This is a genomic window from Rahnella sp. PD12R, assembly GCF_019200965.1.
GTDB lineage: Bacteria > Pseudomonadota > Gammaproteobacteria > Enterobacterales > Enterobacteriaceae > Rahnella > Rahnella laticis.
This window is the reverse complement of sequence record NZ_JAHTMS010000006.1, coordinates 1-115,343: the sequence shown is the minus strand read 5'-3', so window position 1 is coordinate 115,343 and position 115,343 is coordinate 1. Positions and strand designations below refer to the sequence as shown.

The window sequence follows — 115,343 nt, the reverse complement described above, 5'->3', positions numbered from 1 at the left end:
GCTCAGGGCAGCAGAGGCGCCGATCATCGCAACGATGTCCGGGTTAACTTGTGGGTTCAGGGAAACCACAGTCGCGATAACCTGAACTTCATTCAGAAAACCTTCCGGGAACAGAGGACGGATAGGACGGTCAATCAGACGGGAAGTCAGTGTTTCGCCTTCGCTTGGACGGCCTTCACGACGGAAGAAGCTACCCGGGATACGACCAGCAGCGTAAGTACGCTCCTGATAGTTAACCGTCAGCGGGAAGAAGCTCTGACCTGGTTTCGCTTTTTTCTGGCCAACAACGGTAACGAATACCGCGGTGTCGTCCATGCTAACCATAACAGCTGCAGTGGCCTGACGAGCCATCATGCCGGTTTCCAGCGTAACGGTGTGCTGGCCGTATTGGAACTTACGAATAGTCGGATTAAGCAATGTAATATCCTTGTTTGTGGCGCGCAGCTGTTATGACAGCAGTTCACACCGATAAATATCCGAGCTTCTCACTACATTCTCGCGACTAATGACAATCCTTATTGGCCTGACATTGTGGCAATAAAGTCTCTCATTAGCCGCGCGAAAACATCTGTAACGGAAGTTCATGTTCTTAGAATAGCAATAGAAACAGCAGCCATACAGTAACCTGATTTACTGATGCTTCCTAGAATAAAGGGGCCTATTGGCCCCTTTACACTGAAACTCGCTTGATTAGCGACGCAGACCCAGACGTTCGATCAGGCTGGTGTAACGTGCTACATCTTTACGCTTCAGGTAGTCCAGCAGTTTACGACGCTGAGAAACCATACGCAGCAGACCACGACGGCTGTGGTGATCTTTTTTGTGCTCTGCAAAGTGACCTTGCAGATGGTTAATTTGAGCAGTCAGCAGAGCAACCTGAACTTCGGTAGAACCACTGTCGTTAGTGCCACGACCGAAGTCGGAAACGATTTGAGCTTTAGCTTCAACGCTTAGAGACATAATCTTACTCCAAAATATTATAGATAATTAAACGGGAGCCGATCTCTAATTCAGCTACCCAATGCATAAGCTGCGCTATTCTACCCTTTGCTATATATGATCGCAAGGTGAGCAGAAAGCGCTTAATCCGTGTATTCGACGACTAAACGACGCGGCGCAATGCGGCCATCATCATCTATTTCGCCCACACCGATAAACTTACGTTCTTCGCCTTCGGTGATGCGAACCATGCCACTCGCCGGCGCGCCAGATGCCTGAACAGGTTGACCCTGTTTAACATATCCGGCCACCACGGGCAGCAGATTCACTTCCGGGAAGTCTTCACATGCGCTGTCCATCGGCAACAACAACGGATCCAGCAAAAGATGAGGCTCTATACCCTGCTCTTCAGCCTGAGCAATCAACTCATGGAGTTTTTCCATGGTGACCATACGCTCAGAAGGATAGGTTGCGACCTGCAAACGACGCAGATAAGTCACGTGCGCACCACACCCCAGCTTCTCGCCGAGATCGTCGACAATCGTACGGATGTAAGTACCTTTTGAGCAGTGAATTTCCAGCTCAACCTCAAAACCTTCCCAGCGGATGAACTTGAGTTCATACACTGTGATGATGCGCGATTCACGCGGGACTTCAATACCCTGGCGCGCGTACTCATACAGCTTTTTCCCTTCGTATTTCAGTGCAGAATACATGGAAGGAATTTGCTGGGTTTCCCCGCGGAAGCTGTTGAGTGCGTCATCCAGTTGCTGCTGACTGAAGGTTACTTCTCGTTCAGAAATGATCGCGCCTTCAGCGTCGGACGTGTCCGTGCGCTGCCCCATACGGGCGATAACACGATAACGCTTATCAGAATCGAGCAGAAATCGGGAAAACTTGGTGGCTTCACCTAAGCACAATGGCAACATGCCGGTAGCCAGAGGATCCAGCGCACCGGTATGCCCTGCACGATTAGCGTTATAAAGACGTTTAACCTTTTGCAGAGCATCGTTGGACGACAAGCCAATCGATTTGTCCAGTAGCAGAACGCCGTGAATGTCACGGCCGCGGCGACGTGGGCGACTCATTTATACTTCCTCGTCATCGCCTGCAGCTGAACGACGTTCAGCATCGTTCTTCACAACGTTGGTCACCAGGTTAGACATGCGCATACCTTCAACCAAAGAGTTGTCGTAAGCGAAAGTCAGTTCCGGCACGACGCGCAAACGCATTGCTTTACCGATCAGCGTGCGGATGAAACCGGATGCGTCCTGCAAAGCTTTGATGCCATTTTTGACACGATCAGGATCGTGATTGTCAGTCGTCAGAACATCCAGGAAGGTCACAAAGACTTTGGCATAAGCCAGATCGCGTGAAACTTCAACGCCTGAAACTGTCGCCATTCCTACGCGCGGGTCTTTGACTTCGCGCTGTAAGATAATAGCGATTTCTTTTTGCATCTCCTGAGAGACGCGCTGAGTACGGCTAAATTCTTTTGCCATGATGCTTTTCTCCTCACTTGATCCAGACAAATAAGGGGGCGCAAGGCCCCCCATCTGGATATCAGCTACTTCGCAAACGTTAAGCGATAGTACGTTTAATCTCGATGATTTCGAAGACTTCGATCACATCGCCAGCACGCACATCGTTGTAGTTCTTAACGCCGATACCACATTCCATGCCGTTACGAACTTCAGCAACGTCATCTTTGAAGCGACGCAGGGATTCCAGCTCGCCTTCGTAGATCACCACGTTATCACGCAGTACACGGATTGGGTTGTTACGCTTGATCATACCTTCAGTAACCATACAACCTGCAATTGCGCCGAATTTAGGTGACTTGAACACGTCACGAACTTCAGCCAGGCCGATGATTTGCTGTTTGTACTCTGGCGCCAACATACCGCTCATCGCCTGCTTAACTTCGTCAATCAGGTTATAGATAACGGAATAGTAACGCAGATCCAGGCTTTCGCTTTCTACGACACGGCGGGCAGAAGCATCTGCACGGACGTTGAAGCCCAGGATGATCGCGTTGGAAGCAGCAGCCAGCGTTGCATCAGTTTCGGTGATACCACCTACGCCCATGCCCACAATTTTGACTTTCACTTCGTCGGTAGACAAGCTCTGCAATGCATCAGAAATCGCTTCGCAAGAACCCTGTACGTCAGATTTCAGCACGATGTTCAGTTCAGAAACTTCACCTTCGGTCATGTTCGCGAACATGTTCTCCAGTTTAGATTTCTGCTGGCGAGCCAGTTTAACTTCGCGGAATTTACCCTGACGATACAGAGCAACTTCGCGAGCTTTCTTCTCGTCACGAACAACGGTCACTTCATCACCCGCAGCCGGAACGCTGGACAGACCCAGAACTTCGACAGGGATAGAAGGACCTGCTGACAGAATGTCACGACCCATTTCGTCACGCATCGCACGGACACGGCCGTATTCGAAGCCACACAGAATGATGTCGCCTTTATTCAGCGTACCTTCCTGAACCAGAACGGTAGCAACCGGACCACGACCTTTATCAAGGAAGGATTCGATCACAACACCACTGGCCATACCGGTGCGAACAGCTTTCAGTTCAAGAACTTCAGCTTGCAGCAAGATGGCTTGCAGCAGATCGTCGATACCAGTACCGACTTTCGCAGAAACGTGGATGAACTGAGACTCACCGCCCCACTCTTCCGGCATAACGCCGTACTGAGACAGTTCGGTACGAACGCGATCCGGATCAGAGTCTGGCTTATCAATTTTGTTGACTGCAACGACGATTGGCACGCCAGCCGCTTTCGCATGCTGAACTGCTTCGATCGTTTGTGGCATCACGCCATCATCGGCAGAAACAACCAGAACCACGATGTCCGTAGCCTGAGCACCACGAGCACGCATTGATGTAAATGCGGCGTGTCCCGGAGTATCCAGGAAGGTGATCATACCGTTTTCGGTTTCTACGTGATAAGCACCGATGTGCTGGGTAATACCGCCAGCTTCGCCCGCAGCAACTTTCGTTGAGCGAATGTAGTCAAGCAGGGAAGTTTTACCGTGGTCAACGTGACCCATGATGGTGACAACCGGAGCACGTGGCTCGGCAGCAGCAGATGCGCCCGTATCGCGGTCGCTCATCAGCGCTTCTTCCAGCTCGTTCTCACGACGCAGGATAACTTTGTGACCCATTTCTTCAGCAACCAGCTGAGCAGTTTCCTGATCAATAACCTGGTTGATGGTGGCCATGGCGCCCAGTTTCATCATCGTTTTGATGACCTGAGAACCTTTAACGGCCATTTTGTTTGCCAGTTCGGCAACGGTAATGGTTTCACCCACCACAACGTCACGGTTCACTGCAACAACAGGCTTGTTGAAGCTCTGTTGCAGAGTGCTTGGTTTGCGTTTGCCTTTACCATTACGGCCAACAGCACGGGCTTCTTCGCGATCCGCTTTAGATTCGGACAGCTTGTTGCCTTTCTTCTGTTTGGTCGCCTTGCCACCGCGGGTACGGCTACGACGTTCGCCTTCAACTTTGGCGTCGTTCTCGTCTTCAGCAGCACGGGCATGGGTAGAAGTGGTGACATGATAGTCAGCAGATTCTGATTCGCTTGGCGCAACAGTTTCAGTCCAGACACCAGAGTCAGCCATTTTACGGGCTTCTTCTGCAATGCGCTTGGCGTTTTCTTCAAGCTTACGCTGGGCTTCTTCTTCCGTTTTGCGTTTCAGCTCTGCGGCTTCAGCTTCACGGCGTGCTTTCTCTGCCTGAGCTGGTTTGGTTACTTCGTCGGTATGTTGATTCGTCACTTTATCTTTTTCCGCTGCGTCACGCTTAGCTTTATCAGCGGCCTCACGTTTAGCTTGCTCTTCGGCGGCGCGCTTGGCTTTTTCCTGAGCTTCGCGCTGGGCTTGCTCTGCTGCTACACGCTGTGCCTGTTCTTCCGCGTCACGCTTCGCCTGCTCTTCCGCTTCGGCCTGGGCAATTTCTGCCTCGGTCATATCACGTTTAACATAAGTGCGTTTCTTGCGGACCTCGATTTGCACCGATTTACTCTTCCCGCCGGTGCTCGGAATATTCAGTGTACTACGCGTTTTGCGTTGTAACGTCAGTTTGTTTGTCGCACCTGCGTTTCCACCATTCAGATGCGCCAACAATGTTTCTTTTTCTTGCTGGGTCACAGAGTCAGATTCGGACTTCGAGATCCCTGCATCAGCGAATTGCTGTACCAGGCGATCTACCGGTGTCTGAATCTCTGCCGCCAGCGATTTTACAGTTACATCTGTCATGCTGTTCCTTCCTGCTACAGTTTATTACGCGTTGTCGCCAAACCAGCAGATATTGCGCGCAGCCATGATAAGTTCACCAGCCCGCTCGTCAGTAAGACCTTCAATATCAGCCAGATCGTCGACACCCTGCTCGGCAAGATCTTCCAGCGTACAAACCCCTTGGGCAGCCAGTTTAAATGCCATGCTACGTTCCAGACCCGCCAGGTTCAGCAGATCATCAGCAGGCTTTTTATCACCGAGACTTTCTTCCTGGGCTAAAGCAATGGTGGTCAGCGCTTCTTTTGCACGTTCGCGCAGCGCGTCCACGGTGTCTTCATCCAGGCCGTCGATTTCAAGCAGTTCGTTGACTGGCACATAAGCCAATTCTTCAAGCGTAGAGAAACCTTCTTCTACCAGAACCGTGGCAAAATCTTCATCAATGGCCAGGTATTTCGTGAAGGTATCAATCGCAGCGTGTGCCTCAGCCTGATGCTTGGCTTGCAGGTCGTCTGCTGTCATCACGTTCAGTTCCCATTTGTCATCACCACGATGCTGTTTCAACAATTGGGAGGCCAAACGCACGTTCTGACCATTACGGCCAATCGCCTGTGCCAGGTTGCTGGCTTCGACGGCGATATCCATGGTGCATTTATCTTCATCAACAACAATGGAAGCGACGTCTGCCGGCGCCATAGCGTTGATCACGAATTGCGCAGGATTGTCATCCCAAAGGATGATATCGATACGTTCACCGCCCAGTTCACTGGATACGGCCTGAACGCGTGCGCCACGCATACCGACACAGGCACCTACCGGGTCGATACGTTTATCGTTGGTTTTCACTGCGATTTTTGCACGGGAACCCGGATCACGGGCTGCCGCTTTAATCTCAATCAGCTCTTCACCGATTTCTGGAACTTCGATGCGGAACAGTTCGATCAGCATTTCGTTACGTGAACGGCTGACAAACAGCTGAGCGCCACGCGCTTCCGGACGAACATCATACAGCACGCCACGGATACGGTCGCCAGAGCGGAAGTTTTCACGCGGAAGCATGTCTTCACGCAGGATAACGGCTTCAGCATTGCTGCCTAAATCCAGTGCGATGCTGTCGCGGTTTACCTTTTTAACGACACCAGTGACGATTTCGCCCTGCTGTTCGCGGAATTGCTCAACCACCATTGCACGTTCTGCTTCACGTACTTTTTGTACGATAACTTGTTTAGCAGTCTGCGTGGTGATGCGGTCGAAAGTGACTGATTCAATTTGGTCTTCGATGTATCCGCCAAGCTCGATGGACGGATCTTCGTATTGTGCGGCCTCGAGGGTGATCTCGCGGGTAGGCTGAGTCACTTCGTCGACTGCAACCCAACGACGGAAGGTATCAAAGTCACCGGTTTTGCGGTCAATGCTGACGCGGACTTCGATTTCCTGCTCGTATTTTTTCTTGGTCGCTGTTGATAATGCAATTTCCAGCGCTTCAAAAATCTTCTCGCGCGGGAGGGATTTTTCATTAGAAACTGCTTCTACAACAGCCAGAATCTCTTTGTTCATCCTAGTTGCCTCTTCCAAACTCTTTAAAAGTGGGGTACCAGGTTCGCTTTCTGGATGTTGCTCAGTGCGAACACTTCATCTTTCCCTTCCACTGTCACCGTGATCATTTCGCCTTCGACAGCTTTGATAATGCCCTGCCATTTGCGACGGTTCTGCACAGCCATTCGCAGGACAATGCTAACTTCGTCACCGAGGAAACGTTGATAATGTTCAGCGGTGAACATAGGACGATCAAGGCCTGGAGAGGAAACTTCCAGGTTGTAGGCGACGGTGACTGGATCTTCTACGTCCAGCACAGCGCTCACCTGGTGGCTGACATCAGCACAATCATCAACATTGATCCCGGCGTCACTATCAATATAGATGCGCAACGTCGATTGGCGAGCCCGAACGAACTCGATGCCCACCAGCTCAAAGCCAAGTGCCTCGACTGGTGCTGAAATCAGCTCTGTTAATTTTTGTTCTAATGTGGACAAGCCCACCCCCAAGACATAAAAAAAGGGCTAAATAGCCCAGTGATTCTGTTGCCAAATAACAAAAAACCCCGATAAATCGGGGCTTTATGCAACTGGACCCTATTTGCCGCACAGGCGGCTTCGGTACAACTTTCGCAAAGTATTATTTTCAAATTGAAGCTTTCAAATTGGAACTGCAGAACATCACAGGAAGATACTGAAAGTCTATTTGAAATAAACACTTAGGGAAAGTGGTTGCGGGGGCCGGATTTGAACCGACGACCTTCGGGTTATGAGCCCGACGAGCTACCAGGCTGCTCCACCCCGCGTCCGAAAACGTGGCAAATACTACGCCGATAACCGCTTAAAAGCAAGTTATCATAAAGATTGGTACCGAGGACGGGACTTGAACCCGTAAGCCCATTCGGGCACTACCACCTCAAGGTAGCGTGTCTACCAATTCCACCACCTCGGCACTCTTTTTTTCACAATCGCTCATACTGTCCAAGCACAAGCCACTGTTTAAAACTCTGCTTCTTTTGATAAGAAGTTTACTGCTTAGTGAGGAACGTCACTGTTAGGCGCTGCTGGAGCGGCCGGTGCAGTTGTCTGCTCAGTTTGCGCTGGCTGACTTAAGTTTTCCCACTCACTACCTTTTTGGCCTTTATTGGTACTCATGTTCCCAAGAATCAAACTAATGATAAAGAACAGTGCGGCCAAAATGCCTGTCATGCGGGTCATGAAGTTACCGGAACCACTCGAACCGAACAATGTGCCAGAAGCACCTGCTCCGAAAGAGGCTCCCATATCAGCGCCTTTACCCTGTTGCAGCATAACCAGAGCCACAAGGCCGATTGCTACGATAAGGAAAATCACCAGAAGAGCGTCGTACATAGTAGTACCTGTATCCTCGCGGGTTCACCGCATGCCAATTGCTTCTCACCAATTTAGCAGGTCATTCAAGGACCCACTGAAGCGGGTGTGAATACTAACCAAAGCCGTATTACCGCGCAAGGGCAATTTTCATCAGATTGTTCGTTTGCGGAAAAAATCGTCAAATATCCGTCAAAACAACCAAAGTGATTCATTTTACGCCGCTACCAAAAAAAAGCGGCGGCGAAAAAATGAAAATTCACCGTTTTTTATCGGCTTACGGCTTACGGCTTCACGGCTTTTACGGCATCGGCGATACGATTCGCCAGTTTTTCGACCAGTGCCGCGTCTTCGCCTTCAACCATCACGCGCAGCAATGGTTCGGTGCCAGATTTACGTAACAGCACACGGCCGCGACCACCCAGCTCTTTTTCCACTTCGGCAGTCACTTTTTTGACGTCGTCGGATTCCAGCGGATCGTGTTCCCCGGCAAAACGAACATTCACCAAAATTTGCGGCAATAACTTCATGCCACTGCAAAGATCGTGAAGGCTCATATGGTTGCGAACCATCGCAGTGAGCACTTGCAAACCGGCTACGATGCCATCGCCTGTAGTGGTTTTATCCAGCAGGATAATGTGACCTGAGTTTTCCGCGCCGATACGCCAGCCTTTCTCCTGCATTTTTTCCAGCACGTAGCGGTCGCCGACTTTAGCGCGGGTGAACGGAATGCCCAGCTGTTTGAGCGCCAGTTCCAGCCCCATATTGCTCATCAGCGTGCCCACGGCGCCGCCTTTCAGCTGCCCCTGGCGCAAACCTTCGCGCGCAATGATGTAAAGGATCTGGTCGCCATCGACCTTGTTGCCTTCGTGGTCAACCATGATCAAACGGTCACCGTCGCCATCAAATGCCAGACCGAGGTCAGCTTTTTCTGCCAGAACGCGTTTTTGCAACTGACGTACATCTGTCGCACCGCATTCTTCATTGATGTTCATGCCGTCAGGCTCGCAGCCGATCGCAATCACTTTAGCACCCAGTTCGCGCAGCACGCTTGGGGCAATGTGATAGGTTGCGCCATTGGCACAGTCGACCACAATTTTGAGGCTATTCAGGCTCAGTTCGCTCGGGAATGTACCTTTGCAAAATTCGATATAACGGCCTGCTGCGTCAACGATACGGCTGGCTTTGCCCAATTCGGCAGATTCTACACAGGTCAGGGGTTTTTCCAGCTCGGCTTCAATAGCCTCTTCAACTTCATCCGGCAGTTTCGTCCCGTCGATGGTGAAAAACTTGATGCCGTTGTCGTAGTAAGGGTTATGCGATGCAGAGATAACAATCCCCGCCTCTGCACGGAATGTTCTTGTGAGGTAAGCAACCGCTGGCGTTGGCATAGGCCCGGTGAAAGAAGCCGACAGCCCGGCCGCAGCCAGCCCGGCTTCCAGTGCAGATTCCAGCATATAACCGGAAATGCGGGTGTCTTTGCCGATGATGACTTTGCGCGAACCGTGTCGTGCCAGCACTTTACCGGCAGCCCAGCCGAGTTTCAGAACAAAATCAGGTGTAATCGGGCTATCGCCTACTTTTCCACGAATGCCATCTGTCCCAAAGTATTTACGGTTGCTCATAGTTATTTTTTATTCCTTGCAGAAAGTGTGGCTTCAACGATACGCATCGCTTCAACGGTTTCTTTTACATCATGTACCCGGATTATCTGAGCGCCCTGCATGGCCGCGATGACGGCACAGGCGACACTTCCGGTAACCCGCTTCTCAGGAGACACATGCAGCAGTTGCCCCACCATGGATTTTCGCGACATACCCACCAGGAGCGGTAATCCCAGATGATGGAATTCTGCCAGTCGGGCGAGCATCTGGTAATTGTGTTCCAGATTTTTACCGAAACCGAAGCCGGGGTCGAGTAACAATTTATTTTTAGGAATACCGGCGTTCACACAACGCGTAATTTGCCCGGCAAGATACAGCTCAACTTCAGCAACCACATCCCCGTAGTGCGGAGAATGCTGCATCGTTTTCGGGTCACCCTGCATATGCATCAGGCAAACGGGCAAACCAGTTTCCGCCGCTGCCGCCAGGGCTCCCGGTTCCTGCAACGAACGAATATCGTTGATCAAATGCATGCCCGCATTAGCAGATTCGCGGATCACTGCAGCCTTCGAGGTATCGACTGAGATCCAAACATCAAAACGCCGGGCAATCGCCTCGACGACCGGCACCACGCGGGCCAGTTCTTCATCTTCGCTCACTTCAGCTGCACCCGGACGTGTTGATTCGCCGCCGATATCAAGGAGCGTGGCACCTGCATCTACCATCATCTGCGCGTGCCGGATGGCCAGTTCCAGCGTGTTATGGCGGCCACCATCCGAAAAGGAATCAGGAGTAACATTCAGGATCCCCATTACCTGGGGAAAGGTGAGGTCCAGCGTCGACTCTCTGGCGGTGAGGTGCATAAGTCATGTCCCTTCTGGTCAATCAGTAATAGCAGGATCTAAATTCCGGGGGAAAGAATGCACGCATAAAAAACCCCGGGCAAGCCCGGGGTTTGAGAGTTATGCATTATTTGCTAACCAGCAGCTTATTTGCCGCTGAATTGCTCAAACATCGTGTTGCCTGGATTTGGCGTACGAGGTTCGTCAACTGGCGTTGGGGCTTTTGGCGCACCACCGTCGTTAGAATTGCCGTTACCGTTTTTACCGTTTGCATCGTCCCAGCCTGCTGGCGGGCGAACTTCTGTACGGTTCATCAGGTCGTCAATTTGTGGTGCATCGATGGTTTCATATTTCATCAGGGCATCTTTCATTGAATGAAGGATATCCATGTTTTCCATCAGCAAAGTACGTGCACGCACATAGTTACGCTCAACCAGTGATTTTACTTCCTGGTCGATGATACGGGCTGTTTCATCAGACATATGTTTAGCTTTCGCCACTGAACGACCGAGGAAGACTTCGCCTTCTTCTTCTGCATACAGTAACGGACCTAATTTCTCTGAGAAACCCCACTGCGTCACCATGTTACGGGCAATCGACGTTGCAACTTTAATGTCGTTAGACGCACCGGTAGACACTTTTTCCACGCCGTAGATGATCTCTTCAGCAAGACGGCCACCGTACAAGGTAGAAATCTGGCTTTCGAGTTTCTGACGGCTGGCGCTGATAGCATCGCCTTCAGGCAGGAAGAAGGTCACACCTAATGCACGTCCGCGAGGAATAATCGTCACTTTATGTACCGGGTCGTGTTCAGGAACCAGACGGCCAATAATGGCGTGGCCTGCTTCATGATACGCGGTCGATTCTTTCTGCGATTCTGTCATCACCATGGAGCGACGTTCTGCACCCATCATGATTTTGTCTTTGGCTTTTTCGAACTCAACCATAGACACCACGCGTTTGTTACCACGTGCGGAGAACAGCGCAGCTTCGTTGACCAGGTTTGCCAGGTCAGCACCGGAGAAGCCAGGTGTACCACGGGCAATCACAGAAGCATCAACATCAGTGGCTAAAGGAACGCGACGCATGTGAACTTTCAGAATCTGTTCACGGCCACGAACGTCTGGCAAGCCAACCACAACCTGACGGTCGAAACGACCTGGACGCAGCAATGCCGGGTCAAGAACGTCCGGACGGTTGGTCGCGGCAATGACAATAATACCTTCGTTACCTTCGAAGCCATCCATCTCAACCAACATCTGGTTCAGCGTTTGTTCACGTTCATCGTGACCACCGCCTAAACCTGCACCACGCTGACGGCCAACGGCGTCAATTTCATCGATGAAGATGATACATGGAGCGGCTTTCTTCGCCTGTTCGAACATGTCACGCACACGAGATGCACCCACACCCACGAACATTTCGACGAAGTCTGAACCGGAAATAGTAAAGAACGGAACTTTCGCTTCACCTGCAATGGCTTTAGCCAGCAAGGTTTTACCGGTACCCGGAGGACCGACCATCAGAACGCCTTTAGGAATTTTACCGCCCAGTTTCTGGAAACGGCTCGGCTCGCGCAGGTAATCTACCAGTTCGCTCACTTCTTCCTTCGCTTCGTCGCAACCTGCAACATCAGCGAATGTGGTTTTGATTTGGTCTTCCGTCAGCATGCGGGCTTTGCTTTTGCCAAAGGACATTGCACCTTTGCCACCGCCACCCTGCATTTGTCGCATAAAGAATATCCAGACGCCAATCAGGAGCAGCATCGGGAACCATGAAATAAAGATAGTTGCGAGGAAACTCTGCTGTTCAGGCGGTTCGCCAACAACTTTCACGTTTTTGCTCAGCAGCGTATCCAGTAATTTAGGGTCATTTACCGGGATATAGGTTGTGTACTTGCTGCTGTCTTTTTTGGTTACGTCAATCGCACGCCCATTGATACGTACTTCACGAACCTGGTCTTGGGCCACTTCGGTAGTAAAGGTAGTGTAATCCACCTTACTGCCATTCGACTCGCTGGGCCCAAAACTCTGAAATACAGACATCAATACAACCGCGATGACTAACCAGAGGATCAGGTTCTTCGCCATGTCACTCAAGGGATTAACCTCATATTACAACTGTGTTAACAAACAGCGTTAGGGTACTACTCTTTCCGCCCTGTCGCTACGATGTACACTTCTCGCGAACGTGCTCGGGAAGCGTCTGGCTTACGAATCTTCACCTTCGTAAACAGGGAGCGAATTTCCCGCAGGTATTCATCAAAGCCATCTCCCTGAAACACCTTCACCAGGAAACTTCCGCCTGGTGCTAATACATCCCGACACATATCCAGCGCTAACTCAACCAGATACATCGATTTTGGAATATCGACTGCCGGAGTACCGCTCATATTCGGGGCCATATCGGACATGACCACCTGAACTTTGTTTTCTCCCACGCGTTCGAGCAGCGCTTTGAGAACTAATTCATCACGAAAATCCCCCTGAAGGAAATCGACTCCAACAATAGGATCCATAGGTAAAAGGTCCAGGGCAATAATTCGCCCTTTGTTGCCGATTTGGGTCGCCGCAAACTGCGACCAACCGCCCGGTGCGGCACCTAAATCGACGACTGTCATACCCGGTTTAAACAGCTTATCGCCTTGCTGGATTTCATCAAGTTTAAACCAGGCACGGGAACGCAGGCCTTTTTTCTGTGCTTGTAGCACATATTTATCGCTAAAGTGTTCCTGCAACCAGCGACTGGAACTTGCAGAACGCTTCTTATTAGACATTATTTAATAACCATATAGTTTTCCAACCACCCTGAGTTAGAGCTTTTGGAACAAGCTGTTAGCATCATGACGTCTATGGCTAAGTCAGTATAATTCCCTTCCCGGAGCAGTCCGGGTTGGTGATATACATGAGATGGCGGTAGAATGACCCGTTTTCAATCCCAACTTAAGCAAAAAAGACGATGAATCTTAACAATAAACAAAAACAGTACCTGAAAGGTCTGGCACATCCACTAAAACCGGTTGTCATGCTGGGTAACAACGGCCTGACTGAAGGCGTGCTGGCCGAAATTGAACAGGCGCTGCAGCATCACGAGCTGATCAAGGTAAAAGTCGCGGCAGAAGAACGCGAAACGAAGACCTTGATCGTAGACGCAATTGTGCGTGAAACCAAGGCGTGTAATGTGCAAGTCATCGGCAATATGCTGGTACTTTATCGCCCTTCTACCGAAGACCGCAAAATTATCTTACCGCGTTAATCCGTTAAGGTTTAACGAAAAGCGCTTTAGATTTTCGGAAAGGTGCCACGAAATCACGTTCAGGGAAAGGCCTCAGGTGGCCTTTTTACTTTAGTTTTCAATTTACTGTGAAGCAATTCACTGCATGAATGTGAGATTTACAGGGCGAAACAACGCGTTTCGCCCTTTTTAATGCAGATTTTTAGAGATATTCGACCTTCAGGACTTCGAACTCAACATCACCGCCAGGCGTTTTGATAACGACCACATCATCCTGTTCTTTACCGATCAAACCACGTGCAATCGGTGAGTTCACAGAAATCAGATTCTGCTTAAAATCAGCTTCGTCATCACCCACAATGCGGTAAGACTGTTCTTCTTCTGTATCCAGGTTCAGCACCTTCACTGTTGCGCCAAAAATGACACGACCGGTTGCCGGCATTTTAGTGACATCAATAACCTGGGCATTTGAAAGCTTGGCTTCAATTTCCTGGATGCGACCTTCACAAAAACCTTGCTGCTCACGGGCGGCATGGTATTCAGCATTTTCTTTCAGGTCGCCATGCTCACGTGCAGTGGCAATATCTGCGATGATTTTCGGACGACGGACACCCTTTAGATGGTCCAGTTCTTCACGTAATCTTTCTGCGCCACGCAACGTCATCGGAATCGGTTTCATATATTATTACCTCTAACTTTGTCCTTTCGGTAAACACCGTCCTGATTGAATCAGGTAAGAAATTAAGCCAGCTCTTCTGACCGACTCTCTCTGGCGAAAAACAAAAAAAACCTCACCCGGGGTTGCCACCAGGCCAGGATTCATTTTGCATTATGATTCGTATTTTAACGTAGAGTTCCTTGAGGATCATTGTTTACTTTCAGCCACGTTGCGCCTTGGTTCGTAGCATCGTAGTATGGCACCACTTTATCCTGCCGTTACCCAGAGCCTTTACTCAAAATAATGCGTTTTTTACGAATTGTCAGTGGATTAGCATGCGCGTTTGTTCTGAATACAAATGCGGCCCAGATCGAGAATTACACAGAATATCTGCCGGACGGCACGAATCTGGCTGTGCTGGTACAGAAAATCGGCGCCCCTGCACCCGTGCTTGATTATCACGGTTCGCAGATGGCTCTGCCTGCCAGTACAATGAAGATTCTCACGGCGTTGGCAGCTCTTTTGCAGCTCGGCCCCGATTTCCGCTTCACCACCACACTCGAAACTCCGGGTTCAGTTTCTGATGGCGTTCTGAAAGGTGATTTGGTTGCTCGTTTTTCCGGCGATCCGACACTGAAACGTCAGAATATTCGGAATATGGTCGCGGTGCTAAAAAAACAGGGTATCAAAGAGATCAGTGGCGATGTGGTTATTAACACCTCTGTGTTTGCCAGCCACGATAAAGCTCCCGGCTGGCCCTGGAACGACATTACCCAGTGCTTCAGCGCACCACCGGCGGCGGCAATAGTCGACAGAAACTGTTTCTCTGTTTCCCTCTACAGCGCCCCGAAACCGGACGAAAATGCCTTTATCCGCGTGGCATCTTATTACCCTGTTCATATGTTTAGCGAAGTGCGCACTCTGGCAAAAGGCTCGCCAGATGCCCAGTACTGTGAGCTGGACGTCGTGCCGGGCGAGCTTAACCGTTATACCCTGACAGGTTGTCTGACCCAGCGCAGCGAGCCTTTGCCGTTGGCTTTCGCCATTCAGGATGGGGCCAGCTATGCGGGCGCAATTCTGAAAGACGAATTGCTGCAAGCCGATATCCAGATTGATGGCACGCTAAAACGCCAGACTCAGCAAACGCCTGCCGGAACCGTGCTCGCTCAAACGCAGTCCGTTCCGCTGCATGATTTACTGCATCAGATGCTGAAAAAATCTGACAACATGATCGCCGATACTGTTTTCCGTACAATCGGTCATCAGCGCTTTGGCGTTCCGGGAACCTGGCGTGCGGGTTCTGATGCAGTTCGTCAGATTCTGCGTCAGAAAGCAGGCGTGGATTTGGGTAACTCAATTCAGGTTGATGGCTCCGGCCTTTCCCGCCATGACTTGTTGTCTCCGGCTACCATGATGCAGGTGCTGCAATACATCGCGCAGCACGATAAAGAGTTAGACTTTATCTCTATGCTGCCTTTAGCGGGCCATGACGGAACCTTGCAATATCGCGGCGGTCTTCATGAAGCGGGCGTAGATGGCAAAGTGTCGGCGAAAACCGGTTCACTGGCTGGCGTATATAATCTGGCGGGCTTTATCACCACGGCCAGCGGACAGCGCATGGCATTTGTCCAGTTCCTCTCCGGTTACGCGGTTCCGCCTGAAGACCAGCGCACAAGACGTGCTCCGCTGGTGCGCTTTGAGAGCCGTCTCTACAGGGACATTTACCAAAATAATTAACCACGGAGCCGTGCCAGACGATGAAACTGCTGATAGTTGAAGATGATGAACTTTTACGGCAGGGATTATCTCTGGCACTTACCAGTGATAATTATGTTTGCGACTGCGCTTCTACAGCCGCTGAAGCGCAAAGTCTGATTCAAACCAGCCAGTACAGTCTGGTGATCCTGGATTTAGGATTGCCGGATAAAGATGGCGCAACGCTGCTGCGCCAGTGGCGACGTCAAAATATTTCCCTTCCCGTACTGATTCTCACTGCCCGCGATGCGCTGGAAGACCGTGTTGATGGTCTCGATGCCGGTGCGGATGACTATCTGATCAAACCTTTTGCTCTGGTGGAATTACAGGCCCGCGTCCGGGCACTCATCCGCCGTTATCAGGGGCAAAGCGACAATCAGATAACTGTCGGGAACCTGACCATCAACCTTTCGTCTCAGCAGGCCTATCTGGGCGATTCACCGGTAGAAGTCACACCTAAAGAGTTCGCCATTTTATCCCGTCTGATGATGCGCGCCGGGCAGACCGTCAATCGCGAATTGCTTCAGCAAGATCTCTACACCTGGCAGGACGATTTAGGATCCAATACGCTGGAAGTTCATGTGCATAATCTGCGGCGGAAATTGGGTAAAGAGCTGATTCGCACAGTTCGCGGCATTGGTTATCGGCTGGAAGTTTTACCATGACCAGTATGCGCCGCCGCCTGCTGGTTATGCTGGCCCTGATCCTTTTCGTCACCCAGCTCACCAGCGTTTTCTGGCTCTGGCATGAAAGCCAGGAGCAGATCAACCTGCTGGTGAATGACACGCTTTCCGCAAAAGTCCGCAATGCTCACGTTGAGAAAGAGATTGCGGAAGCTATCGCGTCCCTGATTGCGCCCTCTTTGCTGATGATGACGATTACCCTGGTTTTATCTTTCTGGGCCATCAGCTGGATTATCAGGCCACTTAATCAGTTGCAAAAGCGTCTGGAAACCCGTTCTGCGGATAACCTGACACCCCTGCCACTCAATACAGAAATCCGTGAAGTGGTGGCGGTGACCAACACGCTCAACCAGCTATTTTCCCGTCTTTCCAATACCATACAGCAGGAACGGCTGTTCACCGCCGATGCTGCACATGAGCTGAGAACTCCGCTGGCTGGCGTCCGGCTGCATCTTGAAATCATGCAAAAAAATGGTGTCGATGGCAGCGATACGCTGATAAGCCGTATCGATCTGTTAATGCACACCATTGAACAATTGCTGATGCTTTCGCGCGCCGGGCAAAATTTTGCAAAAGGTGAATACCAGCAGGTCGATCTGGTGAGTAACGTCGTCGAACCTCTCCGGGAAGAGCTGAGTGAGATGCTTGCCGATCGTCAGCAGCAACTGATTGTACAGATGCCTTCCCGTGCTGAGATTCAGGGTGATGCAGTACTACTCCGGCTAATGGTGCGTAATCTGGTGGAAAATGCTTACCGTTACGGGCCGGAGAGCAGCGAAATTACCATCGTGATTGAGCCGCAGAACAACGGCTTTCTGATACAGATTAATGATGAAGGTCCGGGGATTGATGAAGCCAAAGCCAGTGAACTGACGCAAGCCTTCAAACGAGGTGATCAGCGGTATGGTGGCAGTGGATTAGGGCTAAATATCGTTATACGCATTGCGAATTTACATGGCGGTACTCTGGCGCTCCGCAATCGTGTGGCGGAAAAAGGGCTCAGCGCGCAATGCTGGTTGCCACATGTGGCAATACAGAATTCGCTCACGCTCCCTTCTCTTTAAAAAACCATTAAAAAAGGCTGCCATATCAGGCAGCCTTTTCGCTATACGCACAACGCCAGGCAGGGATTAACGTTCGTAAATGATTTCAACGCCTTCGTCGTCATCTTCATCCCAGTCATCATCCCAGTCGTCGTCGGCTTCAGATTCAACTTCAGCCAGCTGTTCACGGTGATAATCATCCCACATGAACTCAACTTTCTCAGGCACAGCAGCTTCAACAGCCATGTGCTTAGGATTTTCATTGATGAATTTCATTACATCCCAGCACAGTGCGTTAACGCCTTCGCGGTTAGCGGCGGAAATCAGGTAGTAATTACCTTCCCAGCCCAAAGCCTCAGCGATCGTTTTAGCACGTGCTTCTGCTTCTTCTTTTTCGATCAGATCAACTTTGTTGAATACTAACCAACGCGGCTTTTCAGCCAGTTTGGCGTTGTATTGCTTCAGTTCGTTGATGATAACTTTAGCATTTTCGATCGGATCAGATTCGTCGATTGGCGCAATGTCAATCAGGTGCAGCAGAACGCGGCAACGCTCAAGGTGCTTCAGGAAGCGGATACCGAGGCCGGCACCTTCAGAAGCGCCTTCGATCAACCCCGGAATGTCGGCAACCACGAAGCTTTGTTCGTGATCCATACGCACAACGCCCAGGCTTGGAACCAAAGTCGTAAACGGATAGTCAGCAACTTTCGGTTTTGCAGCAGACACTGAGCGGATAAATGTAGATTTGCCCGCATTTGGCAAGCCCAACATCCCCACATCGGCTAACAACATCAGCTCGAGTGCGATATCACGTTCTTCACCTTTGGTACCCATGGTTTTCTGGCGCGGTGAACGGTTCACGGAAGACTTGAAACGGGTGTTACCCAAACCGTGGAAACCGCCTTTAGCGACCATATTGATCTGACCATTTTGGGTCATATCTGCCAGCACTTCACCAGTGCTTTGGTCCAGAACACGCGTTCCGACAGGCACTTTAATGGTGATATCTTTACCGCGTTTACCGGTACAGTCGCTGCTCTGACCGTTGGTGCCGCGCTCAGCACGATAAGATTTCACAAAACGGAAATCGATCAGCGTATTGAGGTTTTCATCAGCCAGCAGGTAAACGTCACCGCCGTCACCGCCGTCACCGCCATCAGGGCCGCCACGAGGGATGTATTTTTCGCGGCGGAAGCTGACGCACCCGTTACCGCCATCTCCGGCCACAACCAGAATCGTGGCTTCATCAACAAACTTCATTTGTACCGTCTCCGTAAATCATTCGCCGGGAAGCTAGTGTTTAGCTGCCAGGTTTTGCTCTGTCCGACGTGGCCACCAGCGATGGCCAACTGCGGAAAACATTGCCCCCGCCACCACCACAATTGCCCCGATATAACCAATAAAATTGAGCACGGGTGCAGCAAAAAAGTCGGGCCAGGCAAGTGCCAGTAAATCTGAAAATAGCAGGGTAAACAGCGGAGTCAGCGTCACAATTGCACTAACCTGGGCCGCCTGCCATCTCGCCATCGCTTCCGCTAAGGCGCCATATCCTACTAAGGTATTCGCGCCGCAAAACAACAGACAGGCAAACTGCCAGCCGCTGAGCTGTGAAAGCACCGCCGGGCTAGCCAGCGGGAGCAATGCGATAGAACATAAAGTGTACAGCAAAAACAGGATCTGCGGTGAAGCGAGTTGGCGCAGCAATACTTTCTGTGCCACACCATAAATCACCCAAACCGAGGCTGCCCCGACACCAAAAATCACACCCAAAGTGTAATCCGTGAGGCGGGTAAAAATTTCGATCAAGCTGGTATTAAAGAACAATACCAGCCCGAAAATCAGCATAATGGCGCCAATAACCTGCGTGATCCGCATCCTTTCTTTCAGGATTATTACACTCGCAAACATCATACCGACCGGCGAAAGCTGGCCGATAACCTGCGAGGCTGTCGGGCTTAGGAATTGCAGGGAGGAACTAAAAAGGACGAAGTTCCCCAGTAATCCACACGTGGCGATCAATACTAAAACCAGCCAGCGTGGACGATTAAAAATCGTTCTGGGCGGCAATCTGCGCTTCACAGCCAGAATGCACCCCAGCACAATTGCTGCCAGAGAAAACCGATACCAAACCACAGTAAAGGGATCCATTACCACCAGCACCTGCTTCATGGCGATGGGTAAAGAACCCCAACTCATAGCAGTAATCAGTGCTAACAGAATACCAACAGACGCCTGTGATTTTGTGTCCATATCCCGCCAGAATGGGCTAACCAGAATGTAAAAAGCCCCGCAACGAATTGCGGGGCTTACATCTATTTACTAAGACGCGAAAAACTTATTCAGCTTCGATGCTGATGTACTTACGGTTTTTCGGGCCTTTAACTTCGAACTTGACTTTACCGTCAGCCAAAGCAAACAGAGTGTGGTCCTTGCCGCAACCCACGTTGATACCAGCGTGGAATTTGGTGCCGCGCTGACGAACGATGATGCTGCCTGCCAGTACTGCTTCGCCGCCAAAGCGTTTTACGCCCAGACGTTTAGCTTCTGAATCGCGACCGTTACGTGTGGAGCCGCCAGCCTTTTTGTGTGCCATTGTTCCGCTCTCCTAATCTTAAGCGCTGATGCCGGTGATTTTAACGTCAGTGAACCACTGACGGTGGCCCTGCTGCTTACGATAGTGTTTACGACGACGAAACTTAACGATTTTGACCTTTTCGCCACGACCGTGAGCAACGACTTCAGCTTTGATTACACCGCCAGCAACTAATGGCAGGCCGATGTTGATTTCTTCACCGTTTGCAATCATCAGAACCTGATCGAATTCGATAGCTTCGCCAGTTGCAACGTCCAGCTTCTCGAGACGAATAGTCTGCCCTTCGCTGACACGGTGTTGTTTACCACCACTTTGGAAAACCGCGTACATATAAAACTCCGCTTTCCGCGCACTCAACTTTGTATAGTCCAGAGGGCGCTATAAATATTCACAATAGGGCGCGAATTCTACGCAAAAAATCAGCATAAGACAAGAGCACAATGACGACAAAAGAAGAAAAAAAGCGCAGTTCTTTCGATATCATTTATCTACACTGTTTTTCAAGTACAATCCCCATTACAGTTAGCGCCATGTGCCAATGTGAGCCAGACCTCATTGCGGCGAAGAGAAAAACAGCCGAAAAAACACAATGAACCTAGAACAGATTATCGATCTTACCCAGGATGACATGGCTGCGGTCAACGCATCCATCCTTGAGCAGTTGAATTCAGAGGTTTCTCTCATCAATCAGCTGGGATACTACATCATCAGTGGCGGCGGCAAACGTATCCGTCCGATGATAGCAGTACTGGCAGCCAAAGCACTATCCTACGACGGTGATAAACACATAAAAGTCGCCGCTCTGATTGAGTTCATTCATACCGCGACATTACTGCACGATGACGTGGTTGATGAGTCTGATATGCGCCGTGGAAAAGCAACGGCCAACGCCGCTTTCGGAAACGCCGCCAGCGTGCTGGTCGGTGATTTTATCTACACCCGCGCTTTCCAGATGATGACAGATTTGGAATCACTGCCGGTTCTGGCTCTGATGGCCAAAGCGGTGAATGTGATTGCAGAAGGTGAAGTACAGCAGCTTATTAACTGCAATGACCCCGACATCACCGAAGAAAGCTACATGCAGGTCATTTACAGCAAAACCGCCCGTCTTTTCGAAGCGGCATCACAATCTTCTGCCATGCTGGCTGGCGGGAACACCGAACAAATAACGGCGTTGCAAGATTATGGTCGCTATTTGGGCACGGCATTCCAGCTGATTGATGATTTGCTCGATTATGACGCCGATGGCGAAACGCTGGGCAAAAATACCGGTGACGATCTCGATGAAGGCAAACCGACTTTGCCTCTGCTGCATGCCATGCAACACGGCGACGCTGAGCAGTCAGCAATGATCCGTAAAGCTATCGAAGAAGGCAACGGGCGCCATTTACTGGAGCCAGTTTTGGCCGCCATGCATCAGTGGGGTTCTCTGGCTTATACTCGTCAGCGTGCTGAAGAAGAAGCTGACAAAGCGATTCAGGCTCTTCAGGTACTGCCTGAATCTGAATATCGCTCCGCGCTGGAAGGTTTGGCGCATCTGGCCGTCAAACGCGATTTCTGATGTTTCCTGACGTGCCTGTCTGCACAGGCGCGTCAGTTCTGGCAAATCTATGAATCGTCAGACTTACGCAGCCTGTTTAGTATTTCCGATACCCCTTCCCTCACGATAAAAGAGATCATCGTTTCGCGCTCAGGCTCCTTGAGTTGCTTATAACTCTCGATCCAGATCGCCAGCAGATCCTGATGTGACGTGTAAACATATTCAGCAGAATGTTCATTCATTGCCAGACTGGCGACGGTATTACCCGGCAGGCTGTCAATGTGATATTCCACTGCACGTCCCTGAACGCCACGTCTGCGCCGTTTGATCCAACATAATCTGCGCGCCATGCCGTGCACGCCCTGTGTTGAGGTAGGAAGGCCATCTTTTCCGGTCAGTTCCTTTGCTGCAAACCACTCTTTTTTCATAACGATCCTTGTCTTTCTCATATAATCCAATAAGAAAGGTTGCTGTTATAAATCCATGAGAATTCTGCGGATGCTTTCCTTGTTCGCTGCAAGCCCATTTTAGAGAAGATATTAAAACAGACTATTTAGGAAAACGCCTATTTAACGGAAAGAAGATATTCAATTTTTCGGAATGAGTCTACTGTTGCCGCACAATGTTTCCATGAAATATGTTTATCAACAACAGAATATCTCCCTTGAAAGTCTTTTTTAGAAAGTTATGTAATCAGATTGACGGGCAGCACGCCTAATTAAACAAAAAACCTATTACAAACAAATAGTAATGATATTTTTACCTTATGTAATGCGCATATCTCCCTCATCATTCATTAACTAAGATCGTTATTTCATTCTTTTAAATCATTCAGATCTATAATTGCGTTCAAATTATCAACACTTCAATAACGTGTTCGTATTAAATGAACTCGAAATATAGGATAAAAAAAGACTATCAGGCCAAAAAGCAAACTGAATTTACTTGTTTGTTTTAATTCTAATAAGAATGTATTTTCTTAATCCGAGCAGAAAATATTTTTTAGGAAACATTGATAGGATTGAACTGGGCGCAACCAAGCAATCATTGAATATATGTTTTCAAAGAAAGTCTTATAAAAGCGATTTAAAAATAAGGAAAATACCATGATGACAAGGAATGATGACTGGCATCAGGCTGATATTATCGCAGCCCTGAGAAAGAAAGGGACGACACTCGCCGCGGTGTCACGATCCGCCGGACTGAGCTCTTCAACGCTTTCTAATGCACTTTCCAGGCCCTGGCCAAAAGGAGAATTGCTCATTGCCGGGGCGCTGGGCGTTCACCCGTCAATTATCTGGCCAAGCCGTTACTTTGATGCCACCACGTTTCAGGTCATCGAGCGCAGGTGCCGCATTCCCAATGAGAATAAATGATGCCAATAAAGAAAGCCGCCGGAGATACCCGGCGGCTTCACTTAAGGCTTATCAGTGATTGATAAACTGTTCGCCCAGTTCGATATCTTTACGCAGGATATCCAGCATCGAATCCAGTGACTGCTGTTCAAAAGCGCTGAGCTTGCCAATATCAATGAGCTCAGTGATGCCCTTTTTACCCAACAGAACAGGCTGTGCGAAGAAACGGGCATAGTCGCCCTTTCCTTCTACATAGGCGCATTCAATAACGTTGATTTCACCTTGCAGAGCACGAACCAGTGAAAGCCCGAAGCGTGCGGCCGCCTGCCCCATAGACAAAGTAGCAGAACCGCCGCCTGCTTTGGCTTCTACCACTTCAGTTCCCGCATTCTGGATACGCTTTGTCAGCGCAGCGATTTCACTGTCGCTAAATACCACGCCAGGCACCTGAGACAATAAAGGAAGAATTGTCACCCCTGAGTGCCCGCCAATCACGGGCACATCAATTTCTTCAGGCTGCTTGTCTTTTAGTTCAGCCACGAACGTGTTCGAGCGGATTGCATCGAGCGTGGTGACGCCAAACAGTTTGTTCTTGTCGTACACACCTGCATTTTTCAAAACTTCGGCAGCTATAGCGACGGTAGTATTGACCGGGTTGGTGATAATGCCGATTAACGCTTGCGGACAGGTTTTCGCAACCTGCTGAATCAGATTACGTACAATACCGGCGTTAACATTAAAGAGGTCGGAACGATCCATACCCGGTTTGCGCGCCACACCGGCAGAGATCAAAACGATATCCGCGCCTTCCAGAGCTGGCGTTGCGTCTTCGCCACAGAAGCCTTTGATTTTGACTGCGGTAGGGATATGGCTCAGATCGACGGCGACACCCGGAGTAACAGGTGCGATATCGTATAATGACAGTTCGGAACCGGAAGGTAGCTGGGTCTTGAGCAGAAGCGCGAGGGCCTGACCGATACCGCCCGCAGCACCTAGAACTGCAACTTTCATCCTATACTCCTTTTTTATCACTAACTTATAAGTGTCGTGGAATTATTTTGGGTGTGACCTTAATCACTTATACAGCTAAAAACAATCGCTCAACTGCTGGAAAACTGAGCTTGGTCGTTAAGAAAGTAAAAAAACACCGCTTAGCGCCATTTTTCCGGTCTTTTATGACTTTTTATCGGAAAGCTACACCTTAAAAGTAGCACCACAAAACCTGCCAGGTTAAAAAATGGTTAAATTCAATTCAATGTGAGAGCTGAATCGAGATCATAGGATTAACAGCAATCCGGCTAATCATTTCACCACAATGCACTATTTCGGCATATTCATGACGCCCAGATATATACTCCGGCGCAGTCATTCCCGTCTGAGTGCACAATTCTGATGTTACCTGTCGACCCCGTGTTGCATAAAAATGCAAATATCTGCATAATCAACGAAACGATGATACAGAGACCAGGGTGCAAAATGCGTAATCCTGCTAAACAGGAAGATTTGATCAAAGCCTTCAAAGCACTGTTGAAGGAAGAGAAATTCAGTTCTCAGGGCGAAATTGTCGTCGCACTTCAGGAAGACGGTTTCGAAAATATCAATCAGTCAAAAGTCTCACGGATGCTGACAAAATTCGGCGCGGTGCGGACCCGCAACGCAAAGATGGAGATGGTTTATTGCCTGCCTGCCGAAATCGGCGTGCCGACAACGACCAGCCCACTGAAGAATTTGGTCTTAGATATTGACCATAACGATGCCGTCGTCGTTATCCGCACCAGTCCGGGTGCGGCACAGCTGATTGCGCGCCTGCTCGATTCTCTGGGCAAATCCGAAGGGATACTGGGCACCATTGCCGGCGATGACACAATTTTTACCACGCCCGCACGGGGTTTCAGCGTCAGACAGCTTCACGACGCAATCCTCGGTTTGTTTGAACAGGAACTTTGATACGGCGATATGTTGCGCTGTTTCCTGCTTCAGTTCTGTGCCTGAGGTCAGAAGAAAACAATTTCTGGCCTCAGCCTGCCTTTCCTTATCCGTCTATCACTTACCCTTCTTTAACGTTGTACCGCCGTTTTAAAAACACGCCTCAGGTCGTTATCCCTGTTAACTCTGTTCACACGAAGCACTTTCCCGTCACATAAACATTTCGATGGTGTGATTGACTGCAAAATTAAGCACAAATAGTCAAATTCACTCAATCCGTTGATTTTACGAAAAATTAACACAAAAAGATCGATTTTCACGCAATTTTTATTCCTTTTTGTTATTAAAAATTCAAATAGCCCCCACATAACCACAAAAATAACTATTAGCAAACTATTAATATTCCGAGTGACTAGATGTATACTCATTTCCGTGGTGTGAAGCACCAGTTGTTGGAAACATAATAAAATCGACGAGGTCAAAATCATGAACGTTAAAACTACAATTGCAACATTAAGCATTCTCTCTGCTCTGTCATTCGGCGCTTTTGCAGCACAACCTGTTTCTCAGGATCAGGCCGCAAATCTTCAGTCACGCGGGATGATCAGCGTAAGCGGCGTTGCCGGTGCACCTTCTGATATCCGTCAGGCATTGTCTGATAAAGCGGATGCCAAAGGGGCTAAAGCATTTCGTGTTATCGAAGTGCGTGAAGAAGGTAATTACCACGCTACCGCAGAAATTTACCAATAAGCCTGGGTAAACGAAGCGAAGGGGCCTGAATGATTCAGGCCCGCGCGAAGCGCATCAAGACGGATTTGTCTCTGCCATCATCAATGTTCCTCCACGCTTTTCGCGTTGCCGGACTCAGATATTCCAGAACTGATGAATCCAAATCTCAACCGGCGTTGCTCTCTCATCGTTAGCATCAACGTCTATGAAATTAGGAAATTATCATGAAAATCATGACCACTATTGCCGCCCTTAGCCTGCTGTCTGCTGTTTCTTTCGGCGCGTCTGCCGCACAACTGGTTTCTAGTCAGCAGGCAGAAAATCTTCAGCCTATGGGCACTATCAGCGTCAGCGGCGTCAATGGCGTCCCGACAGACATTCGCCAGGAGTTGTCCGATAAAGCCGACAGCAAGGGCGCAAAATCTTATCGTGTGATCGAAGCACATAACGATGGTGCTTATCACGCAACAGCAGAAATCTATCAATAAGATTTCTGAGTCAGTCCCTCATACAAAGCCACTGTTTGAGTACTTGAATTAGCGTTACCGGGTTTCAACAGCCATATACCAGCGAAAATTAATGCGCTGTTGAGGCTGGGAAGAGAGAAGACACTGCCACTGCCGCTCTCTTGCTAACGTAACCCTCGTCGTCCTGTCCGACGACACCCTTTGGCCCTCAAATTTTTTGAGGGCCTTTTTTTGTCTGCAAATCGCCGCATGGCCAAATCCCAGGCAAAAAAAAAGCACAGCCATCGCTGTGCTTTCCGTTTATCCGCTGCGGTATGACTGTTACTGAGCGGCTTCCGCTTTAGCAGCCAGCGCCGTCAGTAACTTCCCGTGAATGCCACCAAAACCGCCATTACTCATCACCAGAATATGATCGCCTGGCTGCGAAGCCTTGATCACCATATCGACCAGCGAATCGACGTCCGCACTCCAGTGCGCGGGCTGGATGCAGCGCTCTGCCACTTCAGCAACCTGCCACGGAATATGCTGCGGCTGAAGCAGGAACACTTCATCGGCGCGACCGAGGGAAGGCGCCAGCTCATTTTTACTCATGCCCATTTTCATGGTATTTGAGCGCGGTTCGAGAACAGCCAGAATGCGTGCCGTCCCGCCAACTTTGCTGCGCAATGCAGAAAGCGTTGCCAGAATGGCCGTCGGGTGATGCGCAAAATCGTCATATACGCTGACGCCATTTTCCACGCCACGCAGTTCAAGACGACGGCGGGCATTGATAAAATCACCCAGCGCCTTGCAGGCATCTTCAGGTTTCACGCCAACATGACGCGCAGCGGCAATCGCCATCAGCGCATTATGCATATTGTGTTCGCCCACCAGATTCCAGTTCACCTGACCGGCCACTTCGCCATGAAGATAAACCTCGAAAGAGCTGGCATCTGGTGTCAGTTTTTTCGCATCCCAGGCGCAGTTTTCTGCTTCACCGGCAAATTCCTGTTCGCTCCAGCAGCCCATCGCCATCACTTGTTTCAGCGGCGTGTCATGCTCAGGAAGGATAATTTTACCTTTACCCGGCACGAGGCGAACAAGGTGGTGAAACTGTTTCTGGATTGCTTTCAGATCATCGAAAATATCCGCGTGATCGAATTCGAGATTGTTCAGGATCAGCGTCCGCGGGCTGTAGTGAACGAATTTGGAGCGCTTATCAAAGAACGCGCAGTCATATTCGTCCGCTTCCAGAACCATAAACGGGCTGTTTCCAAGACGTGCAGAAACCTCGAAGTTCCCCGGCACGCCGCCAATGACGTAGCCTGGCTCGTAGCCGCAGGCTTCAAGGATCCACGTGACCATTCCGGCAGTCGTCGTTTTACCGTGCGTACCCGCGACAGCAATAACCCAGCGCTCCGGCAGAACATGATCGTGCAGCCACTGCGGGCCGGAGACATACGGGATCCCCAGCTCGAGCACGGCTTCGACACACGGGTTTCCGCGCGTCATCGCGTTACCGATAATCACCAGATCCGGTTGAGGATCTAACTGAGCCGGATCGTAACCCTGGATCAGCGCGATCCCCTGCTTTTCCAGCAGCGTACTCATCGGTGGATAAACGTTGTCGTCCGAACCGGTTACCTGATGCCCTTGTGCACGTGCCAGCATCGCCAGCCCGCCCATAAACGTGCCGCAAATCCCAAGAATATGAATGCGCATAAATTTTTCCATTAATGCCTTTAAGTCAGCCGCTATTCTACCGCTCAGAATCGCCCAGAAGAAATGGATTTGCCTATGATTCGTCCATATATTTGGGCTAAACTGCCCATGCTCTTGTGAAGGTTTTATTAACGAACCGTTATCCATCCTAGATTCAGGGAACGTGTTATGAAAACGTTAGGCGAATTTATTGTTGAAAAACAGCAAGACTTTCCTCATGCAACCGGTGAGCTCACCGCCTTGCTGTCAGCAATAAAACTCGGCGCTAAAATCATTCACCGCGATATCAACAAAGCGGGTCTGGTTGACATTCTCGGCACCAGCGGTGCAGAAAATGTGCAGGGTGAAGTACAGATGAAGCTCGATCTGTATGCAAATGAAAAATTAAAAGCGGCGATGAAAGCACGTGGAGAAATTGCCGGTATCGCGTCTGAAGAAGAAGATGAAATTGTCATTTTCGATGGCGAACGCGCTGAAAATGCGAAATACGTGATTTTGATGGATCCGCTGGACGGCTCTTCAAACATCGACGTGAACGTTTCAGTCGGGACCATCTTCTCGATTTACCGCCGGACTTCTCCGCTCGGCCAGCCCGTAACGGAAGCAGACTTCCTGCAACCGGGGAACCGTCAGGTTGCCGCAGGTTACGTAGTCTACGGCTCTTCCACCATGCTGGTTTACACCACCGGCGCAGGCGTTCATGCCTTTACTTATGATCCTTCACTCGGTGTATTCTGCCTCTCTCACGAAAAAGTCCGTTTCCCTGCAAAGGGCAACATGTACTCCATTAATGAAGGCAACTACATCAAATTCCCTCTCGGCGTTAAAAAATACATTAAGTATTGCCAGGAACAGGATGAAGCGACGCAACGCCCTTACACCTCACGTTATATCGGTTCACTGGTTGCAGATTTTCACCGTAACCTGCTGAAAGGCGGCATCTATATTTATCCGAGCACTGCCAGCCATCCGAACGGAAAACTGCGTTTGTTGTACGAATGCAACCCGATGGCATTCCTGGCCGAACAGGCTGGTGGTAAAGCCAGTGACGGTAAAAACCGCATTCTGGACATCATTCCGCAAAAACTGCACGAACGCGCGCCGTTCTTCGTCGGTAACAGTTCAATGGTTGAAGATGCAGAACGCTTTATCGCCCAATTCCCCGATGAATAAACCGGTACCCGACTCAAAAATCATCAAAGAATGAACGTGATACCTCTGTAACTTAGCGTTTCCCAAACGCAAAAAAGGTGGCTTTTAAAAGCCACCTTTTTATTATCTTCCACTTCAGACTCAACGTATTAGTAATGCTCAGCGCGGTTCAGCTTAAACACCGCCATGCTTTCCGCCAGAAGTTGCGCCTGCTCTTCCAGAGAACGCGTGGCCGCCGTGGCCTGCTCGACCAGTGCCGCATTCTGCTGCGCAACCTGATCCATCTGCGTAATCGCCACATTCACCTGTTCAATCCCGTGCGTTTGCTCAGTAGTTGCGATGGAAATTTCGCGCATCAGGCTGGTCACCCGCGTCACTTCGCTGGAAATCTCAACCATCGTATCCGCCGCAGATTTCACCATCACCGAACCTTCCGACACGCGGCTTTCTGAATCACCGATCAGCTCTTTGATTTCGCGGGCGGATTGCGCACTGCGCTGCGCCAGACTGCGAACTTCACCGGCCACCACCGCGAAACCGCGCCCCTGCTCACCGGCGCGGGCAGCTTCCACTGCGGCATTCAGTGCCAGAATGTTGGTCTGGAACGCAATGCCGTCAATCACGCTGATAATGTCACCGATACGTTTCGAACTGTCGGTAATACCCTGCATTTTATCCATCACCTGATGGACAACTTCGCTGCCTTTATCGGCAATCACGGATACGCTTTGCGCCAGCTGATTAGCCTGCTCAGAATTTGCCGCGTTCATGCGCACCGTTGATGTCAGCTGTTCCATACTGGCGGCGGTTTCTTCAAGTGAGGCGGCGGATTCTTCCGTGCGTTGCGCCAGATGAACGTTACCGGCGGCCAGTTCGCGGGAGCCGACATCAATCTGATTCCCGGCATCGCGGACGCGCCCGACCGAGAGCACCAGCGAATCCTGCATTTGTTTCATGGCCTTCAGCAGGCGTCCCATTTCATTATTACGTGAATCATCGATTTCATGCGTCAGATCGCCTTTGGCAATAAATTCGAGCTGTGCGATAGAGAAATTCAGCGGATGCATAATAATTTTTTGCAGGGCAAACCAGGCGATCAGCGCAATCGCCAGAGCGATAAGGAAACCGACAACAATCACGGTCACCTGAATGCGGGCATTTGTGCGTGCCTGTTCAATTCTTTGGGCCGTGTTATCCGTGGCATACGCCCGGAAATCGGCCAGCGCTTTGTCGTAAGCATTACTGTAAGGCGTGATTTTATTTTCCAGTACGTCGTAATAACCGTCGGCGCTTTGCGCCTGGAGCGCAGCCAGAAGTGGCACCAGGCCGTTAGCCTTATACGCCTCGTAGCTTTTACTGACCGCCGCCGATAATTCGCGGCCTCGCACGGTGTCATCCTGAATACCGTTGAATTTCGTCAGGTCTGCATCGGCCTGTTTGATGTATCCGGCAATCCGGTCGGTGGTGGATTTGGCGTCGTCCATCATGCCGATTTCAAGCTGACGAACCGCAACACCGCTGGCAACACGCGTGCGCAACGAAAAACTGTAGCTGTCTGCCAGCGATCCCAGTTCATCTCCCTGAAGCTGGTTAATTTTCTGTAGTGAAGTGGCACTTTGCCGGATGGCATTGGCGCCAAGGACACTCACCAGCAACAAAATCAACGTCATCACGACCAGTAAGCCAATCAGACCGGCTTTTACGCTCAACTTATTCAACATACGGTGTTATCCAGCTATTCAGGTGAAAAGGAGAAACTGCGAATGAGGTAGGGATCAGGTTTGCCTGATTTTTTGTATAAATATTGTTATCGGCAATCCATCGAATCTCTTGATAAGAAAAGCAAAAACAGGCAGTTACACGGCAAAGCAGTGCATGCGTAAATTTTACTGCCGATTCTGGAGATTTTGCCGATCTTCTGCAGCAGGTCATGCCGGAAATTAGGCAAAGGCGATACGACGAAAAGGGCGGGAAATCACGGGAGAGTTGGCTATAATGTGCGGCACTCTATTCCTGGTTCAATGAAGGAAACCAACAATGAGCTTACTGAACGTGCCGGCAGGCAAAGAACTGCCAGAAGATATCTATGTTGTTATCGAAATCCCGGCAAACGCGGATCCTATCAAATACGAAGTTGATAAAGACACCGGTGCACTGTTCGTAGACCGTTTCATGTCTACCGCAATGTTCTACCCTGCGAACTACGGTTACATCAACCACACCCTGTCTCTGGACGGCGACCCGGTTGACGTACTGGTTCCAACACCATACCCGCTGCAACCAGGTTCTGTGATCCGCTGCCGTCCGGTTGGCGTTCTGAAAATGACTGACGAATCTGGTGAAGATGCGAAAGTTGTTGCGGTTCCGCACACCAAACTGAGCAAAGAATACGATCACATCAAAGATGTGAACGACCTGCCAGAGCTTCTGCGCGGCCAGATCACTCACTTCTTCGAGCAATACAAAGCGCTGGAAAAAGGCAAATGGGTGAAAGTTGAAGGTTGGGCTGATGCCGCTGCTGCAAAAGCTGAAATCGTGAGCTCCTTCGAGCGCGCTAAAAACAAGTAATTGTTTTCTGCGACACGAAAAAAAACACCGTCCACTGGACGGTGTTTTTTTATGTATAACGCGTTGGCTAGCAACGACTATTTCTGACGACCTTGCTCAGATTACTCGCTGACCGGTTCGTTACGCTTCACCCAGTCGCCACCCTCAATTCTCGGCACACCATCCAGTGAGCGAATGTAGAGGTAAATCCAGGCACTGCCGTAAGGCGTCGAGATCAGCTCGCGACGATAATCTTTCGTATTACTTTTCAGCTCATCCAACTCAGCCATGATTGACGAGTTAATGCGGTAAACTTCGCAATAGACCTTCCCGTCCCCTGGAATGACTGCCGGATAGTGCCCCAGATTATAAAGCGCATACCCTTCCAGCTCATGGTCACCCAACCATTGAGCATTCGTCATCCAATGACTGTTGCCTTGCTTGCGTCGCAGACTACCGTAAACAATTATTCGCATGTTTATATTCGTATAGTAAAAGTCACATGAATTAAAACTCAAACTGATAGAGCAAATCCAATGCCTGATCGATGCCCGATACAGCCTGCAGGTAAAGCTTCGGCATCAACCGATAGCGCAATGTCAGGGTTGCCAGCGAGTCAAATATCCCGACACCATATTTCACCTGTAAACCCGGTAAAACATAGCCACTGACCACGACCTGAGAACTGTCTCCCACGCCCTGAGTATCCAGCGCCAGATTGCTGACGCCAAATGCCTCGCCGATTTTACCCACAAGTTTACCACTTTGCGCAACCCCTAACCCGATAAGAGCTGAGGTCATTGCGCCGCTGTCACCGCCAGAATTGTCTAATCCTTGCCCGCGAAGCAGGTAGGACAAGGCTTCCTGCTGCGACATCGCCGGATCTGAGAATATTTCAAGTTTAGGTGCATCGGCCTCGCCGGTAACGCGTAAACCGGCCACAACGTCATTTTCTGTCGCTTCAGGGTTACGGATAGCTTCCAGATTCAGCAGTGGCTGGTCCGCCGGTCCGGAGAATAACAGCTGACCCTTGCGCACAATTAAGTCCTGACCGTACGCATGGAAACGCCCGGACGGAATATTAATTTGCCCGTTCAGACCTAACCCGCGACTGTCCTGCGCCACTTTCAGCGCGCCTTCCAGACGCGCTTTCAGGCCAAACGCGTCCAGACGCACATCCGGGCCGATATTGACCATCAGATTGCTGTTGATAGGAATCGAAGCCGAAACCGGCGCGATAGGCTGACGCTGATCGTTAAGCATCACTTCATCCGACGAAACGCCCACGGCGCTTTCCGGCAGTTCCTGCACGGTAATGCGCGCCCACGGAATATCGACGGTGCCGTTGAGGGAGAACAATTGCGGCGTGGCGTCAAACACCAGGTCCGGCGAAACATCCAGCCGCACCATCGGCGGAACCGAAACGCGGACTTTATTCCCGCGCGCGGCAATACGGGCGCGCCAGGCGTTGATTTCGCTCCAGTCGGCGTTACCGTTCAGCTCCAGCTGACCCTGAGCGGTTTTGATGACGCCTTCCATAATCGACGACATGCCGTTGAAGTTGATGTTGATATTGGCATCCGTGATATCAAACGGCATAAATTGCCCGTCGAAATCGACGCCAGTCAGCGCCAGTTTGCCGAAGACCTGCGGTTTTTGCGCATCACCGCCCAACCGCAGATTCGCATTCAGGATGCCGGAGGCTTTCTCGCCATCCATCAGAGCGGGTTGCAGCAATGCCATAGAAACACGGGCGATATTCACGTTCCCGCTGAGATTACGTTTCCCTTGCGGATCGGCGATCTGGATATTGCCGTCGAGCTGGCCGTTGTTGGCAATTTTGATCAGCCAGTCGAGATTTGCCCGCCCATTGTTCAGCCCGGCATTCAGATTCAGCGTATCGAACGCGACCGGCAGCGGATTTCCCTGCACCAGTTGCTGCACTTTGACGCCTTTGCCCACCAGCGAAACGCTGGCCTGCGGCAGACCGCCTTCGGCTTTCCAGCTCACGTCGGCTTTTCCGCTGAATGTTCCGCTCAGTTGCGTATCGTCAGTGAGGAAAGGTTTGATCATCGCCAGATCAAAGCGGTTTAGCACCACGCTGGCCTGCCCGCTGGCACCGGCATCAATGGTTTTCGGTACACACAGATCTGCATTAGGATTCTGCCAGCAGTGTGGCCCGACGGTGATCCGCTGCTCTTTATTGAAATAATCCAGCGCGATAGAACGGTTCAGACGCCATTGCCCGACGGGTGTATCAAACGACGTATTGTTGATATTGCCTTTCCATTCTTCGGTTGCCCGGTCAAAACTGCCGGTCAGCGCCAGGCGCCCCGAGACCGGTTTGCCCTCCACTTTCAGCGTCAGCTGATGTTGCTTTTCATTGCCTTTGGCTTCCAGATTGATATCCGAAATATCCAGCGCATCCTGTTTAAGCTGCTGGACGCGCACGGCAAGATTGCCCTGAATCTGATCGGTAGAACTGACGTCGCCCTTCACATCCACGCGATTCACCGTCAGCGCCTGCCATTTCAGGCCAGTGGCAGTCAAATCGGCCAGCAACTTCGGCGCTTTCAGATCACCGCGCAGTTGCAGCATCCCTTTCACCACGCCGCCCAGCCCCGGCAATGCGCCATCAAGATGCGGCGCATCCACTTTAGCGTCCAGATTCCAGGTATCGCTGAGCTTGCCTTTCACGTCCAGATTATTGCGACCCAGCTCAAGGTGCAACTGAGGAATATCCCACTGGCCATAACTGTTTCCGCGTACGTTGCCCTGCGCTTTGACTGCGTTTTGTTTGACGTTACCGGTCAGATCCAGCAACGGAACCTGCATCTGCCACGTGCCGCCATACAGGCTGCCGCGCGTGGTAATTTTACCCTGCAACTTCGCAGGCCAGTCCGGCCACTGTCTGGCGGTGTTAATCCCCGTCAGCTTCAGTTCGCTGTTCCAGCTTATTGCTTTGCTCCAGTCGACGACGCCGGTCAGGTCTGTATTCCCTTCCAGCGCCGTCAGGCGCAGCAAGGTCAGTTTGAATTGCTCCACGTTCCCTTTACCGTCAACGGTCAGCGTGGCGGGCGGGATCTGATCGCCTTTGAAATCAGAACGCAGCGAAAGCGCATAATCCGTCGCTTTGCCGCTGAAATTCAGTTTGAAGCCTTTCACCTGATACTGCGGCGTGCCGGTCAGCGGCCACTGCAACGCATCGCTGCTGAGTTTCAGATCCAGCGGCAGTCCGGCTTCCGCCAGCTGAGTCTGCAACGCCAGCTGAGCACGCACCGGGCCGGAAAGGTTCAGCCCAACATCGAGTTTGTCGCGCAGACCACCGGCGATTTTGAGTTTGATCTTCTCGCCTTTGAGGGGATCGAGATTCACGGCGGTGTTGACCGTCATATCCACCGGCCAGTTTTGATTCAGCGTTGCCTGCCCGATGCCGTCCAGCGAACCCTGTGGCGACCGCACCTGCAATTTATCGAGCTTAACGATCTGATTTTGCGTACTGGCTTTCAGTTCGAAACGGGTGATGAGCACATCGGTGTCACCGGTCAGGCGCAGGTTTTCACCGAGAATTTGCTGAATTTCGAGATCGACTGGCAGACGGAAATCCGGTAATTCAGGCAGCAGCGGTTTGGCAAACAGCTCCTGTAAGGTTTCACCCAGTGGCTTTTCAGGTACGACAACGGCCGGTTCTGCCGGTTTTCCGGTGGCCTTTTCGACCGCTTTGTCCTGCGCCGCCTGAACAACTTCCGGTAACGGATTGACCGGCGTTTTCGGCAAGGCAATCAGCAACCCACCGATGTGCGTTGGCATCAGCTGAATCGCCCGCCCTTCCCAGTGCGCGCCGGTGCGGAATGACGCCAGAGAAATCGCCCGGTCATCGAGCGTCACGTTGATATTATCCAGCGTCAGCACGCGCAGCGTAATCGGATATGGCGTACTGAGATTGGTCAGCGGCTCGCTGTTTTCTGGCTGAGGTTGCTCTGCCGCCGGCGTCATTTCTTTGGTGTTCACCACCACATTGACGTCTTTCACGCGGAGCGCGTTCACGCACAGCGCGCTGTTTTTCAGGCACGAAAAATCGAGCGAAAGATGGAATTCTCCCGCTTTCACGTCAACACCCGGCATTTCGTAATGCACGCCTTTAAGGGTCAGATCGCGCCATCCGCCTTCGGTGCTGGCGATATTCAGCCCCGGCACGAAGCGGTTCGCGCCATTGATCATCAGATGCAGACCGGTTTGCGTACCGACTAAAAACGCCACCAGACTGATGATCAGCAGCAGGAAGATCAGGAAACCCAGGCAGATTTTCTTAAATAAACTCATAATTCCGGACCTAAACCGATGTAGAACTGCAATCCATGCTCATCTTTGTCGCCAACGGGGGCGGCAACGTCTAATTTCACCGGGCCGATCGGTGAAGCCCAGCGCACGCCTACGCCCGCACCGGTTTTGAAATCATTCTGCGTGATGTCGTTCACCGCTTCGCCGGAATCGACAAACACCGCGCCCCACCATTTTCCGGTCACGTTGTACTGATATTCCACCGAACCGGTGCCCAGATACGAGGCGCCCGTCAGTTTGCCGTCATCATCGCGCGGGGAAATGGATTTGTATTTGTAACCACGAATGCTGCGGTCGCCACCGGCGAAGAATCGCAGGGACGGCGGCACGCGCTCGAAGTCATTAGTTTCAATCCAGCCCAGATTGCCGCGGAATACGAAACGATGTTTTTCGGCCAGCGTGCGGATCCAGACGTTCTGCGCCTGAATCACGGCGAAATCGACGTCCGAGCCCCAGGTAGTATCCGAGACATCCAGAGAATAACGTTGGGAATCGCCCCAGGTCGGCATCAGTCCGCCGCGCTGACGCGTACGGTTCAGGCTCACACCCGGATAAATCAGCATCGTCGTGTTGGTGACGCTACCTTGGGTAAAGTGGTCGAGGCTCCAGCGCAGGTTAACAGCGTGCTGCCAGCCGCTGGACAAATCCCAGTAACGGGCCAGATTCACCGTGGTGGAATCGGAGTTGGTGTCGTTCAGGTCTTCACGTTTGAAGCCGCCCTGAACCAGGTAATACTGTTCGAGCGGAGATTTCAGCAGCGGGATTTTATAGCTAAGATCCAGCGACTGTTCAGGGCCGGAAAGCGTCGTGGAGGTTTCAAAGCTCTGACCGCGATCGTTAACCCACGGTTTTTTCCAGTTAGCCGTCAGACGCGGACCGATATCCGTGGAAAAGCCGACACCGGTTTCGATCGTATTTTCGGTACGCGGTGACACCAGCGCATTCAGCGGCAGCGTTTTTGTGGCTTTGGCATCAGTAAAATCTGGTGACACAACGACTGAGTTAAACCAGCCGGTAGCGGACAAGCGGCGGTTAAGCTCGGCCAGTTGCGCAGACGTGTAATAATCACCCGGCTTAAATGGCACCAGATTTTGCAGATATTCATCGCGGATTTGCGAGCCCTGATAATGAACGCCGCCAAAGCGATAGCGGTCACCGCTGTCGAACTGGATATCCCAGAACGCTTTGTGTTCATCTTCAATCACGCCCAGCTGGCTTTTGCGCATATTGGCATCGAAGTACCCTTTGCGCACGGCCTCGCCGGTCAGAGAACTTTTAAAACTGTCGTAGGTGCCGTGGTTCAGAATGGTGCCTACCGCAGGAACCTGCTCTTTCTTCAGTTTCTCAAACTCATCATCTTTGGCCGCCTGCCCTTCAATGACGACATTCGTGCCAGCGATTTTTACCGGCGTACCCGGTGTCACTTTGGCAATCAATACCGGGCGGCCCGGCGGAGGGGTTTCGCGGTAATCGAAATCGATTGTTGGCGAATAATAGCCTAATGGCCGCAACCCCTGCTCAATGGCGGCGCTGACACGCGCGCGAAACCGCCCGTTAGCCCCGACTTCATCACTTTGAATTGAAGATAAGCGAACGCGAACGTTCCTTTCCAAATCGCCATCCAGGCCTTCCAGCTGCAAACGCACTTTCGCTGCCATGGAGAGTGAGGGGGCCAGCAGTACACATAACAAACCCAGTTCACGATATCGTGGCACACGCACTCCTGCTAATTTTGCTTTCCTGTTAAAAAATTCGTTACCCGTCGGGGTTGTTCTGCTCGTTCCTGGCAGATTCATCTTTCCAAAGTCAGATGACAGCATTTTAGTGCTAATCCTCTGAAAATGTTCAACGACGAAGCAACGTTCCCCGTATTGTGTGCAAAGACGCAATCAGATACAACTAAGAGTGGCCTGTTGGTCACTGATATTCACTAAGACCTTTTGTTACAAACCTTGTTCATTAAAGCAACAACTGGAGTTTTCCGTGGTGCAACTTTCCGATAAAGCGCAGCCCGTCAGTCATGAGGATGCGTTACCTGGCCGTACAACCCCGATGCCGGTTGCAACGATTCACGCAGTAAACGGTCATTCAATGACGCATGTGCCTGATAATATGGAAGTCGCCATCTTTGCGATGGGCTGTTTCTGGGGCGTTGAGCGTTTATTCTGGCAGCAGGATGGGGTTTACAGCACAGCCTCCGGTTACAGCGGCGGTTTCACACCGAACCCGACATACCGCGAAGTATGTACCGGCCAGACCGGCCATGCCGAAGTTGTCCGCGTGGTGTTTGATCCGGCGGTTATCAGCTACGCGAAGCTGCTGCAAATTTTCTGGGAGAATCACGATCCGGCTCAGGGAATGCGTCAGGGCGGCGATATCGGGACACAATATCGCTCTGCTTTGTATGTGCTGAGCGCAGACCAGCAGGATCAGGCGCTGGCCAGTCTGGCGAGCTTCCAGCAGGCGATGGATGACGCGAACGATAAGCGCACCATCACCACGGAAATTGCCGAAGCCCTGCCGTTTTATTATGCAGAAGACGATCATCAGCAATATCTGTATAAAAACCCGGAAGGCTATTGCGGATTAGGCGGCATCGGCGTCTGTTTACCGCCGCAATAATGCGGGATTTTTAAGCGCTGGCGGCAGTCTCAGTGCTGCTGCTATACTATGCGGGTCACAAATGTGGCCCTTTAAAACTATTTCTGGCAATTATCTTTGTTTTTCATCCTTACGCTTTTTTCTTATGAACTGCTTTTTACGGCTTCATTTAAAAAGATGTTCTTTTAAGCAACAAAAATAATGAGAGCCTTTCCCTGCCGGTTTACCCCGGTGTTAAACGGATAGATTATGTTAAACAGTATTTTACTGATTCTTTTACTCATCGCGATCAGTGCATTTTTCTCGCTGTCAGAGATATCGCTGGCGGCTTCCCGCAAAATCAAACTTAAACAGTTGGCAGACGAAGGAGACGTCAATGCCGCACGCGTAATGAAATTACAGGAAACCCCTGGCCTGTTCTTTACGGTGGTTCAGATCGGCCTGAATGCCGTCGCCATCCTCGGTGGTATCGTCGGCGATGCCGCGTTCTCCCCCGCTTTCCAGACTTTCTTTGTTCGCTTTATGTCGCCTGAACTGGCGGATCAAATCAGTTTCATCTGCTCATTCGCACTGGTCACCAGCCTGTTTATTCTGTTTGCTGACCTTACGCCGAAGCGCATCGGTATGATTTCACCTGAGTCGGTTGCCGTCCGTATAGTCAACCCGATGCGTTTCTGTCTGATGATTTGCCGCCCGATGGTCTGGTTCTTTAACGGCATGGCGAACATGATTTTCCGTCTGTTCAAACTGCCGATGGTGCGTAATGACGACATTACGACTGACGACATTTATGCCGTGTTTGAAGCTGGTGCGCTGGCTGGTGTGCTGCGTAAACAGGAACATGAGCTGATTGAAAACGTATTTGAACTCGAATCGCGTACCGTTCCGTCGTCCATGACCTCGCGTGAAAGCGTGATCTATTTTGACCTGCGCGAAAGCGAAGAAAGTATTAAAGAGAAAATCGCCACGCATCCGCATTCCAAATTTTTGGTCTGCGATGGTCATATCGATCAGGTCGTCGGCTACGTCGATTCCAAAGATTTACTGAACCGCGTGCTGGGCAATCAGAGCCTGATGCTGAGCAGCGGCGTGCAAATCCGTAATGCGCTGATTGTGCCGGATACCCTGACGCTTTCCGAAGCGCTGGAAAGCTTCAAAGCGGCGGGCGAAGATTTCGCGGTGATCCTCAACGAATACGCGCTGGTGGTGGGCATTATCACCCTCAATGACGTGATGACTACGCTGATGGGCGACCTTGTGGGTCAGGGCATGGAAGAACAGATTGTGGCCCGTGACGAGCATTCATGGCTGATTGAAGGCGGTACGCCAATTGAAGATGTCATGCGCGTGCTGCATATCGAAGAATTCCCGCAGTCCGGCAACTATGAAACCATCGGGGGCTTCATGATGTTCATGTTGCGTAAAATTCCAAAGCGTACGGATTTTGTGAAATTTGCCGGTTATAAATTTGAAGTGGTGGATATCGACAGCTACAAAATTGATCAGTTGCTGGTGACCCGGATTATCGATCAGCCTGCTGCTCCGCTGCTGCCAAAAACGCCGCAGGAAATTAAAGACGAGAAGAAAGCACAGGCGTAGCGCCATTCGTTCTTTGTTCTCCGGAAAGACAAACGGCCCCAAAAGGGGCCGTTGTTGTTTGCGCAAGCTGCTCGCAAAAGGCGGCAGCGACAACGCGCAGGGCTGTCAGCCCATTTCCGCCTGCAGGTGCGTCACCTGGCGGTTAACTTCAGACATCACGCTGAAATGGCGCTTATCCCGGACCTTTGGCAACAGAATTTTGCCTTGGTCAAACTCGAACGCGCCGACGTCTTTAATATACAAACGCCCACGAAACAGTGTCTTGACGTACTTTGCGACTTTCATCGGATTGTAACGCTGGAAGATTCTCATTTTTCTACTTTTCTCCGTTAAATCACTGCATGCACCAGCCACGTCGCAAGGCGACAGATACTGGGGCAGAAAAAGGTCGATTGCAGTGAAGAGACCTATAACATAGCAGGGCAGTCAGGTATTGCCAGTGTATTTAACTGCTTTTACATTGCTTTTCAGTATTGTCTTAAGTCTTGACGCTAAATGGCAGTATAACCCTGCTTTATGTGGCAATTTTGTAACCAGCAACACAAATTTAACAACCCAACAGGACAGACCACTTGGGCGATCCTATGATGGAGTGGACTGTTCTTTTGCGCCCCGGAGAATCTATGCTTTTAAGAAGTCTTTTAGTGATCACTTTTATGACATTTTCGCTTTTTGCATCCGCCCACAATTTCACTGTCGGGCAGCGCGTGGCTCCCGTCGGCGTAGACGATAAAGGCGAGCTTAATGACGTCAATGACCAGTTCAGCTACAGCAAATGGAACAGCGCGAAATTGCCGGGCAAAGTCCGCATCGTGCAGCACATGGCGGGCAGAAGCAGCGCCAAAGCGCTCAATGAACCGCTGATCACCGCCATCCGCGCCGCAAACTTGCCGCACGATCGTTACCAGACCACCACTATCGTTAACACTGACGACGCAATCATCGGCACAGGCCTGTTCGTGCGTAAAAGCATTGAAAGCGGCAAGCGTGAATTCCCGTGGTCACAGGTGATTGTCGACAGCAACGGAGCGGTGAAAAAAGCATGGGAGCTGCAACCGGAAAGTTCAGCGGTTGTCGTGCTGGATAAAAATGGCGTGATCAAATTTGCCAAAGACGGGCAACTGACGCCGCAGGAAGTGCAGCAGGTGATTACTCTGGTGGATCAGCTGGTGAAAGCGTAATAAAGAAAACCCCGGCGTAAAACCGGGGTTTTAATATCAGAAGAGAGAAACCCGGAAGCCCGGATTCAGGAAAGACTCACGCGGTGTATACGTCAGCGTCTGCCCTTTCCAGTCATGCACCTGCGCACCGGCGGCCAGCGCCACGGCGTGCCCGGCGCCAGTATCCCAAATATTGGTCGGCCCGAAGCGCGGATAAAGCTGCGCAGAACCTTCAGCCACCAGGCAGAATTTCAGCGATGAGCCGATAGCCACGGTCTGATGTTCGCCCAGCTGCGCCAGATAGTCCTGCAATTCCGGGTCATTACTGAAATGCGAGCGACTCACAACCACCAGCGGCGGATGCGCTTCGAGCACCTGAATCTGCCGGCGTTCGCCCTGATCTTCCTTCCACGCCTTGCCTTCGGCTGCGCTGTACATCACCCGGGTCACCGGTACATACACCACGCCCAGCACCGGAACACCGTCTTCGATCAGCGCGATATTCACAGTGAATTCACCGTTACGCTTCAGGAATTCTTTGGTGCCGTCCAGCGGATCGACCAGCCAGTAACGCGTCCATGTCTGGCGCTCGCTCCAGCTTTGCGGATCCTCTTCCGACAACATAGGCGTTTGCGGATCCAGCTTTTGCAAACCGGCCTTAATCACGTTATGCGCCGCAATGTCAGCCGCCGTGACCGGTGAATCATCTTTTTTATGACGCGCATCGAGCGGCTGCTCGCCATCATAGACTGCCATAATGGCATCGCCCGCCTCGCGCGCTAACTGACAAATTTGCTCTAACATCATTTACCTCAATGCTTTGATTCTCATTTCTCAAGCCTAGTTTTTTTTACCATGAATAGCCATCCCGTAATGTTACCGGGCCAGCGTATTGACGGTGTAAAGACGTCATAAAGTTGTTACAACTCACATTTATTTATGACAACTGATTACATTCTCAGCAAATTTTGAGATATATATCCGGTTTTTCTTTTCCGGGCGTCGCCCGTTCTCTGGAGGCAAGGCAATGAATAAGCGTCATCTGACGTTATCCCTGTTGGCTACGCTGGTCGCAGCATCTGCGGGCGCGGCACAGGTGGATCTGCGCATCATGGAAACCACGGACCTGCACAGCAACATGATGGACTTCGATTACTACAAAGATAAGCCGACGGACAAATTCGGGTTAGTGCGCACTGCCAGCCTGATCCACGCCGCGCGAAACGAAGTGACCAACTCCGTGTTAGTCGATAATGGCGACATCATTCAGGGCAGCCCGCTGGGCGACTATATGGCAGCAAAAGGGCTGAAACAGGGCGATATTCATCCCGTTTATCTGGCCATGAACACGCTGGATTACGCGGTCGGCAACCTGGGGAATCACGAGTTTAACTACGGCCTTGATTATCTGAAAAAAGCGCTGGCCGGGGCGAAATTCCCTTACGTAAATGCCAACGTCATCGACGACAAAACCGGCAAACCGCTGTTCTCGCCTTTCCTGATTACCGACAACGCGGTAAAAGATCGCGACGGCAAAACGCATAATCTGCGCATCGGTTATATCGGGTTTGTTCCGCCGCAAATCATGGTCTGGGACAAAGCAAATTTGCAGGGCAAAGTCACCGTTGCGGATATTACCGAGACCGCCAAAAAATGGATCCCGGAGATGCGTAAACAGGGCGCGGACATCATTGTCGCCATCCCCCACTCCGGTCTGTCCGGCGATCCGTACAAAGCCATGGCTGAAAACTCGGTGTATTACCTGAGCCAGGTGAAAGGTATCGACGCCATTATGTTCGGTCACGCGCACGCCGTATTCCCGAGCGAAGAATTCGCCAATATTAAAGGCGCTGACATCAAACAGGGGACGCTGAATGGCATTCCTGCGGTGATGCCGGGCATGTGGGGCGACCATCTGGGCGTAGTCGATATGGTCTTAAATAACGACGGTGGCGGCTGGAAAGTGGAAACCGCAAAGGCAGAAGCGCGTCCGATCTATGACAAAGCGCAGAAGAAATCGCTGGCCGCTGAAGATCAGGATCTGGTGAAAGTCCTCGCGCCTTCACATGACGCGACACGAGAATTTGTCAGCAAGCCCATCGGCAAATCGAACGATAACATGTATAGCTATCTGGCGCTGGTACAGGACGATCCGACGGTGCAAATCGTCAACAATGCACAAAAAGCCTATACCGAACACTTCATTCAGGGCGATCCGGATTTAGCGAATCTGCCGGTATTATCCGCTGCCGCGCCGTTCAAAGTGGGCGGACGTAAAAACGATCCGGCCAGCTATGTCGAGGTGGAAAAGGGCGAACTGACCTTCCGTAATGCCGCAGATTTGTATCTTTATCCAAATACGCTGGTGGTGATGAAAGTCACCGGGCAGGAAGTGAAAGACTGGCTGGAATGCTCCGCCGGGCAGTTTAATCAGATTGATGTGAACAGCACTAAGCCACAGTCGCTGATTAACTGGGACGGATTCCGTACCTATAACTTCGACGTGATAGATGGCGTGAATTATCAGATTGATGTCAGCCAGCCGGCGAAATATGACGGCGAATGTACGCTCATCAACAAAGATGCTGAGCGCATTAAAAATCTGACGTTCAACGGTAAGCCTATCGATCTGAAAGCGACTTTCCTGGTCGCTACAAACAACTACCGTGCCTACGGCGGAAAATTCGCGGGCACCGGCGATAAACACATTGCCTTCGCGTCGCCGGATGAAAACCGGTCTGTGGTTGCAGCATATATCAGCGCGGAAACCAAAAAACACGGTGCGGTTACGCCAACAGCCGACAACAACTGGAAGCTGGCAACAATTAAAGCGCCGCAGCCGCTGGATATCCGCTTCGAGACATCGCCGGGCGAAAAGGCCGCGGCCTTCATTAAATCTCATGCGCAGTATCCGGTCACCGCCAAAGGGCCGGACGATATCGGCTTCGAGGTTTATCAGGTCGATTTGCAAAAATAGCCTTTCACTCAACGCTCCTCAGGGAGCGTTTTTTCTTTCTGTACTTCCTTTGAGCTATAGCCTTGCCTTAAACATGCATTTACAATGCATGTTATAAATACCTTCATTTAACGAGGCTTCATCATGGACTATCGCGACCAACCTCTTGGCGCTCTGGCCGTTGCCATTCCGCGCGCAACCCGTCTTTTTCGTCAGTATGATCTGGATTTCTGCTGTGGTGGCAAACAAACGCTTCTGCGCGCCGTAACCAAAAAAGAGCTGGATATTGATGCGATCGAACAGCAACTTGCTGAAATTGCACAGCAACCGGACACTTCTACAGACTGGAAAACCGCGCCGCTGGCAGAGATCATCGATTTCATTATTCCGCGTTATCACGATCGTCACCGTCAGGAATTGCCGGAGCTGGTGCTGATGGCGGATAAAGTCGAACGCGTTCACGGTGACAAACTGCCCTGCCCGCACGGTCTGGCAGTTCAGCTGCAACTGATCCTCGACGAACTGACCCAGCACATGATGAAAGAAGAACAGATCCTTTTCCCGATGATCCGCGGCGGTATGGGCCGTCAGGCCGCCGGTCCGATTTCAGTGATGGAACGTGAGCATGATGATGCGGGCGATATTCTGGAAGAGATCAAACGACTGACCAATAACGTGACGCCGCCGGAAGGCGCCTGTGTCACCTGGCGTGCGCTGTATGCCGGGATTAACGAGTTCATCACCGACCTGATGGAACATATTCATCTGGAAAATAATCTGCTGTTCCCGCGTGCATTACGCGGCGAGTAATTCCGATTTTCGAAAGCGACATTCCGTCAAAGTCAAAGATGAAAAAAGGGCGCAAATGCGCCCTTTTCGTTTCTGGTTTCCGCGAGGAATTACAGAATTTCTAACAGCTCAACTTCAAAGACCAGCGCGCTGTATGGAGGGATGGAAGCACCCGCACCACGTTCGCCGTAAGCCAGGTTATGAGGGATGTACAGTTCCCATTTAGAACCCACTGGCATCAGAGTCAGTGCTTCAATCCAGCCAGCAATCACGCCGTTAACCGGGAATTCAGCCGGCTCGCCACGCTGTACGGAGCTGTCGAACACAGTGCCGTCGATCAGTTTACCGGTGTAATGAACACGTACGCGGTCCTGACGGCCCGGGATAGTGCCTTCGCCCTGAGTAATCACAGAGAATTGCAGACCGGATTCGGTGCTGCTTACGCCTTCGCGCTGTGCATTGGCAGCCAGGAATTCCTGACCCTGAACGGCCAGGGCTTCCTGACGTTCACGACGAACAGCATCAGCACGTTCGTGGACTTCACGCAGTGCGCGGTGAACCACATCAACAGGAACGGCTGGCGTATTCCCTTCCAGCGCGTCACGTAAGCCTGCCAGCAGTGCGTCAGGCTCTAAGCCTTGCAAACCTGATTCCTGCAACTGTTGACCGACCTGCAGGCCGATACCGTAACTTGCCTGCGCTTCTACGCTGTCAAATGAAGGGGTAGTCATGAATTTTCCTTAGCTCTTAAAAATGTCGAACGCGCAGCATAGCAGCGCAACGCTTTTGGGTAAAATTCTCTGTGAGGCAACTTGACGCCTGACGCAGTTCCTTCCACTTTTCGATAAATTTTTCGTATTTGCCGCTATTTAACACATCGTTTGGGTGATATTTATGCTTTGCCCCTTTCCGCATCAAGCAGTTAAACGGCTATACTAGGCAGCAACAGGCAGTCGAAATTGTGACAGTGAAAAAGAGAGGTTGTCATGGGCAGAATCCCGCCCAGGAGAAGGAAAGCCGTCCGTATTTATCAACCCATGTTGAGATCCTGGATTGCCATTATGAAAAGGCCGATGCAAGACACGACAGCGCAAACTGAAAACGAAGAGGAAGAAAACGTCGGGCAAACCGGTCGCGCTTCTTCTGCGGTGGCGAAAAGCAAAACGCTGCTCAGCAAAATCTGGCATATGAGCGACGATTTCCACTGGATGTCGCCCCTGCCTTATGCGCACCGCCGTGGCATGATTATCAGTGTACTGGTGATCCTTCTGGCACTGCTCTGGCCTTATACGCCGGAAAATACTTACGCGCCTTCGCAACCGCAGCAGCCGACCAGCATTCCTATGCAGGCCGATTTGCGTAACGATCAGGGCCGGACCACGCAAATGGCGGAACCGGACCCGGTACAGCCGCAGGTGAACGACAGCACCGGCACCTGGCGCAATTATCAGGTTCAGTCAGGCCAGACGCTGGCTCAGCTGTTCCGCGATAATAATATGGCCGTGAATGATGTATTCGCGATGGCGCGCGTTGAAGGCGCTGATAAACCGCTGAGCACGCTCAAAACGGGTCAGCAGGTGAAGATTCAGCGCGATGCGCAGGGCGTGGTCACCGCATTACAGGTGACGACGGATCAGAATGTGACGGTGACGTTTACGCGTCAGCCGGACGGCAGTTTCCAGCGCGGCGGTTAAGTGTTGAGCTTTTCATGTAGAAACTCCCGCAGCACGACGGCCTGATTATGGTGTACGTCTTTGCTGCCAAACAGCAGGGTCAGTGAATGGCCTTGCTGCACTATCTCCAGTAATTCCTTCCAGTGCTCACTGGCTTCAAGCTGCTGACGATAACGTGCGGCGAACGCATCCCACTGGTCGGTGTGATGATGAAACCACTGGCGCAGCTCAGTTTCCGGTGCCACCTCTTTGAGCCAGACGACGCCCTGCAATCTTTCTTTGCTGATGCCCCGCGGCCATAAACGATCCGTCAGATAACAATATTGCTGTGCCGGACCGTGGAAATCGTAAACGCGCTGAAGAGTAATGTCTGCCATCGAATCGCTCCATGAATGAATGCCTTTTCAGACTAGCGTATTTTCCCGGACGCAGAAAAGCAAAACGCCGGCACAAGGCCGGCGTTTTACAGGTTAACTGCAGCGTTATTACGCTTCAGCAACCACAACTACGTTCAGTTTAGCGAATACGTCGCTGTGTACCTGGAACTCAACTTCGTGTTCACCAGTGGTACGCAGAACGCCATTCGGCAAACGAACTTCGCTTTTAGCAACTTCAACACCAGCAGCAGTTACTGCATCAGCGATATCGCGAGTACCGATAGAGCCGAACAGTTTGCCTTCGTCGCCTGATTTAGACGCGATGGTTACTGAACCCAGTTCGTTGATTTTAGTTGCGCGAGCTTCAGCAGCGGACAGAACGTCAGCCAGTTTAGCTTCCAGCTCTGCACGGCGTGCTTCGAAAAATTCAACGTTTTTCTTGGTAGCAGGAACAGCTTTGCCCTGTGGTACCAGGAAGTTACGAGCGTAGCCCGCTTTAACGTTAACTTGATCACCCAGGCTGCCCAGGTTTGCTACTTTATCAAGCAGAATAACTTGCATTACCTTATCCTCTCAGAGTCGTTAATTGACAGTTGCCGATTACTGATGACGATCAGTGTATGGCAACAGAGAAAGGTAGCGTGCGCGCTTGATGCAACGAGCGAGCTGACGCTGGTATTTTGCACGAGTACCGGTAATACGGCTCGGGACAATTTTACCGCTTTCGGTAATGTAGTTTTTCAGCGTAGCGATGTCTTTGTAATCAATCTCTACAACGCCTTCCGCGGTGAAACGGCAGAACTTGCGACGACGGAAATAACGTGCCATTAGGCTAGTCTCCAGAATCTATCAAATCAATCTGCTCGGCATGTAACACCACTTTATTCAGTCCATTGCGCCCTTGATGGCAACTAATGAATCCGGTAACAGTGAGTTGCGTGCCGACCGTTATACTGTGAGTTAATGCTTGTGACGCTTGTCCGCTGACAACGATGGGCATTCTGCACCATGCTTGTCGGCTAAATCCGGCTTCCTGCTGCTGCGAGCGGTGCTCAAGCACAAACTGGCAGTGAGGAATGCCCGAAGGACTGACTTTACGAATGGGGGTCTTGCACACAGTGCCTGACAACACCAGACGATTCGCCGTCACGGCAATTACTCTTCAGAATCCCCAGCTTCAGCATCATCGTTAGCTTCAGCAAAGTCTTCACGGCGATCACGACGTTCGTCTTTTGCTTTAACCATTGGAGATGCTTCAGTTACCGCGTGTTTAGTACGCATAACCATGCTACGGATAACGGCGTCGTTGAAGCGGAAGTTAGTTTCCAGCTCATCGATCGCTTCCTGCGGAGCTTCAACGTTCAGCAGAACGTAGTGAGCTTTGTGCAGTTTGTTGATCGGGTAAGCCAGTTGACGGCGGCCCCAGTCTTCCAGACGGTGAATCTGACCAGCAGCGTTAGTGATTACTGCACTGTAACGCTCGATCATGCCCGGAACCTGTTCGCTTTGGTCAGGGTGAACCATAAAAACGATTTCGTAATGACGCATCGAATTGCTCCTTACGGATTATTCAGCCTCCTGTCAGGGTCAACCGCGGCCCATGGAAGCAAGGAACGTGTTTGTTGTGCGGTCGAAAAAATGACGCGCAATTATATGTACAGCCTGTGGGAAACTCAAGGAGAAAGGTAGATTAATTTCTCTACAGCTTTGCGGTGAAGAATGCCGTACTCTTCGCCAGCGCATTAACCGACACTTTATGCTTCGCTTGCGCTTCAGAAATGAACGTCAGGTTCGCATCCGCACCATTCTCTGCAAGTTCCTGCCGCAGGCGCTGACTTTCGCCGAACGGGACGACATCATCCTGTTCGCCATGCCAGACAAACAACGGTTTACCGGCAATTAAAGCCGCTTTTCCGCTGAAATCCAGGCTGAGTAACGGTGCAAATTCGCGTTCAAACGCGTGGCGTTGCGCGGAGTCTTGCGTGTCATAAGCCGGAAAAAGAAAGTGCGATAATGTTGAAAAATAACCGGAACCCATCAGATTCGCCGCCACTTTCACCCACGGGAATTTGACCAGCGCGGCCATCGTCGTCATTCCGCCCATCGATACGCCGCCGACGCCTAATCTTTCAGGATCCGCCAGCCCTTTGCCGACAAAGTGATCTTTCAGCACGAGCAACTCTTCGACGTTGCCCTGCAAAATGCCCCAGAAATTCGCCAGCAGCCGGGCTTCATCGCCATCCGCGCGTGCGCCATGAAGGCGGGCGTCGGGCAAAATAACGCGAAAACCGGCCTTCGCCAGCGTGTAACCAAAATAGGAGTAAATTTCTTTCGACGAGGTAAAACCGTGATAGAAAAATATCGTCGGGAGCTTCTGCTGATATTGCCCGGCAGGAACGGCGTGAATAACCTGGATCCCGTCAATATTTTCTTCGTACATCTCAACCATCGGATACTCCCTTTACGCTTTTTGGCAAATGAGTTTGGCTTCCGTCTGCTTTTCATTTTACTGGCCTGCCGCCCGCCGGCCACAACCTTTTTCGTATGATTTATAACCATTTACCGGAGTGAAAGTAAAACCAGCCATTTTCACCTAATTCAAATTCACACATTGAGGATAATTTCATTGATTTAGATCAATTTTATATGAAATAACTGGTTACATTTGAACATTAATCCTTTCCCGTTTGCCGCCGTTAGTGCGCTATCAGAAGCAAACGGAAAAACACCATGAAAACGGCATCAAAACGCTCATTTCGCCGCTGGAGCATAGGCGCAAAACTGGCCAGTATCGCTTCGCTGCTGGTCGGCACCCTGTTTATTATTTTCACTTTGTCACTGACCCACTCTGCCGGCAGACAGGTCAACGCACTGGCCGTTAACGCCATTTCAGAACAGGTGACCGGCGTCGTTGACATGATTGAGATGTATAACGCCAGCCTGAATGCCGAAGTGGACAGCTACACGCGCCTGTTCAGCCATTTTCTGCCGGAGAATTTCGAGCTGGATACCGCCAGCCCGGTGATGATCGGCAGTGAGTCTGCCCCCGTGATTAAAGCAGGCGGCAATCCCCTGAACCTTGATACGCGGATCCCCGATGATTTCCTTGCGCGCACCGGCGCGATCTCTACGGTTTTCGCCCGCCGCGGCGACGACTTTATCCGCGTGACGACTTCGCTGAAAAAGCAGGATGGCACCCGTGCCATCGGGACGCTGCTCGACAACACCAGCCCGGCATATGCACGGATTATGGTCGGACAATCTTTCAGCGGCCTCGCGACGTTATTCGGCAAAAAATACATCACCAAATATCAGCCGGTGCGTGACGCTCAGGGCAGTGTGATTGGCATTTTGTTCGTCGGTGTGGATATCACGCAGGAGTACGCGGATATGCGCTCCAAAATTTCATCCAAACGCATCGGGGAGAAAGGTTATTTCTTTGTGCTCAACAGCGCGCCGGGGAAAGATCTCGGCAAGTATCTGGTGCACTCCACGGATGAAGGCAAAACCCCGGCGTGGCCGGACGGCGAGTTGCAGCAGGTGATGTCACAACCGCATGGAGAACGCGAGTACACCGATCCGGCCAGCCAGCATCAGCAATTTATTGTCTACGCCAATGTCCCGGCGTGGCATTGGGTCGTCGTGGGCAGTACCGACAAAGACAGTCTGATGGAACAGGTTAACAGCACGCGTAACCGTTTCCTGATGATCAGCCTTCTGGCGCTGGCGTTGTTCGCCGCGCTCTTTATCGGGCTGACGCGAAAACTGGTCAGCCGCCCGCTCAGCGACGTTGTGCTGATTGCCCAGCAATATGCCAGCGGTGATTTGCGTGCCCGCGCGCAGACGCAACGCGTCGATGAGATTGGTTCCCTGATGCACGCCATTGATGGTATCGGCCACGGCCTGGAGAAAATTGTCGGCGAAGTGCGCCAGGTGTCTTCTGAAATTATGACCAATACGCACGGGCTGGCGCACGACAGCGATCAGATCAATCAGCAGATTGGCACGCAGGCGAGCAGTCTTGAAGAAACCTCGGCCAGTATGGAGCAAATTACCGCCACCGTGCAGAACACCGCAGACAACGCCTCACAGGCAACGCAACTGGTGCAACAAACAGATAAAGCCGCCACGATTGGCGCGGATGCGGTGAATCAGTCCGTCGAAAGCATGGAAGCCATCAAACATGCCTCAACGCGTATCGCGGATATCACCACGGTCATCGAAGGCATCGCTTTCCAGACCAACATTCTGGCGCTGAACGCCGCCGTGGAAGCCGCCAGAGCCGGTGAACACGGGCGCGGATTTGCAGTGGTTGCCGCCGAAGTCCGGGCGCTGGCACAACGCAGTTCGAATGCAGTAAAAGAGATTGAAAATCTGGTCGCCGATTCCCTGAGCAAAGTCGAAGACGGCCATCAGAGCGCAGCCAAAACGCAGGCCAATATGAGCGATATTCTTGCCGGGATCCGTCAGGTCAAAGTACTGATGAGTGACATTGACGTGGCTTCGCACGAGCAGTCTTCAGGGATTTCGCAGGTCAATATTGCCATCATGCAGATTGGTAAAGCGACGCAGGAGAACGCCACGCTGGTGGAAAATTCCCGCCAAACCGCTGCGGCGCTCAGCGAACAGGGGCGTCACCTTTCGCAGCTGGTGAGCGTGTTTAAAATTTCCGAAAGATAAGACGTGCGTCGCGCGGTAATAAACTCCGCACAGACTCGCCAGCACACCGGTGAAAGGGCTACACTCAGACTATCGCCCTTTTACCGGATATCACGATGAAATCCCTCCGAATCTCCGCCGCGCTGCTGTTGCTGGCTGCGCTCAGCGGTTGCAGCAACGTCATGCAAACAACGCCTGTTCCTCCGCCCGCGCCGACGGCAAAAGCACAGGAAATTACCCGCGCCCAGACGTCAACGCTGACCAAAATCGGCAGCATTACTGCCGAAGCTATTGGCAGCCCGATGGACGTCGAAGCGGAAATCCGGCGCAAAGCCACCGCGGCGGGCGCACATTATTACGTCATCATGTTTAACAGCGAAACCATTGTGCCCGGCCGCTGGTATTCTCAGGCCACGCTTTACCGCTAATTATTCAGCGCCGATCGCGCGATTGATCAGCAACTGACACAGACGTTCCGGCAGCAATGTTTCACCGCGTGGATCCAGCACCATCCGGCACCACGCGTCTGCCATTGGCGGCGAAGCGAATTCCAGCATCTGCGTGGCCGCCAGCAGGTTAAACAATTGCCCTGTCAGCCAGCGCCCCTGCGCTTCTTCCGGTGTCCGCAGCCGTTGCAGAAACTGGCGTGAAGCGCGGTCGAAAATCCGGTTTTGTCCGCGCGCCTGATGCAGCAGGTGTTGCAGCATTTCTCCGCTGGCGGGCAGCTTTTTGAGGGTTCTCAGCATGTCGAGGCACATCACGTTCCCGGAACCTTCCCAGATGCTGTTTACCGGCATTTCGCGGTACAAACGCGGCAACTCGCTGTCTTCGCAATACCCGATCCCGCCCAGCGCCTCCATCGCTTCCGCCACAAAAGGCATGCCCTGACGGCATACTTCAAACTTCGCGGCGGGCGTCAGCAGGCGGCACAAAACCTGCTCAGTTGGATTATCGCGGGCACCGGTCGCAGCGCCCAGGCGCATCAGTAGCATGGTTTGCCCTTCCAGATGCAGGGCCATCCGGCTCAGCGTCTGGCGCATCAGCGGCTGTTCAATCAGCGGCTTGCCGAAAACCTGCCGCTGGAAGGCGTGATACAGCGCCACGGATAAAGCCCGGCGCATCATGGCGTGGCTGCCCAGCGCGCAGTCAAAACGCGTATGCCCGCCCATTTTCAGGATATGGCGGATCCCTTCGCCCTCTTCGCCCAGCAGCCAGCCCGTCGCATCCTGAAACTCTACTTCGCTGCTGGCATTCGAGCGGTTACCAAGTTTGTCTTTCAGGCGTTCAATACGGATGGCATTTCGCGAGCCGTCCGGCAAAACCCGTGGCAGAAAGAAGCAGGAAAGCCCGCCGCCGGCCTGCGCCAGCACCAGATGCGCATCGCTTTGCGGCATAGAGAAAAACCATTTATGGCCGGTCAGATGATACGGTTTTCCACTGCCACGGCCTTCCGGCGCAACCGCCCGCGTGGTGTTGCTGAGCACGTCAGAACCGCCCTGCTTTTCGGTCATGCCCATGCCAATCAGCACACCTTTTTTCTGATCGCCGGGCTGCAAATGCGGATCATAACGGTCAGACAACAGTGGTTTCAGCCAGCTGCGAAATTCCGCAGGCAGATATTGTTGTAAAAGAGGAATTGAACCGAAAGTCATCGTCACCGGGCAAAGTGTTCCGGCCTCAACCTGAGCATGCAGGATAAATCGCGCCGCCCGCGCCACGGCGGAACCGATACGGGCATCTTCCTGCCACGGTAAATTATGCACGCGGTTGGCAACCAGCCCCTGCATCAGCAAGTGCCAGGCCGGGTGGAAACGGACATCGTCAAGCCGCTCCCCTGTGGTGTCATAACGCAGAAGATCGGGTGGATTCGCATTCGCCAGCCGTCCGAGCTCCAGCGATTCGGCAGAGCCCAGCTGCTGCCCTAAAGAGGCCAGCACGTCATTGTCCCAGCCCGCCTGCTGACGTGAAACAGCTTCGCGCAGCGGCGTATCGGAGAGGAATAAATTGCTGTTACTCAACGGTTTGGGCTGATTGAAAACCCGGTGTGTTTCCCAGTTCATCGCCTGCTCCCTTTCAAAAGGATGAGGTATCAGTATGGTAAAAAGCGGGGAATTAACAGGCGCGCAGATCACAAAGGCAGAAATGCAAACGGGAGCCCGAAGGCTCCCGTTTTATGGCATGAAATCAGAAACTGAAATCAGCTTTTTTTCAAACCGCGCTGACGTACCGCTTCGAACAAACAAACGCCGGTCGCGACAGACACGTTCAGGGAAGACACGCTGCCCGCCATCGGAATGCTGATCAGTTCGTCGCAATGTTCACGGGTCAGACGGCGCATACCTTCGCCCTCTGCGCCCATCACCAGCGCCATCGGGCCGGTCATTTTGCTCTGGAACAGGTCATGATCCGCTTCGCCAGCCGTGCCGACGATCCAGACGTTATGTTCCTGCAATACACGTAAAGTACGCGCCAGATTGGTCACGTTGATCAACGGCACATTTTCTGCTGCGCCGCTGGCCACTTTTTTGGCTGTCGCGTTCAGTTTTGCAGAACGGTCACGCGGAACGATAACGGCATGAACACCGGCCGCATCAGCGGTACGCAGGCAGGCACCGAGGTTATGCGGGTCAGTTACGCCGTCCAGCACCAGCAGGAACGGGCAATCGAGGCTTTCCAGCAGCGCAGGCAGATCGTTTTCCTGATACTGGCGGCCTTCGCGCACGCGGGCAATAATTCCCTGATGCACGGCACCTTCGGATTTCTCATCCAGCCACTGGCGGCTCGCCACCTGGATAACAATGCCGCTGGCTTCCAGCTCGTCGATCAGCGGTTTCAGACGTTTGTCGTCACGACCTTTCAGGATGAAGACTTCCAGAAAGCGCTGGGGATCGTTGTCGAGTAAAGCTTTAACGGAATGAATACCGTAGATAATTTCGCTCATGATGCTCTTTAAAATAGACTTGCGGACAGCATGCTGTCCGCAATTTAATAAGGTTACGGGCGATTCTACCATAGAAGAATCGCCGGGAAGGATTAGCTGTCAGTCGACTTTTTCTTCGCGCGCTTGGCTTTGGTGGCCGCTGCGATTTTCGCCGTTTTGTCAGAAGGCTTTTTGGCTTTCTTTGGTTTGCCGTCTTTGCCGACTGCACCAACAACCTTTTCTTTCTTCGGCTTGGCCGGTTTCGCGTCGTCTTTACGGAAAGCGCTGTCCGGCTCGAAGTTCACGTTTTTCTTGCCGGTACGGCGACGCCCTGCATTGGCAGGCGCAGTAGAACGCATGGAACGTTCGCCCCCTTTTTTCGCGCGATCGCGGGCTGTTTTACCTTCACCACGTGCTTTACGGGTGCTGGAAACCAGTGCGAAATCGATTTTGCGTTCATCCATATGCACGGCTTCAACGCGGATTTCTACCGTATCGCCCAGGCGGTAAACCGCGCCGGAAGATTCACCCACCAGGCGCTGCCCGATGTTGTCGTAACGGTAGTAGTCGTTGTCCAGCGAGGACACATGTACCAGACCGTCGATGAACAAATCGTTCAGGCGCACGAAGAAACCGAAGCCGGTAACGCTGGCGATAATACCGGTGAAGACTTCACCGACGTGATCCTGCATGAAGTCACATTTCAGCCAGTCAGCCACGTTACGGGTCGCTTCATCCGCACGGCGTTCTGCCATGGAACAATGCTCGCCGAGCTGCAACATGTCTTCGTAGTCGCTGTGCCAGCCGCCGGTTGGCGTCCAGCGGTCTTTCAGCGTGCCGTGCTCTTTCGCCAGCAGATATTTGATGGCGCGGTGTAAGGCCAGATCCGGATAACGACGGATTGGGGACGTAAAGTGCCCGTAGGACTGCAACGCCAGACCAAAGTGACCGCGGTTTTCCGGGTCATAAATCGCCTGTTTCATCGAACGCAGCAACATCGTTTGCAGCATTTCGCGGTCAGGACGATCCGCCAGTTCATCCATAATCTGAGCATAATCTTTCGGCTCAGGTTTCAGACCGCCGCCCATGACCAGACCCAGTTCACCCAGCACGCTTCGCAGCGCGGAAATATGGTCATCGCTTGGACGGTCATGAACACGGAACAATGCCGGTTCGTTATGTTTTTCAACAAAACGCGCCGCCGCGATGTTCGCGAGGATCATGCACTCTTCAATCAGTTTGTGCGCGTCGTTACGGACGGTCGGTTCGACACGTTCGATACGGCGCTCAGCGTTGAAGATGAATTTCGCTTCTTCCGTTTCAAAGGCGATACCACCGCGTTCTGCACGCGCCTGATCCAGCACTTTGTACATGGTGTGCAGTTCAAGCAGATGCTTAACCAGCGGGCTGTACTGCTCACGCAGCTCAGGATCGCCTTCTATGATGCGCCAGACTTTGTTGTACGTCAGACGCGCGTGGGAGCTCATCACTGCTTCGTAGAATTTAGAGCTGGTCAGTTTGCCCTGCGCGGAGATCGTCATCTCACAGACCATACACAGACGGTCAACCTGCGGGTTCAGGGAACACAGGCCGTTCGACAGGACTTCCGGCAGCATCGGGACAACCTGCGACGGGAAGTAAACAGATGTCGCGCGGCTGCGTGCTTCGTCGTCCAGCGCTGTGCCGTGGCGAACGTAATAACTCACGTCAGCGATAGCCACCCATAAGCGCCAGCCGCCACCGCGTTTTTTCTCGCAATATACGGCGTCATCAAAGTCGCGGGCGTCTTCACCATCGATAGTGACTAACGGCAGGCTGCGTAAATCGACGCGGCCTTTTTTAGCTTCTTCCGGAACCTGCTCACTCAGGTCTTCGACCTGTTTCAAAACCTGTGGCGGCCAGACGTGCGGGATTTCGTGAGTACGCAGCGCGATATCCACCGCCATGCTGGTGCCCATTTTATCGCCCAGCACTTCCACTATTTTGCCCACGGCTTTGGTACGGCGGGTCGGACGCTGTGTCAGCTCCACCACCACCATATAGCCCATGCGCGCGCCGTTAATGGCATCGGCCGGGATCAGAATATCGAAGCTCAGGCGGCTGTCGTCAGGTACGACAAAACCCGCACCCGCGTCGGTAAAGTAACGGCCGACAATCTGGCTGGTTTTCGGCACCAGAACGCGCACGATACGCGCTTCACGGCGGCCTTTACGGTCGGTGCCGACCGGTTGTGCAAGCACCACGTCGCCGTGGATGCACATTTTCATTTGTTCAGCAGAAAGGTATACGTCGTCTTTCTTAACGCCTTCAAGACGCAGGAAACCGTAGCCATCGCGATGGCCAATGACGGTCCCTTTCAGTAAGTCCAGACGTTCCGGCAGCGCGTAACACTGACGGCGGGTGAAGACGAGCTGTCCGTCACGCTCCATCGCGCGCAGACGACGGCGCAGGGCTTCCAGCGCCTCTTCTCCGGAAAGATTCAGCTCATTCCCAATCTCTTCCCGGCTGGCGGGCGTTTCACGTTTGGCGAGATGTTCAAGAATAAATTCACGGCTGGGAATAGGTGATTCGTATTTTTCTGCTTCTCGTTCCAGGAATGGATCTTGTGACATAGCGGTTCCTCCGTTGTCATCAGCAGTTTGTTGAAAGTCTTTCATTCAACAAGCAATAATTTGTAGAGCGTAGAGTTATCTTTGACCATATCGGCCAGAGTGTACTGATTCAGCTCATCAAGAAAATGTTCTACAGCAGTGTGCAGGACTTGTTTTAGCCGGCAAGCGGGCGTGATATGGCAAAAATCACTGTCACAATTAACCAGTGAAAGCGGCTCGAGTTCGCGAACCACATCGCCAATGCGGATTGTTTCCGCGGGTTTCCCCAGTTTAATGCCCCCGTTTTTTCCACGGACAGCGGTGACCAGGCCCGCACGGCTCAACTGATTAATTATTTTCACCATGTGGTTGCGCGATACACCATAAACTTCGGTGACCTGCGAAATGTTGGTCATCTGATCGCCTGGCAGGGATGCCATATAAATCAACGCTCTCAAACCATAATCAGTAAAACTCGTTAACTGCACACATACCTCTGGGTAGTTGTTTACCCGGTCTTTCCACGTCAGCAATGACAACAGGGTGAAGATGATTGTTTATTATGACACTTTGATGATAAACCAGCCGCGAACTTTGCAGCTAATCATTTAGATAGTGGATGCTTCGCGGGAAGTAAACAAGCGTGGACGGTCAGAAAAAAATAAACCGGGCAAATTTGCCCGGTTATGACGTTTTTACGCAATCAGCTCAGGCTGTTATGCGTCAAACGGGTCGCGCAGGATCATGGTTTCGCTACGATCCGGGCCAGTCGAAATGATATCAACCGGAACTTCAGTCAGCTCTTCGATACGTTTGATGTAGTTCAGTGCTGCTTGTGGCAGATTTTCGACTTCTTTCACGCCAAAGGTGGTTTCGCTCCAGCCTGGCATGATTTCGTAGATTGGCTCGATACCTTCCCAGCCTTCTGCTGCCAGCGGGGTGGTCGTCATTTCGCGGCCATCAGGCATGCGGTAGCCAACACACAGTTTCACTTCTTTCAGACCGTCCAGCACGTCCAGTTTGGTCAGACAGAAACCAGACAGGGAGTTGATCTGCACAGAACGACGTACGGCAACGATGTCCAGCCAGCCGCAACGACGGCTACGACCGGTGGTCGCACCAAATTCGTTACCTTGCTTACGCAGGAATTCGCCGGTTTCGTCGAACAGTTCAGTCGGGAACGGACCTGCACCCACGCGAGTGGAATAGGCTTTTACGATACCCAGAACGTAATCAACATAACGTGGACCAATACCAGAACCGGTAGCGACGCCGCCTGCTGTGGTGTTGGAAGACGTTACATACGGATAAGTCCCGTGGTCGATGTCCAGAAGCGTACCTTGTGCGCCTTCGAACATGATCAGATCGCCACGCTTACGCGCGCCATCCAGCAGCTCAGACACGTCAACAACCATAGCTGTCAGGATGTCGGCGATAGCCATGACATCATCCAACGTTTTCTGGAAATCAACGGCTTCTACTTTGTAGTAGTTGACCAGCTGGAAGTTATGATAATCGATGATTTCTTTCAGCTTGATAGCGAAAGTTTCTTTGTTGAAGAGATCGCCAACGCGCAGACCGCGACGGGCAACTTTATCTTCATAAGCCGGGCCGATGCCGCGACCGGTGGTGCCGATAGCTTTATCGCCACGCGCTTTTTCGCGCGCCATGTCCAGTGCGACATGGTAAGGCAGGATCAGCGGGCAAGCTTCAGAGAGTAACAGACGTTCGCGTACAGGGATGCCACGAGCTTCAAGTTCGCCCATTTCTTTCATTAAAGCGTCAGGTGCCAGAACAACACCGTTGCCGATGATGCTGATCACGTTCTCACGCAGAATGCCAGACGGAATTAAATGAAGAACGGTTTTTTCACCGTTGATAACCAGAGTGTGACCGGCGTTGTGACCGCCCTGATAGCGCACAACATATTTAGCCCGTTCAGTAAGCAGGTCTACGACCTTGCCTTTCCCTTCATCACCCCATTGTGTGCCGAGTACGACGACGTTCTTACCCATCTCAAGAATCACCAGGTTGCTTAAAAAAGGATTCTAACATCTCATTCTGTGCTTTCCAGTACTTTTAGCACACGTTTGCGGGAAAAATTTTAATTGCGTGCTACCGGTCTCAGCAGGACGTGACACGCTGAACGTAACAAAACCTCAACCACCCAGACGACCACGCAACATGTAGTAAATTACGAAGCCTGCGACCACAAGACCCCCGCCAAAACGACGTAAAACGGAGTCCGGAAGATTCGCCAGTGTGAGGATCATTTTTCTCCACGATTTTGGATAAAGCATCGGCCCCAGGCCTTCCAGAACCAAAACTAAGGCCAGCGCCAGCCAGATTGTCGAATTCATGGTGAATGTGTCTCAGTGATTCCCTTCAACAGGAAAAGGAGTTTCAGAAATGACAAAAGGCCCGCGAAGGGCCTTTTGGAAATTGCATCAGCAATTATTTGTTTCTTAGCTGGTCAGGTGACTTCATGAAGCGGAAGAAGTCGCTGTCAGGGCTTAACACCATGACATCGTTACCGCTCTTGAAGCTGGCCTCATAAGCACGCAGGCTACGAATGAATGCGTAGAAGTCCGGATCCTGGCTGAATGCATCAGCAAACAGTTTCGCCGCTTCAGCATCGCCTTCACCGCGTGTGATACGGGCAGTACGTTCTGCTTCAGCCACTGTACGGGTTCTTTCGTAATCCGCCGCTGCCTGAATCTTAGTCGCCTCTTCTTTACCCTGAGAGATGTGGCGCAATGCCACCGCATTACGCTCAGCGCGCATACGGTCGAAAATCGCGCTGGACACTTCTTCCGGCAAGTTGATTTGTTTCAGACGAACGTCAACCACTTCAATACCCAGCGCCGCCATGCTGTTCGGGTTCACCGCAGGCTGTTTGCCCTTGGTTTCCTGCTCAACACGTTTCGCCGCAGACGCAATAGCATCATCAGCTTCGGTCGTCGCTTCCGGCTCATCACCTGCGCTACCTGTGTTCAGCGCGTCACGCACATCCAGCGTCAGACGACCGCGGGAATCGGTCACGATGTCTTTCACATCCAGACGACCAATTTCAGAACGCAGACGGTCACTGAATTTACGTTTCAGCAGAACTTCGGCCTGAGAGACGTCGCCGCCGCCCGTTGCCAGATAGTAACGGCTGAAATCGCTGATACGCCATTTCAGATAAGAATCGACGATCAGGTCTTTCTTCTCGCTGGTCACGAAACGGTCAGCCTGGTTGTCCATGGTCTGGATACGCGCGTCGAGCATTTTGATGGATTCCACAAACGGAACCTTGAAATGCAGACCCGGCGCATACACCAGAGGCTTGTTATCGCTGTCGCGCAGAACTTTACCGAAGCGCAGAACGATACCGCGCTGACCTTCCTGAACCACAAACAGTGAAGCATAAAGCGCCACCAGCACCACAACGACGATAAGTAAAAATGACTTACGCATTGTTATTCTCTCCCTACGCGAAGTGTATCGTCACGCTGTGCATTAGCACGACGCTGGTCCATGACACTGCCAGACGAACGGGAACTGCTGTTATCGGCACTGCTTTTGCCATTACTGCTGGTCAAACCCGGCACAGAAGGTAACAAACCTGTGTCATCATTTTTGCTGGTGTCGTTTGCTGCCGCGTTATTTCCGCGCAGCATCTGATCCAGTGGCAATACCATCAGGTTATTTCCTTTATCACTCACCAGAACTTTACGGGTGTGACTGAGGACTTTTTCCATGGTTTCGATATAAAGACGCTCACGGGTAATTTCCGGTGCGGCTTTATATTCTGGTAACAGTTTGGAGAACCGGGCCACTTCACCCTGCGCTTCCAGAACGGTACGGTCTTTATACGCTTTCGCGTCTTCCAGTAAGCGCTGTGCTTCACCGTTTGCCAGAGGCTGGATCTGGTTCGCGTAAGCTTCTGCTTCACGAATAGACTGTTGCTCTCTTTCACGGGCGGCAATCGCGTTATCGAAGGAAGCTTTCACTTCTTCCGGCGGACGCGCGGTCTGGAAGTTGACGTCCTGAATAGTGATACCCATTTTGTACGGACGAATGGTTTCTTCCAGTACACGCTGGGTGTCGCTACGCACGGTTGTACGGCCTTCAGTCAGGATTTTGTCCATCGTGTATTTGCCGATAACGCCGCGCAATGCGCTGTCTGTTGCCTGGCTCAGGCTGTCGTCAGGGTTAGCGACGCTGAACAGGTAAGCTTCAGGATTGGTCACGCGATACTGCACGTTCATTTCAACGCGTACCACGTTCTCATCAGACGTCAGCATCACACCAGACGCGGCCAGTTCACGTACCGATTCGACGTTCACTGCGCGAACCTGATCGATGAAGGTCGGTTTCCAGTTCAGGCCAGGCTCAACCAGATGGCTGAACTTACCAAAACGGGTGACCACGCCACGCTCCGCTTCTTTAATGGTATAGAAGCCCGTCGCCGCCCAAATCACAACCACCGCGGCAACCGCGATGCCCGCAATCCGGGTGCCACTCATTCCGTGACCAGAACCGGTTGGCGCGCCATTGTTGTTATTGTTGTTGCCTGAACCTTTTCCGCCGAATCCACCCAGCTTTTTGCTGAGTTTACGGAAGATATCGTCCAGGTCAGGTGGCCCCTGATTGCGGCCGCCTTTGTTGTCATTATTTCCACCAGAATTTCCACCAGAGTTGCCGCTATTATTGCTGCTGCCCCAGGGGTCGCGGTCCTGTCCGTTATTACCGGGCTGATTCCACGCCATGTTATAGCTCCATTATTCTATGATTGGTGTTCTTCAGGCCAAATCAGACAGGCTCTGGTTGCGGACATAGCTGGCCAGTTCCTGCTCTTGTTTGCAGAGGCGACGCCAGTCAACAATGGGCATTCGCACCATCAGACCGATACTGCCATCCTCTTCAATCCATTCTTTTTCAATGGCCTGAAGCTGGTAAAAACGGCTACGAAGGCGGCCAGCTTCCGGCGGCAGGCACAATTCATGCTGCGCAATTTCGCCAGATAACCGCTCCGTTAACGCCTGAAAGAGCAACGGAATACCTTCACCTGTCACGGCTGAGAGCCAGACCCTGACCGGCAAATTCTCCTCGTTGCGATCGATACGCGGGACAAAATCATCCAGCATATCTATTTTGTTCATCACTAACAGCGCAGGAATTTCATCTGCTTCAATCTCTGCCAGCACCGTATTCACCGCGTCAATATTTTCTTGAACCCGGATGTCCGCTGCATCAATCACATGTAATAACAGAGATGCCTGTCGGGTTTCCTGCAACGTTGCCTTAAAGGCGGCAACTAAATCATGGGGCAGGTGACGAATAAACCCTACGGTGTCCGCCAAAACTGTTTCCCCGACATCTGCCACCATAATGCGGCGCAGCGTAGGATCCAGCGTAGCAAACAACTGATTGGCCACGTAAACATCGGCCTGAGTGATACGGTTAAAGAGTGTAGATTTTCCGGCGTTGGTATACCCCACCAAAGACACCGTCGGAATATCCGCACGAACGCGCGAACGGCGACCTTGTTCACGCTGCTTAGCCACTTTTTCAAGACGGCTGAGAATTAGAGTAATCCGGTCCCGCAGTAAACGGCGGTCCGTTTCGAGCTGGGTTTCACCCGGGCCACGTGCACCAATGCCGCCGCCCTGACGCTCAAGGTGTGTCCAGCCGCGAACCAGTCGGGTAGCAATGTGGCGTAATTGCGCCAGTTCTACTTGTAACTTACCTTCGTGAGTTCGTGCCCGCTGGGCAAAAATATCTAAAATCAAACCGGTGCGGTCGACAACGCGACATTCGCATAAGGCTTCCAGGTTTCGTTCCTGGCCGGGGGACAAAGCGTGATCGAACAGGATGACAGAAGCGCCCGTTGCTTTGACGGCATCTGCGATTTCTTGGGCCTTTCCTTCACCGACAAAGTATTTAGGGTGCGGTGCCTTGCGGCTCCCGGTGACGACTTGCAACGCCTCTACACCTGCAGAAGATACCAGCGATTCAAATTCGCTCAGGTCTTCCGTGTCTTTGTCTTGCGAGAAATAGATATGAACCAGTACGGCCTGCTCACCGGCTTCATAACGGTCAAACAAGCTTGCGACCTCTCATTTGGGAAAAATTCGCCAGCCGGGGGTGCATAAGCATAATCGGAATACTTATGAACCCCTTCGTGGTTGACCAACGTTGCGCTTTATTCAGCGTCATCGTTTTCCTGCTGCGGCTGCTGCGCAGACGGAGTGCTACCATGGTGATAATTGCTGCTGGTGCTGCCCGTACCTGGATTATTGCTATGATGTGACACCGGGCGGGAAGGCACTACGGTGGAGATAGCGTGTTTATACACCATCTGGCTTACCGTATTTTTTAACAGAATGACAAACTGGTCAAAAGACTCAATCTGGCCTTGCAGCTTAATACCATTCACCAAGTAAATAGAAACCGGAACACGTTCACGACGCAATGCGTTCAGGAACGGATCTTGCAAAGATTGCCCCTTAGCCATTCTATCTTTTCCTTATTAGTTTGTTGTTTGTAACTTTGAGCCTATCGGCTCGAAAATAAATCACATAAAAAATTTGCGCGCTGAGTACTCATCAATTGTACACAATCACCCAACCTATGCACTAACAACCTGAATTACACGGTTTAAGGCCTCTTCTGGCTTCTCAGAATCAAGCCATTGGACTCCCTCCCAACCCCGCAACCAGGTCATCTGACGCTTGGCCAGCTGTCGTGTCGCGCAAACACCACGATAAACCATTTCATCGTAATCGAATTCACCGGACAAATATGACCACATCTGGCGGTATCCGACGCAACGAATGGAAGGCAAATCCGTATGCAAATCGCCCCGAGCTATCAGCGTTCTGACTTCGTCTTCAAAACCATTGGACAACATCTGACTAAAACGTTCCTCGATCCGCGCATGTAATGTTTCACGGCGGGTCGGGGCAATCGCAAACTGATGAACGTGATAAGGCAACGTTTCACCCGAAATTTTAGTCAGTTCCGTTAAAGTTTTACCCGAAATATAAAAAACTTCCAGTGCTCTGGACAGTCTCTGCGGATCATTCGGATGAATTCGCATAGCCGCGACGGGATCAATCTCGCTCAGCTGGCTATGAAGCGCTTCCCAACCCTGCTCTGCGGCCTGTTTTTCAATGTGCTCGCGCACAGCCGGATCGGCGGGCGGCAACGGTGAAAGTCCTTCGAGCAATGCCTTGAAATAAAGCATAGTCCCACCCACCAATAACGGGATCTTATTGCGTGAGGTTATTTCTGCCATTTCGCGTAAAGCATCCGCACGAAAGTCAGCGGCAGAATACGCGCGGGTCGGGTCAAGAATATCAATCAGACGATGTGGTGCTTGCGCCAGTTCTTCCGCCGTCGGTTTCGCGGTGCCGATGTCCATTCCACGGTAGATCAGTGCGGAATCCACACTGATTAACTCAACGGGCAGATGTTTCATCAGCGACATCGCCAGTGCAGTTTTACCGGATGCGGTCGGCCCCATAATAAAGATCGCCGGGGGAGCGGAGTGTTTTTCAGAATCAGTCATGCTTAAAAGCCGCCAGCGCGGACTGTAAATCAAGAGGTTGCAGAAGTCCGGAAGGAGGCGCTTTAACCAAATGTGGGCAAAGTCGCTCAACGTCCGTGAGTAATTGTATGGCTTGTGAAACCGACCAGACCTCGTGCTCGCAGCCACAGTGGCGGGCAAACCACATAGCTACCGCATCAGAAGTCACCTCCTGCTGAACAGCAAGGTAACCTAACAGATCAGGTATCAACTTTTGTAAATTTTGTTGGCGTAATGGTAAAGGTACCGCGCGAACCGTCACACGCTGTGACTCGCTGAGCATTTCTAAACCAAAATGCTGTAATAACGTCTGAAATCGCGCCAGCACGGCGATTTCTTCTTTACTCACCGTCAGCTTCAGCGGGATCAGCAAAGGCTGCGGACGAAGCCCTTCTTCCGGCGGTGTCAGCTGTGCCCACTTCAGCCAGCGATCGGCCACCGGCAGCGATAAAAGCACCAACTGCTTTCCGCGTTCCAGCAACGCATATTCCGCCGAACAGACCGTCAGTACGCGCCCGAAACTCTGGCTGTGCGCTTCAAGCGCCGGTTCAGCCAGTGTACGGGCGGTGGATGGTGCAGGCTTAGCGGCCTGTGCCACAGCCGGAGCCGGTTCCTGTAAAGAGAAATCCCCGGCTGCGGGCTGCAAAAGCTGCTGATAGGGCTTTGCTTCACTGCGGTTGTATGCCGGTTCAGAACTCCGGAATACTGGTTCGCGCGGCGCGCTGCTTCGGGCAGTTTCAGGAAACACATTTTCCCGCACGGGCTGAGCCGGTTTTTTATCTGCGGGCTGTGAGAAATGATTTCCCCCTGCCGCCTGCCGGTTTTCCGGCTGCCAGCGCGGCGTTTCTCCCTGCAACTCCGCTTCTTCAAGCACCGGATTGCCTGCCTGTTGCAAAACAGACATCACGGCCTGATAGATGAAATCATGAACCAGCCGCGACTGATGGAAACGCACTTCGTGTTTCGCCGGATGCACGTTGACATCCACCTGATGCGGATCGACATCCAGATACAACACATACGCAGGCTGCTGGTCGTCTTTTAACTGATCCTGATACGCCTGGCGGATCGCATGATTAATCAGACGATCTTTCATCATGCGGTTATTCACGTAGCAATATTGCATGTCAGTCAGGCTGCGCGAACCCGCGGGGTCAGCTACCCAGCCGCGGATCGCCAGATCGCCATGGCTCCATTCAACTTCCAGCGCATGTTCAACGAACGTCGGGCTGCAAATACTGGCCAGACGGCGGGAAGACTGCGACGGATCTTTCACGGCGCGGTACTGCCGGATCAGTTTGCCGTTATGGCTGAGATTGACGGAAACGTCAAAGCGCGCCAGCGCAATGCGACGGACGACTTCATCAATATGGGTAAATTCGGTCTTTTCGGTGCGCATAAATTTGCGCCGGGCTGGCGTGTTGTAAAACAGATCCAGCACTTCAACGGTAGAACCCTGCGGATGCGCGGCCGGTTTGACGGTTACTGCCATGTCGCGGCCTTCGGCGTACGCCTGCCAGGCTTCCTGTTGTTCTGCGGTGCGTGAAGTCAGGATCAGGCGCGATACCGAGCTGATACTGGCCAGCGCTTCGCCACGAAAACCGAGGCTGAGAATGGCCTCCAGATCATCGAGGCAGGTAATTTTACTGGTGGCGTGTCGTGCCAGCGCAAGAGCCAGATCGTCTTTACCAATCCCGCAGCCGTTATCACGAATACGGATGAGCTTGGCGCCGCCACGATCGATATCAATATCGATGCGCGTCGCACCGGCATCCAGACTGTTTTCCACCAGTTCTTTCACCACGGAAGCCGGTCTTTCGACAACTTCACCGGCCGCTATCTGATTAGCAAGCTGCGGCGGCAATACCTTGATCGGCATATCGGCTCCTGTGGCTGGCGTCTATAAACCGCCGTTATGACTGTGGAATCGTTAAGGTTTGGCCGAGCTGCACCTCGCCAGACTTCATGTGATTCGCCGTTTTGATGTCATTCATGCTGACACCGTATTTGCTCGCTATCGCGGAAAGCGTGTCACCGCGTTTCACCGTATGTTTCGCCGGTTTCTTCGTTGCTTTGGCCGTCGTGGCAGAAGCGTGCGATGAAGATGATGCTGTAGAAGTGCGGGTGCCAGCCGGTACTTTCAATCTCTGGCCGACCCAGACGCCATCTTTTTTCAATTTATTCAGGTCACGCAGCGCCGCGTTGGTCGTTCCGTAGCTACTGGCAATGCCGGTCAGCGTCTCACCACGGGTGACCTTATGGATTTGCGTTGCCCCGCCGGAAGCCGCAGTGGCTTCAATCGGGCCGGGCTGACTGACGGAAGAACTGGCTGATGTATCGCTTCCCGCTGCGCTATCACTTGCCGCCGATGCTGATGCCAGCAGCGGACGGTTTTCGACCTTTGGGCCGTTTTGTATCGGATGCGACTGGAAATAATTACGCAGGCCAATGTGAATGGCTCGTGCAATTTTATCCTGGTACGCGCTGCTGCCCAGCAGCCGCTCCTCGGTTGAGTTACTGATAAAGCCGGTTTCTACCAGCAGAGACGGGATATCCGGAGAACGGAGTACGCCTAAACTGGCGTGTTCCGGTTTGGCTTTGTGCAGCGAGCCGACCGAGCGAAGTTCCCGTAAAACACGGGTCGCCACGTCATAACCCACGCGCTGGGAATGGCCGAACTGTAAATCCAGAACCGCCTGGCTCAGGTAAGGGTCAGACGCGGTATTCGCCAGCACATCGCCTGCACCGCCGAGCAATTCTGATTGTTTCTCATGTTGCTCCAGCCAGTTACCCATTTCGCTGTTCGCGCGACGGTTGGACAGAACCCACACCGACGCCCCGCGCGCACTACGGCTTGGCGCCGCATCGGCGTGAATGGAGACCAGAACGTTGGCGTTTTTCTTGCGCGCCACATCAGAACGTCCCATGACGGAAATGAAATAGTCACCGTCGCGGGTCAGCACGGGTTTGAACATCGGGTCGGCATTGAGCAATGTCTGAAGCTTACGGGCAATGGCGATAGTGACATTTTTTTCTTTCAGACCGCCGCCGCCAATAGCGCCCGGATCCTGCCCGCCGTGACCGGCGTCGATCGCGACAATGATTTTACTGTCGCTGGTAGAAACAGTGGAAGAACGTGAGTTGTCCGGCGCGACGGTGGTAGCGACAACTTTCGTCTGATCATTGGTAAACGGATTCGATTTTTGAGAGGCGGCTGGCGTGGCGGTGGCATTCGGCGACGGCGTATTGGTGACCGTGGAAACCGGCGCATTGCGGCGCGGCGCGGCCGATGCATTCATGGTCAGCACAACGGTGTACAGGCTGCCGTCTTTTTGTTTCGTCGCGTTGGTTCTGACTTTCTGATTCAGTTCAAAAACCAGACGCTGGCTTTGCGCATTCGGCGGCGTACTCGCGCGCACGCGGGTCACCAGATTCTGGCCGTTAAAGGTCAGCGGCAACCCTTTCATCACGCCATCCTGACGGATATCCATGACAACGCGTTCGGGGTTATGCAGCGGAAAAAAAGAATAATCCGGCGAGCCGTCAAAGGTAATCGTCACCGTCGACTGCGTTGCGCCATTGGAAACGTTGATGTTCTTCATACCGGCCGCTAACGCTGCGGACGGAATCAAAACAACAAAAAGCATCAGCGCCGACAAAAGCATCGCCGCCGAATGGAAAAGAGAGGTGAAGCGTGAGTTCATCGCGCGGTCATCCTTGCTGTTGAACACGATGCAATAACGTAACACCGGCTTCCGACACTGCGACCAGTTTCGCCGTGCGCGCCAGAGGCTGCTCTTGCGACGAGTAATCCAGCGTCAGTTCAATATCCGGCTCGGGTAAAACACCTGCGCCTTTCTGCGGCCATTCCACCAGACAAATGGAATCCTGCGCGAAATAATCGCGGATCCCCATAAATTCCAGTTCTTCCGGATCCGCAAGGCGATATAAATCAAAATGATAAACAGCAATATTGTCCAGCTGATAAGGCTCAACCAGCGTGTAGGTCGGGCTTTTCACGTTGCCCTGATGCCCTAATGCCTGAAGAAAACCCCGGCTAAAGGTCGTTTTACCGGCGCCCAGATCACCATAAAGATGGATAACCGCAGAGCCTTCGCAGGCTTTCGCCAGAGAAGCACCTAATTGCAGCGTCGCTGCTTCGTCGGGTAAAGAGATATTAAGTTGATTCATTCAGATATCTGTTTCTTCAGGTCTGGATTAACTAACGGGGGAATCACCGCTAAAAGATCAGTCGCCAGCATACCGCGCGTTCCCTGCCGGTGGGCGATTTCGTCCGCAGCCGCGCCATGAACCACTGTGCCCGCGCAGGCCGCATCATATACTTCGAGTTTTTGAGCCAGTAATCCGCCGATAATACCAGAAAGTACGTCGCCCATGCCGCCCGATGCCATTCCGGCATTACCGACGTCGGCAACGGCGAGCTCGCCGCGTTCACTGGCAATCAGCGTGCCTGCACCTTTCAGGACGATCACACCGCCGTAGCGTTCAGTGAGTTTTCTGGCTGAAAGTAAGCGATCACTCTCAATCTCCTCCACACTGCACCCGAGTAAACGAGCTGCTTCGCCGGGATGCGGTGTCAGTACGCGATTTTGCCGTTTCCCGGGATTGATTGCCAGCAGGTTAAGCGCATCGGCGTCCCATAAGGCCGGTTTATCCGATTTTTCAGCTTGTTCTACCGCCTGCCTGCCCCAGTCGCGTTGTCCGAGCCCCGGACCGATGACCAGAACGTCTGCCCATTTCAGGCCTTCTTCCAGTGATTTCGCCGTGAGTTCCTGCACCATCAGTTCAGGTCTTGCCGTCAGCAATGGCCCGGCGTTTTCAATGTGAGTAAGTACTCGCACCAGACCTGCACCGCTTCGCAGCGCGGCTTCAGACGCCATGCGGATAGCGCCGGCAAATCCCGTGTCGCCGCCAACCACCAGCAAACGTCCATGATCGCCTTTGTGCGAACAGGGGCGACGCGGAGGCAACCATTGCGCCAGCTGCGTTGTGTCCAGCCGTTGCAGGTGCGGAAGATGTCCGCCCAGCCAGCTTTGCAGCCCGAGCGGATCGCAATGCAATTTCCCGACGTAATCTCGCGCCTGGCCAGTCAGTAAGCCGGGTTTCAGGGCAATAAAGCTGAGCGTGTGCGTGGCGTGAACCGCCTGACCGGGAACCTGCCCGGTTTGGGCATCCAGACCCGAAGGGATATCTAAAGAAAGAACCGGAACCGGCGTCGCGTTAATGTTTTCGATGAGCCCGTCGTAAGGCGCGCGCGGTGCAGACGTCAGGCCGGTGCCCAGCAAACCATCGATAATGAGATCAATATCCTGCGGCCATTGCGTTTCAGCAGCGCCAATTTCTCCGCCCGCTTTCTCCCAGCCCAGGCGCGCTGATTCTGCTTCATCAGGCAGCGGCTTGTGGCTGTCGACCGCCAGTAGCGTCACCCGAATTCCGGCCAGCTTAGCCAGACGGGCAACTTCATAACCATCGCCGCCATTATTGCCATGCCCGCAAAATATCAGCCAGTGACGCGCGTCAGGAAACTTGTGCTGAGCCAGCAAAAAAGCGGCTTTGGCCGCACGCTGCATCAGGGTAAACAGAGAAATCCCTGTTTCCTGCGCCGCCTGGCGCTCCGCTTTTCGCAGCCAGTCAGCAGAAAACACGGAATGTGGTAAACTCGCCTCGTTTCGTTTTTCACGTTGGTTCGTCATGACACTCCCTCTCGATCTCGTTCAACTGGCTCAACATATCAAGCAATGGGGCCAATCGCTAGGCTTCCAGCAGGTCGGCATCTGCGATACAGACTTATCCGCAGAAGAGCCCAAACTCCAGGACTGGCTTGATAAACAATATCATGGCGAGATGGAATGGATGGCGCGCCACGGCATGTTACGCGCACGCCCTCATGAGCTTTTGCCCGGCACATTGCGGGTGATCAGCGTGCGCATGAACTATTTGCCCGCCAAAGCCGCTTTCGCCAAAACCCTGAATAATCCGCAGCTCGGCTATGTCAGCCGGTATGCGCTTGGGCGCGACTATCACAAAGTGTTGCGCCAGCGGCTGAAAAAGCTCGGCGATATGATTCAGGCGTATTGCACCGAACAGCAGCCCGATCACACCGTCACGTTCCGGCCATTTGTCGACTCAGCGCCCGTTATGGAACGTCCCCTTGCAGCTAAAGCAGGCCTTGGCTGGGTTGGTAAACACTCACTCATCCTTAACCGGGGATCCGGCTCCTGGTTCTTTCTCGGCGAACTGCTGATTGATCTGCCGTTGCCGGTTGATCAGCCACAGGAAGAAAAGTGCGGCAAATGCGTGGCCTGCATCACCACCTGCCCGACCGGTGCCATTGTCGCGCCTTACACCGTCGATGCACGTCGCTGCATTTCTTACCTGACGATTGAGCTGGAAGGCGCGATACCGGAAGAATTCCGGCCCATGATGGGTAACCGCATCTATGGCTGTGACGATTGCCAGCTGATTTGTCCGTGGAACCGTTATTCACAACTGACGGATGAAGAGGATTTCAGCCCGCGCGCCGCATTGCATTCGCCGGAGCTGATCGCGCTGTTTGGCTGGACGGAAGAAAAGTTTCTGCGCATCACCGAAGGCTCGCCAATCCGCCGCATCGGTCATTTGCGCTGGCTGCGTAATATTTCGGTGGCGCTGGGCAATGCGCCCTGGTCGGAAGAAGTGCTGAATGCGCTGAATTCACGCGCAGGCGAAAATCCGCTGCTGGATGAACATATTGAATGGGCAATCCGGCAACAAACCGAAAGAAGAAATGAACATCGTATTGAAGTGCAAACTTCGCAGCAGAAACGGCTGATCCGCGCTGTTGAAAAAGGTTTGCCGAGGGATGCATAACAAATCCCAAATCACATTACTAGAAAAGCTATATTTTCTGTGCATAAAAATAAAAATGCTTTGCCAATCAATTGCAAAAAAAAGAGCAAGTGATCGTCATAACGTTTTGTTATAAATTTATTTTCAATAAAATCAAACAATTATGAATTGGCAATATGTGCAGTGCAAAAAACGGACAGTGTAAAAAAACAGCTAAACCTGTGGATAAGTCTGTTTAAAAAATTACTACAAACCGTGTAATGATCGTCTGAATCACGCACGATATATGCATGAAAACGCTGCTGAGAAATGAAAGTAAACTGAAGAAGAAAATTGGAGCGGGAAACGAGACTCGAACTCGCGACCCCGACCTTGGCAAGGTCGTGCTCTACCAACTGAGCTATTCCCGCATTGAGATGCTGATTGCATCCGCTGTAAATTTACAGCTTTTGAAATTTTGGAGCGGGAAACGAGACTCGAACTCGCGACCCCGACCTTGGCAAGGTCGTGCTCTACCAACTGAGCTATTCCCGCGTCGCATGGCACTGCATGTTTTACATCTACATGATAAATCTAAAACACTTAAAACAAACACTTAAAAATTTGGAGCGGGAAACGAGACTCGAACTCGCGACCCCGACCTTGGCAAGGTCGTGCTCTACCAACTGAGCTATTCCCGCTCTGCGCACTCAACGAAATTCTTCATCGGTACGGGGTGCGCATTATACGAGAAATCCTTTTAGCCGCAAGCCCCTGAAAGCAAAAAAACGTTTTTTTTGTTCAAGTGCCGATTAAAACAGCAAACCGGCGATTTAAGCAGCGAAACACGGTGATTTCATGCTCCGTGCGCTTTTATAAAGATTTTTAAAATAAATCGCCTGAATCATTCGAGGTGCAGGAAGGCGGCAAATTCCCGAATCCTGATGAGCTGACATCGATCAGTGATTCGGGTGAGAGAGTGCAGCTAACGCATCTGCAACTTGAAGGATGACGGAGATTAGAGATTAATAAAATGCTCGCGGTAATACGCCAGCTCAGCCACGGATTCACGAATGTCGTCCAGAGCCTGATGCGTGTTTTGCTTCTTAAAGCCGCTCAGCACTTCCGGTTTCCAGCGACGCGCCAGTTCTTTCAGGGTGCTGACATCCAGATAACGGTAGTGGAAGTACGCCTCAAGCTCCGGCATGTACTTAAACAGGAAACGACGATCCTGCCCGACGCTGTTGCCACAAATTGGCGATTTGCCTTCCGGCACCCACTCGCGCAGAAATTCGATCGTCTTTTGCTGTGCGGCATTATCGTCAAACGGACTGGCTTTCACGCGATCAACCAGACCACTGCCGGTGTGCGTACGGACATTCCAGTCGTCCATCAGCGCCAGCTGCGCGTCAGACTGATGAACCGCCATCACCGGGCCTTCAGCCAGAATGTTCAGATGCGCGTCGGTGACCAGCGTCGCAATCTCAATAATGCGGTCGCGCTCAGGATCCAGACCGGTCATCTCCAGGTCGATCCAAATCAAATTCGAGTCATTTGCAGCCATAATGTGTCCTATTACAATGAAAGAGATATAGCTGGTATCATAGACGTTTTGGTCGCACCGAGCGATTAAAGCCAGTCAAGTGAGGCGCAGTGACTAAGTCAAAACTGTCTAAAGGGCAACAACGTCGCGTTCAGACTAACCACCAGCGTCGTCTGACACAGACCGACAAACGGAAAGAGCTGGACGATTCTCTGCACGGCGAACCGCAGGACGGCATCGTCATCAGCCGTTTCGGAATGCATGCGGACGTTGAAGCGGCCGACGGCAGCCAGCACCGTTGCAACATCCGCCGTACCATCCGATCACTGGTCACCGGTGACCGCGTCGTCTGGCGCAAAGGCGAAAACGACAGCGTTAAAGGTATCGTTGAGGCGGTACATGAGCGCACGTCCGTCCTGACGCGTCCTGATTTCTACGACGGCGTGAAACCTATCGCCGCCAACATCGACCAGATCGTCATTGTTTCCGCCATTCTGCCAGAGCTGTCCCTGAACATTATCGACCGCTATCTGGTGGCCTGCGAAACCGTAGAAGTTGAGCCCCTGATTGTGCTCAATAAAATTGACCTGCTCGACGACGAAGGCCGTAAATTCGTCGAAGGCATGATGGACATCTACCGCAAGATTAATTACCGCGTGCTTGAAGTTTCAAGCCAGACCGGCGAAGGCATGCCGGCGTTTGAAACAGCGCTGACGGATCGCATCAGTATCTTTGCCGGTCAGTCAGGCGTGGGGAAATCCAGCCTGCTGAATGCCCTGCTTCCGCCGGAAGAAAAACAGATCGTGGTGAATGAAGTCTCCGACAACTCCGGTCTGGGCCAGCACACGACGACCGCAGCCCGCCTTTACCACTTCCAGCGCGGCGGCGATGTTATCGATTCCCCTGGGGTGCGTGAGTTTGGTCTGTGGCATCTCGCGCCAGAGCAAATCACACAAGGCTTTGTCGAATTCCGCCCTTTCCTCGGTTATTGCAAATTCCGCGACTGCAAACACGGCAGCGATCCGGGCTGTGCAATCCGTGATGCGGTCGATCGCGGCGAAATCGCCGAAGAGCGTTTCGACAACTACCACCGCATTCTGGAAAGTATGGAAGACGTAAAAACGCGTAAAAACTTCGACGCGCTTTAATGTTAAGCCATTGAGCTAAAAGGTTAAGGGCAAACGGGTGAAGTTAACGGAAGTTGAACCGATGATTTCACCCCGTTACAATCCCCCACCTTAAAACACTGTGGGGCCGTCAAAAGACGGCCTCCTGCAAAATGGCCGGTTCAAACCGGTCATTCATACCATCCAAGAGGTTTTCCCGTGCTGGACAGTATCAAAATCAAACTCCAATATTTACTTCCTAAACAAGGATTAACCCGTCTGGCAGGCTGGGGCGCAGATAAACGCGCAGCCACGCTGACGCATTGGGTCATCAAAGCTTTCGCCCGTTTCTACAGCGTGGACATGAAAGAAGCGCAGAACCCGGATCTCAAATCGTACGCCACCTTCAATGAATTCTTTGTCCGTCCGCTGCGTGATGGCGCGCGTCCGGTGATCAGCGGCCTGGACATGCTTTGCCTGCCCGCCGATGGCGCAGTCAGCCAGTTAGGCGCGATTACCGATGGCAAACTGTTCCAGGCAAAAGGCCATTTCTACAGCCTCGAAGCATTGCTGGCCGGAAATTATCTGCTGGCTGAAAAATTCAAAGAAGGCCAGTTCGCCACGATTTATCTGGCGCCGCGCGACTACCACCGCGTACATATGCCGTGCGGCGGCGTGCTGCGCGAAATGATTTACGTGCCCGGCGATCTGTTCTCCGTGAACCCGCTGACGGCGGCCAACGTCCCGAATCTGTTCGCTCGTAACGAACGCGTCATCTGCGTATTTGATACTGAATTTGGCCCGATGGTGCAGATTCTGGTCGGCGCGACCATCGTTGGCAGCATTGAAACCGTCTGGGCAGGCTGCGTTACGCCGCCGCGCGAAGGCATCATTAAACGCTGGACATACCCGGCCGCTGACGAAGAAGGCGCGATTGCGCTGGAAAAAGGCCAGGAAATGGGACGTTTCAAACTGGGCTCAACCGTGATCAACTTGTTTGCTGCAAACCAGATCCGCTTTATGCCACAACTGAGCAACGGCACTGTTACCCGCATGGGTGAACCATTTGCTGAAGCGCTGCGTACACCGGCAGCTGCAACGGCGGAACCTGCGGTACCAGAAGCAATTGTCACTCCGGAAGCACCTGTCATCGCAGAAACGCCGGCTGGTGTGGCCACAGCTGAACCACAAGCGCCTAAAGACTACTGAGTACGCGTTAAACCACTGAAAAGGAATTGACCAAGTGCGCCTGATCCCCGCCCTGCTGATGAGTTTATTGCTGGCTCTGCCTCTGGCGGCGACAGCAACCTCGACCGAAGATCAGCTCAAACAAGAGCTGAAACAGGCGGAAGCCAATAAAGAAATGGCCAATCAGACGCAGGTGGTTGAGGCGCTGCAAAGTGCGCTCAACTGGCTGAATGAGATGAATGTTTCGGCCGGGCGCACCACGCAATACCAGACGGTCATCGATGATTTTCCAAAACTGACACAGGCGCTGCGCCTCGAGTTGCAAAATCAGCCCGAAAAGCCGCCTGCCGTTGATGACAGCATCCCTGCCGCGCAGCTAGAGCAGCAGATTTTGCAGGTCAGCAGTCAGCAGTTGGAAGAAACCCGCCAGTTGCGCCAGGAGCAGGACCGCTTCCGCGATATCAGCGATTCGGTCAGCCAGATCCCCCAACAACAAACCGAAGCCCGGAATGCGCTCAGCGATATTGAGCAGCGCATGCAGGCGGCGGCGGCGGCATCTTCACCGCTGGCGCAGGCTCAGCTCAGCGCGCTTCAGGCAGAATCGGCGGCGCGCAAAGCCAAGGTTGATGAACTGGAACTGGCGCAGCTTTCTGCCAATAACCGGCAGGAACTGTCACGACTCCGCGCTGATCTCTACAAAAAACGCGCCGATTTTCTCGACCAGCAGTTGCAGGCATTGCGCAACATGCTCAACAACCAGCGCCAGCGCGAAGCGGAACAGGCGCTGGAAAAAACCGAGCTGTTAGCCGAACAAAGCGGTGAGCTTCCACATTCCATCAGCCAGCAGTTGCAGTCGAACCGCGAGCTGTCGCTGGCGCTGAACCAGCAGGCGCAGCGCATGGATCTGATTTCCTCGCAGCAGCGTCAGGCTGCCGCGCAGACACAACAGGTTCGTCAGGCAATTAACACTATCCGCGAACAGGCGCAGTGGCTGGGCGCGTCGAATCTGCTGGGCGAAACGCTCAGGGCGCAGGTTTCACGCCTGCCGGACATGCCTAAACCGCAACAGCTTGACCGCGATATGGCGCAGCTGCGCGTCCAGCGTCTGCACTATGAAGATTTACTGGATAAGCAGGCAATTTACCGTCAGGGACGTCAGGACGACGGCAAACCGCTGACGGCGGCGCAGCAAAAAATCCTTGATGCTCAGCTGCGGACGCAGCGTGATTTGCTCAATTCGCTGCTCTCGGGTTGCGATACGCAAATTCTTGAACTGACCAAACTGAAAGTCGCCAACAGCCAGCTGGTGGAAGCGCTGAATGACGTGCATGACGCTGCGCACCGTTATCTGTTCTGGGTCGCCGACGTCAGCCCGATTGGTTTTTCTTATCCGGTGCAGGTCGCACATGACCTGAAACGTCTGGTGTCGCTCGATTCACTGAGCCAGCTCGGCGGTGCATCGATGATGATGATCACCAGCAAAGAAACGCTGCTGCCGCTGTTTGGCGCGCTGATCCTGGTGATTGTCAGCATCAGCTCCCGCAAACACTATTACGCGTTTCTGGCGCGTGCCAGCAGCAAGGTCGGCAAAGTCACCCAGGACCATTTCTCGCTGACGATGCGCACGGTGTTCTGGTCAATTCTGGTCGCCATGCCGTTGCCCGTACTTTGGGCGGCGCTGGGCTTCGGGCTGCAAAGTGCGTGGCCTTATCCGATTGCGGTCGCCATTGGCGATGGCGTGACAGCAACGCTGCCGATCCTCTGGGCGTTTATGGTCAGCGCCGCGCTTGCCCATCCTCAGGGGCTGTTTGTCGCGCACTTTGGCTGGCCTCAGCGCGCCGTTTCGCGGGCTTTACGCTATTACGCCCTGTCAATTTGGGTACTGGTGCCGCTGATTATGGCGCTGATTACCTTCGATAATCTCAATGACCGCGAGTTCTCCAATACGCTGGGTCGCCTGTGTTTCGTTATTCTCTGTCTGGTGGTTGCGCTGGTGACGCACAGCCTGAAACGCGCGGGCATTCCGCTGTACCACGATAAACACGGCAACAGCGAGAACGTCCTCAATAACACGCTGTGGTGGATGTTGCTGGGCGCGCCGGTTGTGGCCGCGCTGGCCTCGCTGATGGGCTTCCTCGCCACATCACAGGCTTTGCTGGCGCGTCTGGAAACCTCGGTTGCCATCTGGTTTGTTCTGCTGGTGATTTATCACATTATCCGCCGCTGGATGCTCATTCAGCGCCGCCGTATCGCTTTTGAGCGTGCAAAACAGCGGCGTGCGGAAATGCTGAACCAGCGCGCCCGCGGTGAAGAAGACGGACATCACGCCAGCAGCAGTAACGAAGGCACGGTGGAAATCGAAGAACCGGTGGTCGATCTGGATGCGATCTCCGCGCAGTCATTGCGGCTGGTGCGATCCCTGCTGACGCTGATCGCGCTGATCTCGGTGATTTTCCTGTGGTCAGAAATTCATTCCGCGTTTTCTTTCCTGGAAAATATTCATCTATGGCAGGTTTCCTCGACCGTTCAGGGCGTGGAAAGCATGCAGCCGATCACCCTCGGATCCGTGTTGATCGCCATTCTGGTGCTGATTATTACCACGCAGCTGGTGCGTAATTTACCCGCCCTGCTGGAACTGGCGCTGCTGCAACATCTGGAGCTGACGCCGGGCACCGGTTACGCCGTGCTGACTATCACCAAGTACGTTTTGCTGCTGATTGGCGGGCTGGTGGGCTTTTCGCTTATCGGAATCGAATGGGCAAAACTGCAATGGCTGGTCGCCGCGCTGGGTGTCGGGCTGGGCTTTGGTTTGCAGGAAATTTTCGCTAACTTCATTTCCGGCCTGATTATTCTGTTCGAAAAACCGATCCGAATCGGCGATACCGTCACCATCCGCAACCTGACCGGCAGCATTACGAAAATCAATACGCGCGCCACGACGATTGCCGACTGGGACCGCAAAGAAATTATCGTGCCGAACAAGGCCTTTATCACCGAGCAGTTCATCAACTGGTCGCTTTCAGATTCCGTCACGCGTGTTGTACTGACCGTTCCGGCGCCATCGGAAGCCAACAGTGAAGAAGTGACACAAATCCTGCTTAACGCCGCGCACCGCTGTTCGCTGGTGCTGGATATGCCTGCGCCGGAAGCATACCTCGTGGATTTACAACAAGGGATTCAGATCTTCGAGCTGCGTATGCATGCCGCCGAAATGGCGCACCGTATGCCGCTTCGCCACGAAATCCATCAGCTGATTCTGGCCGGGTTCCGCGAGCACGGCATCACGCTGCCGTTCCCTCCGTTCCAGGTCCGTATGGAAACGCTGCACCGTGCGCAGAATGGCAATAATGCGACGTTTACCAGCAGCAGCGGCAGTGGTCGCAGCGGTAACAGTTCACGTTCTCCGGGCGATTTGTAATACCGGTTTTGAAATAACGATATTTAATAGAAAACCAGGGGCAGATTTTCTCTGCCCCTGAATCCATTGTTTTACAGATCTGCAATCAGCGCCGCCGCTGCTTTACGGTGCCGAGAAATCAGCGATTTGATATCCATCCCGACAATCTGTCCGTCAATCACCCGCCATTTTCCGCCAACCATCACGCGGTCAGCCCGTTCTGCTCCGCACAACAGCAGCGCGGCAACCGGGTCATGGCTGCCGCTGAAACGTAATTCATCCAGCCGGAAAAGCGCCAGATCCGCCTGCTTCCCGACCGCGATTTGCCCGATATCATTACGCCCGATAAGCTTCGCCGAACCGCGCGTTGCCCAGCCTAAAACTCTTTCCGGCGTGACGTATTCCGCGCCATATTTCAGACGTTGCAGGTAAAGCGCCTGACGCGCTTCGTACATCAGATTCGACGCATCGTTGGACGCAGAACCGTCCACGCCCAAACCGATGGGAACGCCTGCCGCTTCAAGGTCGCGCGTCGGACACATGCCGGACGCCAGGCGCATATTCGACACCGGACAATGGCAGATCCCGGTTCCGGCAGCGCCAAGCCGCTGAATTTCGTCCGCATTGAAATGAATGCCGTGTGCCAGCCACGTCCGGTCATTCAGCCAGCCGACGCTTTCGAGATAATCCACCGTGCGCAGCCCGAACATTTTCAGGCAGAACGCTTCTTCATCCAGCGTTTCCGCCAGATGAGTGTGCAGCCGGACGTCTTCACGCTGCGCCATAGCGGCGCTTTCGCGCATGATGTCCGTAGTCACGGAAAACGGCGAGCACGGCGCCAGCGCAATCTGCATCCACGCCCCGTCACCGCGCTGGTGATAACGGTCGATCAGCCGCTGGCTGTCGCGCAAAATCGTATCTCCCGATTGCACCGTCTGCTCTGGCGGTAAACCTCCCTGCTCTTCTCCGAGGCTCATCGAACCGCGCGTCAGCAGAGCACGCATCCCCAGTTCGCGGACGACCTCAACCTGCACATCAATCGCCTCTTCCATTCCCTGCGGGAACAGATAATGGTGGTCAGTCGTGGTGGTACAGCCGGAAAGCAACAGTTCGGCCATCGCCACTCGGCTGGCGAGCCCCAGCGCTTCAGGCTGCAAACGCGCCCAGACCGGATACAGTTTTTTCAGCCACGGGAACAGCGGCACATTAACCACAGGCGCCCAGGCCCGGGTCAGCGTCTGATAGAAATGATGATGGGTGTTGATGAGGCCGGGCATAAGTATGCAGCCGGTGGCATCGGCAATCTGATCAACCGGCTGTGAGGGTAACTGGCCGGATGCCAGAACTTCGGCGATCGTGGAGCCTTCGACGACGATACCGCCGCGGGCATCGAGTTCATTGGCGGTAAATACCGCCAGCGGATTTTTAATCCAGGTGCGTTGCAAAGACATAACTGACTTCCTCTTCATGAATTCAAAAGTGAGTCAGCTCAGTTATGCCCTGTCTGCTGATCCAGGGGCGCGCGCGCGGAGAACGTTAGTGAACTTTCACCTCTTCTGCCACGGCGATAGCGCGCTCTGCCGGCATCAGCAGATTCAGCAGGATGGCGATCACGCCGCCGCTGGTGACTGCGTGGCCGAAGATATTCCCCACAATCGGCGGGAACTGCGCAAGAACATCGGGCACCGCTTCAATGCCCAGACCGATGCCAAAGGAAATCGCGATAATTAACATTTCGCGGCGGCCAACCGGCGACTGCGTCATGATGCGAATGCCTGCGGCGACCACGCTGCCAAACATCACCAGCGTCGCGCCACCCAGCACCGGCGCAGGGATTTGCTGCAAGACTTCGCCGATAAACGGGAACAGCCCGAGCAACACCAGAACGCCCCCGATGTACATCCCGACATAACGGCTGGCGACGCCGGTCATCTGGATCACGCCGTTGTTCTGCGCAAAAGTGGTATTCGGGAAGGAGGAAAACGCCGCAGCGATAATGCAGCTGACGCCATCGGCCAGGATCCCGCCCTTCAGGCGCTTGCGGAAACTTTCCCCTTCAATGGGCTGCTGCGACAACATGCAGTTCGCCGTCAAATCGCCGACCGCTTCCAGAATACTGATAAACGACACCAGCGCGATTGGCACGAAGATGATCCAGTCAAACTTGAAGCCAAAACGGAACAACTGCGGCAGCGCAAACCAGTCGCCCTGCAACGGTTTAAGCGGCAAATGTCCGGTCAGGGCAGCCGCGATACACCCGACAATAATCCCTAATACTATCGATGAAAGGCGCAGCCAGCGGACATTAATGCGGTTACATGCGACGATCACCAGCAGCGTCAGCGCGCCCAGCGCCAGATTGACCGGCGCACCGAAATTCGCCGCACCGTGCCCGCCTGCCCAGTCTGTAATACTGACTTTAATCAGGCTGATGCCAATCAGGGCAATCACCGTGCCGCTGACCAGCGGAGTAAACACGCGGCGCATCTGCCCGATAAACCGGCTGACCAGAAGCGGAATAAACGCCGCGACAAAGTTCACACCAAAAATCATCGCCATGATGTCTTCAGGCGATCCCCCGCGGCTTTTCACCAGCATTCCTCCGGACAGAATCACACCCAGAAATGCAAAACTGGTGCCTTGAAGGCAAATCATCCCCGCGCCCACCGACATAAACCGGCGCGCCTGAATGAACGTCCCGATGCCGGAAGCCAGCAGCGACATACTGATGAGATAAGGGAGATACGCATTCAGCCCGAGCACCGAACCGATAATCAGCGGCGGAGTAATAATCCCCACCACGCTCGCGAGGACATGCTGGATGGCCGTGAAAAATGCCGGTGCCGGTGCAATGCGCGCCTCCAGACCATAAAGAAGTTCTTTGTCGCCAGATTCAGACATAACGGGATCCCAGAGCTGATTGAGTAGTTATCCTGTAATGCATAAATCAGGCCAGCGGAGAGAAAATTTGCGTTAAATCGTTGAGGAGCCAGCAGGATTGCGGGTTCGCGCCGGGGTGTCATCTCTGAAACTTTAAAATCAGTGTTACGTGCTTTAGGTACTTTTGTTTCACAACAGGAGCAATTTTAATGTTATTGCACAATCACAGGGCAGGGAAAGAAGGCATGACGGGAAAGAAAGAGAATCCTGACCCGAGGGCCAGGATTGGGGAAAACCGACTCAGGCGCGTGTGACCGGGAAGGCCAGCACTTCGCTCAGGCTGCTCGCGCCCAGCGCAATCATAATCAGACGATCAACGCCCAGCGCCACACCGGAACATTCCGGCATTCCGTGTTCCAGAGCATCCAGCAGATTGTTATCGATAGGATGCTGAGGCAAACCGCGCGCGGCGCGTTTACGGTTATCCTGCTCGAAACGCTGACGCTGTTCGCGACCATCGGTCAGTTCGCGGAAACCGTTCGCCAGTTCGATGCCTTTGTAATACACCTCAAAACGCTCAGCAACACGGTGATCTTCGGTGCTGATTTCCGCCAGAGATGCCTGCGTCGCCGGGAAGTGATACACGAAAGTCGGCTTGTCGCGGCCAATATGCGGTTCAACACCCATCGTAAACAGCAACTGCAATAAGGTATCGCGGTCTTCTTCGGTATCCGCGATGTTTGATAAATCCAGCTTCGCGGCAACTTCACGCAGTTCGGTTTTATCCGCAGACAACGGATCCACGCCCAGATGGCGCGTAAATGCCTGCTGATAGGACAGGGTTTCTGCCGTATCGCAATCGAGGACCTGTTGCAGCAGATCATCCACTTCATTCATCAGGCGGTACATGTCATAACGCGGACGATACCATTCCAGCATGGTGAATTCAGGGTTGTGATGGATACCGGCTTCTTCGTTACGGAAGCTGCGGCCCATCTGGTAAATCGGCCCGCTGCCCGCAGCCAGCAAACGTTTCATGTGATATTCCGGGCTGGTCATCAGATACAACGTCATGCCGTCAGCCGCACCCGGCCCGACAAAACGTGTGTCAAAAGGCACCAGATGGATGTCGGTCACCGTGGCCTGGCTCATGGCCGGCGTTTCGACTTCCAGCACGCCGCGATCGGCAAAGAAACGTCGGATCTCAGCGAGAATAGCCGCACGCTTCAACAAATTGGCGACAGGAGCACTGGGTTGCCAGCTTGCCGTTTCGCTCATGGTGATTTACTCCGAATTCAGAAAAGTCATGCAGTCTACCTGCAACCCTCAGGGCAAACAAATATCTCATTTTGCGAAGCAAAATACAGAGAAAGCCTAAACCTGCATTCACATCAAATTACCACTACTCCTCATTAGGTATAATAATTCCCTTACAAATAATAAGAATATTAGCCTCTGGGACAGCGCCTGTATGTCATCAGCGGTGGTTAAGCCTCAGATTCAAAAACATTTTTCGCGGGTGTTTCAAACCCGATCTCATTGATGATAGTGGAGGAATGCAGTGCAAACCTTTAACGCCGACATTGCAATTATAGGTGCAGGTGGGGCGGGTTTACGCGCAGCAATAGCCGCAGCGGAAGCCAATCCCAACCTGAATATCGCGTTGATTTCGAAAGTGTACCCTATGCGCAGCCACACGGTGGCCGCCGAAGGCGGTTCTGCCGCAGTGACGCAAGATCACGACAGCTTTGATTTTCACTTCCAGGATACCGTTTCCGGAGGCGACTGGCTGTGTGAGCAGGACGTAGTGGACCATTTCGTTCATCAATGCCCGACTGAAATGGCGCAGCTTGAACTCTGGGGTTGTCCGTGGAGCCGTAAGGAAGATGGTTCAGTCAACGTCCGCCGTTTTGGCGGGATGAAGATCGAACGCACCTGGTTTGCCGCGGATAAAACCGGTTTCCACATGCTGCATACCCTGTTCCAGACCTCGCTGAAATACCCGCAAATCAAACGATTCGACGAGCATTTCGTTCTCGATATTCTGGTCGATGACGGCCAGGTTCGCGGCGTCGTCGCCATCAATATGATGGAAGGCACCCGCGTACAAATCCGCGCTAACGCTGTCGTAATGGCGACCGGCGGCGCAGGCCGCGTTTACCGCTACAACACCAACGGCGGGATTGTCACCGGCGACGGCATGGGCATGGCGTTCCGTCATGGCATTCCGCTGCGTGATATGGAGTTCGTGCAATATCACCCGACCGGCCTGCCAGGCTCCGGCATTCTGATGACAGAAGGCTGTCGTGGTGAAGGCGGTATTCTGGTGAATAAAGACGGTTACCGTTATTTGCAGGATTACGGCATGGGGCCGGAAACCCCTCTCGGCGAACCGAAAAACAAATATATGGAACTCGGCCCGCGCGACAAAGTGTCGCAGGCGTTCTGGCACGAATGGCGCGCCGGTCGCACCATTTCCACTCCGCGTGGCGATGTGGTGTATCTGGATTTACGTCATCTCGGCGAGAAAAAGCTGCGCGAGCGTTTGCCGTTTATCTGTGAACTGGCGAAAGCTTACGTCGGCGTCGATCCGATCACCGATCCAATCCCGGTACGCCCTACCGCGCACTACACGATGGGCGGGATCGAAACGGATGCGCAGTGCGAAACCCGCATCAAAGGTCTGTTTGCCGTCGGTGAATGTTCATCGGTTGGCCTGCACGGCGCAAACCGTCTGGGCTCCAACTCACTGGCAGAACTGGTGGTGTTTGGCCGCATGGCCGGTGAAAAAGCGGCAGAACGCGCCGCCGAAGCCAAAGATTACGGCAATACCGAAGCCCTCGACGCACAGGTTCGTGATATCGAAAATCGCGTTGATGCGCTGATGAAGCAGGAAGGCGATGAGAGCTGGGCGGCCATCCGCGACGAAATGGGGCTGGCGATGGAAGAAGGCTGCGGGATTTACCGCACCACGGAGTTGATGCAAAAAACCATCGACAAGCTGACCGAGCTGAAAGAGCGTTTCAAACGCGTCAAAATCAAAGATACCTCCAGCGTTTTCAACACCGATTTGCTGTACACCATCGAGCTGGGACACGGGCTGGAAGTGGCCGAATGTATGGCGCACTCTGCCCTGCATCGCCGGGAATCCCGCGGTGCGCACCAGCGTCTGGATGAAGGCTGTACCGAACGCGATGACGTCAATTTCCTTAAGCATACGCTGGCCTTTTATCAGCCAGATTCCGCGCCACGTCTTGAATACGGCGATGTGAAAATCACCACATTGCCACCGGCAAAACGTATGTATGGCGGGGAAGCTGAGAATCACGATAAAAAAGATAAGGAGCAATCACGTGGCTAAAATGCGAAGCCTTAAGGTTGAAATCATGCGCTATAACCCGGAGACGGACAACGCACCGCATCCGGTGGTGTATGACGTGCCTTTCGACGAAACGACGTCGCTGCTCGACGCGCTGGGCTATATCAAAGACTATCTCGCCGCCGATCTTTCCTACCGCTGGTCGTGCCGTATGGCCATTTGCGGTTCCTGCGGCATGATGGTCAACCGTGTGCCAAAACTGGCCTGCAAAACGTTCCTGCGCGAATATCCGGACGGAATGCAGGTGGAGGCGCTGGCAAACTTCCCGGTCGAGCGCGATTTGGTGGTCGATATGACCCACTTTATCGAAAGCCTCGAATCCATTAAGCCGTACATTATTGGCAATACCCGAACTGTAGCGGAAGGCCCGGGCAAACAAACGCCGGCTCAAATGGAGAAATATCATCAGTTCTCCGGCTGTATCAACTGCGGTTTATGTTACGCCGCCTGCCCGCAATTCGGCCTGAACCCGGAATTTATCGGCCCGGCCGCCATTACGCTGGCGCACCGCTATAACCTGGATAACCGGGATCACGGCAAAGCCCAGCGTATGCCGCAGCTTAACGGCCAGAACGGCGTCTGGAGCTGTACGTTTGTCGGTTATTGTTCTGAAGTCTGTCCGAAACACGTCGACCCGGCCGCCGCGATTCAACAGGGCAAAGTCGAAAGTTCGAAAGACTTCATGATAGCGAGGCTGAGACCGCAATGAGGGAGGAAAATATGACGACTCGAACTCAGACCCCGGGCAGCAAACGTAAACCTTACGTGCGCGAAATGCCCGCCAGCTGGTGGCAACGTTCACCTTTCTACCGTTTCTATATGCTGCGTGAAGGCACGTCCGTTCCGGCAGTCTGGTTCAGTATCTTGCTGCTGGCCGGTATTTTTGCCTTACGCAACGGGCCGGAAAGCTGGGCAGGATTTGTACATTTCCTGCAAAACCCGGTGGTCATGCTGATCAACCTGATTGCGTTACTGGCCGCGCTGCTTCACACCAAAACCTGGTTTGAACTGGCACCGAAAGCCTCCATCGTCATTGTGAAAGGCAAGAAGATGGGGCCGGAGCCGGTGATTACCGGTTTCTGGTGCGTAACTGCCGTTGTGACGCTGGTGATCCTCGCCATCGCGCTGTTTCTTTGAGGAGGCGACATGAAAAATACTCTTCCTAAACGTTCAGATGAGCCGGTGTTCTGGGGGCTGTTTGGCGCGGGCGGCATGTGGAGTGCGATTTTTGCGCCGGTGATGATTCTGCTGGTGTGCTTCCTGCTGCCACTGGGGTTTTTCCCCGGTGATGCGCTGAGCTATCCGCGCGTACTGGCGTTCGCACAAAGCTGGATTGGCCGCCTGTTTCTGTTGCTGATGATCGTCCTGCCGTTGTGGTGCGGTCTGCACAGGATCCACCACGCCATGCATGACCTGAAAATCCACATTCCTGCCGGTAAATGGGTGTTCTACGGTCTGGCGATGATCTTAAGCGTTGTCACACTTATCGTGTTGATCCGCCTCTGATCTGAGAAGATCTCCTTCTTCAGCGGTCATTTTCGTGGCCGCTGATTTTTTCCTGCTTTCACCTTTTCTCTTTTCCTCAATTGTTACCTACACTTAGGTGATTACCTAAGGAAGGAACATATATGCGTATCTGGTCAAAACTCGGTGTGATTGTCACGGCACTTTTATCGGTCGCTTGCAGCGTGACGCCACCCAAAGACGTCAAAGTCGTCAGTAATTTCGAGCTTAACCGCTATCTGGGAACCTGGTATGAAGTGGCAAGGCTGGATCACAGCTTTGAAAGCGGGCTTGAACGCGTGACGGCCAATTACAGCTTGCGTGATGATGGCGGTGTGAAAGTTATTAACCGTGGCTTTAATCCTGAGAAAAACAAATGGCAGGAAAGTGAAGGCAAAGGGTATTTCACCGGTTCAACGTCACGTGCGGCGCTCAAAGTTTCGTTCTTTGGCCCGTTCTATGGCGGCTATAACGTCATCGAACTGGATAAAGATTACCGCTATGCGCTGGTTTGCGGGCCGGATAAAAGCTATCTGTGGATCCTCTCACGAACCCCGACGCTGGATGACAGCGTAAAACAGCAACTGCTGAAAACCGCACAAGGCTACGGCTTCGATACCAGCAAGCTGGTGTGGGTCAAACAGCCGTAAGTTTTCCGCCCTTCAGAAACAACACTGCCTGCATCAATGTGCAGGCAGACTTCAGCTTACTTCAACTCACACGCCCATTACTGAGCGCTTTTCTGAATTGCCTGGCCGCCGGCAGAGACATCTTCACCCACGCCACGCGTGGTATTGCAGGCAGTTAACGCAGAAGACAGAACAAGAACAGACAGGATTGCGAGGATACTTTTCTTCAACATATAAAATTCCTTCCTATAAGAGAATGTAAAGTAAGACTCACTAAGTGTAGTTAATTTTCTGAATACGGAAGGGAAAAGGCAGGATTTTAGGACAGTGGGTAAAACGAGGCTGAAGGAATCAGCCTGCTTTGGAAATCGCGCCACCCAGATGCTGGATGTCTTCACCAAAACCGTGAACCGTGTTGCAGCCGGATAACGAAGCCAGCAACATCACTGAAACCACGATAAACATCATCTTCTTCAACATGGAAAACACAATCCCATTCAACAGGTTGAGCCGGAAAGCTGCGACAGGCATTACCCTGTGGCAGCTTTCATCCAGCGTAATAAGAAACTTATTTAACGCGGGAAACGTATTCGCCAGAGCGGGTGTCACAACGGACGATTTCGCCAATCTGCACGAATAAAGGCACTTTAACCACTGCGCCGGTGCTCAGCGTTGCTGGCTTGCCGCCGGTACCTGCGGTATCACCTTTCAGGCCTGGGTCGGTATCAACAACTTCTGCTTCGATGAAGTTCGGTGGCTGGACAGCGATAGGACGACCGTCCCACAGAGTCACGATACATTCAGCGTTGTCTTGCAGCCATTTAGAGGCTTCAGAAACAGTTTTCGCTTCAACACCGTGCTGCTCGAAAGTCTCAGGGTGCATGAAGTGGTAGAACTCACCGTCGTTGTACAGGTAAGTCATGTTGGTATCTACAACGTCTGCGCCTTCGCAAGAGTCAGTAGATTTGAAGGTTTTTTCTACACGGGAGCCGGTCAGAAGACGGCGCATTTTCACACGTGCGAAAGCCTGGCCTTTGCCTGGTTTTACGAACACGCTGTCTTCGATTGCGAAAGGCTCGCCTTCGAACATGATTTTAAGACCCGGACGGAAATCGTTGCTAGAATAAGTCGCCATGATGGCCCTCTAATTTTAAACTGGTATTAGCCAAAAAAATGGCAAACATTGTAACCCTAAACACGCCATTTAGAGAAGATTGGTTGTATCAACTCGGCGATGTTATCACTGACCCGAATGAACTGCTTACTCTTCTGGCACTTAACGACAATGCAGATCTGCAAAGTGGCCATGAAGCCCGTCGTTTGTTCCCGCTTCGCGTGCCCCGTGCCTTTGTAGCACGTATGCAGCACGGCGATCCGCGGGATCCTTTGTTGCTCCAGGTATTGACCGCACGCGAAGAATTTATCGCCGCGCCGGGCTTTACCACCGACCCGCTTGATGAACAACGCAGCGTTGTTCCGGGTCTGTTGCACAAGTATAGCAATCGCGCCCTGTTGCTGGTGAAAGGCGGCTGTGCGGTGAATTGCCGCTACTGCTTCCGCCGCCATTTCCCGTATCAGGACAACCAGGGGAATAAGGCCAACTGGGTTCAGGCGCTGGATTATATCCGTACACAGCCCGAACTCGATGAAATTATTTTCTCCGGCGGTGATCCGCTGATGGCGAAAGATCACGAACTCGACTGGTTGATCGGTGAACTGGAAGGGATCGCGCACATCAAACGCCTGCGTATCCATACCCGTTTACCGGTGGTGATCCCTGCGCGTATCACGGACACGCTCTGTCAGCGCCTTGAACAGTCGCGTTTGCAGGTGCTGATGGTGACGCACATCAATCACGCCAATGAAATCGATGACGCGTTGCGCGCCAGCATGGCGAAACTGAAGCGTCATGGGGTCACGCTGCTCAATCAGAGCGTGCTGTTGCGTGACGTCAATGACTCTGCCGATGTGCTCGCCGCGCTCAGTAATGCGCTTTTTGATGCGGGAATTTTACCTTACTACATCCACGTGCTGGATAAAGTTCAGGGCGCGGCGCATTTCATGGTGAGCGACGATGAAGCGCGCATCATTATGAAAGGGCTGATGAGCAAAGTTTCCGGTTATATGGTGCCGAAACTGACCCGCGAGATTGGAGGCGAACCAAGTAAAACCATTTTGGATTTACGCCTTAAACAGTCGTAAACGCGAATGCCGAAATGCAAAAAGGGATGCCATCGGGCATCCCTTTCGTATTTCTGTGCAGGTTCACGCAGCTAAAGCGTAAACGGCCCGACTATGGGCACTTATAAACCTGGCCGACCATTTTGCTGTCAACCGGTGCAAAGCTGGACAGGAAATTTTGAGACGGGCTGTTGGCACCATAAATGGTATTGCCGCCCATCGCTGCTGCCTTGTTGCGCAGATCGTTGGCCGCACCACGCATTGAGCTACCATCGCCGCCGGTACCGGAGAACCAGTTGCTTTGGGCACCAGTGACTTCACCGAGGAGCTGACAATTTGCGCCTGGTTTGTCGTCCGTGAATTTCACCTGCTGTCCCGCTGCATCCAGTTGATGAGTGGTACTGCACCCGGCAAGCAGCGCGATAGCTGACAGGCCCAGTAACATTTTAATCCGCATCACTTTCCCCATTTGTTTTTGTAATCACATAAAGCCTATCAGAAAACACCTGGCTCTCTTAGGCATCCGTTGCCACGCATACCCAAGGTTCTGCGCTATCGGTATAAATCCGAAAACCACGCAGAAATGAGTCTACACGTTAAACCCGGAAGACATTGAGACTTATCTTACTGAACACGATAAAAAATGGTCAAATAAAAAAACCCGGCCTTTTCAGACCGGGTTTCTTCAGTACGTTAACTCAGACAACAAAACTGCCGCTGATTTGCCGTACCTGCGGATGAACGCAGGAGGATGATGATTACATCATGCCGCCCATACCGCCCATGCCACCCATACCGCCAGCGCCCATATCGACTTTATCGTCTTTAGGCAGGTCGGTGATCATGCACTCAGTGGTGATCATCAGGCCAGCTACAGAAGACGCGTACTGCAGAGCAGAACGGGTCACTTTAGTTGGATCCAGGATACCCATTGCGATCATGTCGCCGTACTGTTCAGTGTAAGCGTTGTAACCGAAGCTACCTTCGCCTGCTTTAACAGTGTTTGCGATTACAGAAGCTTCTTCGCCTGCGTTCACAACGATCTGACGCAGTGGAGCTTCCATTGCGCGCAGAGCAACGCGGATACCCACGTTCTGGTCATCGTTGTCGCCGGTCAGGTTAGCCAGAGTGTGAGCAACGCGAACCAGCGCAACACCACCACCAGCAACCACGCCTTCTTCTACAGCAGCACGGGTTGCGTGCAGCGCATCTTCAACGCGGGCTTTCTTCTCTTTCATTTCAACTTCAGTCGCTGCGCCAACTTTCAGAACAGCTACGCCGCCTGCCAGTTTAGCCACACGCTCTTGCAGTTTTTCACGGTCGTAATCAGAGGTCGCTTCTTCGATCTGCTGACGGATCTGAGATACACGGCCCTGGATGGTTGCTTCTTCGCCAACGCCATCGATGATGATGGTGGTGTCTTTGTTGATCACAACGCGTTTAGCCTGACCCATGTCTTCCAGAGTCGCTTTTTCCAGCTCCAGGCCAATCTCTTCAGAGATTACGGTACCGCCAGTCAGGGTTGCGATGTCCTGCAACATAGCTTTACGACGGTCGCCGAAGCCAGGTGCTTTAACCGCAGCCACTTTCACGATGCCACGCATGGTGTTCACAACCAGAGTCGCCAGGGCTTCGCCTTCAACGTCTTCAGCGATGATCAGCAGTGGTTTACCGGCTTTAGCAACGGCTTCCAGTACTGGCAGCATTTCGCGAATGTTAGAAATCTTTTTGTCAGCCAGCAAAATGAACGGGCTTTCCAGCTCGATTGAACCGGTTTCTGGTTTGTTGATGAAGTATGGAGACAGGTAACCGCGATCGAACTGCATACCTTCAACAACGTCCAGCTCGTCCTGCAAGCCAGTGCCTTCTTCAACAGTGATGACGCCTTCTTTGCCGACTTTTTCCATCGCTTCAGCGATCAGTTTACCGACAGTTTCGTCGGAGTTAGCAGAGATGGTACCAACCTGTGCAATCGCTTTAGAATCAGAGCAAGGTACAGACAGTTTTTTCAGTTCTTCAACAGCGTGGATGACCGCTTTGTCGATCCCGCGTTTCAGATCCATTGGGTTCATGCCAGCGGCAACGGCTTTCAGGCCTTCAGTGATGATGGCTTGTGCCAGAACGGTTGCGGTAGTCGTACCGTCACCCGCTGCATCGTTCGCTTTGGACGCCACTTCTTTCACCATCTGTGCGCCCATGTTTTCGAACTTGTCTTCCAGTTCGATTTCACGTGCAACGGACACGCCGTCTTTAGTGATGGTTGGAGCACCGAAAGATTTGTCCAAAACCACGTTGCGGCCTTTAGGGCCCAGGGTCACTTTTACTGCATCAGCAAGGATGTTTACGCCACGCAGCATTTTCACACGGGCGTCGTTACCGAATTTTACTTCTTTAGCTGCCATTGTTAATTTCCCTTCAATTCGTTCAGTTCAGAAAAAAGTGGGTCGGAGGAAGATCAGGCTTCTACGATTGCCAGGATGTCGCTCTCAGACATAATCAACACTTCTTCATTGTCGATTTTTTCAGCTTTCACGCCGTAGCCGTCGTTGAAGATGACGATGTCGCCAACTTTAACGTCCAGCGCTTTAACTTCACCGTTTTCCAGAATGCGACCATGGCCGACAGCCAGGATTTCGCCACGGGTAGATTTACCAGCAGCTGAGCCAGTCAGAACGATGCCGCCAGCGGATTTAGATTCTACTTCTTTACGCTTGACGATAACGCGGTCATGCAATGGACGAATTTTCATTGATAACTCTCCTGTGAGCGGGTCCATATCTATTTTTAGGGTTGAATGCCTGACAAATGCCTGCCCGGCCTCGTGGTTTGTTTAATGGGGGCGATACACCGCCCTTCAAGGGGAAGAACAGAAAAAATTTCGCTTTTTCTTTTGGCTTTCAGGCCATCCAAACCCGGACTGAAAACTACTTCCCAACAATGTATTAACAATCAAGGCCACAGAGATTAGCGATCGCGGTGCTCTGTGTCGTCATCTTTTTTCGGTGAAACCAGACGTTCCGGTGTTTCATCAGTCCGCTGGAACTCACCTTCAAAGGTATTTCCGGTGGGCGCACTGCTCCCCCAGTTACCGCCAGAGCGAACAATATTCAGATGTGGCATCAGCTTAAGCGTCAGTCGTTTCTGAATCGGTGGCAGCAGGAGCAGCAAGCCGAGGAAATCGGTAAAGAATCCCGGAACCAGCAACAGGAAACCGGCAATCACCAGTGAAACACTTTTCACCATTTCAGCCGCCGGGCTTTCACCGACAGCGAGCTTCTGCTGAAGCTGCATGAACGTTTTCATTCCCTGATTTTTGACCAGAGAAACACCCACGCAGGAGGTGAATACCACCAGCAATAATGTCGTGGCAACGCCAACGACCGCGGCCACCTTGATAAATAAGGTGATTTCAATATAAGCCAGCAGGAATAACAGTAGTAACGGTAACCAGCGCACCGCATTCTCCTTGTGATTTGGCCCCGAAGTTCTTTTTCAGAAACGCTCGAAACCCTGAATAAGTGCCTGTTTCCGATGTTTGCCATCAAAGAAATGCAGGCTGACTACAATGAGATGGTGCTGTATCCCGGTGATTTCAAGCGCCAGACCTGATTTAATTGAGCAGGTAAATGAATTGTGAGAATTCTCACAGATACTAAAAACTTGCACAATCATAGGGCAGGATAGTGATCTTAGTACGTGCAATTCGCCTGAAGCAGCATATGATCGCCTTCGTTGTGGAAACAACGGTTGATCGTTTTAAATTTACCACGGCTAGTAACATAATTTTAAACATCGCATAACGCATTCAGTACCGAAGAGAAGGTTCTCATGTCAAACACCATTCGTATCGAGGAAGACCTGCTGGGCACGCGTGAAGTACCGGCAGAAGCTTATTACGGCATTCATACCCTGCGGGCGATTGAAAACTTCTATATCAGCAACACCAAGATCAGCGATGTGCCAGAGTTTGTTCGTGGCATGGTGATGGTGAAGAAAGCGGCGGCTCTGGCCAACAAAGAGCTGCGCACCATTCCACGCCATATTGCGGACATCATCATTCAGGCGTGCGACGAAGTGCTTGATAAAGGTAAATGCATGGACCAGTTCCCTATCGACGTCTATCAGGGCGGCGCGGGAACCTCGGTAAATATGAACACGAATGAGGTGCTGGCGAACATCGGTCTCGAGCTGATGGGTCACCAGAAAGGCGATTACCAGTTCCTTAATCCCAACGATCACCTTAATAAATGCCAGTCCACCAATGATGCCTACCCGACCGGTTTCCGTATCGCGGTTTACGCCTCTTTGCTGAAACTGGTTGATGCGATTTCCCAGCTGGGCGATGGTTTCGAGCGCAAAGCGGTCGAATTTGAAAACGTCATCAAAATGGGCCGCACGCAGTTGCAGGATGCGGTACCGATGACGCTCGGTCAGGAATTCCATGCATTCAACGTGCTGCTTAAAGAAGAAACCCGCAACCTGATCCGCACCGGCGAATTACTGCTGGAAGTGAACCTCGGGGCAACGGCGATCGGTACGCGTCTGAATACACCGGAAGGTTATCAGCAACTGGCCGTGCAGAAACTGGCGGAAGTCAGCAATCTGGCCTGCGTTCCGGCTGAAGACCTGATTGAAGCAACGTCAGACTGCGGCGCTTACGTGATGGTTCACAGCTCCCTGAAACGTCTGGCGGTTAAGCTTTCCAAAATCTGTAATGACCTGCGCCTGCTCTCTTCCGGGCCGCGCGCCGGGCTCAATGAGATCAACCTGCCAGAATTGCAGGCCGGTTCTTCCATCATGCCTGCCAAAGTTAACCCGGTGATCCCGGAAGTGGTGAATCAGGTTTGCTTCAAAGTCATCGGCAACGACATGTGCGTTACGATGGCCGCCGAAGCGGGTCAGTTGCAGCTGAACGTCATGGAACCGGTGATCGGCCAGGCCATGTTTGAATCCGTGCATATCCTGACTAACGCCTGCTACAACCTGCTGGAAAAATGCATCAACGGCATTACGGCAAACAAAGAAGTGTGCGAATTCTACGTCTTCAATTCTATTGGGATCGTGACGTATCTGAACCCGTTCATCGGCCACCACAATGGCGATATCGTCGGGAAAATTTGTGCGGAAACCGGCAAGAGCGTCCGTGAAGTCGTGCTTGAGCGCGGTTTGCTGACGGAAGCCGAACTGGACGACATTTTCTCCATCGAGAACCTGAAGCACCCGGCCTACAAAGCGAAGCGTTATACCGATGAAAATGAACAGTAACAGACTCCATTTCTGACCTTTTAAAGGCTCGTTGTTCTCCGGAACAGCGGGCCTTTTTACTGAGTAGCAAACAACAATCACATAACAATTATTTTTCAATTCCTTAAGGATTGCTGGATATATGGACGGACAGCCATGTTAATCATCGAACTTATTATTGTACTCGCCGCGATTTTTCTCGGTGCCCGCTTAGGCGGCATCGGCATTGGTTTCGCAGGCGGATTGGGTGTTCTGGTGCTCGCTTTAATCGGCGTGAAACCGGGCTCGATTCCTTTTGACGTTATCTCCATCATCATGGCCGTGATTGCCGCCATATCGACCATGCAGGTCGCGGGCGGGATGGATTATCTGGTGCAGCAAACCGAAAAACTGCTGCGCCGCAACCCGAAACACATCACCCTTCTGGCCCCGATCGTCACATATTTCCTCACGATCATGGCCGGTACCGGCAACATTTCACTGTCTGCGCTCCCGGTGATTTCTGAAGTGGCAAAAGAGCAAGGCATCAAGCCTTGCCGCCCGCTTTCAACGGCCGTTGTGGCTGCGCAGATTGCCATCACCGCCTCGCCGATTTCCGCCGCAGTGGTGTATATGGCGTCGACGATGGAAAGCCACGGTGTCAGTTATTTACACCTGCTGTTGGTGATGATCCCTTCGACGCTGGCCGCCGTGATTGTGATGTCGCTGATTATCAGCTGGTGCTTTGACTCGAAACTCTCCAACGATCCGGTTTATCTCAAGCGTTATGAAGAGGGCCTGATTGCGCTGCGTGGCGATAAAAAAGTGGAAATAAAACGTGGCGCGAAGCTTTCCGTTTTACTGTTCCTGCTGGGCGTTTTTTCTGTGGTCGGCTATGCCGTGATTAACAGCCCGAGCCTTGGCTGGGTTGCTCAACCGGTGATGACCACCAACAGCGCGATCCTGATTATCATGCTCAGCGTGGCGACATTAATCACCCTGTTGTGCCGCATCGAAACCGACTCAATTCTGACCTCCAGCACGTTCAAATCCGGCATGAGCGCCTGCATTTGTATCCTCGGCGTTGCCTGGCTCGGAGACACGTTTGTACAGGCGAATCTGGGCTGGATTAAGGAAACCGCGGGCACCATTATTCAGGCACATCCATGGCTGCTGGCGGTGATTTTCTTCTTCAGTTCGGCCCTGCTCTATTCACAGGCCGCGACGACCAAAGCCCTGTTGCCCATGGCGCTGGCGCTGAGCGTTTCCCCGCTGACGGCGGTGGGCTCTTTCGCGGCAGTTTCCGGGCTGTTCATTTTGCCGACGTATCCGACGCTGGTGGCCGCCGTGCAGATGGATGACACCGGCACCACCCGAATTGGCCGGTTCGTCTTTAACCATCCGTTCTTTATACCGGGCACGATCGGCGTATTTTTGTCGGTTCTTTTCGGCTTCGCCGTCGGCAGTATTATTCTCTGACAGTTTTTCCGGGGGCTGCGGCCCCCGCTTTTTCTGCGTTCTCCCGCGTCACTCTTTTGTAAAGTACCTGCAAGGCTTTCTGCGTCGCGTTCGCACGGGGTATACTCACATTTCATTAACGCGCTGCGGCATGAAGCCGTCCGCATCTTCTGTCGAATCACCCAGTGGCCGTTCACCTGCCGCGACAAAGAGAACTTTACTCCGCATGGATCACCGCATTCTTCGAATTTTCTTCCTGCTGTGCAGCCTGTTTATGTTGCCTTTGCAGGCTCACGCCTCGTTGTTTGATAAACCGGCCGCCACGCAATTTGTTCCTGTTGATCAGGCTTTCAGCTTTGATTTTCAGCAGCAAGGCCATGATCTCAAACTGAACTGGCAGATCCGCGACGGTTACTATTTATATCGCAGCAAAATTGAGATTGAACCGAAGAATGCCCGGCTGGCAGCGTTTATCTTGCCGAAGGGCCGTGAGCATCACGATGAGTTTTTCGGCGACAGTGAAGTCTTCGAAAACGCGCTGCGCCTTACGGTGCCGTTACGACAGGCCAGCGCCGATGCGACCGTCCGCGTAACTTATCAGGGATGCGCCGCTGCCGGTTTCTGCTATCCGCCGGAAACCCGCGAAGTGCCGCTCAGTGAGGTTTCAGAGCCGGTTAAAGCCAGCGCAGACGTTGCAGAATCCGTCCTTTCTCCGGTTGAGGCCACACCAGCGAAAGTTTCCACGCCGCTGCCTTTTTCGCCGCTTTGGGCGTTGCTGATTGGTATCGGCATCGCATTCACGCCGTGCGTACTGCCGATGTATCCGCTGATTTCCGGCATTATTCTCGGGCGCCAGCGTCCGCACAGCATGAAGCGAATTTTCCTGCTGTCGCTGGTGTACGTACAGGGCATGGCGCTGACATATACGTTGCTTGGGATGGTGGTCGCCGCCGCGGGCTTGCAGTTCCAGGCCGCATTACAAAGCCCGTGGGTGCTTATCGTTTTATCCGTGATGTTTATCGCGCTGGCGTTATCGATGTTTGGGGCTTTCAGCCTGCAACTTCCATCCTCCGTTCAGACCCGGCTGGCGTTGTGGAGCAATGAACAAAAAGGCGGTTCGCTGCCGGGCGTCTTTATTATGGGTGCGCTGGCTGGCCTGATTTGTTCCCCCTGCACCACCGCGCCGCTGAGCGCCATTTTGCTGTACATCGCCCAGAGCGGAAACTTACTGGCAGGTGCCGGTACGCTTTACCTGTACGCGCTGGGGATGGGGATCCCGCTGATTATCGTGACGATGTTCGGGAATAAACTGCTGCCACGCAGCGGCCCGTGGATGCATTACGTCAAAGAAGGCTTCGGTTTTGTCATTCTCGCGCTACCGGTGTTTTTACTTGAGCGTGTGATTGGCGATACCTGGGGATTACGCCTGTGGAGCCTGCTTGGCATCGCGTTCTTCGGCTGGGCGTTACTGCTGAGCCTGAAAAGTCAGCGTGGTATCGTGCGTGTTCTGCAACTGATTTTCCTCGCCGCTGCGCTTATCGTCAGCCGTCCGTTGCAGGACTGGGCTTTTGTGCCCGCCAGCAGTCAGTCCGCGCCACAGCACGCGCTGAACTTCCAGAAAATCCATAACGTTGATGAACTGAACGCCGCCTTACAGGGCGCGCAGGGCAAACGCGTCATGCTGGATTTGTACGCAGACTGGTGTGTGGCATGTAAAGAGTTCGAAAAATATACGTTTTCCGCGCCAGAAGTGCAGAATGAACTGGCGAACACTTTGTTGCTTCAGGCCGATGTGACACAAAACTCGGCGGAGCAAAAGGCGCTGTTAGAGCGTCTTGAAGTGCTGGGCTTGCCTACGATTTTATTCTTTGGCCCCGACGGCCATGAATTGCCGCAGTCGCGGGTTACCGGTTTTATGGATGCCACTGAGTTCAGTGCGCATTTGCAGAAAGCCCGCCCTTAAACGACACTACATTTTGAAGTACGCGAATTGTGAGGAGGCAAACGTGCTACGTGAACAGGTTCTCGATCAAACCCTTAATCTCTTGGAACAACGTGGCCTTGCAACATTGTCACTGGAAAACGTCGCTGAACTCGTCGACGTTCCGCTCAATGAACTGCGCCGTTTCTGGCCCGACGCCGAAGCGCTGCTCTACGACAGCCTGCGCTATCATGGCGAGCAAATTGAAATCTGGCGGCGTCAGCTGATGCTGGACGAAACGCTCACTCCACCGCAGAAATTACTGGCGCGGTATAAAGTGCTCGATGAGCAGGTGCGCCAGCAGCGTTATCCGGGATGCCTCTTTATCGCAGCCTGTACGTTTTTCCCTGAGAGCGACGCGCCTATTCATCAACTGGCCGAAAATCAGAAACGGGCGTCCTACGACTACACGCTGTCTTTGCTCCAGGAAATGGGTTCCGATGACGCCGAAATGGTGGCGCAGCAGATGGAACTGATCCTTGAAGGTTGTCTGAGCAAGTTGCTGGTGAAACGTCAGCTCATCGATGTGGAAGTGGCGCGACGCCTGGCAGAAGATGTTTTGAATGTCGCACGCTGCCGTGAACATGGCGCACTTTCCTGACTTTCTCTGACCGCAGACAGGCCATTTCGCCATTTTTGAATGAAAAGACAGCAAACGAACGTCTTTTATGTGTTTTAGATGACAAAGCCGTTGACGACACATGCCCAATACGGTTTAATGCGCCCCGTTGCCCGGATAGCTCAGTCGGTAGAGCAAGGGATTGAAAATCCCTGTGTCCTTGGTTCGATTCCGAGTCCGGGCACCATATTTAAAGAAACCAGCCTAACGGCTGGTTTTTTGCTTTCTGGCCTCGGCAAAAAAAAACCAGCCCTCTCCTTTCGTGACTGACTTCTCATCCCTTCATTCATTTGCACAAAACTCCAGTTCAATCCTGTTTAAAAATTAGGCCAACGTCCGTTAACGGGCATATTTCCTCGTTTTAGACTGTTTCCTTAGGCTAAAAAAATTTACTCAAAGCCCTACAAACAGGATTGTCTGATGCAAATAACCCACATTGAGGTATTGCGCGTTGCTATTCCTTTCAGCAGCGGCAGGGAAAAATCACAAGAGAAAAACACTGACGCCTACAACGCGGCGTCACCGACATTAACCCGTATGGAAACGCTGCTGGTCAAAATCACCACGGATACCGGTTTACACGGCTGGGGCGAAGGTTTTGGTCATCTTTCTAACCCGATGACGGAAACGGCGCTGAACGGCCTGGTGGGCAAATTTTTCCTCGGACAAACCTGCCCGCAAAGCCTTGAAGAAATTGCCTCGCTGATGCAACAGGCAGAAATCAATTTCCACGCCTTTGGCCGCACGGGGCCGGTGATGTTTGCGCTCTCAGCGGTGGATATCGCGCTGTGGGATTTGTTGGCAAAAGCCAGAAACCAGCCGCTTTGGCAATTGCTCGGGGCGAAGCGCCATAAAATCGGGGTTTATGCCAGTCTGGTGAGTTATGGGAATGACCCGCAACGCGTGGCCGAAAAAGTGCTGAGCACTTATGACGCCGGATTCCGCGCCATCAAACTGCATGAAACCGAATACGCTGCCATTGCAGCCGCGCGGGAAGTGTTACCGCAGGATGCCGAACTGATGGTCGATGTGAATTGCCCGTGGAGTGTTGAAGATGCCACGGCGCAGGCAAAGGAATTACGCCCGCTGAATCTGGGATGGCTGGAAGAACCCGTCTGGCCGCCGGATGATCTGGCCGGTCTGGCGCAGGTCAGAACGCAGGGCACACGAATTGCCGCTGGCGAAAATGCGGCAGGCGTACAGGGATTTGTCGAGCATTTCGAACACGGTGCGATTGACGTCGCGCAGCCAAGCGTCAGCAAAGTTGGCGGTATCACCGCTATGTTGAAAGTCTTCGCGCTGGCAAAACAATATTCTGTCCGGGTTGTTCCGCACTGCTTCTATTATGGCGCTGGCCTGATGGCGACCGCGCAGCTGGTGGCCTTGCTTGATGAAAGTGTCAGCCTGGAGGTGCCTTTCATTCAGTGGCAGGAACAGCTTTATCCGCAGCTGGATTTCACGCCACGCATGGTTTTACCTGATGCACCGGGTCTGGGTTTCGAGCCTTCTCCCGCCGTCATTAAGAAATACCTCGTCAGCTCACAAACACTTTCCCTGAAAGCGGAGACGGCTCATGCGTAAATCCAATTACCGCGTCGTTATCGCCCTGCTGCTGTTTTTTGCAGGCATGCTGAATTATCTCGATCGCGCCGCGCTGTCGGTCATGGCACCGCTGATCAAAGGCGATTTGCACATTGACGATGCACAGATGGGGATTTTGTTCAGCGCCTTCTTCATCGGTTACTGCCTGTTTTGTTTCATCGGGGGCTGGAGCGCTGACAGATTCGGGCCGCGAAAAGTGTTCGGGCTGGCGGCGGCTTTCTGGTCAATATTCTGCGGCGCTACGGCTCTGGTGACAGGTTTCGGGCATTTACTGATCGTACGCGTCATGTTTGGTATCGGTGAAGGGCCGATGGGCACCACCACCAACAAATCCATCTCCAACTGGTTCCCGCGTAAGGAAGTCGGGCGCGCAGTGGGATTTACCAACGCCGGGCAACCGCTGGGCGCCGCAATTGCTGCACCGATTGTCGGGCTGGTCGGGTTGCACTTCGGCTGGCGTATTGCCTTTGTGGTGATTGCCGCGCTGGGCTTCGTCTGGCTGGCGGCCTGGATGATTCTCTTCCGCGATAAACCGGAACAGCATCCGCGCGTCTCAGAGGCCGAGAAAACGCTGATTGCCAGCGACCGTCCGGCGACACCGGTCACTTCAGGGATTAAAGAAAAAGATGCGCATACCCTGTGGTATTACGTTTTTTCCAAACCGGTATTAGGCGTGGCTGCCGCGTTTTTCTGCTTCAATTATATTCAGTATTTTTTCCTGTCATGGCTGCCAAGCTACCTCACGGATTTCCAGCATCTGGATATCAGGAGCATGAGTATTATCGGCATTCTCCCGTGGCTGGGCGCAACTGCAGGCTTCATTGGCGGCGGCATTGTGGCAGATATGCTGTACCGCAGGACCGGTAACTTCCTTTTTTCACGTAAAGCCGTCATTTTCACCGGCCTGATTATCGCCGCAGGTTGCGTGCTGATGACCGCTTACACCCGCAATACGGCCGGTGCCGTCGCCCTGATAACCGTCGCCAGTATCTTCGCGTATATGACGCCGCAGGCGTGCTGGTCGCTGTTGCAGGATATTGTGCCGGCGCACCGCATCGGAACCGCAGGGGGATTTGTCCATCTGCTGGCTAATCTGGCCGGGATTTTATCTCCCAGCATCACCGGATTTTTAATCCAGTACGGCGGCGGTTATCAGTCTGCTTTTATCCTGTCGAGCGGTCTGGCGATCGTCGGCGTGGTCGCAATGGCCATACTCGTACGCCAGAATAAAGTGAATGAACTTTTTGGTAAAAAAAGCCCGTCAGAAGACGTCATTACTGAGCATTAATCCTTTGATTTATCATGTTCAACCTGCAACTGAGCTGATACATTGCAGGTTGAACATTGAGCAAATTTATAGGATATAGAAATGCCTTCGTCCGGAACTCCGCTATTCCCGCCAGCATTGAAAACCGGTAACACTATTGGTTTTTTCTCCGCCTCTTCACCGGTTACCGCCACGGCACCAAACCGCTTTGCGCGCGGGAAAGACTTCCTGCGGGAAAAAGGTTTTGTGCTCAGAGCGGGATTGCTGACCGGCGAGTCAGATCATTACCGTTCAGGATCCGTTGCCCGGCGGGCAGAAGAATTAAACCAGCTGTTTCGTGATCCGCAGGTGCGCTGCGTGATGTCTACCATCGGTGGCAATAACACTAACTCCCTGCTGCCTTATCTCGATTACGACGCACTGCGCGCTGACCCGAAAATCATTATTGGTTATTCAGATACCACCGCGCTGCTGGCAGGCATTTACGCACAGACGGGACTGATTACTTTTTACGGCCCTGCGCTGGTTGCCTCTTTCGGCGAATTTCCCCCGCTGGTTGATGAGACTTATGCGTCTTTTACTGACGTTCTGATGAACCGTCACGACGCGCCGTATCGTTATTCTCTGCCCTCACACTGGACGGACGAAAAGCTTAACTGGAATGATATTGCTCCGGTTCGGGCTAAGCATTTGTATGCCAATACCTGCCGTTTTCTGGGCAAAGGGCGTATTGAAGGGCGCGTCATCGGCGGTAATCTGAATACGCTTTCGGGGATCTGGGGAAGTCCTTATCAGCCTGAAATCCGTCAGGGTGATATTTTGTTTATCGAAGACAGCCTGAAAGATATCGCCACCGTTGAACGTTCGTTCTCCATGCTTAAGCTCAATGGCGTTTTCGACCGCGTCAGTGCGATAGTGCTCGGGAAGCATGAATTATTCGACGACGCCGGAACCGGCAGGCAGCCCGCCGATGTACTGCTGGAAATCCTTAACGACCAGAATATCCCGTTAGTCGACGGCTTTGACTGCTGCCATACTCACCCAATGCTCACCTTGCCGCTGGGTGTCGATATTGCTGTCGACTTTGACCGGCAGCAGATTCACATTACCGGCCAGTACCTGTCCTGATGACCGTATAAATCACGTACTACTAAAATTCCGTACGTGATTTATATCTCTCCGGTTCAAGCCTCCCTTTTTCTTCTCTCCCGTTAAGGCTGTGCATTGCCAGCATGTAAATATTTCTGACAACAATCTGACTTTTAAATAGTACGGTTTATACTGACTGCCCCTTTACGACGGTATATCAGGGTAAAATTCTGATAGGGTAGCACTGTACTAATTATCTGAACGCAAATGTAAGACAGGATATGTTTAACAGGGAGACGAAGGATGCAAATGATTTATCTGATTGAAAATGAAATAGTATTCAATCCAGAGGATAACTCACTTTCTTTGCTGAGCGACGCTGAGAGTAAGGTCGCTGTATCCAATCCTGCGCGGAGAATTTTATTATTGCTGATTGAGCAACATGGCATTGTTGTTCATCGTGAAACATTTTTTAAAAAAGTATGGGATGACTACGGACTGACCGCCAGTAATAATAATCTCAATCACTGCATCAGCAAATTACGTAAAGTGATTTCTATGCTGGGTTATTCCGATGAATTCATTGTCACCGTTCCCAAAGTGGGTTTTTTCATCAGGAAAGAGATCGCCATTGCGGTGAATTTTGAGCAAATCGCACCTCCCGCAGAAAATACGCAAGAGTGCAAAAGTTTTATCGAAATCCCGGAAATCATTCTGCCCGTCGCTGAAGAACAGCCTTCCGCAGAGGTTGTGACTGAGCCCGTTCAGCCCGACACCGTGACGCCGGAGCGGTACCGATGGGAAACAAAACACTCTGTTTTTATGAGTATTTTAGTCACAACAGTGATTACGGCCTGGGGGATTTTTATCCTTTATCCTAATCTGAGTGACCCGATGGCGCATTTGCAGATTGCGAGAATAGGCGTCTGCGAACTGTATTCAGCCGCGCCCGTCACTCCCTCACGAAAGGAGGAGTTCGCGCGTCTGGCCGAAATATTCCTGCGGAAAAACAATATTTCCTGCAAGCCCGGTGAAATATTCATATTCCAAAGCGAGCGATTTTCTCTCCCGATAAATACGGGTTCTGTGCGCGACTTTATGACGCAATGTAATACCGATGATAATCATAAGATGAACATTTGCATAAGTTATTATACAAATGACAGGACCACGAATGACAAATTATAATAAAAGCTTACCTTCAGTAAAGAAGATCCTTCTTTTATCCTTGCTCCCTATTTTTGTTTTACTGATCATTGTTTTTTGCGAGATTTTTTTAAGAAGAGAGAAAGAGGCATTTCCGGTCAATATCCCATGCAGGGGGAACATGATCATTGAAGCACAATATGATAATCAAAAAGCCAGAATGGTGACATCGCTGTACTTTAGTTTTCTGAGCAAGAATAAAATTTTGATTTCTCTGAGCGGGACAGGGTATTTGTATAACAACGAAAATGTCGTCGTTGAGAAAAAAACGCTGCTGCGCAATATCTATTATGATTATATCCATGAAAGTAAGGCCACGGATACCTATTCGATGACCAGCAGTCAGATCAATATCGACAGCGTGGATGACTTTGACTGGCGTATTTCCTCACTTTTACTGATGAACAGTTTTTTTCTGACGGGCCACACAGATACGCTGGTCTTAAAGAAGTACGGCGATAACGCCCTGCTCATCGAAAACAATCAGTCACCGTTTACGCTGTGCGTCTTCAGTAAGAGTCTGTGAGACCCGGTAGTCACTGCTTTTGTCTATTTATAATACAGATAGAGCTGAAACCCGCAGGCTTGTGCGTAACGGGCCAGCGTACTGAAACTGGCCTGTGCCGGACGCTTTTCCAGGCGGGTGATGGCCGGAGGTGTGATCCCCAGGCGTCGGGCCAGTTCAGTTTTATTTAATCCGGCATCTTCGCGTAAGGTTTGCAACAACGCATGAATTTCTGTCTCAGCAATGAGTTCCGGAGCCTGCGCAGAATATACCGGTTCTTCAAGCGCCTGAGCCCGTAATTTAGCCGTTCTTAGCATGTCGTTCTCCCTCTCTTACAGACGCGGTCAGTAGTAGTTAATCTTGACGATCACTGACGCATCAAATTGCCCGAGAGAAAGTGCTCTCCCCGGGATCGCACTCACTTTCGCCGTGAAGTTTTTCGTTACTTCATTCACGTTATTGAGTTCAGCAAAATCATCGTAACGATTGAACGTAATCGCCTGTTCTTTATCGTTATAGAGCATTAATTTGGCGCCATTCGACAAGTCTATGGCCGTGTTATCGAGCAGCGGACTGGCCGTGGAAAACTCGGCCTGCAGGGAGAAATTATCCAGACACCCCTGCTTAACGGCTTTAATGGCAAATGGCAGAGAAATGCCGGAAGAACGGGAGAGAATAGTGCTCTGAATCGGGCCGAAATCCACAATCTGAGATTCCGGATAGACTTTTAAATCGGAGCCACAGGCCAGGAAGCGAATCCCCTGTAAGCCGGAGAGGTTGTATTTCAGGTTCTTCGCGCCAGGCGTTTTATTGATGCCGCGGCTGCCATCAAGCTGGAATACCGTGAACTGGTCGGCGCCCTGATAATGACCGCTAGAAGGCGCGTTCCCGCTGACTTTGATATACAGACGGAAAGTGACGTTTACCGTCACGTTTTGGCCTTTTTTGATAGGCGTGCTGTTGGTGCTGAGACGCTGTTCATTCTGCTCGAGATCCTGCCCGTTATAGCTCACGCCCAGCAGTAAACCCTCGCCAATGGATTGTGATTTCGGGTTGAAGTAGAAATGCACCACATCAATGATTGAACCCAGAACGTTATCGCAATACGCGGTGACGTTAATGTCATTGGATTCCCAGATCTTGGTGCCCACCGGCACATTCGACGGTATCGCCAGTTGTCCGACCGGGATCGCCGGTTTATCGACGATCCCCGTTCCTTTTTCCACGCAATCGAGCGCCAGCACGCTGCGGGAAAAACAGAGCAATAAAATAATCAATATCATCCTGCCAGCGGATAACCGGTAAATATCAGGCATAACAATCCCTTATCAAGGAGATGAACAGGTTTAAATACGGGCGTTCACACGACTTAGCGTTTGCCTTCTTTGCTGATGAGCTGACACTGAGGCGTCTGGCACTGGTACTCGTTCACCTGTAAACCCCCGTAGTCGTCCATATATCCCAGGCTGTAACGATCGCTGACGTACTGGCCGCCGGTCAGGGATTCCGTCGCAAACGGGGCCAGCATCACGCTGTCAAAACCCGGCACGTTGCCTTTATTATCCTTACCCAGATAGCCGACGGTGATATAGAAAGGCGTCGGGTTGGTCAGTTTCAAACCGTCCGAAAGGCGGCTGACCTGAAGCTGTTCCTGCCAGTTTCCTTTCAGCAATTTGCGCAGTTCGGTGGGCCGGAAGAAAAGCTTCACGCGGCTCTGAATCGCAACCTGCATCACGTTGGCCATTTCGCTTTTTGGCGGCACTTCACGCACATTGAAATAAAATAGCGATTCACGATCTTTCGGCAGCGCGGCAGTTTCCGGTAACTGAAGTACGCGGATCTGGCTTTTCTGACCCGCATCAATTCGCTGCATGGGCGGCAACGCCACCAGCGGGGACGTTATTTTTTCGCCCTGCGCATTCTCCAGCCAGACCTGCGCCAGATAAGGCAAATCTTTGCTCTGGTTCTCCAGCATGACGCTGACCGATTTGTCATTGGCATTAAAAATGATGCGCGTCCGGTCAAGGTTAATGGCTGCAATGGCCGGACAGGCCACGCTGGCCATCATCAGTAACGCCATGCCAGTGTGTAAAATCTGCTTCTTCATCGGACTCTTCCTTTCCTGATTCACTTTGTTAATTTTCAGCTGCACGGTAATAGCACCTGACCGGAACGGGTCACGGGCTGAGAAGGTACCTGTATCCGGCATTGCTGTTCATCGCCCCAGCGTACGGTCAGCGATTTCTCGCCGGAGACGCCAGCCAGATACGCCAGACCGCCATCACCAATCAGACCGGCTTCAAACCCGGAACTGTTGTCCGTCACTGACGAACCCAATGGCGGATAGCTTCCGTCAGCGAGACGAATTACGGCCATCAGGCGCTCGCCTTTAATCGCGCGGATTTTGCGGAAACCTATTGCTCCTTCCGTCAGGGTTTTGCTGACAACCGAGCTGTAAACTTCCACATCATCAGGCAGATGATTGACGTCAACGCGGATATCAGAAGTCTGATAGCTTGAGACGCCGTTCACGACGGCGATGCCGTAATCATTCGTTACCGACGCGCCTTCGCTGATCGGAATGCCCTTCACCCCGGCAGACACCATCATGCGCGGCTCGCTGCCTGAGCTGCTCTGGTGCAAGGCGGCTCCGGCTCCGGTGGCCGTAAATGAGCCGTACCAGTTGGCGTTTACCGAGCGATAATCATTATTTTTTACGCTGCCGTTCACGCCTAACTGACCGTACGGCGACATGTGCTGGTAGTTAGCACGGAAAACGCCGTCGCCTTTTTGCAGGTCAGGGCTGCTTCCGCCGGCTCCCACGCGCCAGCTGTTGTTCGGATCCTGGCTGTTGTAATAAGACGCGGTTTGCGAAAAGCCGCCCTGGGAATCCTGTTGTGCGTCATAGCTGATCTGTTGCCCGGAAGACAACGGCAAACTGAATGACAGAAACATCTGGTTTTCATCGGTATCGCGGTATCTCAGCTTGCTGGCGGACAACGTTCCGGAAATGCCGGTGAACCGCCCGATATCAAATATCTTGCTGACGGAAACGCTGTAGTTATTGCTGGGATTCTCGTTCCAGTACACCTTATGCGTCGCCGAGAGATACAACGTGATCGCCGGCCACGGCAGAAACTGGTTGGCGGTTACCGTATAAGTTTGTTTATCGTCGCGGGAATACCCGTCGCCGTTCACCTTGTCGAGATACTGGTTGAACGACATGAATGTTTTTTCCGAGAAACGATAACCGGCAAAAGTGATCTGGCTTCCGGTGGAATCGAAGCGTTTGGAATAGTTGGCGCGATAGCTGAAACCCGTTTGTTTACCCGCCACAGGGACTGTTGCGGAAGAACGGGTGACATCGAAAGACACGGCGCCCAATTTTTGCAAGTTCTGCCCGACGCCGAGCGCCTGAGCCTGATAGTTCCCGGTGGTGGCAATCAGCCCGCCATAAACGGAGAAATCATTGAGCGCGCCCCACGACATTTCTCCGCTGTAAAAACCCGGTTGCAAAGCGTGATTGCTGCTGCCGGTGGTCGGTTTCCCCATCGCCGTCTTGAAGCGCACCTGACCTTTGCGGGTCAGAAACGGGATCGTTGCCGTGGTAACCTGATATGTCGTTACGCTGCCATTTTCTTCTTCAATTTTAACGTCCAGCGCGCCCTGGACGGCTTCCGTCAGGTCCTGCACGACAAACGGCCCGGGAGAAACGTTGGTCTGATAAATCACCCGGCCGTTCTGGCTGATACTGACTTTGGCGTTGGTTTTGGCGATACCCGTTACCTGAGGCGCATAACCACGCAGTGAAGGCGGCAACATCCTCTGATCGCTGTTGACGGAAACGCCGACAAAGCGGAAGGAATCGAAAATATCTGAGCTGAAATAGGTCTGCCCGCCGGTCAGACGCGCGCCGATGGAAGGTAATGCACGGAACAGATAGGTTTGCGTCCAGGTGAATTTATCGCTTGCAGGCGATCCTGACGCCCGGGCGGCGGAATACTGATAATCCGCGCGGGCACGCCATGCACCCAGGTTAAATCCGGTCGTACCATAGCTGCTGAAACTGGTCGAGCTGTTACCTTGCTGCGGCATGTATTTGCTGCCCAGCAGGTTGTAATCAAGTAATACGCCATTCACGCCGTTATCCCACTGGGAAGGCGGCACCCAGTTTTCATCGTGAAACGTCAGCCACGCCTGCGGGATACTGATATTCAGCGTCTGTTTTTCCTGATCGTAACGCGCAGTGATTTCTTTCTGACGATACAGAGAAGTGCATTCGCCGTGATGCCAGAGTGTCAGCTGTGCCTGAGCGGTTTTGGTCAGATCGAATTTATCCACCAGTGAAGGCGGCACGCACAGACGGCTGTTTTTATTATCTTCAGTAGGAATATATTTAATCAGGCTTTGATCGCCCAGCGTGCGGCCATTGAGCACGACATCCAGCAGATATTCACCGGGCGCAATATAATTCGCCACCTGAAAACGTGAAAGGTCTACATTATTGCGATCGGCAGAATCAATAAAGTTAACGTTAAATTCCACCGCCAGACTTTTGAATGAAATAAAGCATCCTGACAAGAAAATAATAACCCCTGTTGTTATTCTCATCCCTGTCGATGTTCTGTCCATCGCAAACAACATAATAAAATCACTTTTCTATTTTTTATAAATCCAGCACGGAACCCCGATGCACCCGGAAAATAAAGGGGAGATAACTCCCCTAAATAACAGCAATATTTATTTGTAGTTCAGGGCGTAAGTCGCCTGAGAAACGATAGTACCGGTGGAGACTGGCTGGGTGTTGGCTTCAACGCGCGCAGCAAATACCAGCTCGTTATTACCTGTTACCAGATTAATGTCTTTTGAGGTATCGCCAACTTTCAGCAAATCACCGTTAGCGTCGATGAGACGGATGCCTGCACCTTTAGCGCTGCCGGTGTTCGCCAGCAGTTCAGTGGCGCTGCTGTCCGGAGTACCCGCAAAAGATACGGCCACTTTAGACATCGCCGGATATTCAACGGTGCCGGCAGTTTGCGCGGTCAAATCGCAGTCTTGCAGATGGATGGTGTAGTTAACGTTTTGAGAATATTTATTGCCGCTTGCCAGCACCTTATTCGCCACCTGACCCATATCGACATTAATGTCTTCATCGCCTGCGGCAATAGAGCAAGGCGCATTAATAACGGTACCGGTGAAATGAATACGGCCGGAACCCTGGTCAGCGCCGGTCGGAGGTGTTGTGACGTCATCAGCAAAAGCTGAAGCGGAAATTAAAGTGGATAAAGCAATAATCAGTGTCTTGTTCTTAGCGTTAAACATAGTAAGTCCTTGAGATTTAACGGTAGCTATTAAGTGATAAATACGCTCACAGGCGATATTTTTCGCTGTACCGAAGAGAGCACCCCTCTCTTGCCAGATCAATATACTGATATTTTTAATTTAACGTTATAATAATTTGCCAATTGCAAATATTAAGAGTTTTAATCTCAGATTAATCTTTAAACATCACCTTTATGAATGGAAATTAACTTAAAAGTTAAAATAATTAACATTAAATGTTCCGGCCTGAATAAAAATCATTCTTGTTAAGTTGAAAAGTTAAGCTTTAGTTAACCAATAATTTACTTTTCGTTTAATTAAAATTTACGTTTTCAGGGTTATTGATACATTTTCTCCGACAGTGGTGAGAAAACTCTGCATTCAGATCAAAAGAACGCCCTCAGCTAAGTCCATCCGGATCTCTCTTCAGATCATTTTCAGTCGATCATTCTTCTCAAACTGCCCTGCGTTCATTGAGAAATGACAGTTTCCGCTTCCTTTTTGGCCCATACCTCAGTTCATTCTGACGGCACGTTGGCTTTTGTGGCCTGCCCCGCACCGCTGTTGCAGATATCTTGCTGTTTTTTCTCCGCTTGCGTGATCTGCCCCCCAGAAAGCAAACAAAGCCCTAACGCAAACTACACTTAACTTTTGATTGACATATATTTAACAAAATAAAGGAGAAAAACCATGAGCCAAATTCATAAGCATTCTATTCCTGCCTCTGTGGCAGAACGCGCCCTGATCACACCTGAAAAATATCAGCAGTATTATCAGCAGTCTGTTGAAGACCCCGATGCCTTTTGGGGAGAACAGGCAAAAGTCCTCGACTGGATCAAACCGTTTACTCAGGTGAAAAACACCTCGTTTGCACCGGGAAATATTGATATTCGCTGGTTTGAGGATGGCACGCTCAACCTGGCGGCTAACTGTCTCGACCGGCATTTAGCAGAGAAAGGCGATCAGACTGCGCTTATTTGGGAAGGCGATGATCCTAACGCCGAAAATAAACACGTCACGTATAAACAGCTTCACCATGATGTCTGCCAGTTCGCTAATGTATTAAAAGGACTTGGCGTCAGGAAAGGCGATGTTGTCGCCATCTATATGCCTATGGTGCCTGAAGCCGCCGTGGCAATGCTGGCCTGTGCTCGTATCGGCGCAGTGCATTCCGTCATTTTTGCCGGTTTCTCACCGGAAGCCGTTTCAGGCCGCATCATTGATTCCAATGCCAAAATCGTGATCACCGCCGATGAAGGCTTGCGTGCAGGTCGCACCATCCCGCTGAAACAGAATGTGGACGATGCCCTGAAAAATCCGGCAGTCACCAGTGTTACGCACTCCATTATTTTCAAACGCACCGGGAAACAGGGTGAATGGAAAGAAGGCCGCGATATCTGGTGGCATGACGCAATAAAAGATGTTCCGGCGGATTGTCCGGCGGAAGAGATGAAAGCGGAAGATCCGCTGTTTATCCTCTATACCTCCGGATCTACCGGTAAACCTAAAGGCGTTTTGCATACCACCGGCGGATATCTGGTTTATGCAGCGCTGACTTTCAAATACACCTTTGATTACCACGACGGCGACATCTACTGGTGTACAGCCGACGTAGGCTGGGTAACCGGCCACAGCTATCTGCTCTACGGCCCGCTGGCTTGTGGTGCGATCAGCCTGATGTTTGAAGGCGTGCCAAATTACCCGACGCCAGCACGCATGGCTCAGGTCATTGATAAGCATAAAGTAAACATTCTTTATACGGCGCCAACCGCCATCCGCGCATTGATGGCGGAAGGGGATAAAGCGGTCGAAGGAACCAGCCGCGCCTCGCTGCGGATCATGGGTTCAGTGGGCGAACCGATTAACCCGGAAGCCTGGGAGTGGTACTACAAAACGATTGGTAACAGCCAGTGCCCGATCGTCGATACCTGGTGGCAGACTGAAACCGGCGGTTTCATGATCACACCGTTGCCGGGTGCAACGGAGCTGAAAGCGGGTTCTGCAACCCGTCCTTTCTTCGGTGTGCAACCCGCGCTGGTCGATAATGAAGGTATCCCGCAGGAGGGCGCATGCGAAGGCAATCTGGTGATTACCGATTCCTGGCCGGGCCAGGCACGTACCCTGTTTGGCGACCACGATCGCTTTGAGCAAACCTATTTCTCCACCTTCAAAAACATGTATTTCAGCGGTGATGGCGCGCGTCGTGACGAAGATGGCTATTACTGGATCACAGGCCGCGTGGATGACGTCCTGAATATCTCCGGCCACCGTCTGGGAACCGCTGAAATTGAATCCGCACTGGTATCACATCCAAAAATTGCAGAAGCCGCCGTTGTCGGGATTCCGCATAACATCAAAGGCCAGGCTATTTATGCCTACATCACTCTGAATCATGGCGAGGAACCTTCACCGGAGCTCTATACGGAGGTACGCAACTGGGTGCGTAAAGAGATAGGGTCCATCGCCACACCGGACGTTCTTCACTGGACTGATTCATTACCTAAAACCCGTTCCGGCAAAATTATGCGTCGCATTCTGCGCAAAATTGCTGCCGGTGACACCAGTAATCTGGGAGATACCTCAACGCTTGCAGATCCGGGCGTAGTTGAAAAATTGTTGGAAGAAAAACAATCAATGAAAGTGCCGTCATAATTTTCACCGCCCTGGCGCGGTGAACTCTATCAATGCCTCACAGGAGTCACTGAGATGAATGATCTCATTTATCAGAGAGTTGTAAGTAACCCGCGCTTCAGGGAACTGGTGCAAAAACGCAGCCGTTTTGCCTGGCTTTTGTCAGGCATCACGCTGGTGTTGTATGTCGCTTTTATCTTGTTGATTGCGTTCGACCCGCAATGGCTGGGGACGCCGTTGTATGAAGGCGCCACAATCACGCGGGGTATTCCGGTTGGCGTCGGGCTGATCGTGATTTCTTTCATCCTCACTGGCATCTATGTCATTCGCGCGAACAGCGAGTTTGACCAGCTGACGGCTGATATTATCCGTGAGGTTAAGCCATGATCGCACGCCGTAGCTCCCTCCTTTTCCTGATGTTATCTCTGGCTTTGCCTTTCAGCGCTTTTGCAGCAGAAGGAATTGCAGGAGAGGTAAAACGCCAGCCTCTTAATATTGAAGCGATAGTGATGTTCGTTTTGTTTGTGGGTGCGACGCTTTATATCACCTACTGGGCCGCTAAACGGACGCGTTCCCGTCAGGATTATTACACGGCTGGCGGCCGAATTACCGGACTGCAAAACGGGATGGCGATTGCCGGTGATTTCATGTCAGCCGCATCTTTCCTTGGGATCTCCGCGCTGGTTTATACCTCCGGTTACGATGGCCTGATCTATTCCATAGGCTTCCTTATCGGCTGGCCAATCATCCTTTTCCTGATTGCTGAACGTCTGCGTAATTTGGGTAAATACACCTTCGCCGACGTCGCTTCATACCGGTTGAAGCAAAAGCCAATTCGCCTGCTCTCAGCCTGTGGTTCGCTGGTGGTGGTTGCACTGTATTTGATTGCACAGATGGTGGGGGCCGGTAAGCTTATCCAACTGCTGTTCGGCCTGAACTATCATGTTGCAGTCATCCTGGTTGGGATCCTGATGGTGCTCTACGTGCTGTTCGGCGGCATGCTGGCAACAACCTGGGTACAAATCATTAAGGCAATCCTGCTGCTGGCGGGCGCCACGTTTATGGCCGTTATGGTCATGAAATCCGTCGGTTTTAACTTCAATACCCTCTTTACACAGGCCGTGGCAGTGCATTCAAAAGGTATCGCGATCATGAGCCCGGGAGGACTGGTTTCCGACCCGATATCGGCGTTATCGCTGGGGCTTGCACTGATGTTTGGGACCGCAGGCTTGCCGCACATTCTCATGCGTTTCTTCACCGTTAATGATGCTAAGGAAGCCCGTAAAAGCGTATTTTACGCAACCGGCTTCATTGGTTACTTCTATATCCTGACGTTCATTATCGGTTTTGGCGCTATCGTGCTGGTCAGTTCAAACCCTGCATTTAAAGATGCCAGCGGCGTATTGCTCGGCGGCAATAATATGGCAGCGGTACATCTGGCCGATGCGGTCGGCGGGAGCTTCTTCCTCGGTTTCATCTCTGCAGTGGCCTTCGCGACAATACTGGCCGTAGTGGCAGGATTAACACTGGCTGGTGCATCTGCGGTTTCTCATGACCTTTATGCCAGCGTCATTAAAGATGGTAAGGCAACGGAACGGGATGAGCTGAGGGTCTCAAAGATCACCGTTATCGTTCTCGGTATCGTGGCGATCGCTTTGGGTATTTTGTTTGAAAAACAAAATATTGCGTTCATGGTGGGCCTGGCATTCTCCATCGCAGCAAGCTGTAATTTCCCGATTATTCTTCTGTCGATGTATTGGGCTAAATTGACGACTCGCGGCGCGATGATAGGTGGGTGGCTGGGGTTACTAACGGCCGTGATACTGATGATTCTGGGTCCAACGATTTGGGTGCAGATTTTAGGACACGCGAAGCCAATCTATCCTTACGAATATCCGGCTCTCTTCTCAATGATTGTTGCCTTTGCAGGAACCTGGTTCTTCTCTATTACCGACAATTCTGTTGAAGGGCAAAAAGAGAGAGAGCGTTTCTATCCTCAGTTTGTTCGTTCACAAACAGGGATTGGTATCTCACAAAGCTCTAATCACTGATTTTTTACGCAGACAAAAGCAAAAAGCCCTGTACGTCAGTACAGGGCTTTCCACTTATTTGATGCCTGGCAGTTCCCTACTCTCGCATGGGGAGACCCCACACTACCATCGGCGCTACGGCGTTTCACTTCTGAGTTCGGCATGGGGTCAGGTGGGACCACCGCGCTGTTGCCGCCAGGCAAATTCTGTAATTTACCGAACTCTACGCTTGTTACTGGTGCTGATACCCAGAGTCGAACTGGGGACCTCACCCTTACCAAGGGTGCGCTCTACCAACTGAGCCATATCAGCACGCTTATTCTTATAACAGCCTGCTTAATAGCAAACTTTACTAATTTGATGCCTGGCAGTTCCCTACTCTCGCATGGGGAGACCCCACACTACCATCGGCGCTACGGCGTTTCACTTCTGAGTTCGGCATGGGGTCAGGTGGGACCACCGCGCTACTGCCGCCAGGCAAATTCTGTTTCATTCATAACGCTCACCCTACCTCAGGCTTGCACTACGAACCAATCTCGGAACAATCAGCTGAAAAATCTAGGTCTATCACAGAGCCAATCTAAAACACCTTTGGTGTTGTAAGGTTAAGCCTCTCGGGTCATTAGTACT

105 protein-coding genes, 7 tRNA genes and 2 rRNA genes (1 of these 114 running past the window's edge) are annotated in these 115,343 nt (G+C 52.2%); 42 read left to right on the top strand and 72 right to left on the bottom strand.

The features are described 5' to 3' along the window. The 14 genes from pnp to rlmE form a co-directional block, all read right to left on the bottom strand. Positions 1-417: the 5' end (the start) of a polyribonucleotide nucleotidyltransferase gene (gene pnp / locus KWG64_RS13485; RefSeq protein ID WP_195813600.1), read on the bottom strand. It extends 1,707 nt beyond the left edge of the window; 417 of the gene's 2,124 nt are visible here — the first part of the coding sequence; it begins with the start codon at positions 415-417; its stop codon lies off the left edge, out of view. Between the two features lie 273 nt (positions 418-690). After that, a complete protein-coding gene (rpsO, locus tag KWG64_RS13480; RefSeq protein ID WP_014333706.1) occupies positions 691-960 on the bottom strand; it encodes a 30S ribosomal protein S15 in 270 nt (89 codons plus the stop codon). 122 nt (positions 961-1,082) lie between these two features. After that, the gene (truB, locus tag KWG64_RS13475) at positions 1,083-2,027 is read right to left on the bottom strand and encodes a tRNA pseudouridine(55) synthase TruB (RefSeq protein WP_218522163.1); all 945 of its coding nucleotides are present in this window, start codon (positions 2,025-2,027) and stop codon (positions 1,083-1,085) included. After that, complete coding sequence (rbfA, locus tag KWG64_RS13470) at positions 2,028-2,441, bottom strand: 30S ribosome-binding factor RbfA (RefSeq protein ID WP_101078324.1); 414 nt, start codon at positions 2,439-2,441, stop codon at positions 2,028-2,030. It abuts the gene before it with no gap. A gap of 79 nt (positions 2,442-2,520) precedes the next feature. Then, positions 2,521-5,214, bottom strand: coding sequence for a translation initiation factor IF-2 (infB, locus tag KWG64_RS13465; RefSeq protein ID WP_195813598.1), 2,694 nt, complete (start codon positions 5,212-5,214; stop codon positions 2,521-2,523). A gap of 24 nt (positions 5,215-5,238) precedes the next feature. Further along, the gene (nusA, locus tag KWG64_RS13460) at positions 5,239-6,747 is read right to left on the bottom strand and encodes a transcription termination factor NusA (RefSeq protein WP_152325286.1); all 1,509 of its coding nucleotides are present in this window, start codon (positions 6,745-6,747) and stop codon (positions 5,239-5,241) included. Between the two features lie 23 nt (positions 6,748-6,770). Further along, the gene (rimP, locus tag KWG64_RS13455) at positions 6,771-7,223 is read right to left on the bottom strand and encodes a ribosome maturation factor RimP (protein WP_157825410.1); all 453 of its coding nucleotides are present in this window, start codon (positions 7,221-7,223) and stop codon (positions 6,771-6,773) included. 231 nt (positions 7,224-7,454) lie between these two features. After that, positions 7,455-7,531, bottom strand: a tRNA-Met gene (locus KWG64_RS13450). Between the two features lie 59 nt (positions 7,532-7,590). Then, a tRNA-Leu gene (locus tag KWG64_RS13445) sits at positions 7,591-7,677 on the bottom strand. Positions 7,678-7,760: 83 nt separating this feature from the next. Beyond that, entirely contained in the window at positions 7,761-8,096 is a 336-nt protein-coding gene (gene secG, locus KWG64_RS13440; protein ID WP_101078321.1) for a preprotein translocase subunit SecG, read from the bottom strand. Positions 8,097-8,359: 263 nt separating this feature from the next. Further along, positions 8,360-9,700, bottom strand: coding sequence for a phosphoglucosamine mutase (gene glmM / locus KWG64_RS13435; RefSeq protein WP_152325287.1), 1,341 nt, complete (start codon positions 9,698-9,700; stop codon positions 8,360-8,362). A gap of 2 nt (positions 9,701-9,702) precedes the next feature. Continuing rightward, positions 9,703-10,542, bottom strand: a complete 840-nt coding sequence (gene folP, locus KWG64_RS13430; RefSeq protein ID WP_218522162.1) for a dihydropteroate synthase — start codon at positions 10,540-10,542, stop codon at positions 9,703-9,705. Positions 10,543-10,667: 125 nt separating this feature from the next. Continuing rightward, positions 10,668-12,611, bottom strand: coding sequence for an ATP-dependent zinc metalloprotease FtsH (gene ftsH, locus KWG64_RS13425; protein WP_165059684.1), 1,944 nt, complete (start codon positions 12,609-12,611; stop codon positions 10,668-10,670). 56 nt (positions 12,612-12,667) lie between these two features. Next, entirely contained in the window at positions 12,668-13,297 is a 630-nt protein-coding gene (gene rlmE, locus KWG64_RS13420; RefSeq protein ID WP_152325290.1) for a 23S rRNA (uridine(2552)-2'-O)-methyltransferase RlmE, read from the bottom strand. A 182-nt stretch (positions 13,298-13,479) separates the two neighbouring features. Between rlmE and yhbY the strand changes: the two genes are divergently transcribed. Beyond that, complete coding sequence (gene yhbY / locus KWG64_RS13415) at positions 13,480-13,776, top strand: ribosome assembly RNA-binding protein YhbY (RefSeq protein ID WP_095923662.1); 297 nt, start codon at positions 13,480-13,482, stop codon at positions 13,774-13,776. 181 nt (positions 13,777-13,957) lie between these two features. Here the strand turns inward: yhbY and greA are convergent, their stop codons facing one another. Next, positions 13,958-14,434, bottom strand: a complete 477-nt coding sequence (gene greA / locus KWG64_RS13410; protein WP_152325291.1) for a transcription elongation factor GreA — start codon at positions 14,432-14,434, stop codon at positions 13,958-13,960. A 282-nt stretch (positions 14,435-14,716) separates the two neighbouring features. Here greA and dacB point away from each other — a divergent pair, with 282 nt between their 5' ends. Genes dacB through pmrB form a run of 3 tightly spaced genes read left to right on the top strand, consistent with a single transcriptional unit; the run spans position 14,717 to position 17,915 of the window. After that, positions 14,717-16,150 carry a serine-type D-Ala-D-Ala carboxypeptidase gene (gene dacB, locus KWG64_RS13405; RefSeq protein ID WP_218522161.1) on the top strand — a complete coding sequence of 478 codons (1,434 nt, stop codon included), beginning with the start codon at positions 14,717-14,719 and terminating at the stop codon, positions 16,148-16,150. A gap of 20 nt (positions 16,151-16,170) precedes the next feature. Continuing rightward, a complete protein-coding gene (pmrA, locus tag KWG64_RS13400; RefSeq protein WP_195813595.1) occupies positions 16,171-16,833 on the top strand; it encodes a two-component system response regulator PmrA in 663 nt (220 codons plus the stop codon). Then, on the top strand, positions 16,830-17,915 hold the full coding sequence (gene pmrB, locus KWG64_RS13395) for a two-component system sensor histidine kinase PmrB (RefSeq protein WP_195813594.1): 1,086 nt from the start codon (positions 16,830-16,832) through the stop codon (positions 17,913-17,915). The genes pmrA and pmrB overlap by 4 nt, the downstream gene beginning before the upstream one ends. A 66-nt stretch (positions 17,916-17,981) precedes the next feature. Here pmrB and cgtA read toward each other — a convergent pair whose 3' ends face one another. The 4 genes from cgtA to rplU form a co-directional block, all read right to left on the bottom strand. Next, positions 17,982-19,154: an Obg family GTPase CgtA gene (gene cgtA, locus KWG64_RS13390; RefSeq protein ID WP_152325295.1), complete on the bottom strand. Its 1,173-nt coding sequence runs from the start codon at positions 19,152-19,154 to the stop codon at positions 17,982-17,984. Positions 19,155-19,187: 33 nt separating this feature from the next. Then, a complete protein-coding gene (locus tag KWG64_RS13385) occupies positions 19,188-20,144 on the bottom strand; it encodes a DMT family transporter (protein WP_218522160.1) in 957 nt (318 codons plus the stop codon). Positions 20,145-20,229: 85 nt separating this feature from the next. Next, positions 20,230-20,487 carry a 50S ribosomal protein L27 gene (gene rpmA, locus KWG64_RS13380; RefSeq protein ID WP_013573805.1) on the bottom strand — a complete coding sequence of 86 codons (258 nt, stop codon included), beginning with the start codon at positions 20,485-20,487 and terminating at the stop codon, positions 20,230-20,232. An 18-nt stretch (positions 20,488-20,505) separates the two neighbouring features. After that, complete coding sequence (gene rplU / locus KWG64_RS13375; protein ID WP_013573804.1) at positions 20,506-20,817, bottom strand: 50S ribosomal protein L21; 312 nt, start codon at positions 20,815-20,817, stop codon at positions 20,506-20,508. A gap of 259 nt (positions 20,818-21,076) precedes the next feature. Here rplU and ispB point away from each other — a divergent pair, with 259 nt between their 5' ends. Further along, complete coding sequence (gene ispB / locus KWG64_RS13370; RefSeq protein WP_152325297.1) at positions 21,077-22,048, top strand: octaprenyl diphosphate synthase; 972 nt, start codon at positions 21,077-21,079, stop codon at positions 22,046-22,048. Positions 22,049-22,095: 47 nt separating this feature from the next. Here ispB and KWG64_RS13365 read toward each other — a convergent pair whose 3' ends face one another. After that, positions 22,096-22,455 (bottom strand): DNA-binding protein, encoded by a 360-nt coding sequence (locus KWG64_RS13365; RefSeq protein WP_218522159.1) that lies wholly within the window; start codon positions 22,453-22,455, stop codon positions 22,096-22,098. A gap of 678 nt (positions 22,456-23,133) precedes the next feature. Here KWG64_RS13365 and KWG64_RS13360 point away from each other — a divergent pair. Then, on the top strand, positions 23,134-23,403 hold the full coding sequence (locus KWG64_RS13360) for a helix-turn-helix transcriptional regulator (protein WP_195813592.1): 270 nt from the start codon (positions 23,134-23,136) through the stop codon (positions 23,401-23,403). Positions 23,404-23,454: 51 nt separating this feature from the next. Here the strand turns inward: KWG64_RS13360 and mdh are convergent, their stop codons facing one another. Further along, on the bottom strand, positions 23,455-24,393 hold the full coding sequence (gene mdh / locus KWG64_RS13355) for a malate dehydrogenase (protein WP_218522158.1): 939 nt from the start codon (positions 24,391-24,393) through the stop codon (positions 23,455-23,457). 465 nt (positions 24,394-24,858) lie between these two features. On the opposite strand from mdh, the gene argR reads away from it, so the two are divergent. The 3 genes from argR to yhcN (KWG64_RS13340) all read left to right on the top strand — a co-directional run bounded on the left by argR (position 24,859) and on the right by yhcN (KWG64_RS13340) (position 26,525). Next, positions 24,859-25,329 carry a transcriptional regulator ArgR gene (argR, locus tag KWG64_RS13350; RefSeq protein WP_195823944.1) on the top strand — a complete coding sequence of 157 codons (471 nt, stop codon included), beginning with the start codon at positions 24,859-24,861 and terminating at the stop codon, positions 25,327-25,329. A 465-nt stretch (positions 25,330-25,794) separates the two neighbouring features. Next, positions 25,795-26,058, top strand: coding sequence for a peroxide/acid stress response protein YhcN (yhcN, locus tag KWG64_RS13345; protein WP_195813590.1), 264 nt, complete (start codon positions 25,795-25,797; stop codon positions 26,056-26,058). 203 nt (positions 26,059-26,261) lie between these two features. Further along, positions 26,262-26,525, top strand: a complete 264-nt coding sequence (gene yhcN / locus KWG64_RS13340) for a peroxide/acid stress response protein YhcN (protein ID WP_101078304.1) — start codon at positions 26,262-26,264, stop codon at positions 26,523-26,525. Between the two features lie 300 nt (positions 26,526-26,825). On the opposite strand, the gene mpl is transcribed toward yhcN (KWG64_RS13340), so the two are convergent. Continuing rightward, on the bottom strand, positions 26,826-28,205 hold the full coding sequence (gene mpl / locus KWG64_RS13335; RefSeq protein WP_195813588.1) for a UDP-N-acetylmuramate:L-alanyl-gamma-D-glutamyl-meso-diaminopimelate ligase: 1,380 nt from the start codon (positions 28,203-28,205) through the stop codon (positions 26,826-26,828). A 168-nt stretch (positions 28,206-28,373) separates the two neighbouring features. Between mpl and fbp the strand changes: the two genes are divergently transcribed. Next, entirely contained in the window at positions 28,374-29,378 is a 1,005-nt protein-coding gene (gene fbp, locus KWG64_RS13330; protein ID WP_195813587.1) for a class 1 fructose-bisphosphatase, read from the top strand. A 128-nt stretch (positions 29,379-29,506) separates the two neighbouring features. Here the strand turns inward: fbp and KWG64_RS13325 are convergent, their stop codons facing one another. Further along, positions 29,507-31,078 carry a methyl-accepting chemotaxis protein gene (locus KWG64_RS13325; protein ID WP_218522157.1) on the bottom strand — a complete coding sequence of 524 codons (1,572 nt, stop codon included), beginning with the start codon at positions 31,076-31,078 and terminating at the stop codon, positions 29,507-29,509. Positions 31,079-31,394: 316 nt separating this feature from the next. Here KWG64_RS13325 and ppa point away from each other — a divergent pair, with 316 nt between their 5' ends. Continuing rightward, positions 31,395-31,925: an inorganic diphosphatase gene (gene ppa, locus KWG64_RS13320; protein WP_152325307.1), complete on the top strand. Its 531-nt coding sequence runs from the start codon at positions 31,395-31,397 to the stop codon at positions 31,923-31,925. 101 nt (positions 31,926-32,026) lie between these two features. Here the strand turns inward: ppa and KWG64_RS13315 are convergent, their stop codons facing one another. Genes KWG64_RS13315 through KWG64_RS13305 form a run of 3 tightly spaced genes read right to left on the bottom strand, consistent with a single transcriptional unit; the run spans position 32,027 to position 37,903 of the window. Next, positions 32,027-32,380: a gamma-glutamylcyclotransferase gene (locus KWG64_RS13315; protein ID WP_104923512.1), complete on the bottom strand. Its 354-nt coding sequence runs from the start codon at positions 32,378-32,380 to the stop codon at positions 32,027-32,029. A gap of 31 nt (positions 32,381-32,411) precedes the next feature. Beyond that, positions 32,412-36,227, bottom strand: coding sequence for a translocation/assembly module TamB domain-containing protein (locus KWG64_RS13310; RefSeq protein WP_218522156.1), 3,816 nt, complete (start codon positions 36,225-36,227; stop codon positions 32,412-32,414). Continuing rightward, on the bottom strand, positions 36,224-37,903 hold the full coding sequence (locus KWG64_RS13305; protein ID WP_229893307.1) for an autotransporter assembly complex family protein: 1,680 nt from the start codon (positions 37,901-37,903) through the stop codon (positions 36,224-36,226). The genes KWG64_RS13310 and KWG64_RS13305 overlap by 4 nt, the downstream gene beginning before the upstream one ends. 325 nt (positions 37,904-38,228) lie before the next feature. On the opposite strand from KWG64_RS13305, the gene msrA reads away from it, so the two are divergent. Next, a complete protein-coding gene (gene msrA / locus KWG64_RS13300) occupies positions 38,229-38,867 on the top strand; it encodes a peptide-methionine (S)-S-oxide reductase MsrA (protein ID WP_195813584.1) in 639 nt (212 codons plus the stop codon). A gap of 228 nt (positions 38,868-39,095) precedes the next feature. Next, positions 39,096-40,445: a hemolysin family protein gene (locus KWG64_RS13295; RefSeq protein WP_152325310.1), complete on the top strand. Its 1,350-nt coding sequence runs from the start codon at positions 39,096-39,098 to the stop codon at positions 40,443-40,445. A 105-nt stretch (positions 40,446-40,550) separates the two neighbouring features. Here the strand turns inward: KWG64_RS13295 and KWG64_RS13290 are convergent, their stop codons facing one another. Continuing rightward, complete coding sequence (locus KWG64_RS13290) at positions 40,551-40,757, bottom strand: DUF1107 domain-containing protein (RefSeq protein ID WP_013573785.1); 207 nt, start codon at positions 40,755-40,757, stop codon at positions 40,551-40,553. A 311-nt stretch (positions 40,758-41,068) separates the two neighbouring features. Here KWG64_RS13290 and KWG64_RS13285 point away from each other — a divergent pair, with 311 nt between their 5' ends. After that, on the top strand, positions 41,069-41,626 hold the full coding sequence (locus KWG64_RS13285) for a YtfJ family protein (RefSeq protein ID WP_195823952.1): 558 nt from the start codon (positions 41,069-41,071) through the stop codon (positions 41,624-41,626). A gap of 36 nt (positions 41,627-41,662) precedes the next feature. Here KWG64_RS13285 and cysQ read toward each other — a convergent pair whose 3' ends face one another. Continuing rightward, a complete protein-coding gene (gene cysQ, locus KWG64_RS13280; protein WP_152325312.1) occupies positions 41,663-42,409 on the bottom strand; it encodes a 3'(2'),5'-bisphosphate nucleotidase CysQ in 747 nt (248 codons plus the stop codon). Between the two features lie 223 nt (positions 42,410-42,632). Here cysQ and KWG64_RS13275 point away from each other — a divergent pair, with 223 nt between their 5' ends. Continuing rightward, positions 42,633-44,582, top strand: coding sequence for a bifunctional 2',3'-cyclic-nucleotide 2'-phosphodiesterase/3'-nucleotidase (locus tag KWG64_RS13275; protein WP_218522155.1), 1,950 nt, complete (start codon positions 42,633-42,635; stop codon positions 44,580-44,582). Positions 44,583-44,705: 123 nt separating this feature from the next. Next, a complete protein-coding gene (gene ytfE, locus KWG64_RS13270) occupies positions 44,706-45,371 on the top strand; it encodes an iron-sulfur cluster repair protein YtfE (RefSeq protein WP_218522154.1) in 666 nt (221 codons plus the stop codon). Between the two features lie 89 nt (positions 45,372-45,460). Here ytfE and fklB read toward each other — a convergent pair whose 3' ends face one another. Beyond that, positions 45,461-46,081 carry an FKBP-type peptidyl-prolyl cis-trans isomerase gene (fklB, locus tag KWG64_RS13265; RefSeq protein ID WP_095923686.1) on the bottom strand — a complete coding sequence of 207 codons (621 nt, stop codon included), beginning with the start codon at positions 46,079-46,081 and terminating at the stop codon, positions 45,461-45,463. A 255-nt stretch (positions 46,082-46,336) separates the two neighbouring features. Between fklB and KWG64_RS13260 the strand changes: the two genes are divergently transcribed. Continuing rightward, the gene (locus KWG64_RS13260; RefSeq protein WP_218522153.1) at positions 46,337-47,044 is read left to right on the top strand and encodes an OapA family protein; all 708 of its coding nucleotides are present in this window, start codon (positions 46,337-46,339) and stop codon (positions 47,042-47,044) included. Here the strand turns inward: KWG64_RS13260 and KWG64_RS13255 are convergent. The 6 genes from KWG64_RS13255 to yjfP form a co-directional block, all read right to left on the bottom strand. After that, positions 47,041-47,400 (bottom strand): DUF488 domain-containing protein, encoded by a 360-nt coding sequence (locus KWG64_RS13255; protein WP_218522152.1) that lies wholly within the window; start codon positions 47,398-47,400, stop codon positions 47,041-47,043. The genes KWG64_RS13260 and KWG64_RS13255 overlap by 4 nt on opposite strands. 108 nt (positions 47,401-47,508) lie before the next feature. After that, positions 47,509-47,961 (bottom strand): 50S ribosomal protein L9, encoded by a 453-nt coding sequence (gene rplI, locus KWG64_RS13250; RefSeq protein ID WP_129954277.1) that lies wholly within the window; start codon positions 47,959-47,961, stop codon positions 47,509-47,511. Positions 47,962-48,000: 39 nt separating this feature from the next. Then, positions 48,001-48,228, bottom strand: coding sequence for a 30S ribosomal protein S18 (gene rpsR / locus KWG64_RS13245; RefSeq protein WP_002210155.1), 228 nt, complete (start codon positions 48,226-48,228; stop codon positions 48,001-48,003). Between the two features lie 4 nt (positions 48,229-48,232). Then, positions 48,233-48,550 (bottom strand): primosomal replication protein N, encoded by a 318-nt coding sequence (gene priB / locus KWG64_RS13240; RefSeq protein ID WP_101078289.1) that lies wholly within the window; start codon positions 48,548-48,550, stop codon positions 48,233-48,235. 5 nt (positions 48,551-48,555) lie between these two features. Further along, positions 48,556-48,948 (bottom strand): 30S ribosomal protein S6, encoded by a 393-nt coding sequence (rpsF, locus tag KWG64_RS13235; protein ID WP_013573776.1) that lies wholly within the window; start codon positions 48,946-48,948, stop codon positions 48,556-48,558. A gap of 151 nt (positions 48,949-49,099) precedes the next feature. After that, a complete protein-coding gene (gene yjfP, locus KWG64_RS13230; RefSeq protein WP_218522151.1) occupies positions 49,100-49,849 on the bottom strand; it encodes an esterase in 750 nt (249 codons plus the stop codon). Positions 49,850-50,130: 281 nt separating this feature from the next. Between yjfP and KWG64_RS13225 the strand changes: the two genes are divergently transcribed. Together KWG64_RS13225 and bsmA are read left to right on the top strand one after the other, a co-directional pair. Beyond that, positions 50,131-52,080 (top strand): methyl-accepting chemotaxis protein, encoded by a 1,950-nt coding sequence (locus KWG64_RS13225; RefSeq protein WP_218522150.1) that lies wholly within the window; start codon positions 50,131-50,133, stop codon positions 52,078-52,080. 95 nt (positions 52,081-52,175) lie between these two features. Next, a complete protein-coding gene (gene bsmA, locus KWG64_RS13220) occupies positions 52,176-52,487 on the top strand; it encodes a biofilm peroxide resistance protein BsmA (protein ID WP_218522149.1) in 312 nt (103 codons plus the stop codon). Here the strand turns inward: bsmA and KWG64_RS13215 are convergent, their stop codons facing one another. The 15 genes from KWG64_RS13215 to nnr all read right to left on the bottom strand — a co-directional run bounded on the left by KWG64_RS13215 (position 52,488) and on the right by nnr (position 70,860). Then, positions 52,488-54,119, bottom strand: a complete 1,632-nt coding sequence (locus KWG64_RS13215) for an isovaleryl-CoA dehydrogenase (protein ID WP_218522148.1) — start codon at positions 54,117-54,119, stop codon at positions 52,488-52,490. Positions 54,120-54,256: 137 nt separating this feature from the next. Next, on the bottom strand, positions 54,257-55,000 hold the full coding sequence (rlmB, locus tag KWG64_RS13210; RefSeq protein WP_014411562.1) for a 23S rRNA (guanosine(2251)-2'-O)-methyltransferase RlmB: 744 nt from the start codon (positions 54,998-55,000) through the stop codon (positions 54,257-54,259). A gap of 92 nt (positions 55,001-55,092) precedes the next feature. Beyond that, positions 55,093-57,591, bottom strand: coding sequence for a ribonuclease R (gene rnr, locus KWG64_RS13205; protein WP_218522147.1), 2,499 nt, complete (start codon positions 57,589-57,591; stop codon positions 55,093-55,095). A 41-nt stretch (positions 57,592-57,632) separates the two neighbouring features. Then, complete coding sequence (nsrR, locus tag KWG64_RS13200; protein ID WP_165058831.1) at positions 57,633-58,058, bottom strand: nitric oxide-sensing transcriptional repressor NsrR; 426 nt, start codon at positions 58,056-58,058, stop codon at positions 57,633-57,635. Positions 58,059-58,286: 228 nt separating this feature from the next. After that, positions 58,287-59,585 (bottom strand): adenylosuccinate synthase, encoded by a 1,299-nt coding sequence (locus KWG64_RS13195; RefSeq protein WP_101078282.1) that lies wholly within the window; start codon positions 59,583-59,585, stop codon positions 58,287-58,289. Between the two features lie 144 nt (positions 59,586-59,729). Next, complete coding sequence (locus KWG64_RS13190) at positions 59,730-59,930, bottom strand: DUF2065 domain-containing protein (RefSeq protein ID WP_101078281.1); 201 nt, start codon at positions 59,928-59,930, stop codon at positions 59,730-59,732. A gap of 94 nt (positions 59,931-60,024) precedes the next feature. Beyond that, positions 60,025-61,029 carry a protease modulator HflC gene (gene hflC, locus KWG64_RS13185; RefSeq protein ID WP_152325326.1) on the bottom strand — a complete coding sequence of 335 codons (1,005 nt, stop codon included), beginning with the start codon at positions 61,027-61,029 and terminating at the stop codon, positions 60,025-60,027. A 2-nt stretch (positions 61,030-61,031) separates the two neighbouring features. Next, the gene (gene hflK / locus KWG64_RS13180) at positions 61,032-62,324 is read right to left on the bottom strand and encodes an FtsH protease activity modulator HflK (protein WP_195813573.1); all 1,293 of its coding nucleotides are present in this window, start codon (positions 62,322-62,324) and stop codon (positions 61,032-61,034) included. 33 nt (positions 62,325-62,357) lie between these two features. Continuing rightward, positions 62,358-63,662 carry a ribosome rescue GTPase HflX gene (gene hflX, locus KWG64_RS13175; RefSeq protein WP_195813572.1) on the bottom strand — a complete coding sequence of 435 codons (1,305 nt, stop codon included), beginning with the start codon at positions 63,660-63,662 and terminating at the stop codon, positions 62,358-62,360. Between the two features lie 98 nt (positions 63,663-63,760). Then, the gene (hfq, locus tag KWG64_RS13170; RefSeq protein ID WP_104923534.1) at positions 63,761-64,072 is read right to left on the bottom strand and encodes an RNA chaperone Hfq; all 312 of its coding nucleotides are present in this window, start codon (positions 64,070-64,072) and stop codon (positions 63,761-63,763) included. 114 nt (positions 64,073-64,186) lie between these two features. Next, positions 64,187-65,128 carry a tRNA (adenosine(37)-N6)-dimethylallyltransferase MiaA gene (gene miaA / locus KWG64_RS13165; protein WP_195823960.1) on the bottom strand — a complete coding sequence of 314 codons (942 nt, stop codon included), beginning with the start codon at positions 65,126-65,128 and terminating at the stop codon, positions 64,187-64,189. Further along, positions 65,121-67,025: a DNA mismatch repair endonuclease MutL gene (mutL, locus tag KWG64_RS13160; RefSeq protein ID WP_218522146.1), complete on the bottom strand. Its 1,905-nt coding sequence runs from the start codon at positions 67,023-67,025 to the stop codon at positions 65,121-65,123. Before mutL ends, miaA begins: the two co-directional genes overlap by 8 nt. A 34-nt stretch (positions 67,026-67,059) precedes the next feature. Next, the gene (gene amiB / locus KWG64_RS13155) at positions 67,060-68,850 is read right to left on the bottom strand and encodes an N-acetylmuramoyl-L-alanine amidase AmiB (protein ID WP_218522145.1); all 1,791 of its coding nucleotides are present in this window, start codon (positions 68,848-68,850) and stop codon (positions 67,060-67,062) included. 7 nt (positions 68,851-68,857) lie between these two features. After that, positions 68,858-69,337, bottom strand: a complete 480-nt coding sequence (gene tsaE, locus KWG64_RS13150) for a tRNA (adenosine(37)-N6)-threonylcarbamoyltransferase complex ATPase subunit type 1 TsaE (RefSeq protein WP_195813568.1) — start codon at positions 69,335-69,337, stop codon at positions 68,858-68,860. After that, positions 69,334-70,860 carry a bifunctional ADP-dependent NAD(P)H-hydrate dehydratase/NAD(P)H-hydrate epimerase gene (nnr, locus tag KWG64_RS13145; RefSeq protein ID WP_218522144.1) on the bottom strand — a complete coding sequence of 509 codons (1,527 nt, stop codon included), beginning with the start codon at positions 70,858-70,860 and terminating at the stop codon, positions 69,334-69,336. Before nnr ends, tsaE begins: the two co-directional genes overlap by 4 nt. Here nnr and queG point away from each other — a divergent pair. After that, a complete protein-coding gene (gene queG / locus KWG64_RS13140) occupies positions 70,859-72,016 on the top strand; it encodes a tRNA epoxyqueuosine(34) reductase QueG (protein WP_218522143.1) in 1,158 nt (385 codons plus the stop codon). The genes nnr and queG overlap by 2 nt on opposite strands. Before the next feature lie 313 nt (positions 72,017-72,329). On the opposite strand, the gene KWG64_RS13135 is transcribed toward queG, so the two are convergent. The 4 genes from KWG64_RS13135 to orn form a co-directional block, all read right to left on the bottom strand. After that, a tRNA-Gly gene (locus tag KWG64_RS13135) sits at positions 72,330-72,405 on the bottom strand. Positions 72,406-72,453: 48 nt separating this feature from the next. Next, positions 72,454-72,529 (bottom strand) — tRNA-Gly (locus tag KWG64_RS13130). Between the two features lie 70 nt (positions 72,530-72,599). After that, a tRNA-Gly gene (locus tag KWG64_RS13125) sits at positions 72,600-72,675 on the bottom strand. 317 nt (positions 72,676-72,992) lie between these two features. Continuing rightward, positions 72,993-73,538 carry an oligoribonuclease gene (gene orn, locus KWG64_RS13120; RefSeq protein ID WP_195813565.1) on the bottom strand — a complete coding sequence of 182 codons (546 nt, stop codon included), beginning with the start codon at positions 73,536-73,538 and terminating at the stop codon, positions 72,993-72,995. Positions 73,539-73,627: 89 nt separating this feature from the next. On the opposite strand from orn, the gene rsgA reads away from it, so the two are divergent. From rsgA to mscM, 3 genes are all read left to right on the top strand, one after another. Continuing rightward, the gene (gene rsgA, locus KWG64_RS13115; protein ID WP_152325335.1) at positions 73,628-74,665 is read left to right on the top strand and encodes a small ribosomal subunit biogenesis GTPase RsgA; all 1,038 of its coding nucleotides are present in this window, start codon (positions 73,628-73,630) and stop codon (positions 74,663-74,665) included. Between the two features lie 177 nt (positions 74,666-74,842). Next, the gene (gene asd, locus KWG64_RS13110) at positions 74,843-75,832 is read left to right on the top strand and encodes an archaetidylserine decarboxylase (protein WP_218522142.1); all 990 of its coding nucleotides are present in this window, start codon (positions 74,843-74,845) and stop codon (positions 75,830-75,832) included. Between the two features lie 34 nt (positions 75,833-75,866). Next, positions 75,867-79,229 carry a miniconductance mechanosensitive channel MscM gene (gene mscM, locus KWG64_RS13105; protein WP_218522141.1) on the top strand — a complete coding sequence of 1,121 codons (3,363 nt, stop codon included), beginning with the start codon at positions 75,867-75,869 and terminating at the stop codon, positions 79,227-79,229. A 71-nt stretch (positions 79,230-79,300) separates the two neighbouring features. Here mscM and KWG64_RS13100 read toward each other — a convergent pair whose 3' ends face one another. From KWG64_RS13100 to epmA, 3 genes are all read right to left on the bottom strand, one after another. Beyond that, complete coding sequence (locus KWG64_RS13100; protein WP_218522140.1) at positions 79,301-80,659, bottom strand: 8-oxoguanine deaminase; 1,359 nt, start codon at positions 80,657-80,659, stop codon at positions 79,301-79,303. A gap of 85 nt (positions 80,660-80,744) precedes the next feature. Further along, entirely contained in the window at positions 80,745-82,109 is a 1,365-nt protein-coding gene (locus tag KWG64_RS13095; RefSeq protein WP_195823968.1) for a nucleobase:cation symporter-2 family protein, read from the bottom strand. Positions 82,110-82,388: 279 nt separating this feature from the next. Continuing rightward, positions 82,389-83,366, bottom strand: coding sequence for an elongation factor P--(R)-beta-lysine ligase (epmA, locus tag KWG64_RS13090; RefSeq protein ID WP_195813560.1), 978 nt, complete (start codon positions 83,364-83,366; stop codon positions 82,389-82,391). A 283-nt stretch (positions 83,367-83,649) separates the two neighbouring features. Here epmA and frdA point away from each other — a divergent pair, with 283 nt between their 5' ends. The 5 genes from frdA to blc all read left to right on the top strand — a co-directional run bounded on the left by frdA (position 83,650) and on the right by blc (position 87,620). Then, positions 83,650-85,449, top strand: a complete 1,800-nt coding sequence (gene frdA, locus KWG64_RS13085; protein ID WP_195823969.1) for a fumarate reductase (quinol) flavoprotein subunit — start codon at positions 83,650-83,652, stop codon at positions 85,447-85,449. Continuing rightward, on the top strand, positions 85,442-86,176 hold the full coding sequence (locus KWG64_RS13080) for a succinate dehydrogenase/fumarate reductase iron-sulfur subunit (protein WP_195813558.1): 735 nt from the start codon (positions 85,442-85,444) through the stop codon (positions 86,174-86,176). The genes frdA and KWG64_RS13080 overlap by 8 nt, the downstream gene beginning before the upstream one ends. An 11-nt stretch (positions 86,177-86,187) precedes the next feature. Continuing rightward, positions 86,188-86,604: a fumarate reductase subunit FrdC gene (gene frdC, locus KWG64_RS13075; protein WP_152325343.1), complete on the top strand. Its 417-nt coding sequence runs from the start codon at positions 86,188-86,190 to the stop codon at positions 86,602-86,604. A gap of 9 nt (positions 86,605-86,613) precedes the next feature. Continuing rightward, a complete protein-coding gene (gene frdD / locus KWG64_RS13070) occupies positions 86,614-86,973 on the top strand; it encodes a fumarate reductase subunit FrdD (protein ID WP_218522139.1) in 360 nt (119 codons plus the stop codon). A gap of 122 nt (positions 86,974-87,095) precedes the next feature. After that, positions 87,096-87,620: an outer membrane lipoprotein Blc gene (blc, locus tag KWG64_RS13065; protein WP_101078260.1), complete on the top strand. Its 525-nt coding sequence runs from the start codon at positions 87,096-87,098 to the stop codon at positions 87,618-87,620. A 77-nt stretch (positions 87,621-87,697) separates the two neighbouring features. Here blc and KWG64_RS13060 read toward each other — a convergent pair whose 3' ends face one another. The 3 genes from KWG64_RS13060 to efp all read right to left on the bottom strand — a co-directional run bounded on the left by KWG64_RS13060 (position 87,698) and on the right by efp (position 88,734). Further along, a complete protein-coding gene (locus tag KWG64_RS13060; protein ID WP_014333643.1) occupies positions 87,698-87,832 on the bottom strand; it encodes an entericidin A/B family lipoprotein in 135 nt (44 codons plus the stop codon). Positions 87,833-87,950: 118 nt separating this feature from the next. After that, positions 87,951-88,079, bottom strand: coding sequence for an entericidin A/B family lipoprotein (locus KWG64_RS13055; RefSeq protein ID WP_013573743.1), 129 nt, complete (start codon positions 88,077-88,079; stop codon positions 87,951-87,953). Between the two features lie 88 nt (positions 88,080-88,167). Continuing rightward, a complete protein-coding gene (gene efp, locus KWG64_RS13050; RefSeq protein ID WP_101078258.1) occupies positions 88,168-88,734 on the bottom strand; it encodes an elongation factor P in 567 nt (188 codons plus the stop codon). A 38-nt stretch (positions 88,735-88,772) separates the two neighbouring features. Here efp and epmB point away from each other — a divergent pair, with 38 nt between their 5' ends. Beyond that, entirely contained in the window at positions 88,773-89,801 is a 1,029-nt protein-coding gene (epmB, locus tag KWG64_RS13045; protein ID WP_165058804.1) for an EF-P beta-lysylation protein EpmB, read from the top strand. Between the two features lie 91 nt (positions 89,802-89,892). Here the strand turns inward: epmB and KWG64_RS13040 are convergent, their stop codons facing one another. From KWG64_RS13040 to KWG64_RS13025, 4 genes are all read right to left on the bottom strand, one after another. Then, positions 89,893-90,237 (bottom strand): DUF4156 domain-containing protein, encoded by a 345-nt coding sequence (locus KWG64_RS13040; protein WP_014333641.1) that lies wholly within the window; start codon positions 90,235-90,237, stop codon positions 89,893-89,895. 301 nt (positions 90,238-90,538) lie between these two features. After that, positions 90,539-92,182 carry a chaperonin GroEL gene (gene groL / locus KWG64_RS13035; RefSeq protein ID WP_195813556.1) on the bottom strand — a complete coding sequence of 548 codons (1,644 nt, stop codon included), beginning with the start codon at positions 92,180-92,182 and terminating at the stop codon, positions 90,539-90,541. Positions 92,183-92,235: 53 nt separating this feature from the next. Beyond that, the gene (locus KWG64_RS13030; RefSeq protein ID WP_009636718.1) at positions 92,236-92,529 is read right to left on the bottom strand and encodes a co-chaperone GroES; all 294 of its coding nucleotides are present in this window, start codon (positions 92,527-92,529) and stop codon (positions 92,236-92,238) included. 215 nt (positions 92,530-92,744) lie between these two features. Continuing rightward, positions 92,745-93,236 carry an FxsA family protein gene (locus KWG64_RS13025; protein WP_152325346.1) on the bottom strand — a complete coding sequence of 164 codons (492 nt, stop codon included), beginning with the start codon at positions 93,234-93,236 and terminating at the stop codon, positions 92,745-92,747. Between the two features lie 372 nt (positions 93,237-93,608). Between KWG64_RS13025 and aspA the strand changes: the two genes are divergently transcribed. The 10 genes from aspA (at position 93,609) to KWG64_RS12975 (ending at position 104,751) form a co-directional block, all read left to right on the top strand. Further along, on the top strand, positions 93,609-95,045 hold the full coding sequence (gene aspA / locus KWG64_RS13020) for an aspartate ammonia-lyase (protein WP_152325347.1): 1,437 nt from the start codon (positions 93,609-93,611) through the stop codon (positions 95,043-95,045). 135 nt (positions 95,046-95,180) lie between these two features. Continuing rightward, complete coding sequence (locus KWG64_RS13015) at positions 95,181-96,482, top strand: anaerobic C4-dicarboxylate transporter (RefSeq protein ID WP_218522138.1); 1,302 nt, start codon at positions 95,181-95,183, stop codon at positions 96,480-96,482. 205 nt (positions 96,483-96,687) lie between these two features. Continuing rightward, a complete protein-coding gene (locus tag KWG64_RS13010) occupies positions 96,688-98,424 on the top strand; it encodes a protein-disulfide reductase DsbD (RefSeq protein ID WP_218522137.1) in 1,737 nt (578 codons plus the stop codon). A 43-nt stretch (positions 98,425-98,467) separates the two neighbouring features. Continuing rightward, complete coding sequence (locus KWG64_RS13005; protein ID WP_152325350.1) at positions 98,468-99,043, top strand: transcriptional regulator; 576 nt, start codon at positions 98,468-98,470, stop codon at positions 99,041-99,043. A gap of 129 nt (positions 99,044-99,172) precedes the next feature. Then, positions 99,173-99,248: transfer RNA gene (locus KWG64_RS13000), tRNA-Phe, on the top strand. A 233-nt stretch (positions 99,249-99,481) separates the two neighbouring features. Further along, on the top strand, positions 99,482-100,642 hold the full coding sequence (locus tag KWG64_RS12995) for a mandelate racemase/muconate lactonizing enzyme family protein (protein ID WP_218522136.1): 1,161 nt from the start codon (positions 99,482-99,484) through the stop codon (positions 100,640-100,642). Continuing rightward, positions 100,635-101,951, top strand: a complete 1,317-nt coding sequence (locus tag KWG64_RS12990; RefSeq protein WP_218522135.1) for an MFS transporter — start codon at positions 100,635-100,637, stop codon at positions 101,949-101,951. The genes KWG64_RS12995 and KWG64_RS12990 overlap by 8 nt, the downstream gene beginning before the upstream one ends. Before the next feature lie 81 nt (positions 101,952-102,032). After that, on the top strand, positions 102,033-103,058 hold the full coding sequence (locus KWG64_RS12985; RefSeq protein ID WP_218522134.1) for a S66 peptidase family protein: 1,026 nt from the start codon (positions 102,033-102,035) through the stop codon (positions 103,056-103,058). Positions 103,059-103,322: 264 nt separating this feature from the next. Next, a complete protein-coding gene (locus KWG64_RS12980) occupies positions 103,323-104,207 on the top strand; it encodes a winged helix-turn-helix domain-containing protein (protein WP_218522133.1) in 885 nt (294 codons plus the stop codon). 139 nt (positions 104,208-104,346) lie between these two features. Further along, entirely contained in the window at positions 104,347-104,751 is a 405-nt protein-coding gene (locus tag KWG64_RS12975) for a FidL-like protein (RefSeq protein ID WP_195813548.1), read from the top strand. 23 nt (positions 104,752-104,774) lie between these two features. On the opposite strand, the gene KWG64_RS12970 is transcribed toward KWG64_RS12975, so the two are convergent. The 5 genes from KWG64_RS12970 to KWG64_RS12950 all read right to left on the bottom strand — a co-directional run bounded on the left by KWG64_RS12970 (position 104,775) and on the right by KWG64_RS12950 (position 110,052). After that, a complete protein-coding gene (locus KWG64_RS12970) occupies positions 104,775-105,047 on the bottom strand; it encodes a helix-turn-helix domain-containing protein (RefSeq protein WP_104923563.1) in 273 nt (90 codons plus the stop codon). Between the two features lie 27 nt (positions 105,048-105,074). Then, entirely contained in the window at positions 105,075-106,013 is a 939-nt protein-coding gene (locus tag KWG64_RS12965; RefSeq protein ID WP_255562184.1) for a fimbrial protein, read from the bottom strand. A gap of 86 nt (positions 106,014-106,099) precedes the next feature. Continuing rightward, the gene (locus tag KWG64_RS12960) at positions 106,100-106,837 is read right to left on the bottom strand and encodes a molecular chaperone (protein WP_370628669.1); all 738 of its coding nucleotides are present in this window, start codon (positions 106,835-106,837) and stop codon (positions 106,100-106,102) included. A 35-nt stretch (positions 106,838-106,872) separates the two neighbouring features. Then, on the bottom strand, positions 106,873-109,374 hold the full coding sequence (locus tag KWG64_RS12955; protein ID WP_218522130.1) for a fimbria/pilus outer membrane usher protein: 2,502 nt from the start codon (positions 109,372-109,374) through the stop codon (positions 106,873-106,875). Between the two features lie 96 nt (positions 109,375-109,470). Next, the gene (locus KWG64_RS12950; RefSeq protein WP_152325359.1) at positions 109,471-110,052 is read right to left on the bottom strand and encodes a fimbrial protein; all 582 of its coding nucleotides are present in this window, start codon (positions 110,050-110,052) and stop codon (positions 109,471-109,473) included. A gap of 690 nt (positions 110,053-110,742) precedes the next feature. On the opposite strand from KWG64_RS12950, the gene acs reads away from it, so the two are divergent. Genes acs through actP form a run of 3 tightly spaced genes read left to right on the top strand, consistent with a single transcriptional unit; the run spans position 110,743 to position 114,734 of the window. Continuing rightward, on the top strand, positions 110,743-112,704 hold the full coding sequence (gene acs / locus KWG64_RS12945; RefSeq protein ID WP_218522129.1) for an acetate--CoA ligase: 1,962 nt from the start codon (positions 110,743-110,745) through the stop codon (positions 112,702-112,704). Between the two features lie 54 nt (positions 112,705-112,758). Then, positions 112,759-113,070: a DUF485 domain-containing protein gene (locus KWG64_RS12940; protein WP_101078242.1), complete on the top strand. Its 312-nt coding sequence runs from the start codon at positions 112,759-112,761 to the stop codon at positions 113,068-113,070. Beyond that, positions 113,067-114,734 carry a cation/acetate symporter ActP gene (gene actP, locus KWG64_RS12935; protein WP_165058782.1) on the top strand — a complete coding sequence of 556 codons (1,668 nt, stop codon included), beginning with the start codon at positions 113,067-113,069 and terminating at the stop codon, positions 114,732-114,734. The genes KWG64_RS12940 and actP overlap by 4 nt, the downstream gene beginning before the upstream one ends. A gap of 63 nt (positions 114,735-114,797) precedes the next feature. Here the strand turns inward: actP and rrf (KWG64_RS12930) are convergent. The 3 genes from rrf (KWG64_RS12930) to rrf (KWG64_RS12920) form a co-directional block, all read right to left on the bottom strand. Next, a 5S ribosomal RNA gene (gene rrf / locus KWG64_RS12930) occupies positions 114,798-114,913 on the bottom strand. A 36-nt stretch (positions 114,914-114,949) separates the two neighbouring features. Next, positions 114,950-115,025 (bottom strand) — tRNA-Thr (locus tag KWG64_RS12925). Between the two features lie 50 nt (positions 115,026-115,075). Continuing rightward, positions 115,076-115,191: ribosomal RNA gene (gene rrf, locus KWG64_RS12920) — 5S ribosomal RNA — on the bottom strand. Positions 115,192-115,343 lie beyond the last annotated feature (152 nt).

Bases quoted from the DNA above. Each gene is read 5' to 3' on its own strand.
- KWG64_RS12980 (WP_218522133.1), top strand. From the start codon at position 103,323: ATGCAAATGATTTATCTGATTGAAAATGAAATAGTATTCAATCCAGAG.
- KWG64_RS13225 (WP_218522150.1), top strand. From the start codon at position 50,131: ATGAAAACGGCATCAAAACGCTCATTTCGCCGCTGGAGCATAGGCGCA.
- KWG64_RS13055 (WP_013573743.1), bottom strand. From the start codon at position 88,079: ATGTTGAAGAAGATGATGTTTATCGTGGTTTCAGTGATGTTGCTGGCT.
- KWG64_RS13095 (WP_195823968.1), bottom strand. From the start codon at position 82,109: ATGTCTGAATCTGGCGACAAAGAACTTCTTTATGGTCTGGAGGCGCGC.
- yjfP (WP_218522151.1), bottom strand. From the start codon at position 49,849: ATGGTTGAGATGTACGAAGAAAATATTGACGGGATCCAGGTTATTCAC.
- KWG64_RS13215 (WP_218522148.1), bottom strand. From the start codon at position 54,119: ATGAACTGGGAAACACACCGGGTTTTCAATCAGCCCAAACCGTTGAGT.
- aspA (WP_152325347.1), top strand. From the start codon at position 93,609: ATGTCAAACACCATTCGTATCGAGGAAGACCTGCTGGGCACGCGTGAA.
- KWG64_RS13010 (WP_218522137.1), top strand. From the start codon at position 96,688: ATGGATCACCGCATTCTTCGAATTTTCTTCCTGCTGTGCAGCCTGTTT.
- KWG64_RS12955 (WP_218522130.1), bottom strand. From the start codon at position 109,374: ATGTTGTTTGCGATGGACAGAACATCGACAGGGATGAGAATAACAACA.
- KWG64_RS12985 (WP_218522134.1), top strand. From the start codon at position 102,033: ATGCCTTCGTCCGGAACTCCGCTATTCCCGCCAGCATTGAAAACCGGT.
- KWG64_RS13365 (WP_218522159.1), bottom strand. From the start codon at position 22,455: ATGAAAAAAGAGTGGTTTGCAGCAAAGGAACTGACCGGAAAAGATGGC.
- miaA (WP_195823960.1), bottom strand. From the start codon at position 65,128: ATGACTGATTCTGAAAAACACTCCGCTCCCCCGGCGATCTTTATTATG.
- KWG64_RS12950 (WP_152325359.1), bottom strand. From the start codon at position 110,052: ATGTTTAACGCTAAGAACAAGACACTGATTATTGCTTTATCCACTTTA.
- fklB (WP_095923686.1), bottom strand. From the start codon at position 46,081: ATGACTACCCCTTCATTTGACAGCGTAGAAGCGCAGGCAAGTTACGGT.
- amiB (WP_218522145.1), bottom strand. From the start codon at position 68,850: ATGAACTCACGCTTCACCTCTCTTTTCCATTCGGCGGCGATGCTTTTG.
- KWG64_RS13015 (WP_218522138.1), top strand. From the start codon at position 95,181: ATGTTAATCATCGAACTTATTATTGTACTCGCCGCGATTTTTCTCGGT.
- epmA (WP_195813560.1), bottom strand. From the start codon at position 83,366: ATGAGCGAAACGGCAAGCTGGCAACCCAGTGCTCCTGTCGCCAATTTG.
- mpl (WP_195813588.1), bottom strand. From the start codon at position 28,205: ATGCGCATTCATATTCTTGGGATTTGCGGCACGTTTATGGGCGGGCTG.
- groL (WP_195813556.1), bottom strand. From the start codon at position 92,182: ATGGCAGCTAAAGAAGTAAAATTCGGTAACGACGCCCGTGTGAAAATG.
- KWG64_RS13275 (WP_218522155.1), top strand. From the start codon at position 42,633: ATGAATAAGCGTCATCTGACGTTATCCCTGTTGGCTACGCTGGTCGCA.
- hflK (WP_195813573.1), bottom strand. From the start codon at position 62,324: ATGGCGTGGAATCAGCCCGGTAATAACGGACAGGACCGCGACCCCTGG.
- glmM (WP_152325287.1), bottom strand. From the start codon at position 9,700: ATGAGCAACCGTAAATACTTTGGGACAGATGGCATTCGTGGAAAAGTA.
- frdC (WP_152325343.1), top strand. From the start codon at position 86,188: ATGACGACTCGAACTCAGACCCCGGGCAGCAAACGTAAACCTTACGTG.
- KWG64_RS13100 (WP_218522140.1), bottom strand. From the start codon at position 80,659: ATGTCTTTGCAACGCACCTGGATTAAAAATCCGCTGGCGGTATTTACC.
- pmrA (WP_195813595.1), top strand. From the start codon at position 16,171: ATGAAACTGCTGATAGTTGAAGATGATGAACTTTTACGGCAGGGATTA.
- acs (WP_218522129.1), top strand. From the start codon at position 110,743: ATGAGCCAAATTCATAAGCATTCTATTCCTGCCTCTGTGGCAGAACGC.
- mutL (WP_218522146.1), bottom strand. From the start codon at position 67,025: ATGCCGATCAAGGTATTGCCGCCGCAGCTTGCTAATCAGATAGCGGCC.
- rpsF (WP_013573776.1), bottom strand. From the start codon at position 48,948: ATGCGTCATTACGAAATCGTTTTTATGGTTCACCCTGACCAAAGCGAA.
- rlmE (WP_152325290.1), bottom strand. From the start codon at position 13,297: ATGTCTAATAAGAAGCGTTCTGCAAGTTCCAGTCGCTGGTTGCAGGAA.
- KWG64_RS13385 (WP_218522160.1), bottom strand. From the start codon at position 20,144: ATGGACACAAAATCACAGGCGTCTGTTGGTATTCTGTTAGCACTGATT.
- ppa (WP_152325307.1), top strand. From the start codon at position 31,395: ATGAGCTTACTGAACGTGCCGGCAGGCAAAGAACTGCCAGAAGATATC.
- rplU (WP_013573804.1), bottom strand. From the start codon at position 20,817: ATGTACGCGGTTTTCCAAAGTGGTGGTAAACAACACCGTGTCAGCGAA.
- tsaE (WP_195813568.1), bottom strand. From the start codon at position 69,337: ATGAATCAACTTAATATCTCTTTACCCGACGAAGCAGCGACGCTGCAA.
- nusA (WP_152325286.1), bottom strand. From the start codon at position 6,747: ATGAACAAAGAGATTCTGGCTGTTGTAGAAGCAGTTTCTAATGAAAAA.
- KWG64_RS12965 (WP_255562184.1), bottom strand. From the start codon at position 106,013: ATGATATTGATTATTTTATTGCTCTGTTTTTCCCGCAGCGTGCTGGCG.
- epmB (WP_165058804.1), top strand. From the start codon at position 88,773: ATGGCAAACATTGTAACCCTAAACACGCCATTTAGAGAAGATTGGTTG.
- infB (WP_195813598.1), bottom strand. From the start codon at position 5,214: ATGACAGATGTAACTGTAAAATCGCTGGCGGCAGAGATTCAGACACCG.
- cgtA (WP_152325295.1), bottom strand. From the start codon at position 19,154: ATGAAGTTTGTTGATGAAGCCACGATTCTGGTTGTGGCCGGAGATGGC.
- KWG64_RS12940 (WP_101078242.1), top strand. From the start codon at position 112,759: ATGAATGATCTCATTTATCAGAGAGTTGTAAGTAACCCGCGCTTCAGG.
- frdD (WP_218522139.1), top strand. From the start codon at position 86,614: ATGAAAAATACTCTTCCTAAACGTTCAGATGAGCCGGTGTTCTGGGGG.
- queG (WP_218522143.1), top strand. From the start codon at position 70,859: ATGACACTCCCTCTCGATCTCGTTCAACTGGCTCAACATATCAAGCAA.
- KWG64_RS13060 (WP_014333643.1), bottom strand. From the start codon at position 87,832: ATGTTGAAGAAAAGTATCCTCGCAATCCTGTCTGTTCTTGTTCTGTCT.
- rpsO (WP_014333706.1), bottom strand. From the start codon at position 960: ATGTCTCTAAGCGTTGAAGCTAAAGCTCAAATCGTTTCCGACTTCGGT.
- KWG64_RS13290 (WP_013573785.1), bottom strand. From the start codon at position 40,757: ATGAGAATCTTCCAGCGTTACAATCCGATGAAAGTCGCAAAGTACGTC.
- argR (WP_195823944.1), top strand. From the start codon at position 24,859: ATGCGTAATCCTGCTAAACAGGAAGATTTGATCAAAGCCTTCAAAGCA.
- KWG64_RS13285 (WP_195823952.1), top strand. From the start codon at position 41,069: ATGCTTTTAAGAAGTCTTTTAGTGATCACTTTTATGACATTTTCGCTT.
- efp (WP_101078258.1), bottom strand. From the start codon at position 88,734: ATGGCGACTTATTCTAGCAACGATTTCCGTCCGGGTCTTAAAATCATG.
- KWG64_RS13315 (WP_104923512.1), bottom strand. From the start codon at position 32,380: ATGCGAATAATTGTTTACGGTAGTCTGCGACGCAAGCAAGGCAACAGT.
- ftsH (WP_165059684.1), bottom strand. From the start codon at position 12,611: ATGGCGAAGAACCTGATCCTCTGGTTAGTCATCGCGGTTGTATTGATG.
- rpmA (WP_013573805.1), bottom strand. From the start codon at position 20,487: ATGGCACACAAAAAGGCTGGCGGCTCCACACGTAACGGTCGCGATTCA.
- KWG64_RS13190 (WP_101078281.1), bottom strand. From the start codon at position 59,930: ATGAATTCGACAATCTGGCTGGCGCTGGCCTTAGTTTTGGTTCTGGAA.
- hflC (WP_152325326.1), bottom strand. From the start codon at position 61,029: ATGCGTAAGTCATTTTTACTTATCGTCGTTGTGGTGCTGGTGGCGCTT.
- bsmA (WP_218522149.1), top strand. From the start codon at position 52,176: ATGAAATCCCTCCGAATCTCCGCCGCGCTGCTGTTGCTGGCTGCGCTC.
- KWG64_RS12960 (WP_370628669.1), bottom strand. From the start codon at position 106,837: ATGAAGAAGCAGATTTTACACACTGGCATGGCGTTACTGATGATGGCC.
- KWG64_RS13260 (WP_218522153.1), top strand. From the start codon at position 46,337: ATGGGCAGAATCCCGCCCAGGAGAAGGAAAGCCGTCCGTATTTATCAA.
- folP (WP_218522162.1), bottom strand. From the start codon at position 10,542: ATGCACCTCACCGCCAGAGAGTCGACGCTGGACCTCACCTTTCCCCAG.
- truB (WP_218522163.1), bottom strand. From the start codon at position 2,027: ATGAGTCGCCCACGTCGCCGCGGCCGTGACATTCACGGCGTTCTGCTA.
- KWG64_RS13295 (WP_152325310.1), top strand. From the start codon at position 39,096: ATGTTAAACAGTATTTTACTGATTCTTTTACTCATCGCGATCAGTGCA.
- KWG64_RS13195 (WP_101078282.1), bottom strand. From the start codon at position 59,585: ATGGGTAAGAACGTCGTCGTACTCGGCACACAATGGGGTGATGAAGGG.
- ispB (WP_152325297.1), top strand. From the start codon at position 21,077: ATGAACCTAGAACAGATTATCGATCTTACCCAGGATGACATGGCTGCG.
- blc (WP_101078260.1), top strand. From the start codon at position 87,096: ATGCGTATCTGGTCAAAACTCGGTGTGATTGTCACGGCACTTTTATCG.
- yhbY (WP_095923662.1), top strand. From the start codon at position 13,480: ATGAATCTTAACAATAAACAAAAACAGTACCTGAAAGGTCTGGCACAT.
- actP (WP_165058782.1), top strand. From the start codon at position 113,067: ATGATCGCACGCCGTAGCTCCCTCCTTTTCCTGATGTTATCTCTGGCT.
- cysQ (WP_152325312.1), bottom strand. From the start codon at position 42,409: ATGTTAGAGCAAATTTGTCAGTTAGCGCGCGAGGCGGGCGATGCCATT.
- rplI (WP_129954277.1), bottom strand. From the start codon at position 47,961: ATGCAAGTTATTCTGCTTGATAAAGTAGCAAACCTGGGCAGCCTGGGT.
- yhcN (WP_101078304.1), top strand. From the start codon at position 26,262: ATGAAAATCATGACCACTATTGCCGCCCTTAGCCTGCTGTCTGCTGTT.
- rlmB (WP_014411562.1), bottom strand. From the start codon at position 55,000: ATGAGCGAAATTATCTACGGTATTCATTCCGTTAAAGCTTTACTCGAC.
- orn (WP_195813565.1), bottom strand. From the start codon at position 73,538: ATGGCTGCAAATGACTCGAATTTGATTTGGATCGACCTGGAGATGACC.
- rnr (WP_218522147.1), bottom strand. From the start codon at position 57,591: ATGTCACAAGATCCATTCCTGGAACGAGAAGCAGAAAAATACGAATCA.
- KWG64_RS13255 (WP_218522152.1), bottom strand. From the start codon at position 47,400: ATGGCAGACATTACTCTTCAGCGCGTTTACGATTTCCACGGTCCGGCA.
- rbfA (WP_101078324.1), bottom strand. From the start codon at position 2,441: ATGGCAAAAGAATTTAGCCGTACTCAGCGCGTCTCTCAGGAGATGCAA.
- KWG64_RS12990 (WP_218522135.1), top strand. From the start codon at position 100,635: ATGCGTAAATCCAATTACCGCGTCGTTATCGCCCTGCTGCTGTTTTTT.
- KWG64_RS13040 (WP_014333641.1), bottom strand. From the start codon at position 90,237: ATGCGGATTAAAATGTTACTGGGCCTGTCAGCTATCGCGCTGCTTGCC.
- KWG64_RS13310 (WP_218522156.1), bottom strand. From the start codon at position 36,227: ATGAGTTTATTTAAGAAAATCTGCCTGGGTTTCCTGATCTTCCTGCTG.
- greA (WP_152325291.1), bottom strand. From the start codon at position 14,434: ATGAAACCGATTCCGATGACGTTGCGTGGCGCAGAAAGATTACGTGAA.
- KWG64_RS13325 (WP_218522157.1), bottom strand. From the start codon at position 31,078: ATGTTGAATAAGTTGAGCGTAAAAGCCGGTCTGATTGGCTTACTGGTC.
- mdh (WP_218522158.1), bottom strand. From the start codon at position 24,393: ATGAAAGTTGCAGTTCTAGGTGCTGCGGGCGGTATCGGTCAGGCCCTC.
- KWG64_RS13305 (WP_229893307.1), bottom strand. From the start codon at position 37,903: ATGGCAGCGAAAGTGCGTTTGCAGCTGGAAGGCCTGGATGGCGATTTG.
- KWG64_RS13030 (WP_009636718.1), bottom strand. From the start codon at position 92,529: ATGAAAATTCGTCCATTGCATGACCGCGTTATCGTCAAGCGTAAAGAA.
- dacB (WP_218522161.1), top strand. From the start codon at position 14,717: ATGCGTTTTTTACGAATTGTCAGTGGATTAGCATGCGCGTTTGTTCTG.
- yhcN (WP_195813590.1), top strand. From the start codon at position 25,795: ATGAACGTTAAAACTACAATTGCAACATTAAGCATTCTCTCTGCTCTG.
- KWG64_RS13360 (WP_195813592.1), top strand. From the start codon at position 23,134: ATGATGACAAGGAATGATGACTGGCATCAGGCTGATATTATCGCAGCC.
- KWG64_RS12995 (WP_218522136.1), top strand. From the start codon at position 99,482: ATGCAAATAACCCACATTGAGGTATTGCGCGTTGCTATTCCTTTCAGC.
- fbp (WP_195813587.1), top strand. From the start codon at position 28,374: ATGAAAACGTTAGGCGAATTTATTGTTGAAAAACAGCAAGACTTTCCT.
- pmrB (WP_195813594.1), top strand. From the start codon at position 16,830: ATGACCAGTATGCGCCGCCGCCTGCTGGTTATGCTGGCCCTGATCCTT.
- nnr (WP_218522144.1), bottom strand. From the start codon at position 70,860: ATGACGAACCAACGTGAAAAACGAAACGAGGCGAGTTTACCACATTCC.
- hfq (WP_104923534.1), bottom strand. From the start codon at position 64,072: ATGGCTAAGGGGCAATCTTTGCAAGATCCGTTCCTGAACGCATTGCGT.
- KWG64_RS12970 (WP_104923563.1), bottom strand. From the start codon at position 105,047: ATGCTAAGAACGGCTAAATTACGGGCTCAGGCGCTTGAAGAACCGGTA.
- rpsR (WP_002210155.1), bottom strand. From the start codon at position 48,228: ATGGCACGTTATTTCCGTCGTCGCAAGTTCTGCCGTTTCACCGCGGAA.
- secG (WP_101078321.1), bottom strand. From the start codon at position 8,096: ATGTACGACGCTCTTCTGGTGATTTTCCTTATCGTAGCAATCGGCCTT.
- ytfE (WP_218522154.1), top strand. From the start codon at position 44,706: ATGGACTATCGCGACCAACCTCTTGGCGCTCTGGCCGTTGCCATTCCG.
- KWG64_RS12975 (WP_195813548.1), top strand. From the start codon at position 104,347: ATGATCATTGAAGCACAATATGATAATCAAAAAGCCAGAATGGTGACA.